Source organism: Erythrobacter sp. W36 (assembly GCF_057364935.1).
This window is the reverse complement of the sequence record NZ_CP200281.1, coordinates 125,001-240,343: the sequence shown is the minus strand read 5'-3', so window position 1 is coordinate 240,343 and position 115,343 is coordinate 125,001. Positions and strand designations below refer to the sequence as shown.

Annotated in this window: 93 protein-coding genes, 2 tRNA genes, 2 rRNA genes, 1 other RNA gene and 9 pseudogenes (1 of these 107 only partly in view); 53 read left to right on the top strand and 54 right to left on the bottom strand. The window is 59.2% G+C overall.

Annotated elements, in window-relative coordinates:
* A protein-coding gene (nhaA, locus tag AC0V6U_RS01105; RefSeq protein ID WP_472644397.1) for a Na+/H+ antiporter NhaA crosses the window boundary here: on the top strand, positions 1-1,189 show its 3' portion. The gene continues 35 nt to the left of window position 1, outside the view; only the last 1,189 of its 1,224 coding nucleotides appear in the window; its start codon lies off the left edge, out of view; it ends in the stop codon at positions 1,187-1,189.
* Between the two features lie 33 nt (positions 1,190-1,222).
* On the opposite strand, the gene AC0V6U_RS01100 is transcribed toward nhaA, so the two are convergent.
* Positions 1,223-1,660, bottom strand: coding sequence for a VOC family protein (locus tag AC0V6U_RS01100; protein WP_472644396.1), 438 nt, complete (start codon positions 1,658-1,660; stop codon positions 1,223-1,225).
* A 194-nt stretch (positions 1,661-1,854) separates the two neighbouring features.
* On the opposite strand from AC0V6U_RS01100, the gene AC0V6U_RS01095 reads away from it, so the two are divergent.
* Positions 1,855-2,505, top strand: a complete 651-nt coding sequence (locus tag AC0V6U_RS01095) for an SIMPL domain-containing protein (RefSeq protein ID WP_472645677.1) — start codon at positions 1,855-1,857, stop codon at positions 2,503-2,505.
* Between the two features lie 152 nt (positions 2,506-2,657).
* On the opposite strand, the gene AC0V6U_RS01090 is transcribed toward AC0V6U_RS01095, so the two are convergent.
* Entirely contained in the window at positions 2,658-3,518 is an 861-nt protein-coding gene (locus tag AC0V6U_RS01090; protein ID WP_472644395.1) for a TorF family putative porin, read from the bottom strand.
* 272 nt (positions 3,519-3,790) lie between these two features.
* Here AC0V6U_RS01090 and AC0V6U_RS01085 point away from each other — a divergent pair, with 272 nt between their 5' ends.
* From AC0V6U_RS01085 to AC0V6U_RS01070, 4 genes are all read left to right on the top strand, one after another.
* Positions 3,791-4,594 (top strand): metallophosphoesterase family protein, encoded by an 804-nt coding sequence (locus AC0V6U_RS01085; protein ID WP_486169341.1) that lies wholly within the window; start codon positions 3,791-3,793, stop codon positions 4,592-4,594.
* A complete protein-coding gene (locus tag AC0V6U_RS01080) occupies positions 4,591-5,901 on the top strand; it encodes a UDP-glucose dehydrogenase family protein (RefSeq protein ID WP_472644393.1) in 1,311 nt (436 codons plus the stop codon). The genes AC0V6U_RS01085 and AC0V6U_RS01080 overlap by 4 nt, the downstream gene beginning before the upstream one ends.
* A 210-nt stretch (positions 5,902-6,111) precedes the next feature.
* Positions 6,112-9,513: an autotransporter domain-containing protein gene (locus tag AC0V6U_RS01075; RefSeq protein ID WP_472644392.1), complete on the top strand. Its 3,402-nt coding sequence runs from the start codon at positions 6,112-6,114 to the stop codon at positions 9,511-9,513.
* Between the two features lie 177 nt (positions 9,514-9,690).
* Entirely contained in the window at positions 9,691-11,184 is a 1,494-nt protein-coding gene (locus AC0V6U_RS01070; RefSeq protein ID WP_472644391.1) for an FMN-binding glutamate synthase family protein, read from the top strand.
* 299 nt (positions 11,185-11,483) lie between these two features.
* Here AC0V6U_RS01070 and AC0V6U_RS01065 read toward each other — a convergent pair whose 3' ends face one another.
* The 7 genes from AC0V6U_RS01065 to AC0V6U_RS01035 all read right to left on the bottom strand — a co-directional run bounded on the left by AC0V6U_RS01065 (position 11,484) and on the right by AC0V6U_RS01035 (position 15,822).
* The gene (locus AC0V6U_RS01065; RefSeq protein ID WP_472644390.1) at positions 11,484-12,116 is read right to left on the bottom strand and encodes a hypothetical protein; all 633 of its coding nucleotides are present in this window, start codon (positions 12,114-12,116) and stop codon (positions 11,484-11,486) included.
* 13 nt (positions 12,117-12,129) lie between these two features.
* Positions 12,130-12,363 carry a hypothetical protein gene (locus AC0V6U_RS01060; RefSeq protein WP_472644389.1) on the bottom strand — a complete coding sequence of 78 codons (234 nt, stop codon included), beginning with the start codon at positions 12,361-12,363 and terminating at the stop codon, positions 12,130-12,132.
* Positions 12,364-12,484: 121 nt separating this feature from the next.
* A complete protein-coding gene (locus AC0V6U_RS01055; protein WP_472644388.1) occupies positions 12,485-13,093 on the bottom strand; it encodes a hypothetical protein in 609 nt (202 codons plus the stop codon).
* Positions 13,094-13,145: 52 nt separating this feature from the next.
* Positions 13,146-13,664 carry an imm11 family protein gene (locus tag AC0V6U_RS01050; protein WP_472644387.1) on the bottom strand — a complete coding sequence of 173 codons (519 nt, stop codon included), beginning with the start codon at positions 13,662-13,664 and terminating at the stop codon, positions 13,146-13,148.
* A 124-nt stretch (positions 13,665-13,788) separates the two neighbouring features.
* On the bottom strand, positions 13,789-14,022 hold the full coding sequence (locus AC0V6U_RS01045) for a hypothetical protein (RefSeq protein ID WP_472644386.1): 234 nt from the start codon (positions 14,020-14,022) through the stop codon (positions 13,789-13,791).
* Between the two features lie 681 nt (positions 14,023-14,703).
* An RNA gene (rnpB, locus tag AC0V6U_RS01040) (RNase P RNA component class A) lies at positions 14,704-15,160 on the bottom strand.
* 47 nt (positions 15,161-15,207) lie between these two features.
* Entirely contained in the window at positions 15,208-15,822 is a 615-nt protein-coding gene (locus AC0V6U_RS01035; protein WP_472644385.1) for a TetR/AcrR family transcriptional regulator, read from the bottom strand.
* Positions 15,823-15,937: 115 nt separating this feature from the next.
* Between AC0V6U_RS01035 and AC0V6U_RS01030 the strand changes: the two genes are divergently transcribed.
* Positions 15,938-16,255 (top strand): YciI family protein, encoded by a 318-nt coding sequence (locus tag AC0V6U_RS01030; RefSeq protein WP_472644384.1) that lies wholly within the window; start codon positions 15,938-15,940, stop codon positions 16,253-16,255.
* 84 nt (positions 16,256-16,339) lie between these two features.
* Here AC0V6U_RS01030 and aqpZ read toward each other — a convergent pair whose 3' ends face one another.
* From aqpZ to AC0V6U_RS01010, 4 genes are all read right to left on the bottom strand, one after another.
* Positions 16,340-17,062 (bottom strand): aquaporin Z, encoded by a 723-nt coding sequence (gene aqpZ / locus AC0V6U_RS01025; protein ID WP_472644383.1) that lies wholly within the window; start codon positions 17,060-17,062, stop codon positions 16,340-16,342.
* A gap of 106 nt (positions 17,063-17,168) precedes the next feature.
* Entirely contained in the window at positions 17,169-17,951 is a 783-nt protein-coding gene (locus tag AC0V6U_RS01020; RefSeq protein ID WP_472644382.1) for an N-acetylmuramoyl-L-alanine amidase, read from the bottom strand.
* Positions 17,952-17,955: 4 nt separating this feature from the next.
* Complete coding sequence (locus tag AC0V6U_RS01015; RefSeq protein WP_472644381.1) at positions 17,956-18,609, bottom strand: histidine phosphotransferase family protein; 654 nt, start codon at positions 18,607-18,609, stop codon at positions 17,956-17,958.
* Positions 18,610-18,618: 9 nt separating this feature from the next.
* Positions 18,619-19,347, bottom strand: coding sequence for a Mov34/MPN/PAD-1 family protein (locus AC0V6U_RS01010; protein ID WP_472644380.1), 729 nt, complete (start codon positions 19,345-19,347; stop codon positions 18,619-18,621).
* A gap of 63 nt (positions 19,348-19,410) precedes the next feature.
* Between AC0V6U_RS01010 and AC0V6U_RS01005 the strand changes: the two are divergent.
* Positions 19,411-20,365, top strand: a pseudogene (locus AC0V6U_RS01005) (RluA family pseudouridine synthase).
* A gap of 113 nt (positions 20,366-20,478) precedes the next feature.
* Complete coding sequence (gene rpoH, locus AC0V6U_RS01000; RefSeq protein WP_472644379.1) at positions 20,479-21,381, top strand: RNA polymerase sigma factor RpoH; 903 nt, start codon at positions 20,479-20,481, stop codon at positions 21,379-21,381.
* Between the two features lie 187 nt (positions 21,382-21,568).
* On the opposite strand, the gene AC0V6U_RS00995 is transcribed toward rpoH, so the two are convergent.
* Together AC0V6U_RS00995 and AC0V6U_RS00990 are read right to left on the bottom strand one after the other, a co-directional pair.
* Positions 21,569-22,237, bottom strand: a complete 669-nt coding sequence (locus AC0V6U_RS00995) for a hypothetical protein (RefSeq protein ID WP_472644378.1) — start codon at positions 22,235-22,237, stop codon at positions 21,569-21,571.
* 1 nt (position 22,238) lies between these two features.
* On the bottom strand, positions 22,239-23,573 hold the full coding sequence (locus AC0V6U_RS00990; RefSeq protein ID WP_472644377.1) for a M20 metallopeptidase family protein: 1,335 nt from the start codon (positions 23,571-23,573) through the stop codon (positions 22,239-22,241).
* Positions 23,574-23,684: 111 nt separating this feature from the next.
* Between AC0V6U_RS00990 and mtgA the strand changes: the two genes are divergently transcribed.
* The 4 genes and pseudogenes from mtgA to AC0V6U_RS00970 all read left to right on the top strand — a co-directional run.
* Positions 23,685-24,365: a monofunctional biosynthetic peptidoglycan transglycosylase gene (gene mtgA / locus AC0V6U_RS00985; protein ID WP_472644376.1), complete on the top strand. Its 681-nt coding sequence runs from the start codon at positions 23,685-23,687 to the stop codon at positions 24,363-24,365.
* 4 nt (positions 24,366-24,369) lie between these two features.
* Positions 24,370-25,335: a cation diffusion facilitator family transporter gene (locus AC0V6U_RS00980; protein WP_472644375.1), complete on the top strand. Its 966-nt coding sequence runs from the start codon at positions 24,370-24,372 to the stop codon at positions 25,333-25,335.
* On the top strand, positions 25,335-25,916 hold the full coding sequence (locus tag AC0V6U_RS00975; protein WP_472644374.1) for a sigma-70 family RNA polymerase sigma factor: 582 nt from the start codon (positions 25,335-25,337) through the stop codon (positions 25,914-25,916). The genes AC0V6U_RS00980 and AC0V6U_RS00975 overlap by 1 nt, the downstream gene beginning before the upstream one ends.
* Positions 25,913-26,584, top strand: a pseudogene (locus tag AC0V6U_RS00970) (anti-sigma factor domain-containing protein); the annotation flags it as partial. The gene AC0V6U_RS00975 and the pseudogene AC0V6U_RS00970, both read left to right, overlap by 4 nt.
* A gap of 108 nt (positions 26,585-26,692) precedes the next feature.
* Here AC0V6U_RS00970 and AC0V6U_RS00965 read toward each other — a convergent pair.
* The gene (locus AC0V6U_RS00965) at positions 26,693-27,955 is read right to left on the bottom strand and encodes an acyltransferase family protein (RefSeq protein ID WP_472644373.1); all 1,263 of its coding nucleotides are present in this window, start codon (positions 27,953-27,955) and stop codon (positions 26,693-26,695) included.
* 295 nt (positions 27,956-28,250) lie between these two features.
* On the opposite strand from AC0V6U_RS00965, the gene AC0V6U_RS00960 reads away from it, so the two are divergent.
* Positions 28,251-28,823 (top strand): fasciclin domain-containing protein, encoded by a 573-nt coding sequence (locus AC0V6U_RS00960; protein WP_486169340.1) that lies wholly within the window; start codon positions 28,251-28,253, stop codon positions 28,821-28,823.
* Positions 28,824-29,497: 674 nt separating this feature from the next.
* Here AC0V6U_RS00960 and clpX read toward each other — a convergent pair.
* From clpX to AC0V6U_RS00930, 6 genes and pseudogenes are all read right to left on the bottom strand, one after another.
* Positions 29,498-30,766: an ATP-dependent Clp protease ATP-binding subunit ClpX gene (gene clpX, locus AC0V6U_RS00955; RefSeq protein ID WP_472644371.1), complete on the bottom strand. Its 1,269-nt coding sequence runs from the start codon at positions 30,764-30,766 to the stop codon at positions 29,498-29,500.
* 271 nt (positions 30,767-31,037) lie between these two features.
* On the bottom strand, positions 31,038-31,742 hold the full coding sequence (locus AC0V6U_RS00950) for an ATP-dependent Clp protease proteolytic subunit (protein ID WP_472644370.1): 705 nt from the start codon (positions 31,740-31,742) through the stop codon (positions 31,038-31,040).
* Between the two features lie 231 nt (positions 31,743-31,973).
* On the bottom strand, positions 31,974-33,335 hold the full coding sequence (locus AC0V6U_RS00945) for a methyl-accepting chemotaxis protein (RefSeq protein ID WP_472644369.1): 1,362 nt from the start codon (positions 33,333-33,335) through the stop codon (positions 31,974-31,976).
* Complete coding sequence (locus AC0V6U_RS00940; protein WP_486169339.1) at positions 33,274-33,696, bottom strand: hypothetical protein; 423 nt, start codon at positions 33,694-33,696, stop codon at positions 33,274-33,276. Before AC0V6U_RS00940 ends, AC0V6U_RS00945 begins: the two co-directional genes overlap by 62 nt.
* A 376-nt stretch (positions 33,697-34,072) precedes the next feature.
* Positions 34,073-35,636 (bottom strand): annotated as a pseudogene (gene tig / locus AC0V6U_RS00935) (trigger factor); the annotation flags it as partial.
* A gap of 105 nt (positions 35,637-35,741) precedes the next feature.
* A tRNA-Leu gene (locus tag AC0V6U_RS00930) sits at positions 35,742-35,826 on the bottom strand.
* A 236-nt stretch (positions 35,827-36,062) separates the two neighbouring features.
* Here AC0V6U_RS00930 and AC0V6U_RS00925 point away from each other — a divergent pair.
* The 3 genes from AC0V6U_RS00925 (at position 36,063) to AC0V6U_RS00915 (ending at position 38,383) form a co-directional block, all read left to right on the top strand.
* Positions 36,063-36,359: a DUF3297 family protein gene (locus AC0V6U_RS00925; protein ID WP_472644367.1), complete on the top strand. Its 297-nt coding sequence runs from the start codon at positions 36,063-36,065 to the stop codon at positions 36,357-36,359.
* 75 nt (positions 36,360-36,434) lie between these two features.
* On the top strand, positions 36,435-37,892 hold the full coding sequence (der, locus tag AC0V6U_RS00920; protein WP_472644366.1) for a ribosome biogenesis GTPase Der: 1,458 nt from the start codon (positions 36,435-36,437) through the stop codon (positions 37,890-37,892).
* Entirely contained in the window at positions 37,892-38,383 is a 492-nt protein-coding gene (locus AC0V6U_RS00915; RefSeq protein ID WP_472644365.1) for a DUF2721 domain-containing protein, read from the top strand. The genes der and AC0V6U_RS00915 overlap by 1 nt, the downstream gene beginning before the upstream one ends.
* 109 nt (positions 38,384-38,492) lie before the next feature.
* On the opposite strand, the gene bfr is transcribed toward AC0V6U_RS00915, so the two are convergent.
* From bfr to AC0V6U_RS00895, 4 genes are all read right to left on the bottom strand, one after another.
* Positions 38,493-38,975 carry a bacterioferritin gene (gene bfr, locus AC0V6U_RS00910; protein ID WP_472644364.1) on the bottom strand — a complete coding sequence of 161 codons (483 nt, stop codon included), beginning with the start codon at positions 38,973-38,975 and terminating at the stop codon, positions 38,493-38,495.
* 170 nt (positions 38,976-39,145) lie between these two features.
* The gene (locus AC0V6U_RS00905) at positions 39,146-39,349 is read right to left on the bottom strand and encodes a (2Fe-2S)-binding protein (RefSeq protein WP_472644363.1); all 204 of its coding nucleotides are present in this window, start codon (positions 39,347-39,349) and stop codon (positions 39,146-39,148) included.
* Between the two features lie 262 nt (positions 39,350-39,611).
* On the bottom strand, positions 39,612-40,919 hold the full coding sequence (locus AC0V6U_RS00900; RefSeq protein ID WP_472644362.1) for a DUF418 domain-containing protein: 1,308 nt from the start codon (positions 40,917-40,919) through the stop codon (positions 39,612-39,614).
* 111 nt (positions 40,920-41,030) lie between these two features.
* Positions 41,031-42,113, bottom strand: coding sequence for an SPOR domain-containing protein (locus tag AC0V6U_RS00895; RefSeq protein ID WP_472644361.1), 1,083 nt, complete (start codon positions 42,111-42,113; stop codon positions 41,031-41,033).
* Between the two features lie 241 nt (positions 42,114-42,354).
* Here AC0V6U_RS00895 and AC0V6U_RS00890 point away from each other — a divergent pair, with 241 nt between their 5' ends.
* Genes AC0V6U_RS00890 through AC0V6U_RS00875 form a run of 4 tightly spaced genes read left to right on the top strand, consistent with a single transcriptional unit; the run spans position 42,355 to position 45,073 of the window.
* Positions 42,355-43,077: an AAA family ATPase gene (locus AC0V6U_RS00890; RefSeq protein ID WP_472639565.1), complete on the top strand. Its 723-nt coding sequence runs from the start codon at positions 42,355-42,357 to the stop codon at positions 43,075-43,077.
* 15 nt (positions 43,078-43,092) lie between these two features.
* Positions 43,093-43,668: a hypothetical protein gene (locus AC0V6U_RS00885; protein ID WP_472644360.1), complete on the top strand. Its 576-nt coding sequence runs from the start codon at positions 43,093-43,095 to the stop codon at positions 43,666-43,668.
* A 57-nt stretch (positions 43,669-43,725) separates the two neighbouring features.
* Positions 43,726-44,325 (top strand): tetratricopeptide repeat protein, encoded by a 600-nt coding sequence (locus AC0V6U_RS00880; RefSeq protein ID WP_472644359.1) that lies wholly within the window; start codon positions 43,726-43,728, stop codon positions 44,323-44,325.
* Positions 44,261-45,073: an SPOR domain-containing protein gene (locus AC0V6U_RS00875; protein ID WP_486169338.1), complete on the top strand. Its 813-nt coding sequence runs from the start codon at positions 44,261-44,263 to the stop codon at positions 45,071-45,073. Before AC0V6U_RS00880 ends, AC0V6U_RS00875 begins: the two co-directional genes overlap by 65 nt.
* 134 nt (positions 45,074-45,207) lie before the next feature.
* Here the strand turns inward: AC0V6U_RS00875 and AC0V6U_RS00870 are convergent, their stop codons facing one another.
* Positions 45,208-46,458, bottom strand: coding sequence for a dihydroorotase (locus AC0V6U_RS00870; RefSeq protein WP_472644357.1), 1,251 nt, complete (start codon positions 46,456-46,458; stop codon positions 45,208-45,210).
* Positions 46,455-47,493: pseudogene (locus AC0V6U_RS00865) on the bottom strand (aspartate carbamoyltransferase catalytic subunit). Before AC0V6U_RS00865 ends, AC0V6U_RS00870 begins: the two are co-directional and overlap by 4 nt.
* Before the next feature lie 232 nt (positions 47,494-47,725).
* Here AC0V6U_RS00865 and sppA point away from each other — a divergent pair.
* On the top strand, positions 47,726-49,723 hold the full coding sequence (gene sppA / locus AC0V6U_RS00860) for a signal peptide peptidase SppA (protein WP_472644356.1): 1,998 nt from the start codon (positions 47,726-47,728) through the stop codon (positions 49,721-49,723).
* Here sppA and AC0V6U_RS00855 read toward each other — a convergent pair.
* Both AC0V6U_RS00855 and AC0V6U_RS00850 read right to left on the bottom strand, forming a co-directional pair.
* On the bottom strand, positions 49,643-49,855 hold the full coding sequence (locus AC0V6U_RS00855; RefSeq protein WP_472644355.1) for a TIGR03643 family protein: 213 nt from the start codon (positions 49,853-49,855) through the stop codon (positions 49,643-49,645). The two genes, sppA and AC0V6U_RS00855, sit on opposite strands and share 81 nt — an antisense overlap.
* Positions 49,856-49,917: 62 nt before the next feature.
* Positions 49,918-51,267 carry a sulfotransferase family protein gene (locus AC0V6U_RS00850; RefSeq protein ID WP_472644354.1) on the bottom strand — a complete coding sequence of 450 codons (1,350 nt, stop codon included), beginning with the start codon at positions 51,265-51,267 and terminating at the stop codon, positions 49,918-49,920.
* A 166-nt stretch (positions 51,268-51,433) separates the two neighbouring features.
* On the opposite strand from AC0V6U_RS00850, the gene serS reads away from it, so the two are divergent.
* The 3 genes from serS to AC0V6U_RS00835 are packed head-to-tail and all read left to right on the top strand — an operon-like array spanning position 51,434 to position 54,577.
* Positions 51,434-52,711 (top strand): serine--tRNA ligase, encoded by a 1,278-nt coding sequence (gene serS, locus AC0V6U_RS00845; protein WP_472644353.1) that lies wholly within the window; start codon positions 51,434-51,436, stop codon positions 52,709-52,711.
* Positions 52,711-53,475 (top strand): 5'/3'-nucleotidase SurE, encoded by a 765-nt coding sequence (surE, locus tag AC0V6U_RS00840; RefSeq protein WP_472644352.1) that lies wholly within the window; start codon positions 52,711-52,713, stop codon positions 53,473-53,475. Before serS ends, surE begins: the two co-directional genes overlap by 1 nt.
* A 16-nt stretch (positions 53,476-53,491) precedes the next feature.
* Positions 53,492-54,577, top strand: coding sequence for a potassium channel family protein (locus tag AC0V6U_RS00835; RefSeq protein ID WP_472644351.1), 1,086 nt, complete (start codon positions 53,492-53,494; stop codon positions 54,575-54,577).
* A 22-nt stretch (positions 54,578-54,599) separates the two neighbouring features.
* Here the strand turns inward: AC0V6U_RS00835 and AC0V6U_RS00830 are convergent, their stop codons facing one another.
* Positions 54,600-55,019 (bottom strand): DUF1761 domain-containing protein, encoded by a 420-nt coding sequence (locus AC0V6U_RS00830; RefSeq protein ID WP_472644350.1) that lies wholly within the window; start codon positions 55,017-55,019, stop codon positions 54,600-54,602.
* Positions 55,020-55,159: 140 nt separating this feature from the next.
* On the opposite strand from AC0V6U_RS00830, the pseudogene rimO reads away from it, so the two are divergent.
* Positions 55,160-56,570: pseudogene (gene rimO / locus AC0V6U_RS00825) on the top strand (30S ribosomal protein S12 methylthiotransferase RimO).
* Between the two features lie 4 nt (positions 56,571-56,574).
* Here rimO and AC0V6U_RS00820 read toward each other — a convergent pair.
* The 4 genes from AC0V6U_RS00820 to AC0V6U_RS00805 form a co-directional block, all read right to left on the bottom strand.
* Positions 56,575-57,057 carry a hypothetical protein gene (locus tag AC0V6U_RS00820; RefSeq protein WP_472644349.1) on the bottom strand — a complete coding sequence of 161 codons (483 nt, stop codon included), beginning with the start codon at positions 57,055-57,057 and terminating at the stop codon, positions 56,575-56,577.
* A 71-nt stretch (positions 57,058-57,128) separates the two neighbouring features.
* Entirely contained in the window at positions 57,129-58,793 is a 1,665-nt protein-coding gene (locus tag AC0V6U_RS00815) for a bifunctional helix-turn-helix transcriptional regulator/alpha/beta hydrolase (protein WP_472644348.1), read from the bottom strand.
* A 140-nt stretch (positions 58,794-58,933) separates the two neighbouring features.
* On the bottom strand, positions 58,934-59,236 hold the full coding sequence (locus tag AC0V6U_RS00810; protein WP_472644347.1) for a hypothetical protein: 303 nt from the start codon (positions 59,234-59,236) through the stop codon (positions 58,934-58,936).
* Between the two features lie 40 nt (positions 59,237-59,276).
* Positions 59,277-60,101 (bottom strand): hypothetical protein, encoded by an 825-nt coding sequence (locus AC0V6U_RS00805; protein WP_472644346.1) that lies wholly within the window; start codon positions 60,099-60,101, stop codon positions 59,277-59,279.
* A 197-nt stretch (positions 60,102-60,298) separates the two neighbouring features.
* Between AC0V6U_RS00805 and AC0V6U_RS00800 the strand changes: the two genes are divergently transcribed.
* Entirely contained in the window at positions 60,299-61,096 is a 798-nt protein-coding gene (locus AC0V6U_RS00800; RefSeq protein WP_472644345.1) for a transglutaminase-like domain-containing protein, read from the top strand.
* Positions 61,097-61,218: 122 nt separating this feature from the next.
* On the opposite strand, the gene AC0V6U_RS00795 is transcribed toward AC0V6U_RS00800, so the two are convergent.
* Positions 61,219-62,259, bottom strand: a complete 1,041-nt coding sequence (locus tag AC0V6U_RS00795; RefSeq protein ID WP_472644344.1) for a LacI family DNA-binding transcriptional regulator — start codon at positions 62,257-62,259, stop codon at positions 61,219-61,221.
* Between the two features lie 119 nt (positions 62,260-62,378).
* On the opposite strand from AC0V6U_RS00795, the gene zwf reads away from it, so the two are divergent.
* The 5 genes from zwf to AC0V6U_RS00770 all read left to right on the top strand — a co-directional run bounded on the left by zwf (position 62,379) and on the right by AC0V6U_RS00770 (position 70,417).
* The gene (gene zwf / locus AC0V6U_RS00790) at positions 62,379-63,836 is read left to right on the top strand and encodes a glucose-6-phosphate dehydrogenase (protein ID WP_472644342.1); all 1,458 of its coding nucleotides are present in this window, start codon (positions 62,379-62,381) and stop codon (positions 63,834-63,836) included.
* Positions 63,829-65,637: a phosphogluconate dehydratase gene (edd, locus tag AC0V6U_RS00785; RefSeq protein WP_472644341.1), complete on the top strand. Its 1,809-nt coding sequence runs from the start codon at positions 63,829-63,831 to the stop codon at positions 65,635-65,637. Before zwf ends, edd begins: the two co-directional genes overlap by 8 nt.
* Positions 65,638-65,640: 3 nt before the next feature.
* Positions 65,641-66,633 carry a glucokinase gene (gene glk / locus AC0V6U_RS00780; RefSeq protein ID WP_472644340.1) on the top strand — a complete coding sequence of 331 codons (993 nt, stop codon included), beginning with the start codon at positions 65,641-65,643 and terminating at the stop codon, positions 66,631-66,633.
* On the top strand, positions 66,630-69,419 hold the full coding sequence (locus AC0V6U_RS00775) for a phosphoenolpyruvate carboxylase (protein ID WP_472644339.1): 2,790 nt from the start codon (positions 66,630-66,632) through the stop codon (positions 69,417-69,419). Before glk ends, AC0V6U_RS00775 begins: the two co-directional genes overlap by 4 nt.
* Before the next feature lie 143 nt (positions 69,420-69,562).
* Complete coding sequence (locus AC0V6U_RS00770) at positions 69,563-70,417, top strand: L,D-transpeptidase family protein (protein ID WP_472644338.1); 855 nt, start codon at positions 69,563-69,565, stop codon at positions 70,415-70,417.
* 38 nt (positions 70,418-70,455) lie between these two features.
* Here the strand turns inward: AC0V6U_RS00770 and tilS are convergent, their stop codons facing one another.
* The 5 genes and pseudogenes from tilS to AC0V6U_RS00745 form a co-directional block, all read right to left on the bottom strand.
* Entirely contained in the window at positions 70,456-71,424 is a 969-nt protein-coding gene (gene tilS / locus AC0V6U_RS00765; protein WP_472644337.1) for a tRNA lysidine(34) synthetase TilS, read from the bottom strand.
* A gap of 43 nt (positions 71,425-71,467) precedes the next feature.
* The gene (locus tag AC0V6U_RS00760) at positions 71,468-72,439 is read right to left on the bottom strand and encodes a tetratricopeptide repeat protein (protein ID WP_472644336.1); all 972 of its coding nucleotides are present in this window, start codon (positions 72,437-72,439) and stop codon (positions 71,468-71,470) included.
* Positions 72,440-72,731: 292 nt separating this feature from the next.
* On the bottom strand, positions 72,732-73,562 hold the full coding sequence (locus AC0V6U_RS00755) for a helix-turn-helix domain-containing protein (protein ID WP_472644334.1): 831 nt from the start codon (positions 73,560-73,562) through the stop codon (positions 72,732-72,734).
* 177 nt (positions 73,563-73,739) lie between these two features.
* Positions 73,740-76,011, bottom strand: a pseudogene (gene ptsP / locus AC0V6U_RS00750) (phosphoenolpyruvate--protein phosphotransferase).
* A gap of 120 nt (positions 76,012-76,131) precedes the next feature.
* Positions 76,132-76,299, bottom strand: a complete 168-nt coding sequence (locus tag AC0V6U_RS00745) for a YdcH family protein (protein ID WP_472639584.1) — start codon at positions 76,297-76,299, stop codon at positions 76,132-76,134.
* A gap of 321 nt (positions 76,300-76,620) precedes the next feature.
* On the opposite strand from AC0V6U_RS00745, the gene AC0V6U_RS00740 reads away from it, so the two are divergent.
* Together AC0V6U_RS00740 and AC0V6U_RS00735 are read left to right on the top strand one after the other, a co-directional pair.
* Positions 76,621-76,830 (top strand): YdcH family protein, encoded by a 210-nt coding sequence (locus AC0V6U_RS00740; protein WP_472644333.1) that lies wholly within the window; start codon positions 76,621-76,623, stop codon positions 76,828-76,830.
* 130 nt (positions 76,831-76,960) lie between these two features.
* Positions 76,961-77,422, top strand: coding sequence for a DUF1465 family protein (locus tag AC0V6U_RS00735; RefSeq protein WP_472644332.1), 462 nt, complete (start codon positions 76,961-76,963; stop codon positions 77,420-77,422).
* Positions 77,423-77,460: 38 nt separating this feature from the next.
* Here AC0V6U_RS00735 and glpK read toward each other — a convergent pair.
* Positions 77,461-78,932 (bottom strand): annotated as a pseudogene (gene glpK / locus AC0V6U_RS00730) (glycerol kinase GlpK).
* Positions 78,933-79,097: 165 nt separating this feature from the next.
* Between glpK and AC0V6U_RS00725 the strand changes: the two are divergent.
* Positions 79,098-79,970: an MBL fold metallo-hydrolase gene (locus tag AC0V6U_RS00725; RefSeq protein ID WP_472644331.1), complete on the top strand. Its 873-nt coding sequence runs from the start codon at positions 79,098-79,100 to the stop codon at positions 79,968-79,970.
* A gap of 88 nt (positions 79,971-80,058) precedes the next feature.
* Positions 80,059-81,061: pseudogene (nadA, locus tag AC0V6U_RS00720) on the top strand (quinolinate synthase NadA).
* A 452-nt stretch (positions 81,062-81,513) separates the two neighbouring features.
* Here the strand turns inward: nadA and AC0V6U_RS00715 are convergent.
* The gene (locus AC0V6U_RS00715; protein ID WP_472644330.1) at positions 81,514-81,807 is read right to left on the bottom strand and encodes a GIY-YIG nuclease family protein; all 294 of its coding nucleotides are present in this window, start codon (positions 81,805-81,807) and stop codon (positions 81,514-81,516) included.
* Positions 81,804-82,748 (bottom strand): DMT family transporter, encoded by a 945-nt coding sequence (locus AC0V6U_RS00710; protein WP_472644329.1) that lies wholly within the window; start codon positions 82,746-82,748, stop codon positions 81,804-81,806. The genes AC0V6U_RS00715 and AC0V6U_RS00710 overlap by 4 nt, the downstream gene beginning before the upstream one ends.
* 67 nt (positions 82,749-82,815) lie before the next feature.
* Between AC0V6U_RS00710 and AC0V6U_RS00705 the strand changes: the two genes are divergently transcribed.
* Entirely contained in the window at positions 82,816-83,934 is a 1,119-nt protein-coding gene (locus tag AC0V6U_RS00705; protein WP_472644328.1) for an alkene reductase, read from the top strand.
* On the opposite strand, the gene AC0V6U_RS00700 is transcribed toward AC0V6U_RS00705, so the two are convergent.
* The gene (locus AC0V6U_RS00700) at positions 83,935-84,288 is read right to left on the bottom strand and encodes a hypothetical protein (RefSeq protein ID WP_472644327.1); all 354 of its coding nucleotides are present in this window, start codon (positions 84,286-84,288) and stop codon (positions 83,935-83,937) included.
* On the bottom strand, positions 84,285-84,995 hold the full coding sequence (lipB, locus tag AC0V6U_RS00695) for a lipoyl(octanoyl) transferase LipB (RefSeq protein WP_472644326.1): 711 nt from the start codon (positions 84,993-84,995) through the stop codon (positions 84,285-84,287). Before lipB ends, AC0V6U_RS00700 begins: the two co-directional genes overlap by 4 nt.
* Positions 84,996-85,059: 64 nt before the next feature.
* Between lipB and AC0V6U_RS00690 the strand changes: the two genes are divergently transcribed.
* Complete coding sequence (locus AC0V6U_RS00690; RefSeq protein WP_472644325.1) at positions 85,060-85,248, top strand: hypothetical protein; 189 nt, start codon at positions 85,060-85,062, stop codon at positions 85,246-85,248.
* Complete coding sequence (locus AC0V6U_RS00685; RefSeq protein ID WP_472645675.1) at positions 85,248-85,904, top strand: DUF7847 domain-containing protein; 657 nt, start codon at positions 85,248-85,250, stop codon at positions 85,902-85,904. Before AC0V6U_RS00690 ends, AC0V6U_RS00685 begins: the two co-directional genes overlap by 1 nt.
* 31 nt (positions 85,905-85,935) lie before the next feature.
* On the opposite strand, the gene AC0V6U_RS00680 is transcribed toward AC0V6U_RS00685, so the two are convergent.
* Complete coding sequence (locus AC0V6U_RS00680; protein WP_472644324.1) at positions 85,936-86,568, bottom strand: class I SAM-dependent methyltransferase; 633 nt, start codon at positions 86,566-86,568, stop codon at positions 85,936-85,938.
* Positions 86,569-86,683: 115 nt separating this feature from the next.
* Between AC0V6U_RS00680 and AC0V6U_RS00675 the strand changes: the two genes are divergently transcribed.
* A complete protein-coding gene (locus AC0V6U_RS00675; protein WP_472644323.1) occupies positions 86,684-88,063 on the top strand; it encodes an MFS transporter in 1,380 nt (459 codons plus the stop codon).
* Here the strand turns inward: AC0V6U_RS00675 and AC0V6U_RS00670 are convergent.
* On the bottom strand, positions 88,060-88,404 hold the full coding sequence (locus AC0V6U_RS00670) for an arsenate reductase family protein (protein ID WP_472644322.1): 345 nt from the start codon (positions 88,402-88,404) through the stop codon (positions 88,060-88,062). The two genes, AC0V6U_RS00675 and AC0V6U_RS00670, sit on opposite strands and share 4 nt — an antisense overlap.
* Before the next feature lie 176 nt (positions 88,405-88,580).
* Between AC0V6U_RS00670 and AC0V6U_RS00665 the strand changes: the two genes are divergently transcribed.
* Both AC0V6U_RS00665 and AC0V6U_RS00660 read left to right on the top strand, forming a co-directional pair.
* Positions 88,581-89,747, top strand: coding sequence for a TonB-dependent receptor (locus AC0V6U_RS00665; protein WP_472644321.1), 1,167 nt, complete (start codon positions 88,581-88,583; stop codon positions 89,745-89,747).
* Complete coding sequence (locus AC0V6U_RS00660) at positions 89,740-90,729, top strand: TonB-dependent receptor (RefSeq protein WP_472644320.1); 990 nt, start codon at positions 89,740-89,742, stop codon at positions 90,727-90,729. The genes AC0V6U_RS00665 and AC0V6U_RS00660 overlap by 8 nt, the downstream gene beginning before the upstream one ends.
* Positions 90,730-90,770: 41 nt before the next feature.
* Here the strand turns inward: AC0V6U_RS00660 and AC0V6U_RS00655 are convergent, their stop codons facing one another.
* Positions 90,771-91,373, bottom strand: a complete 603-nt coding sequence (locus tag AC0V6U_RS00655; RefSeq protein ID WP_472644319.1) for a (2Fe-2S)-binding protein — start codon at positions 91,371-91,373, stop codon at positions 90,771-90,773.
* 34 nt (positions 91,374-91,407) lie between these two features.
* On the bottom strand, positions 91,408-92,172 hold the full coding sequence (locus AC0V6U_RS00650) for a class II aldolase/adducin family protein (protein ID WP_472639596.1): 765 nt from the start codon (positions 92,170-92,172) through the stop codon (positions 91,408-91,410).
* 146 nt (positions 92,173-92,318) lie between these two features.
* On the opposite strand from AC0V6U_RS00650, the gene AC0V6U_RS00645 reads away from it, so the two are divergent.
* From AC0V6U_RS00645 to AC0V6U_RS00595, 11 genes and pseudogenes are all read left to right on the top strand, one after another.
* Entirely contained in the window at positions 92,319-93,200 is an 882-nt protein-coding gene (locus tag AC0V6U_RS00645) for an MATE family efflux transporter (protein ID WP_472644318.1), read from the top strand.
* A complete protein-coding gene (locus AC0V6U_RS00640; RefSeq protein WP_472644317.1) occupies positions 93,184-93,699 on the top strand; it encodes an MATE family efflux transporter in 516 nt (171 codons plus the stop codon). Before AC0V6U_RS00645 ends, AC0V6U_RS00640 begins: the two co-directional genes overlap by 17 nt.
* An 85-nt stretch (positions 93,700-93,784) precedes the next feature.
* On the top strand, positions 93,785-96,217 hold the full coding sequence (locus AC0V6U_RS00635) for a chemotaxis protein CheA (protein WP_472644316.1): 2,433 nt from the start codon (positions 93,785-93,787) through the stop codon (positions 96,215-96,217).
* Entirely contained in the window at positions 96,214-96,654 is a 441-nt protein-coding gene (locus AC0V6U_RS00630; protein WP_472644315.1) for a chemotaxis protein CheW, read from the top strand. The genes AC0V6U_RS00635 and AC0V6U_RS00630 overlap by 4 nt, the downstream gene beginning before the upstream one ends.
* Positions 96,655-96,708: 54 nt before the next feature.
* Positions 96,709-97,065, top strand: a pseudogene (locus AC0V6U_RS00625) (response regulator); the annotation flags it as partial.
* Positions 97,066-97,155: 90 nt separating this feature from the next.
* Positions 97,156-98,214 carry a chemotaxis-specific protein-glutamate methyltransferase CheB gene (gene cheB / locus AC0V6U_RS00620; protein ID WP_472645674.1) on the top strand — a complete coding sequence of 353 codons (1,059 nt, stop codon included), beginning with the start codon at positions 97,156-97,158 and terminating at the stop codon, positions 98,212-98,214.
* A complete protein-coding gene (locus AC0V6U_RS00615; protein WP_472644314.1) occupies positions 98,205-99,059 on the top strand; it encodes a CheR family methyltransferase in 855 nt (284 codons plus the stop codon). Before cheB ends, AC0V6U_RS00615 begins: the two co-directional genes overlap by 10 nt.
* 191 nt (positions 99,060-99,250) lie before the next feature.
* Positions 99,251-100,813: a putative bifunctional diguanylate cyclase/phosphodiesterase gene (locus AC0V6U_RS00610; RefSeq protein ID WP_486169337.1), complete on the top strand. Its 1,563-nt coding sequence runs from the start codon at positions 99,251-99,253 to the stop codon at positions 100,811-100,813.
* Positions 100,814-100,984: 171 nt separating this feature from the next.
* A complete protein-coding gene (locus AC0V6U_RS00605; RefSeq protein ID WP_486169336.1) occupies positions 100,985-102,787 on the top strand; it encodes a methyl-accepting chemotaxis protein in 1,803 nt (600 codons plus the stop codon).
* A 454-nt stretch (positions 102,788-103,241) separates the two neighbouring features.
* Complete coding sequence (locus AC0V6U_RS00600; protein ID WP_472644311.1) at positions 103,242-106,409, top strand: S8 family peptidase; 3,168 nt, start codon at positions 103,242-103,244, stop codon at positions 106,407-106,409.
* Between the two features lie 68 nt (positions 106,410-106,477).
* On the top strand, positions 106,478-109,069 hold the full coding sequence (locus AC0V6U_RS00595) for an EAL domain-containing protein (protein WP_472644310.1): 2,592 nt from the start codon (positions 106,478-106,480) through the stop codon (positions 109,067-109,069).
* Positions 109,070-109,097: 28 nt separating this feature from the next.
* On the opposite strand, the gene AC0V6U_RS00590 is transcribed toward AC0V6U_RS00595, so the two are convergent.
* The 4 genes from AC0V6U_RS00590 to AC0V6U_RS00575 all read right to left on the bottom strand — a co-directional run bounded on the left by AC0V6U_RS00590 (position 109,098) and on the right by AC0V6U_RS00575 (position 115,168).
* Complete coding sequence (locus AC0V6U_RS00590) at positions 109,098-111,764, bottom strand: DEAD/DEAH box helicase family protein (RefSeq protein WP_472644309.1); 2,667 nt, start codon at positions 111,762-111,764, stop codon at positions 109,098-109,100.
* Positions 111,765-111,959: 195 nt separating this feature from the next.
* A tRNA-Met gene (locus AC0V6U_RS00585) sits at positions 111,960-112,036 on the bottom strand.
* A gap of 99 nt (positions 112,037-112,135) precedes the next feature.
* A 5S ribosomal RNA gene (gene rrf / locus AC0V6U_RS00580) occupies positions 112,136-112,250 on the bottom strand.
* Positions 112,251-112,378: 128 nt separating this feature from the next.
* Positions 112,379-115,168: ribosomal RNA gene (locus tag AC0V6U_RS00575) — 23S ribosomal RNA — on the bottom strand.
* Between the last annotated feature and the right edge of the window lie 175 nt (positions 115,169-115,343).

Here is a 115,343-nt window from a genome sequence, read left to right as displayed (position 1 = left end):
CGCGCCAGTGCGCGCCCTGTTCGTTGGCGATGCCTCTGCTGGTATCCTGCTTATCCTCGTCGCAGCCGCTGCAATGCTGGCTGCGAACTCTTCTTTGTCTGGCGAATATCGCGAACTATTTTACGGCGATCTCGCCTGGACCCCGATTGCCAAGCTCGACGATCTGCACCTTTGGATCAATGACGGATTGATGGCGATATTCTTCTTCGTCGTCGGGCTGGAGGTGAAACGTGAGCTGGTTGGAGGACAATTGTCTGACCCTGCCGCGCGCAGATTGCCTATGGCGGCGGCTGCGGCCGGCATGGCGGTCCCTGCCCTGGTATACATCGCGGTTTCTGGCGGCGGCGAATATGCCAGCGGTTGGGCGATCCCAGCGGCGACCGACATCGCCTTTGCAATGGGCGTCCTCGGCCTGCTCGGCAGCCGGGTGCCTGCCTCGCTGCGCTTGTTCCTGCTAACGGTGGCCATCGTCGATGACATTGGCGCGGTGATGGTAATTGCGGTGTTCTACACGCCGACAATCAAGCTCGCCTGGCTGGTCGCTTCAATCGTTGTTTTCGGCCTGATGATTGCGCTCAACCGGATGAAGGTCAGCGTCTTTAGCCCCTACATCCTACTCGCCCTGGTGCTGTGGTATTGCGTACTCAACACCGGCGTCCATGCGACCATCGCTGGCGTATTGGCAGCGCTCACGATTCCGATGCACCGCAAGGACGGCAACTCCATGCTGGAGCGGCTTGAACATGGCATGGCCCCATGGAGCGCTTATCTCGTCGTCCCCGTTTTCGGCTTTGCCAATGCCGGTGTCTCGTTTGAGGGTATGGGAATTGGCGCATTGCTCGACCCACTACCCGTGGCGATCGCGGCGGGCCTTGTGGTCGGCAAGCAATTGGGCATCTTCACAACGATTGTGATCGCAGAGAAGACCGGATTTGCGCAGCGCCCCGAGGGCGCGAGCTGGGCCGAGGTTTGGGGCATATCGATCCTGTGCGGGATCGGCTTCACCATGAGCCTGTTTATCGGCGGCCTCGCCTTCCCTGACCAACCGATGTTCATCGAGGAGGCCAAGATCGGCATCCTCACCGGTTCTGCGATCTCGGCGGTGCTCGGCTTTATCGTCCTGCGCCTAACGACGACGCATCCCGATGCGGAGTGTGACGATCAAGGCAATCAGCCCGCCAACGCGTAAAGCATCGGCGGCTTAGCCGCGCCGATCAGAACCCTACCAACTGCCGGTGTTTTCCATGCTGGCCCACGGCTCTTGCGGCTCCAGATTGCCGTCCTGCAGGAGCTCAATCGAAACGCCGTCTGGTGACTTCACAAAGGCCATATGCCCATCGCGGGGCGGCCGATTGATGGTCACGCCCGCATCCATCAAACGCTGGCACGTGTCGTAGATATTCTCCACCCGGTACGCGAGATGGCCGAAATTGCGGCCATTGTCATAGGTCTCTGGCTCGCTGCCATCCTCAGGCGGCCAATTGTAGGTCAGCTCAACCTCGGCCACGCCCTCCTGCCCCGGTGCGGCCAAAAAGATCAGCGTGAAGCGGCCCGCCTCAACATCAAACCGGCGCACTTCCTCCAACCCGATCAGCTTAAAGAATTCAACCGTGGCATCGGCGTCGGTCACGCGGATCATGGAATGGAGATATTTGGTCATGATGGGCCTTTTTCAGTTCAAACTCAATTCATCGCCGTAGAAGCACAACTCATCGCATCACAAAGGAGGATGCGATGACGGATACAGCGATGGATACGCAGCAAGAAATGGAGCGTGAAGGTGCGCGGCGCAAGGGCGGGATTGGACCAACCACGACGCGCTGGTTCGGCACAGCCGCGATTGCAGCAATCGGCATGACTTTGGGCGGATATCTGCTCGGCGACGGATTGCTGCGCGCGAAAGAGGCCGAACGTTCTGTCACCGTGCGCGGCTTGGCCGAGCGCGACGTCACCGCAGATCTTGCCACTTGGACGATCTCTTACTCAGCCAGCGCGGCCAATCTTGCCGAAGCGCAGGGGAAAGTTCAGCAGGACACCCGCGCCATTGAGGGTTTCTTTGACGGGCTCGGTTTTCCGGCGGACAGTCTGCAACCGACCGGGGCCAATGTCTCCAGCCACACCAATCGCGGTGTCACGACCTACACGGTGCGTCAGCGGCTTGCGCTGAGAACCGACAATATTGAACTAGCGCAAAAGGCCGTCGCCAATCAGTTCGATCTGGTGGGGCGCGGCGTGTTCCTGGAGGAAGGTTCTGGTATGAGCTACACCTTCACCAAACTGAACGACATCAAGCCGGAAATGGTGGCTGAGGCCACCCGCGATGCCCGCGCCTCTGCCGAGCAATTCGCGCAAGATTCCGGATCAGGCGTTGGCGCGATCAAAGATGCGACCCAGGGGTACTTCTCAATCGAAGCGCGCGACGGCGATGGCGGCGGATGGGGCAAGAGCGACAGCCCCTATAAAAAGGTCCGTGTGGTCACCACGGTCAACTTCTCGCTTGATTGAGTAAGCGCTCGGCTTGACTTGCTTAGCCAAGAAATCGGCGGAGCACTCAATCCACTCAAAAGAAAAAGGCACGGGGACAATGCGCATAGCCCCCGCGCCTTTTCTGCTCCACTTGCAAAAGTGGCATTTAGCCCAAAGGGCCGTCAATATGATTAGATGCTGGCGCTCAGCGTGAACACAACTGCATCATCGGTGAAGACGCCGCCTGGATCGATCAGGCCATCGCCTTCTACACCAACGTAGGAGATGCCGAAGCTGAGCGGTCCGTAGACAGCTGCTTCTGCGCCGATTGACCAGTCAAATGCCTTGCTGTCATTCGTGAATGTCAGGAAGCCATCGGTGTAGCCCAGGTGGCCAGTCAGTGTGACCGGCGTATTTGGGATGCCGACGCCGACATCGCCGTAGATGTAGAAGTTGTCAGTGCTGCCGAGCGAATCCTGGTCTGGTGCATAGGCAACGCCGACCGTTGTTTCAGCTGGACCGAAGGTGAAGCCAATCGAGCTGTAGAATTCGATATAGTCGAAATCACCGGCGCCAGCGTCTGGGTAGAGATAGGCGATAGCGCCCACATCTAAGCTGACACCTTCAGCGACATCGCCGCTCCAGCCGCCGTAGACGTCAACTTCGGTCGAGCCAAAGCCAACCGTGTCTTCATCAAGCGAAGAGGCCCAAGTACCGGCGTAAATACCGATATCGGTCGACAGATCGACGCCGCCTTGAATGGCGATTTCGCCGCCGGACAGGTCAACACCGCGGAAGCGATATTCGCTGACCAAAGCGACATTGGCCGTCACTTCAAAGCCAGCTTCGCCATCGGCGTAGCTTGCTTTGGCAGCATCAACCGGCGCGCTTGCGCGGTCAATTTCGCTATCAACAACGGTAGCAATTTCGGATGTTGCCGGGGCTGGAGCTTTCTCGCCAGCTTCGGTTTCATTAGCAAATGCTGGAGCTGCAGAGAGGAGCAAACCAGCGGATAGAGTTGCGGCGGAGAGGCCGCGAATGGACGTGAGCATTACAACTTCCTTATGTTGTGTTGTTGCTTCGTCCCACCTGCGTCATCAGTGGTTACCAACTTATTTACGGTAATCTCATCTGAGTACGCAGTTTTCTTGCCGAGAAATGCCGCATCGCACAAGAGAAATTGCGCAATCGCCTGTGAACAGTGCCAAGTGTGTGGATTTTGCACCACCCGGAAAGTGAGCGCTCGATCAGTTGCTGTTAAGCCAACACTTGCCTAAAGCGCCCCGACGCCCACCTACCGGCTCAACCGCATTCTTATTGCACCATGATCAAAACGCTTCGCAAACTCTTCCAATCGCGGCCCGACGCGCCTTTGCCTGCAGTTCCTGCGGGGACACGCTATTATGCGATTGGCGATATTCATGGTCAGCTTGATCTGTTCAAGGCGTTGATCAAGGCGGTTGAGGCGGATGATGCAGAAGCTGGCGAGGCTGAAAGCCATGTGATCTTGCTTGGCGATCTGGTTGACCGGGGCGATGACAGCGCAGGCGTGATCGCGCGCGCTCGCAAATGGCAGCAGAAGCGCTCTGTCCGCATCCTTGCTGGCAATCACGAGGAAATGTTCCTCGAGGCTTTCGACGACATCGACGTGCTGCGCCACTTTCTCAAGCATGGCGGGCGCGAGACGATCCTGAGCTACGACATCACGCCGAAGAAGTTCAATGCAATGTCGCTTGAGGAGCTGTTCAAGGCGCTGCCAGAAATCGTTCCGGCTGAAGAGCGCGCCTATGTCGAGGCGTTTGAGGAAATGATCATTGCGGGCGATTATCTGTTCGTCCACGCCGGGATTGACCCTGCGCGCCCGATTGATGAGCAAAAGCGCAGCGACATGCTGTGGATCAGAGATCGGTTTTTGCGGCACCAAGGCGGCTTTGGTAAAGTCGTTGTGCACGGCCACACCATCTTTCCTAATGTGATGGACAACGGCCACCGGATCGGGGTCGACACCGGCGCCTTCCGCTCTGGCGTGCTCACGGCTCTGGTACTTGAAGGGGCCGAGAAAAGAATTCTGCAAGCTGTTGATGATAATGGCACGATAAAGACATTCAACGAGGAACAAGTGCGATGAAAATTGCCATGGTTGGGTCGGGCTATGTTGGCCTGGTATCGGGCGCATGCTTTGCGGATTTTGGCCATGAGGTCGTCTGCATCGACAAGGATGACAGCAAGATCGCGCGCCTCAAAGACGGCATCATGCCAATCTATGAGCCTGGGCTTGATAGCCTGGTGGCGAGCAATGTTGCCGCTGGCCGCCTGTCCTTCACAACCGATCTGGCCGCTGGCATTGATGGCGCACAGGCAATCTTCATCGCGGTAGGTACGCCAAGCCGCCGCGGCGATGGCCATGCAGACCTCACCTTCGTCTATGAAGTCGCCCGCGAAGTTGGCGAACATTTGGCTAATGAAGCGGTGATCGTCACTAAGTCCACCGTGCCCGTCGGCACCGGCGATGAAGTCGAGCGGATCATCAAAGACACCGGCACCGCGCACAGTTTCGCGGTCGTCTCCAACCCAGAATTCCTGCGCGAAGGCGCCGCTATTGGCGACTTCAAACGCCCCGACCGGATCGTGATCGGCGCGGAAGATGATCTCGGCCGCGAGATCATGCGCGAGGTTTACCGCCCGCTGTTCCTCAACGAATCGCCCATTTTGTTTGTTGGTCGCCGCACCAGCGAGCTAATCAAATACGCCGCCAACGCGTTCCTCGCGACCAAGATCACTTTCATCAACGAAATGGCCGATCTGTGCGAGAAAGTGGGCGCCAATGTCCAGGACGTTGCGCGCGGCATCGGCATGGACAATCGCATCGGCTCCAAATTCCTCAACGCTGGACCTGGCTATGGCGGATCATGCTTCCCCAAAGACACGCTGGCGCTGCTCAAGACAGCAGAGGATTACGACAGCCCGACCCGGATCGTCGAAGCCGTGGTCAAAACCAACGAGAGCCGCAAACGCGCAATGGGCCGCAAGGTGCTCGACGCGCTTGGCGGAGCAGAGAATGCACGCGGCAAGAAAGTCGCCATGCTTGGCCTGACCTTCAAGCCAAACACAGATGATATGCGCGACTCCCCGGCAATCGCCATTGCTCAGACTTTGGGCGATGCCGGCGTTGAGGTCGCAGCCTTCGATCCAGAAGGCATGGAGATCGCCAGCCCTCTGATGCCGAACGTGATCATGTGCGAGGAGCCTTATGCGGCGATCAAGGACGCGGATGCTGTCGCGATCGTCACGGAATGGGACGCGTTTCGCGCGCTCGACCTCGGCCGGGTGAAAGAACTGGCCAAGGCGCCGGTGATTGTTGACCTGCGCAACATCTACAATCCGGATGACATGCGCAGCGCTGGTTTCGACTACTCCAGCATCGGCCGAAATTAACCATAACTATCAATAGAAAATTGAAAAAATTTTCCCCGGTCAGGAGCTGCTCGAAATGGCGGTTTCCTAGGGCTTAGCGGCTGTGCGTCGCAAAATAATCACGTGCCATCGCCTCTCGGTTCAGCACTTATGCAGAATTCGAGTCGTGTTCGTGGTTAAAATATTGTAACTTCCGAGTCGTTGATAGAAACAACTTATTGGGGGTTTAATATGATTAAACGGCATGTTCTTTCCAGCGTGGGTGTGATCGGCATTGCAAGTGGGCTGTTAGCGGCGCCCGCCTATGCCTCTGAAAATAGTGGAGATAGCGAAGATATCGCGGCGGAAGCGCAAGGCGACTTTGCTGGTTTCACGATCGAACAGAGCAGCGTCTCATTCGACATTCCAGAAGTTGTTGTTCCGGTGGCTTCTACATCAATCGCGCGGACATCGCGCACGACGACTGGCTACATTGGTTCGATCAGCGATCCAGAGCAGCGCCTTATCGTTCGTGATGACGTAGACATTGATTTGGGAGATCCAGACGATATTGCTCCATACGCAGTACAAATCTTTCAACAGCGCAACTCAGATGGCGGCGTGTTCTTCAACTGCACAGGCAGTGTAATCAACGCGCGCACGATTTTGACCGCTGCGCACTGTCTCAACGGCAGTGATGGCCCGATCGCCACCACTTCGTCGGAAACCTATGGCTTGCCGGGCGCAGGAGCTGAAACCACGCTTCTGATCTCGACTGGGCAAAGCAGCGCAGACCGCCTTTTCACCTATCTTGACGATGGGTCAGGCTATGCTGATGGCGGCGTCGCTCAAAGCACTGATGTGGTGATCCACCCGACTGGCAATGCTGACAATACGGGTCTTGGTTTTCCATGGGCTGATATTGCTTTGATCGCAGTGGACGCACCGATCACTGACGTGCCAGCCTTGCCACTTCTGCTTACGCCGCTGACGGAACTGACGCACGTTGTGCAAGTCGGTTACGGCACCAATGGTACAGGTCTCGACGGCGGTTCAAATGCCGGCAACCGTTTCCTGCGCCGCGTGGGTGAGAATATGCTCGGTCTGAATGGCAGCATTGGTGATTTTCTTGGTGGAGTATTTACAGATTTTGCACCAGCGACACAGGTGCTCGGTTCTGTGAGCCAGAACTATTACTGGACAGATTTCGACAATCCGAACCGTACTCCGGAAGAGCAAGCTGGTTGTGAATTCCCAGGAGGGACCATCAGCTGCGACAGTCTAGAAGCTGTCTTCGCCATCGACTTTTTCGATGGCGATGCGCTTCCTGGTGAAGTCGGCACCGCTCCAGGGGATTCCGGCTCTCCACTTGTCGCTGACCAGCTGGCGGACTTCCCGCTTGCTATCGGTGTTCTTTCTGGTGGCTTTGACTTCTTTGGTCTTGGCAGCGCCTACAGTGATGTCAGCTTCTACAACCCGCTGTTCCCGTTCTTCGAGTTCATCACCGAGAACACAGCTTACAAATATGTCTCCGCGAAAGCCGGAAACGGTCGTTGGTCTGATCCAAATCACTGGACGCAGGATCTCGACCCGGGCTTCTTCATCCAAGATGCCGACGGCAACATCGTTAATGGCATTCCGGGCGGCAACGAGCCGGGCATCACGGCATCGGGTCCGAAGGTCGGTACAGTGCTGGGTCAAGACATTTCCGGCAACACCACCGACATCACGCCAGGCTTTGAAGAAATCGACATCTCGGTACCTGAAAGCTCTGCGCTGCTTGGTCCAGGCTCGACCGGATTTGTGCCGAACAACACCGATGGCACGATCGGCGAAGCCTTTGCTAACCCAGCCCAGTACTTCGACGTTTTGCTGACCAACCGTGGCCGGACACGCGTCGATATGAATGTAGAAATCGACAAGCTGACCGTCGACAATGATCGCGCTGTTTTCGTATTGCCTCGGCGATATGAGTTCACCAGCATTATCGGCGTTGAGCAGTTCAACGGCGAATCTCGCATCGACGGTACGCTCAACACTGGCCTCGTCACCTTGATGGGCGGTGAGTTTGTCGGACGCGGCACCATCAACACCAACGCATTCTTTAATGTGAACGGTTTTGTTGGCCCGAACCGCCTCGGCGGAATTGGTACGCTGACGATCAACGGCGACTATGTCCAAACCAGCGGCGGCTTCCTGTTTGCCGACGTTGAATCGCGCCGCGGCACGATTTCAGCTGACTTGCTCGACGTATCCGGTGCTGCTGTTCTCGGCGGTAACCTGATCGTCTTTGGTGAGCGCAATGTACCACGCTTCGGCAGTACTTTCAGCGTGCTGAGCGCAGGTGAGATCGACGGTGAGTTTGATAACACGCTGCTTATCTCTGGTTCACCGCTGCTGACCGCAGAAAGCCGGGTCGAAGGCAACGAAGTGATCGTTGAGATCGGTGCTCTGAGCTTGGCTAGCCTGCTTGGTCAGGACAGCTCACTAGCGTCGCTCGGGACTGCGCTTGATACGTTGCGGTTCGGCGGTCGTTTCGCTGAATTCGCGTCGATCTTCAATGTGATCGATAGCGCAGGCGCCGATACGCTAGGCGCATCGCTTGGCGCTTTGACACCGCTCAATGCGTTCAACCAGCAAACCATCGCAAACGGCTTCTCGCAGCGTTTCACCGGTCAAATCGCACAGCGCACTCTCGCGCTTCGCGGCGCGAACGGTGCAGCGGCAGGGTTCTCTGCAGCGGGCAATGCCGGATTTGCAATGGGCGGTTCGGCTCCGCAGAAAGACGGCCAGCTTGGCTTCTTTGGTAGCGTTAGCGGAACCTTCCTCGATGCTAGCAGCATTGACCGGTCAAGCGGCGCAAACGCCTTTGAAGAGGCTGCCTTTACCCAAGCAGGTGAACTCACCATCGGTGCAGATCTGCGGGTATCGGAGAACTTCAGCCTTGGTGTTGCGATGACCAACATTCGCAACAGCGCAGCTGGAATTGGCGCTTCACGGCCAAACGAAGACGAAAGCCGCTCGGCCGCCGTCTACGCTGCCTATCAAGCAGGCAATGGCTTTGCCGATATGTACTTCGGTTTCGCCGATCAGAACTTTGGCACAGAGCGCGCAGGCACTGCGGGCTTTAGCTCATCGTTCAGCAGCGCGCTTGGCCAGGCCGATGGCCAGCAAAGCTTTGCAGGGCTTCGCCTTGGTTACGCTTTCGACATCGCCAAGGGCTTTGAAGTCGGTCCAGTTGTGAGCATGGATTATGTTCGCAACGAGATCGGCAGCTACTCAGAGTATGGCGCTGGCAACCTTGGGCTGAACATTCAGGGCCGCGATTTCACCTCGCTCGGCACAAAGGTCGGCCTGATGTCATCGCTTGACCTTGATGTTGGCCGCACTGGCAAGATCACAGCCTTTGGCTCGGTCGCCTATGCCCGCGAATTGGCGGACAATGTCGACACGGTCACAGCCAGCTTCCTCGGCGCACCGGATGCCGCATTCCAGATCAGCAATGAGCTCGATCCAGAATGGGTATCGGTCAACGTCGGCGCTGAAATGGCTCTGTCCAGCCGCGTGAAAGCTGGCCTCTCGGTCACTTCTGACCTTGGCCGCGGTGTCCTCACCAACAACCAAGGGCGCTTCTCGCTGAACTGGAAGTTCTAAGCTAGAAACTCCTAACGCTAACAAAGGCCGGGTTCCCGATAAGGGCGCCCGGCCTTTTTGCGTCTGAGCGCTAACACCTAGGCGCCGCCTATCGCGCCTTAGCTTGCTCAATAGCTTGCAGCTTGTACTATCCCACAAATCGGCATCCGTAGGCGGATAGCCCCTTGGGAGAACACAATGATCGACACACTCGGCTGGCTGAGCACAATCTTCATTTTCGTGGTCGGCTTGATCCTGGCAGGCGTCGTCATCCTGTTCTTCATCGACCGTTTTCAGACCGCCGATGCCGTACGCCGCAATTACCCAGTCATTGGTCAGCTGCGTTACGTCTTCTCCGAGCTCGGCGAGTTCTTCCGCCAGTACTTCTTCGCGATGGACCGCGAGGAGATGCCGTTTAACCGGGCTCAGCGCGATTGGGTCTACGACGCAGCGGGCGCCAAATCGACCAATGTCGCCTTCGGATCGACCCGCAATCTCGACCCTGTCGGCACACCTATCTTCGTCAATTGCCCCTGGCCCACGCTGGAGCAAGACGCCGTTGAGGCAGGCTCCCTCGTCATTGGCGAGGGCGCCGCGCGCATTCCCTATGATGCGCCCTCGGTCTTCAACATCTCCGGCATGAGCTACGGCGCGCTGTCCACCCCGGCGGTGCGCGCCCTGTCGAACGGCGCGGCCAAGGCCGGATGCTGGATGAACACCGGCGAAGGCGGCCTCTCCCCCTATCACCTCGAAGGCGGCTGCGACGTCGTCTTCCAGATCGGCACCGCGAAGTACGGCGTGCGCGACAAGCAGGGGAACCTGTCTGATGAGAAGCTGCGCGAGGTCGCAGCGCATGACCAGGTTCGCATGTTTGAGCTCAAGCTCTCCCAAGGCGCGAAGCCCGGCAAAGGCGGCATTCTGCCCGCCGCCAAGGTCAATGAGGAGATCGCCGCCATCCGCGGGATTGAGCCGCACACCGCCTCCATCTCGCCCAATCGCCATCCCGATATCGGCAATATCGACGAGCTGCTCGACATGATCGCCCATATTCGCGAGGTCACTGGCAAGCCGGTTGGCTTCAAGACGGTCGTCGGCGCATACGGCTGGCTCGATCAGCTGTTCGAGGCGATCAATGCCCGCGGGATTGCGAGCGCGCCTGACTTCATCACCGTCGACAGCGGCGACGGGGGGACCGGCGCTGCGCCCCTGCCGCTTATCGATAACGTTGGCCTGACCCTGCGCGAGAGCCTGCCGATGATGGTCGACCTGCGCGACAAGCATGGGCTGAAGGACCGCATTCGCATCATCGCCAGCGGCAAGCTGGTGACCCCCAGCGAGGTCGCCTGGGCGATGTGCGCGGGCGCGGACTTCGTGATTTCGGCGCGCGGCTTCATGTTTGCGCTCGGCTGTATCCAGGCGATGAAGTGCAACAAGAACACCTGCCCGACCGGCATCACCACCCATGATCCCAGCCTTCAGCGCGGGCTGGACCCGACCGACAAGGCGGTGAGGGTGGCCAACTTCGTCGAGCAGATGCGCAAGGAGGTGGGCGTGATTGCGCACAGCGTCGGCGTGCACGAACCGCGCCAGATGCGCCGCTATCACGTACGGATCGTGTGCGCCGATGGCCGCAGCAGGCCTCTGGACGAGCTGTACCCACCGATGAGCGCCCCCAGCCAAGCCGCAGCCTAGCGCTCGGTTCACCGCTACTGAAGCACGCTTGGAACGGCTGGAACACAGTAAAGGGGTGAAAAAGCAATCGATCACAGAGGTAGTGATTGATCGAGTGGGTCGATTAGTGGGAGGTTGGAGAGCGGGGCGCGAGAGCATAGCAAAGCCATAGCGAGAGCGCGCAAGGTAGGAAAACTGGCGGGGCCCAACTATCGCAGCGTCGCTGTGCTAAAGTCGTTTGCACTTTGAAGTTTCAAACAAATTATGCGGCCCCGAGATTCCTGAAAATAGTCGTTCTCACAATGCGTCCTAAGACACAATCACCAAACGACGCGAGCCTTCACCATGCGGAAGGCCCTAACCAATTTCGCCTTTTTGAGCGCATCTCCAAGAGCACCGCTCACAAAAACCGAATGCCAAAGATTCTTCTCTACCCAAACATCAGGTCCAATTAACGCGTCGGCGGAAACAGCGATGTCACCGCCTTGGGGCTCGAGCGGCAATTTCCTCCTTGGACTATTAGGGTTTGGCGAGAACTCTCGCAGCCCCTTGCTGGCCTCGAAATCAGCAGTTTCTTTCTGATTGCCAAAAATCCAAGTGAACCACGTGCCGTCAAATGGGGTCTGTTGGTCGCGCTTGAGAACGCGAACGGGATATAGCCCACCGCCACCTAGATCGAACTGCTGAAGGATGGCAGCAGCGTCCTGATTTACGATGTAATATCCTCTCGCCACAAACAAAGGCGGCGGGCTACTGCTGTCTTTTACCTTAGATGACCCTTTGCGCGGCCACACAGCTGTTGGGCATTGATCATGCGCAACAGATACACCCTGAGGGATTGCGTCGGTCGCAGCGACAGCCCTTTGCCTATCCTGTTCGACGACGTCCGCATCGAAGAGTTTGATAAGCCCCGAATCTTGCATCATCGTGCTAACCCAGACGTGACCGGTCATCTGCAGTTCCTCATCATTTCTTCGGCCATGTCAGTATTGCCGCCAAACACCCCAGCCCCATCACCAGCCCAATTGCACCCAGCAAGCCAAGCGGTTCGATCAAAAGCCAATGGAAAAATTCCTGAACGACAGCAAGGCCGCGGCCTCGTGATCCTGCCGCGCCATCGGCCAGCCCATCCGCAGCAATAAATGCGCAAAACACCGCAGCCAGAACCAGCCAGAAAATGGGAGCACGGTATGTGGTCATAGATACCGCTCACACGTAAAATAAGTATAGGAACCACTTGTGGTAATCCAACGCGCCATCACTTCATCTCCCTCGTGCTCGATTGGCGCATGGCTGTCGACGCGGTCACCACAATGGCCGCTCAAACGACACCTGCACGATAAATCCGGAGCGCATCACCAAGTCCTGCCGCTGTCAGAGCATCGCCGAGGTCTCGCCCCAGAAAAATCGATTTGAAAAGCGGCGGGTCGATCCAGACATCCGGTCCGGCGGTTGCGTCCCCAGTAACGGCGACATCGAAGTCAGCTGGCTTATAGGGCATTTCAGCCCACTCCTCGCTGGTGCCGAACGGCTCCATATTCTTGCTGTCGGCTTTCGAGAACGCCGATTTGCGGTTACCGAAAACCCAGCAAAACCAATCACCACCAACCGGAGTTGACTTGTCGCCCTGAAGAACCTCAACTTGATGCAGCCCACCTTGGCCAAGGTCGTGCTGCGATAACACCTCAGCGACTGCCCCATTGACCACATAATACCCGTTGGCATCAAAGACCGGAGGCAATTTCGTCCCCTTACCCCTGTCCAAATATATCTGCTTGGGCAGGTGCGACGGCTCGACCGGATACCCAGCCTTCAGCGCTTTCAAGCCTGCAATAGCCTTCTCCAAATCCTCTTTGGCAATGTCAGTAGTGGTCATCGCGATCAGGGTGGCATCGTTCCTCAGGTTGCTAACCCAGACATAGGCACTCATTTCCTGTATTCCCTTATTGTGCTGCTCATCGCCGCCAACCGATAAACGCCCATCAAACGACTTTACATTTGACCAGATCGAAGCCGGTCAAACCTTCGGCCCTGATCGCCGAAACGAGTCGGTCGCTCAAAAAGAAAACACTCACGCACCTCGGCTCGACCCAGATATCGGGGCCGACGAGCGCATCGGATGAAACGGCAATATCGTCCGGCTTGCCGTAAGCGCCCATGAGCCAGCGGTCGAAATCTTCAATTTGCTCGACACCGATCGATTGCTCTGGAGTAAAGGCGCGCTTCACATTGCCGAAGTTCAAGAAATGCCAGTCGCCATCAATTGGCGTTACCTTGTCTTTCTTGAAAATTGGGACGGGATAGAGCGAGCCGCCTCCCAAGTCGAAGCGGCGCAATACGTCTGCCAGACGCCCAGAAACAACCGGCACCGCGTTGGCAACGATAAAGTCAAGAAAGTTGTAATCGGACTCCTTGGCTCGCTTTTGGCCATAGATTTCGGGCGGAAAAACCTCCCTGCCAAGCACTTCACCCGCATCGTTGCGCCTGGTCAGGTCGATCATACGCTCGCTAGCCAGGTTCTCTTCTCTCCAATCATTGGTAAGCGGAGCCTGATTTCGCAGGTTACTCAAGGAGTAACACATCCATACTCCGTCACTCATTTCCTGTATTCCCTCATTGTGCTGCTCATCGCCGCCACCCAACAAATAAAACTGCCCCGCCCAGAGCGAGGCCAACGCCTGCAAAAGTGCTCGCCGATCCGACCGTTCCAAATTGCTCCACCATAGGATTCAGGATTGCCGCCGACGTTTCTGCCCTACGTCCGCTCGCATTCTCGATCGGGCCAAGCAGCGACATCGCCGCCAGCACAAGGCCAACCCCAACCGGCGCAAGCACCATTCCCAATTTGGACGCACTCATACAGCGCCTCCTCGCCGAAGCACTGATACCAAAGCCCAACAATTTACGAGATGCGGCTGCGACCCCACTTGGTTTCCCCTACTGCGGGCATTTTGCCCGCCGAATGTCGAACCAAATAGCGCCCGAAACTTACGAAACTGTCACTGCCGTCAATGCTTGTGGTGGCGTTTTGCCTGGCGGCTCACTGTTCTCTCAACGAAAGCTTGGATCTCAAGCGGGCATGCGCCGTACCAGGAGGCCCTAGACCCCAGCTTTCGCTGGGGTGACGGATGGCCACAAAAACTCGTCATGCTGAATTCAGTTCAGCATCCATCGCCGAGTCAGAGCTAAGTATGTCGCGCGGGGGATGGACCCTGAACCAAGTTCAGGGTGACGTGGGTCTTTTTGTTCCGCACATCATCCGATGTGCGATGTCCTCGCTCATACGGCTTGCAGCCGCATCGCTGCGGGCGGGGACAAGCCCCTTGCGAGGCCTGCGGCCTCGATCCATTCCAAGCCAATTGGCGGGCCCCAGACGTCTTGGCGCGATGTAACTGACTTGGTCGCGGAGCACGGTCGCGCCAGCGACCGCAAGCCCGACTGGGCGCCCGCAGCGACGCGACCTTCAGGTCGCATGAGCGAGGATAGCCAAGCAGGCCGGATGGCCTGCGCCCGGCGCTTGAGGGCTAAAACAAAACAAAAACATCAGGGGGCCTCATAAGCCGGGTTCTGTCTCCGCGCGCGGTTTCCCCGAAAGGACCAGCCGCGCGGCGGCAACCATTCATCTGGGCTACGGATTGCTCCGCAGCTCAAGCAGCCAACCCGGGTCTCTCAGAGCGAAGCGCTCCTGCCGCAAAACGGCGCGAGACCCCTATTTGGCCTTGCTCCGAGTGGGGTTTGCCATGCGGACCGTGTTACCAAGGCCCCGGTGCGCTTTTACCGCACCCTTTCACCCTTGCCTGTGATACCGGATCAAGTCCGGCATCCATCGGCGGTATACTCTCTGTGGCACTTTCCCTGAACTTCCCCCGGATCAAATCCGAGGTCGCTCGGCGGGCGTTACCCGCCACCCTTGCTTCGTGGAGCCCGGACTTTCCTCGCACCTTCAAACCCGCTCATCCTGAGCGTGTCGAAGGAACGCGGCTGCCTTGGCCCCCTGACGTGTGGCGCTATAGAGAAGCCGGGCAGCGAGAGGAAGAGCGCAAATTATGCCGCATTGGCATTGGCTTGATCATGGTTCAGCCACAGGGCGTTCGCATCGTGCAAGGCCGCACTTCGGATCTCCTCGGCGATTGGGTCACCGGGCAGCGCCCGCGCGATAACCATGCCGCCCACACAAAGCGCCGCCAGCGACAGCGCCCGTTGCCGCGATGCCGTGCCTTCTTCGGGCAGGTTGGCATCGAACAAGGAAACCATGCCTTCGAGCAGTTCTTTATAGCCCTGTTGCACCTTTGGCCCCGCACGCGCGACATCGGTTGCATAGGCGATCAGCGGGCATTGATCCTCGGTCTGCTCAAGGTGATCACGAGAGAGGTAGGACCCGACCATCCGCTGGGCCATCTCCACCTGCCCGGCGGTTGGAACCACGCCCGCCTCTTCGCGCCAGATCGCGCCGCGCCCGTGAAGGAAGCTGGCCGTGGCAGCGGCGAACACCTCTTCCTTGCTGTCAAAGTGCGCGTAGAAACCGCCGCGGGTCAGCCCAGCCTCGGCCATCAATTGATCGATCGTGACATTGTCGAAACCATGCCGATTGAACATCCGCCGCGCCGCCTCGACAATGCGTGCGCGCACCTTGTGCTTGTGCTCTTTGGAATAGGGCATTCTGGGTCCTTTGGCTGTCTGCTTTTGCGCCTCCTACCACGCTTCAAACTATGTTCTTGAACATATTTAGATCACTGCGAGGTTCGCGGCTCCTCAAGGAAACAGGAGTTTAAAAATGCCAAAATTCGCTTTGATCTATCGCGACGCCAACCCGCCGAGCAGCCCGGAGGAAGGGCAAAAGCACATGCAGGCCTGGATGGCGTGGTCATCCGGCCTTGGCGAGGCAATGGTGGAACCTGGAATGCCGTTTTCGCAGACGGTGGCAGTCTCAAGCACGGGTGTGAGCGAGGATATCGGGGCCCATACGCTCAATGGGGTTAGCATCGTTGAAGCGGCTGATTGCCATGCCGCCCGCGCCATGGCGGAGGCTTGCCCGCACCTCAACCTGGGCGGGGACATCGTGATCGGTGAAGGCATGGATATGCCGATGTAATGAAAAAGCCGGGGTGCAGATTGCTCCGCGCCCCGGCCTTTCTTAAGCTAAACCCCTACAGAGTAGGAGCCATCAAAGCGGCGCTTATTCGCCCTCGCCGCCGACGTTCTCAAGGCTATCATCTGGCGAGATCAGGAATTTCCAGATCAATGCGCCAATCGCCGCGCCGACCAGCGGTGCGACCCAGAATAGCCACAGCTGACCCACAGCGCCGGTCTCAGCATAGAAAGCAACGCCGGTGGAACGCGCTGGGTTCACCGAGGTGTTGCTGACCGGGATAGAGATCAGGTGGATGAGCGTGAGGCCAAGGCCAATCGCAATCGGGGCGAAGCCAGCCGGAGCCCTTGGCGAGGTCGATCCCAGAATGATGATCAGGAACATCGCCGTCAAAAGGACCTCTGCGATCAGCACGGCGTTCATGGAATAGCCGCCCGGTGACAGTTCACCATAGCCGTTGGAGGCAAAGCCGCCCGCGCCGCTCCAATCAGCCGCGCCGCTGGCGATGACGAACAGCATGCCCGATGCGACGAATGCGCCCAGCACTTGCGCTGCCCAATAGGGGACCAGTTCGCCCCAGGAAAAACGCCCGCCAACGGCCAGGCCGAGCGAGACAGCAGGGTTGAAATGGCCGCCCGAAATGCCGCCAACAGCGTATGCCATGGTCAAAACGGTCAGACCAAAGGCCAGCGAAACGCCGACGAAGCCGATCCCCAATTCAGGATAAGCCGCGGCGAGCACTGCTGAACCGCAGCCTCCGAACACCAGCCAGAACGTGCCGAAAAATTCGGCGAATAGTTTTCTTGTCATTATTGATCCCTCCCTCTCATTCTCGGCGACCGGAACCGTATGGCCGTGCCGTCAGGGGAGCAGTCTTAACGCAGTTTTCACCATAGCGCTGGGCTAAGTTGTAAAATTACGTTGCGGCGCGCGTGCGCGGATAGCAATTGGCGTTACCGCGAGACCCCCGATCCCGGTCGAGCAGCAATTGAAACAGGATCGCGCCGATTTGTCCATCAATGACGCCGTCGATCAGCTCTGGCCGCCAGCGACGCTGAAACGCCTCCACCGCCTTGATACCGTCGGTGATATCATAGCCATAGCGTTCCAGAGCGAGGTAAAACGCGCCGTCATTGTCGAACGGATCGCCAAGCTCGAGCTTGTCTGGCTTTGGTAGGGTCAGGCCGTATCGCGCGATTCGATCCCACGGGAACAGCTCGCCCGGATCGATCTTGCGCGCGGGCGCGACATCGGAATGGCCGATCACATTGGCGCGCGGGATGTCATATTGCTTCACGATCCGCGCCATCAGCGGCACCAGCGCCTCAATCTGGGCCTCAGAAAACTTGCGGTAGCCAAGGCCGTGGCCCGGATGGTCAAGCTCGATACCGATGCTGGCCGAGTTCACATCGGTCTCGCCGCGCCAATAGCTTTTGCCCGCGTGCCAGGCGCGCTTTTCCTCTGGCACCAGCCGCGTGACCACGCCGTCTTCGCTGATCAGATAATGCGCGCTGACACCTGCTTCTTCGTCGCACAGGCGCTCGATCGCGGCCTCGGCGCTTTCCATTTCGGTATAATGGACGACCAGCATGCTGATCGCCGTTTTGCGGTCGTTGAAATTGGGGGAGAGCCGTGTCGCATGGACCAGCTCATCGCCAGTGCTCGAAGTCGGTTTTGGCCCCTGCCCCGGCCCGCCCATGCGCTTAGCCGATCATCCCGGCTGGCTGCGGCATAACCGCGCCCATTACCAGAGCATTTTCATCCAGCTTATATTGCAAGCCGCCGCCGTTTTCTTCCGCCAGCATCGCGATCATATGCGCCGCCGCTGTGCGGCTGGAGAGTTCCGCCGGTTTCAAATCGCCTTGCAGAGCGCTGCCGATGTTCTCGTCAAACGCAATCCGATTGCCATTCGCGCGGACCACGATCTCGACATTGCCCTCGTGCAATTCTGCGCCAATATCCATCGTCCCGCCGCGGATGAGCGCATCGAGCGCAATATGCGCCAGGTTCAGCATCACTTTGACCGCAGGCTTAGGCAGGGTTTTCTCGGTGATGGCCCAATTGAGCTTCACCTCTTTCGCATCCGAGGCGAGCGCTGCGATCACATCATGCGCTTCTTCCACCGGTACAGCCTCGCCAAATCCGCCCGCCGCGCCGAAGGCAAGACGGAAGAATTTGAGCTTATCCGTGCTGATCTTGGCGCTCTGCTCCAACAGCTCGACCACCTTCTCACGCATTTCGGGGTCTTGCTCTTCAGCGAGCAATTCCAGCCCATTGGCGAGCGCGCCTACTGGGGAGAGCATATCGTGGCATAGCCGCGAGCACAGCAGGCTCGCGAGGTCAGTTGGCGAAGTCATATGAGTGTCTTAGCCCTCCAAAGGCTGTCTGCAAAGCAATTCGAAGCCGCCTTCCACCGCGCGGTAAAGGCCGAGAGCCCGCCCGCCCTCACTCAGGCCCGCTATGGCCCAGATCATTCCATCACCCGCTGACATGGCGATGTCAGTTTCAGATGGCTGCGCTGGCCCGGTCGGGTGTGAGTGAAAATAGCCCAGAACCTCTGGGCCATCTCCCGTGCGCGCGGCGCGGTGCGCGTCAATAAGCGCCTGCGGGTCAATTTCGAAATGGGTTTCCGGCGAAGGGTGGACATTGCGGGCTGGAATGAACCCGGTGATCTCTTCCGCACCGTTTTGGACGCGATTTCCGGTCAGGATCCCGCATGCTTCCTGCGGATGCGCATCGCGGGCTGCGCGCCTTACCTCGGCCACAACGCCGGGCGTTATCAAAACCTCCGACTGCCCTGAGCCTGTCGAAGGGCTGCCTTTGCTTTTTGCCAGCCGAGAAATTTCATCCCAGTCACCGCGAATCAGGGCAAGTTTCTTTTTACGTGACCAGCCTTTGATCTGTTTTTCGGAAGCCTTGGCTTCGTCGCGCGTGGTAAACTCTTGCGACCAAACAAGCTCAAGCGGCTGGTAACTTCTGGTGAAACCCGCAAAGCGTCCGGCCTTATGGTCGGCAATGCGGCGCTCCAGATCGTCGGTGTGACCGGCGTAGAATTTCCCGGAATTGCAATGCAGCAGGTAAGTCCAGAACGGCATGAGTATCGGCTAGCCAAAGTGCAGCCCTTCGACAAGCTCAGGGCAGACGGCTAAGGGACGCGAATGTCAGGCCCACAAGTCATCACCGGTACAATTGCGAGCGCGGCGCGGCTCGACAAAGCGCTGGCTGAGGCCACAGAGCTTTCGCGTGCCCGGGTCCAGGCGTTGATTGCAGAGGGCCGAGTGACGCTGGGCTCTGCGCCTAGCCACCTCACCCAGCGCCAAGGTGAAGGCCGGGGCGGAGTTCACGATCCACGTCCCCGCCGCGAGCGAAGCGGAGGCTCAGCCGCAGGACATTCCGATTGAGGCGGTGTTTGAGGACGAGCATCTGATCGTGGTCAACAAGCCTGCCGGAATGGTCGTCCACCCGGCGGCGGGCAATGCGGATGGGACGCTGGTCAATGCCCTGCTGCACCATTGCAAGGGCGAGCTGTCTGGCATTGGCGGGGTCGCGCGCCCCGGCATCGTCCACCGGATCGACAAGGACACCTCTGGCCTGCTGGTCGTCGCCAAATCCGACGCCGCGCATGAGGGCCTGGCCAAGCAGTTTGCGGACCATTCGCTGCATCGCCGCTATATCGCGGTTTGCGCGGGCCATCCGGCGGCAAAAGAGGGCAAAATTGACGAGCGAATCGGGCGCTCAGACGCCAATCGCAAGAAAATGGCTGTGCTGGACAAGAATTCCTCGCGCGGGAAACACGCGGTTACCCATTATACAGTGCTCGACCGGCTCGAATCGAGCGCGGTGATCGAATGCCGGCTGGAAACCGGCCGGACCCACCAGGTCCGCGTTCACTGTGCATCAATTGGCCATCCTTTATTAGGAGACCCAACATACGGAAAGACGCCCAAGACGCTGAAATCCCTGCTCACTTCGCTAAAGTTTGCACGCCAAGCGCTGCATGCGGCGGAATTGGGCTTTCTCCACCCCATTTCGGGCGAAAAACTAAGGTTTCGTGCGGATTTACCGGAGGATATGCGGGAACTAATCGACGAACTGGGGCGTTTTAATCGATGAAAGTTGAAGCAAAACATATCCAATCAACGTATATGTAACCGAGTGACCCGGAAAAACGGATGCTCATCAGAGGTCCTGCAAGGCGGGTTGACGCAAGAAAGGTTAGGAAAACAGTGAGTAAGACGAAAAGTGCAGTCCCGGCCCTGAGCGGCGAGCAAAGCCTCAATCGCTACCTGTCCGAAATCAAGAAATACCCGGTGCTAACCGCTGAGCAAGAATATATGCTCGCAAAGCGCTATCAAGAACATGAAGACCCTGAGGCAGCAGCTCAGCTGGTGTCGAGCCACCTGCGGCTCGTGGCGAAGATCGCCATGGGTTACCGCGGTTATGGCCTGCCAGTCAGCGACCTCATTTCAGAGGGCAATGTTGGCCTGATGCAGGGCGTTAAGAAATTCGAAGCCGATCGCGGCTTCCGCCTCGCCACCTACGCGATGTGGTGGATCAAGGCCTCTATGCAGGAATTTATCCTGCGCAGTTGGTCGCTTGTGAAAATGGGCACCACCGCGGCTCAGAAAAAACTGTTCTTCAACCTTCGCCGGATGAAGAAGCAGCTTGAGGCGTATGAAGACACCGACCTGTCGCCAGAGGACGTGACCAAGATCGCAACCGATCTGGGCGTGCCAGAGCAAGAAGTCGTCAACATGAACCGCCGCATGATGATGGGCGGCGATGGCTCCCTCAACGTGCCGATGCGCAATGGCGAAGACGGCTCTGGCGAATGGCAGGATTGGCTGACCGATGATCGTCCTTTGCAGGATGAGATGGTCGCCGATGCTGAGGAAGCCAATGTGCGCCACGAAATGCTGGTTGAGGCGATGGACAGCCTGAACGAGCGTGAGCAGCACATTCTGACCGAACGCCGCCTGACCGAAAAACCGCAGACGCTCGAAGAGCTGAGCCAGGTTTACGAAGTGTCGCGCGAGCGCATCCGCCAGATCGAAGTGCGCGCCTTTGAGAAGCTGCAAAAAGCAATGCAGCGGATCGCGGGTGAGCGTTTGCTGCCTGGGGTGGCATAAGACTTAGGTCTGACAAAAGAACACGAAAGGCGGTCCATTGCGGGCCGCCTTTTTTGTGTCCGCCACACCCGTCATCCCAGCGAACGCTGGGATCTCAGGCGTTGGAGTTCTGTGATTGCAAAAGCGGCGCTTCACCGCCCTGGATCCCGGATCAAGTCCGGGATGACGTTGTAGGGTTTGGGAGGGGTTAGTTCGATCCCTCTTCGTCGGTTGCTAGCTCTAGCGTCCCCAACGAGGGTTCGCGCAGCATCCGTCTGGCAAATGACAGAAGCTCGCGACGGGTATTTATCGAGCAATAGCGGGTCGTCCAGATGTCCAATCCCTTTGCTTCGCGGACTTGGCTTCGCGGGCAGCGGTGCTGCAAAACAGTGAAGCGCGTGACCAACTCATCTTTCGCTTGGCGAGCGAGCAGCGTGTAATCGCTACCCGGCACGAAACCCACTTGGAGTGCCCAAAGCTCCCACGCTTCGCCTTGATGCCTTGCTGTCCCCATCCGGACAAACAGACCGCGCGAGAATGCTCCTTGGTCCAATTCGCCCCGGCTATCAGCCTTGTGAAAGTTGGCGGCACAATGGAAAACGCCGTAATTGCTAAACCTGTACCAGTAGGATTCACCAAATTCATCGTCTGGATTAGGCGTAAACCGCCAGTCGCCAAAGCTCACTTGGCTTTCGCATCCCGCGATAATTTCAGGGTCGCTGTAGCCGCGCGGCCAGATATCGTCCCAGTCGAACGTGTAGAGCGGCAAGTCTGAGTGAATTCGCTCAGACTGCCATTCATACTCTTCTTCTGCAATCGCAATCGTGGCCGAACACAAAAGTCCGATAGAAAGGAAAAGTGAGCGCGCGAGGCTCATCTCAACTCGCAGGAGCCAAATCCAGCACCGCTGAAATCATCGCCTGCGTGCCCAATGTCACGCTTTCCCTCGGTGCGACCTTGAACAGCGGGGAGTGGTGCGATGGCACTGCGGGGCCGCCATTGTCTTCCGCATCAAACGCCGCCTGAGGGGTGCCGCCGACCGAGAAGTAATATCCCGGCACGTCGAGTTCCTCGGTCACGAAATAGGCAAAGTCTTCTGCGCCCATGCCCTTTTGCTCCCACGGCTCAAACGTGTCTTCGCCAAGGTCGCGTTTCATCACTGCGTTCAGGCGGCGCGCGAGCTCTGTGTCGTTATTAGTCACCGGAGTGCCCTCGCTCACCTTCACCTCAACCGGCAGATCATCGGGCAGGCCATGCGTCTTGCCCATGCCAACGGCGATGCGCTCGATCGTCTCGAGCAATTGCGCGCGCGTTTCCTCATCATTGGCGCGCACGGTCAATTGCAGCTCGGCGCGGTCAGAGATGATGTTGTGCTTGGAGCCTGCATGGAACGAGCCGACAGTGATCACGGCGGGTTTGAGCGGCTGAACCTCGCGGCTGACGATCGATTGCAGCGCGGTGACGATCTGCGATGCGATATAGACCGGGTCCTTGCCCCGGTGCGGGCTCGCGCCATGCGCACCGACGCCCGGCACCAAGATATCGACCGAATCCGCGCTGGAATATTGGATGCCTTCCGATGCCGACAGCTTGCCGGTTGCGAGGCCCGAATTCACGTGGAATGCCAGCGCATAGTCAGGCTTGCCAAACCGCTCGTACAATCCATCGGCCAGCATCGCCTTCGCCCCGCCAACGCGTTCTTCCGCTGGTTGGACGACGAACATTATCGTGCCGCTCCACTGGTCCTTCATCGCCATCAGGCGGCGCGCAGTGCCAACCATAGAGGTGATGTGCACATCATGACCGCACGCATGCATGACCGGATATTCCTGACCGTCCTGGCCGATTTGCGTCGCGGTGGAGGCGTATTCGAGGCCGGATTTCTCCACCACTGGCAGGCCGTCCATGTCCGCCCGCAGCAGGATCAGCGGACCATCGCCATTGCGCATCATTCCGACAACGCCGGTGCCGCCGACATTCTCCGTCACCTCAATGCCGACCGCGCGCAATTCCTCCGCCATGCGGGCCGCGGTTTTGCCTTCGAGGAAGGACAACTCTGGGTTCTTGTGGAAGTGCACGAACAGCGGCTCAAGATAGCTATCGTAATCCGCCTCAACCGCCTGCGCCAAATCGTGATTGTCTGCGGCGACGGGAACCGAAAACGCCGCGGCGGCGAGCGTGGCGACTGAAGCGGCGAGGCGAAGCAAATGCATTGAATTATCTCCCGGAAACCTGTTGGCTTCAGGTTCAAGCATGGCCCCGCCCAGATCGCAAGGCGCGCGTGATTGCGCCGCCAACAAAGAGCAATTAGATGCGGTGCTGCTATGCGCCGCAGCCTCTCCTTTCTCCTCCGCTTTACGGCCAAGTTCCTTGTGTGGTTTTTCGGGATATCGCTGGCGCTGATCGTCTTGTTTAAATTTGTGCCTGTGCCGATCACTGCGACCATGCTGATGGATGAAAACTCTGTCACCAAGGATTGGGAAAGCCTCGACAATATCGATCCCAATTTGGTCGCTGCGGTGATCGCGGCGGAGGACAGCAAGTTTTGCACGCACACCGGCTTTGATACAGAAGCGATTGAAAAGGCATTGGAATACAACGCCAAGGGCGGGCGGATACGCGGCGGCTCCACCATATCTCAGCAGACCGCCAAGAACGTGTTCCTGTGGCAAGGCGGCGGATATTTCCGCAAAGGGCTGGAGGCGTACTTTGCCTTTGCGATTGAGAAAATCTGGGGCAAGCGGCGGATTATGGAGGTCTATCTCAACGTCGCAGAAACCGGGATTGGCACCTATGGCGCAGAGGCCGGAGCGCAGCGATATTTTGGCAAGTCCGCCGCGCGGCTTGAACCAATAGAGGCCGCGCGCATGGCCGCCGCCCTGCCCCTGCCAAAAAAACGCGCCGTCGTCGCGCCTAGCGGCTGGCTGGCCCGCCACGGCAATACGATCCGCGCCCGCATCAATGTCGTAAAGCGTGACGGGCTGTATGATTGCGTTTACGAATAGCGCGATGGGGAAGGGACACTCGCATAATCACGCGGACGGCGACGGTCATGACCATGGCCATGATCATGCGCATAGCCATGCGCCGGGCCATTACGGCCACGGGCACAGCCATGCTCCGGCGGATTTCGGCATGGCGTTCGCCATCGGCATCGCGCTCAATTCGATCTTTGTCGTTATCGAGGCGACCTACGGCTTCCTATCCGGGTCCATGGCGCTGGTCGCAGATGCGGGCCACAACCTGTCCGATGTGCTGGCGCTGATCCTCGCCTGGGTCGCCCATATCGCCTCGAAAAAGCCAGCCAGCGCGCGCTACACATACGGTTTCAAGAGCTCGACCATCCTTGCCGCGCTGGCCAATGCGCTGCTGCTGGCGATGGCGATTGGGGCAATCCTGTTTGAGACCGCGCACCGCCTGTTTGAGCTGGCCCAGCCGCAAGGCATGGTGATGGTCGTGGTTGCCGGGATCGGCATTGTGATCAACACCGTCACCGCCCTGCTGTTCATGCGCGGGAGCAAATCGGACCTCAATATCCACGGCGCATTCCTGCATATGGCGGCGGATGCGCTGGTCTCGCTCGGCGTGGTAATCGCAGGAATTGCAATTATTTACAGCGGATCAGTGTGGATTGACCCACTTGTCACGCTTGTCATTGCTGGCGTAATCGGATGGGGAACATGGGGGCTGGCGAAGGACAGCCTCAAATTGGGCTTGCTCGCCGTGCCCGCTGGGATTGACGAAGCCGACGTGCGGCGTCATTTGGCAGAGCTTGATGGAGTGGACGAAGTGCACAACCTGCATATCTGGCCAATGTCGACGACGGAGACCGCGCTGACGGCGCATCTGGTCGCGCCTGGCGGCTGCGATGAAGGCTTCCTGCGCGCGGTGACTGACCAGCTGGAGCAGAAATTCGGCATCAGCCACACCACGATCCAGATCCACCGCCAGCGCGATGACGCGGGCTGCTGTTGATGGCGGACGGTCCCACACCGGCTAGCGCGGAGGCGCGCGAGGCCTTAAAAGCGGCGATGGCGCGGCTGGCCGATGGTGACCGCAGCGCGCTTGAAGATATTTATCGCGCCACCCGGGTGAAACTGTTTGGGATTTGCTTGCGTATCTTAGGCGACAGGAAAGAAGCCGAGGACGCGTTGCAGGACGTCTATGTAAATCTATGGCAAAGGGCGGATCGCTATGATCCCACCCGCGCGAGCCCGATATCGTGGCTGGCGACCTTCGCGCGCAACCGCGCGATTGATCGCTTGCGCACGGGTAAGGTGCGCGGCGGCGCTGTGCCTGTGGAGGAGGCCGCTCCCCTGCCCGATCAGGCACCGCTGGCCGACAGCCTGCTGGTCGATGCGGAGCAAACCGCACAAATTCACACCTGCCTGGAAGGGCTGGACGAAAACGCGCGCGGCCACATTCGCGCAGCGTTCTTCGATGGAAAGACCTATGCCGAGCTGGCCGAGACGGCCGATGTTCCGCTGGGCACAATGAAGAGCTGGATCCGCCGCGGGCTGCAACGCCTGCGCGCTTGCCTGGAGGCGAGCGAATGAGCGACGAGAACGACATGGACCGCGACGACATCAAGCGCGACGATCCGATGCTGGCAGCAGAGTTTTCGCTCGGCCTGCTGGAGGGCGAGGAATTGCTTGCCGCGCGCGGTAAACTGGCCAGCGATCCCGATTTTGCCTGGCGCAAACAATGGTGGGACAATTGGTTTGCCCCGTGGACCGACGAAATTTCCGGCGCAGAGCCTAGCGCAGATGTATGGGACGAAATTGAAGCCCGCGTGCTTGCCGCATCAGGCCAAGAAGCATCGGGCCTGGACGGCGCCAATGTGGTTGAATTGCAGAGCAAGGTTCGCCGCTGGCAATGGGTCAGCGCGCTGACCACTGCGGCGGCTGTCGCGGCGCTGGCATTGGTCGTCCTGCCCGCTGGTACAGAGACCATTCCAACCCCTGGCGCGACAGAGGCTCCGCAAATCGCAGCGGCCGATCCACTGGTTGCGCAGGTGCCGATAGGCGACACGGGCCTTCGCCTCGATGTCACATACATGCCCGAGAGCGAGCGCATGCTGGTGGGCGCGATTGGCCTCACCGCAGACGGCGTTCACGATCATGAGCTGTGGCTGGTGCCCGCCGATGGCGGCGCGCTGCAATCACTCGGCGTGGTGACACCGGGCGAAGTTCGCAGCGTTACCCTGCCCGCAGAGATCACTCAGAACATGGGCAGCGGCGTGGAGCTGGTGCTGACGCGCGAGCCGATTGGCGGCAAGCCGCGCGGATCAGGATGCTGGCCCCGTGGTTGCCCAGGGCGCTTTCACTCAAGTCTAGAGCGCAGGCTTTCCGCCCGCTTTGCTCACATCGCTGCTCGGGCGCTTAAGGCCGGGCAAGCCAAAGCTTTGCCAGAAACCGGGCACCTTGCGGATCGCGGCGACATCGGTCTTGCCATTGAACAGCAGCCGCAGCAGCGCAAAGCGGCGGATCATAGTCTCATGGAATAGGATGACCGTTGCCGCAGCCGCGACGGTCAAGAGCGCCCATTCTAGCGCAATCGGCCAGTCCACCTGAGTGAACCCGCGACCGTAAATATACACCAAGCAGTGGTGGAACAGATACATCGACAGCGCACTGTCCGCGAGCCAGCGGGTGCGCAGGCTGTCACTCGAAAAATAGCGGTAGAAGAACTGGATCAGGAACAGGACCAGGGTCCAGATCGCCAATTGACTTAGGAACAGCATGACCATGCCGAACGCAAAGCCTTGCTCTGGGTCTGAATAGGGCTGGAGGCCAAAGGCAAGCGCGGCGGCAAGCGGCATCCAGACGCGCCATGTGCGCAGCCGCTCAAGCAGGCTGGGCGAAAGCGCAGCGGCCACGCCGAGCACGAAGAAGGGAAACTCACTGATCAGCTTGTACCAGCTTTGAAAGCCGGGAAAGAGCAGATCATAGGCGCCCGGCACTTGGCTCGCGACGGCGAAATTCGCGGTGTTGGCCGCGCCGAGCGCGATCACGAACAGTGCAAAGGCCCAGCCGCTCTTCAACCAGCCAGCGGCGCGGTCCACCAGGCGCAGCGCGGCTGATCGGGTCGCAGCGTCTTTGGGGATCGCCGCCTGGACGATGGCCGATAGGATAAACATCGGGACCAGACTGACGAGGAACCATAGGTGCAGCGACCATTCCCCGCTCGCCCAAATCTGCGCGAAACCGCCGCTGTCGATCCAGCGCATCAGGCCGCTCTCACCGGTCTTGTCGTTCCAACGCAGGTAATGCTCCAACATGTTGAACGACAGCGCGATGGCGATCAGCGGAATGACCGTGCGCATAAAGCGGTTGCGGAGGAAGCCGCCCGGTGTGCGGCGCGCCAGCATCAGGACGGTGAAGAACCCGCCGACGAAGAAGAACGTCGGGGTGATCACCAAATGCAGGCCAAAGATTACCCAATCGAAGAAGTCATGCCGCTGCGCATTGCTGGTGATCCACGGGCGCGCGGGCGCGTACACCGTCGCCGCATGCAGCGCGACCGACAGGAACATCAGCACCGAACGCATGCCGTCGATATCGTGATAATGCTGAGCTGGCTTCGAATGAGGCATCGAGTGGTTGGGGTCCATCGGTTGATATTGAAAGCTGTGCTGGTGTGTCACACACCGCCTGCCACCCGCTTGCAATCGCGCACAAAGGCGCGTCCCAAATCGAGATGACGGCTCTCACAAGAGTTAATTTCGCAGCTCTTAAGAACCTCATAAAACCCCCGGAATTCAGGGCGTTTCAGTGCATTTTTCGCATGGCTTGCGGAAAAATTTTCATGTTTCTCGCATCCGCCCCATGCGCGCTTGCGTAGCTCCCACCATGCAAGAACGGGAGGTCTTGCGGACAAGGAGAACCCTAATGCCTAAGACCCCGATGAGTTCAAAAGTTAAAGCCGCCGCATTTGCAGCGATCGCCGCGACCACTGGCCTGGCGCTAACCACGGCTGCACCGCTCGCCGCTCACCATCACAGCGCCAAGAAAGAAGCCGCCAACATTGTGCAGACCGCACAAAGCACCGGCGTTCACAACACACTGGTCGCCGCTGTCAGCGCCGCTGGCCTGGTTGATACGCTTTCAGCCGACGGCGCCTCCACCGTTTTTGCCCCAACCGACACCGGCTTTGCAAAGCTGCCCGAGGGCACTGTTGCAACGCTCGTGAAGCCGGAGAACAAAGAGACGCTCACCGGCATCCTCACCTATCACGTGGTGGGCGGCAACATCACCAGCGCAAAGCTGCTGAACTACATTGAAAAGGGCAATGGTACAGCCCGGATCAAGACCCTCGCTGGCGGCATTCTGGAAGCGCGCCTCGACGGTGAGACTATTGTGGTCACAGACGGTGCCGGCCGCACGGCCGCAGTGACCACGGCCGACGTGATGACCTCAAACGGCGTCATCCACGTGACCGACGGCGTGTTCCTCCCCGCATAGAACACCCGCATCCCCCTTCGCGCTGCTGCGGACTTCCCTTCCCTCCCACTCGCAGCAGTGCAGACCAAGAACCCCGTTTGGCTGAGTGATCAGCTAAGCGGGGTTTTTCGTATTCCTATTCGGAAAGATCGAGATCGAAGTGCAGCACATGCTCTGCTGCGCGGACAAAGGCCCCGTCCCCCTTCCTGGTCGGGCCGGTTTTTATTTGGCCAGGCCCCCTCTTCCGTTCGTGCTGAGCTTGTCGAAGCACGTGCGATTGAGACACGCCCTTCGACAGGCTCAGGGCGAACGGAATTCTTTATTCGCAGTTGCAGCCGCAGCCTCGCGCCTCGCTGCTTCGATATCGTTCGGAGACCAAGACTTTAGCTCGCGGTATGCGGCTTGTGAGGCGGCTCTATCCCCATTGCCTTGGCGCAAAATTCGATAACGACCCTTCGGGTCACGGAGTAACGCAAAATAGAAAGGCGCTGCTGCATTTCCATTCGGGGCTACTAAAGCGAGGCTTGCCCCATCATCGCAGGCATACAAGAGCCAGACAACTTCACCGATTTTGCGCTCGGATGGTCCAAAATCACACTTCAGATTTGTGGACGTTTCAGACCAGCTTCGAGCGAAATCTGCCGATGCTGGGACAGTAAGTGTGACTGCGATTGCGGCAAATGCTGCCGCAAGCCTCAAGCCGCCTCTTCCTTCTCGTCGTCTTTGCCGCCGAGGACCTGAACCGGAGCCTTCTTGCCCTCGACCACTTCGGCATCGACTACAATTTCGGTCACGCCTTCAAGGTCTGGCAGGTCGGACATCGTGTCGAGCAGAATGCCTTCGACGATTGAGCGCAGGCCGCGCGCGCCGGTCTTACGCTTGATCGCGCGTTCCGCGATCGCTTTGAGCGCGTCTTCGGTGAAGGTCAGGTCGACATCTTCAAGCTCGAACAATTTGCCATATTGCTTGGAAATGGCGTTCTTCGGCTCGGTCAGGATGGTGACCAGCGCATCGACATCGAGATCGTGCAGGGTCGCAATCACGGGCAGACGGCCAACGAATTCAGGGATCAGGCCGAATTTCAGCAGATCTTCTGGCTCGCTCAGCTCGAGCAATTCGCCAACATTGCGCTTGTCCGGGTCAGCAACATGATTGCCAAAGCCGATTGAGCGCTTTTGCAGGCGATCAGCGATAATCTTATCAAGCCCCGCAAACGCGCCGCCACAGATGAACAGAATGTTCGTGGTGTCGACTTGCAGGAATTCCTGCTGCGGGTGCTTACGGCCGCCCTGCGGCGGGACAGAGGCGGTGGTGCCCTCCATCAGTTTCAGCAGCGCCTGCTGAACGCCCTCACCCGATACGTCGCGGGTGATCGACGGGTTTTCAGCTTTGCGGGTGATCTTGTCGATCTCGTCGATATAGACGATGCCATGCTGCGCCTTTTCGACATTGTAGTCGGACGATTGCAGCAGCTTCAGGATGATGTTCTCAACATCTTCGCCGACATAGCCAGCCTCAGTCAGGGTCGTCGCATCCGCCATGGTGAACGGCACGTCGAAGGTGCGCGCCAGCGTCTGCGCGAGCAATGTCTTACCCGTGCCGGTTGGACCAACCAGCAGGATGTTGGATTTCGCCAGCTCAACACCGTCCGATTTGCCGGAGTGCTTCAGGCGTTTGTAGTGGTTGTGAACCGCGACCGCGAGATTGCGCTTGGCGCTGTCTTGGCCGATCACATAATCGTTAAGCGTCGCGAAGATTTCGGAAGGCGTTGGAACTTCGCCCTCTTTTTTGCCAGCAATGCCAGCCTTCGTCTCTTCACGAATGATGTCGTTGCACAGCTCAACGCATTCATCACAGATGAACACGGTTGGCCCGGCAATGAGCTTGCGCACTTCATGCTGCGACTTCCCACAGAAGCTGCAATACAGGGTGCTCTTGCTGTCAGTTCCGCTCAACTTGGTCATTTCCTATTGTCCTGGGCCTTCACTCGCACTGGTCTAAACTACACCGCTTGTAATCCAATTACCAAACCGAGTGCCCGGTGGGGATTCGCTCAACAATATATAGGGCCGGTTGTGAATCAACATTAACGCGGCTCTTTTTGGGCGATTGCCCCGTTTTGGCGTCTTTAAAGTCGCACTTTGGACGCCTGTGTCCCGGCTTGGGAAGCCGAACCGGCGATTCTTAATCGCGATTCGGCCATTGGCGCCCAAATTGCAGTTCAGACCGTGCGCCTTATTCTGGCGCGCCGCCCGAACCCTTCTCATCATCGCTCGAGTCGCCCTCTGGACGGGTTTCGAACACTTTATCGACCAGGCCGAACTTCTTCGCTTCTTCCGCTTCGAGGAAGGTGTCGCGATCCATCGCCTTTTCGATCTCAGACAGTTTCTTGCCGGTGTACTTCACATAGAGATCATTCATGCTCTTCTTGATCCGCAGGATCTCACGCGCCTGAATTTCAATGTCAGAAGCCATGCCGCGCGCACCGCCAGATGGCTGGTGGATCATGATCCGCGAGTTTGGCAGAGCAACACGCATGCCCGGCTCACCCGCGGCGAGCAGGAAACTGCCCATAGAGGCCGCCTGCCCCATGCACACGGTCGAAACGCGCGGTTTGATGTATTGCATTGTATCGTGGATCGCCATGCCAGCGGTCACAACGCCGCCGGGCGAATTGATGTACATCGAAATCGGCTTCGATGGGTTTTCGCTTTCAAGGAACAGCAGCTGAGCGGTGATCAGCGAGGCCATGCCATCTTCCACCTGACCGGTGACGAACACGATGCGTTCGCGCAGCAGGCGGGAGAAAATGTCAAAACTGCGTTCGCCGCGGCTGGTTTGCTCAACCACCATCGGCACCAATGCGCCGGTTAGCGGGTCCCGGGTGAATTGCCCCTGGGTGCCGTGCGTCTCGCCAGAATTGCCGAACAGGTTGATCATGTGCTGGTGGTCCTTCTTTATCTCGGTTCTGCTATGTCGGGGGCACACGGAAAATGTTCAAGGGCCTTAACCTTCACCTGTGCATTCAATCACAGTTTCTTTTTGCGTGATCGCCTGCGTGAATGCACGCGCAAATGCCGCCAAACTGGAATGGAAATCCAGCCGCAGCGGCATTTGTGTAATGCGTAGGTGTGAGGGGGCAGCTCGCCGAGCTGCCGCCGATGCGCGGGCTTAAGCGGCGCGCACCTGCTTGAGGAATTCAGCAACCTGCTCGCGCAGTTTCTCAGACTGAAGCGACATTTCCTGCGAGCTGGCGAGCATTTGCGTCGCTGTGCTGCCCGCGGTCATGGAAACCTCACTCACATCTTCGATGGTTGCGCTGATGTCTTGCGTGTTGCGAGCGGCCAGATCGATGCTTTGCGCCAGATCCTGGCCAGCAACGGCTTGCTGATCGACCGCGCTGGCGATCGCAGTTGCGGTCGATTCCAGAGCAACCACTTCGGTTGAGATGAGTGCCAGTGCATTGGCGCTTTCACCGGTCGCATCCTGCATTTCGCGGATCAGGCTCTCGACCTCTTCGGTCGCGCGGCCTGTTTGCGAGGCGAGCTCTTTCACTTCGGATGCCACGACAGAGAAGCCGCGTCCCGCTTCGCCGCCGCGTGCCGCCTCAATCGAGGCGTTCAGCGCGAGCAAATTGGTGCGCTGGGCAATTCCGGCGATCACTTCGACGATCTGGCTGATACGATCAGCTGAACCGGTCAGACCAGTGATGGTCGCATCGGCCTTCGCCGCCGCTTCAGAAGCCTTGCGAGCGCGCTCAGAAGAAGAGGCGGCCTGACGGCTCACTTCGTTGATCGACATCGCAAATTCATCTGAGGCCGAGGCAGCGCCAGTGATGCCGTCCGATGCCTGTTTCAGGCTGGAATTGGCTGCGTTAACGGTCGTGGAAGAGGATTCCACATTGCGGGCCAGATTGGTGGCCGAATCTTCCATTTGACCGGAAGCGGCAGCCACACCGGCGGCGACATCGCCAACGGTCTTTTCAAACTTGTTGGCAAGCGATTTGAGCAATTGGCGCTGTTCCTCTTGCGAACGTTCGCGTTCTTCCTTGAGCTCGCGTTCACGCTCGAGTTCGCGCTCAAGCTCACGTTTGGCTTGGGCGTCTGCCTCGGTTTGAACGCTGCGCAGAACGGTAAGAGCCGCAGACAATGTGCCGATCTCGTCATCGCGCTCAGAGGCGGGGATTTCTAGGTCGAGTTCGCCAGCGACAATGCGCTCGCTAACATCGCTGATTTCAACAATCGGAGCGACGACGTTTCTGGCCACCAGGCGTTTGCCCAGGAACACCAAGCCAAGCGCGATCAGCAGACCAGCGACCAAAGACGCGATCAGCACCTTAATTTCGAACAGGCCTTCGCCAGAGGCGGTTTCCACCCGTGTCGCGGCATCCTCGCGCAGTTGAACGATCAGAGCCACAGCGGTGTCGATTGCATCATAGCGCGGGCCGAGGAAGCTCTCTTGCACGACAACATCACGCGGCGCATCGCGCACTTCGCCAAGCAGGGTCACAATGCCGTTCAGGCCCAGAATCAAGCTGGGTCACCTGAGCTGCATAAGATGCATCGACTGAAGCGGTGGCAAGACCAAGACGCTCATTCATGGCCACGGCATCGCGGGCATGCTGGATTGAGCTTTCGATCAGCTCAGGCTCGTATCCGCGCGCCCGGTAAGCGCCCATCTCGTCCTTCGCCAGCGTAACGCTGCGGTTCATGCTCGCGGTTAGAAACGCGATCTCGGTAAGGTCAGCCAGCTTGTTCGAGCGCTGCTCCATCCGCAGCGCGCCAATGGTGGCCACTGCGCCCAAGACCAAAACCAGCAGGGCAAACATGTTGAACACACGGCCAACCTGCGCGTTGATCGATCCGCCTTCGAAGCGCTTTTTAAGCCACGACATGCTGGACGTGTTACTCATGATGCATACTCACCCATTGTTCCCTGAAGCCACGCGAGGCGGAATGCCTACGTAATTTGCCCTAAGATTGGATTAGGGGTTAGCGGCACATGGTTAAGGATGGGTTAGGAAGCGTCTGAGAAAGCTGGCCTAGGCTGATCGCTACGCGCAAACGCAATCGAGCCGCGATCCATTGTCTGGATCACGGCTCGAATTGTTCGGGCGATTTGCTTCGCCTGCCCCGCTAGAATGGCGGGGCAAGAGAGGCGTCTTGCGAATTACTTCTTCTTCGCAGGTGCCTTTTTGGCGGCAGGCTTTTTCGCGGCGGGCTTCTTAGCCGGAGCCTTTTTGCAGGCGCTTTTTTAGCGGCTGGCTTGGCATCCGCCTTGGCTGCTGGCTTCTTGGCAGCAGCTTTCTTGGCTGGCTCAGCCTTTTTCGCCGGGGCTTTCTTAGCCGCTGGCTTTTTCGCTGGTGCCTTTTTGGCCGCTGGCTCTTTCTTGTCCGCAGCCTTCGCAGGCGCTTTTTTCGCAGCTGGCTTTTTGGCCGGGGCCTTTTTCGCAGCCGCTTTCTTGGCCGGAGCCTTCTTCTTCGCGGCTGGCTTGCTGTCAGCAGCTTCGTCCGCTTCAATTGCGGCTTGCAGCTCTTCCTGCGTCACTTCGCGCTCAGTGACTTCAGCCTTGTCGAACAGGAAGTCGACGACCTTGTCTTCATAAAGCGGTGCGCGCAGCTGAGCAGCAGCCATTGGCTCTTGCTGAATGTACTGCATGAAACGCTCGCGATCTTCTTCGCGGTATTGCTGAGCAGCCTGCTGCACCAGCATTTGCATTTCTTGCGCGGTCACTTCGACGCCATTGGCTTGGCCAATTTCGCTCAGCAGCAGGCCCAAACGCACGCGGCGCTCGGCGATGGAACGATATTCGTCCTTCTCCGCTTCGATTTCTTTCAAAGCCTCTTCAGGCTTCTCTTCCTTTGCCGCTTCTTGCTGAAGCTGAGCCCAGATTTGCTCAAATTCGGCATCGACCATGTTCTCTGGAACGGCAAAGTCATGACCCGCCGCCAGTTGATCGAGCAATGCGCGCTTCATTTGCGTGCGCGTGAGACCAGCGGTCTGCTGTTCCAGCTGACCCTTCATGATCTCTTTCAGCTTATCGAGGTCATCAAGGCCGAGGCCTTTGGCAAAATCATCGTCGATCTTGGTGTCGGTTTCGACCTTCACTTGTTTAACAGTGATATCGAACTGAACCGCTTTGCTAAGCCAGATGCGCAGCCTGATAATCTTCAGGGAAGGTCACGTCGATGGTCTTCTCATCGCCGGTCTTCGCACCCGTCAACTGCTCTTCAAAGCCAGGGATGAACTGGCCCGAGCCGAGCACCAATGGCGCGTCTTCGGCTTTGCCGCCTTCAAACTCAACACCGTCGAGCTTGCCAACGAAGTCGATGATCAGCTGATCGCCGTCCGCTGCCTTCTTCGATTTGGCGGCGTCTTTATAGCTCTTGTTCTGACCTGCGAGACCTTGCAGCGCTTCTTCGATCTGTTCGTCCTTCACAGGAACAACCAGCTTCTCGAGTGTCAAGCCGTCAGTGCTTGGCGCTTCAACTTCCGGGAGAATTTCCAGCTCGACCGAAATCTCGGCGTCTTTACCTTCTTCATAGCCCTCGGCCAGCTCAACCTTAGGCTGCATCGCAGGACGCAGGCCCTCATCGGTGAGCAATTTTTCCAGCGAATCGCGAATCGTGTCGTTCACAACCTGCGCATGCAGCTGTTCGCCGTGCATTTTCTTGACAAGATTGGCTGGCACTTTGCCGGGACGGAAGCCGGGCATTTGCACCTGAGGGGCGACCTTTTTGATCTCTGCATCGATCTTTTGCGCCAATTCCTTGGCGGTGACAGTGATCTGATAGGCGCGCTTCAGGCCTTCATTGGTGGTTTGCTTGGTCTGCATTGGAAAAACTGAAACCTTCTCAACAATCTCGTAAGTTCAGACACTTAAGCGCCGTAATGACGCGCATCTGATATGCGAATTCTCAACACCGGCGCGGAAAAACATTGGTGCGGGCGAAGGGACTCGAACCCCCACATCTTTCGATACTGGTACCTAAAACCAGCGCGTCTACCAATTCCGCCACGCCCGCTTGATTGAACGAAGCCGCGCGGGAAACCAACCGGCCCCCGCGCGCATTGCGCTCGCCTCTAGTCTGGTGCGCGAAAAAGGGCAAGCGGAACGATCTTGTTCCGCCGCGCACCTGCGACTATGGACGCCTCAGAACTTTCAAACGCTTGTCCCCGCCGCCTTTGGCCAACCCATGTGCACATCGCCGTGAGTGGCCAGAATATAAGCGTGGGCAAACCCTTGATTTGGATAAAGAGCATGACTGAAGAAACAAAGCCAACGGCCGGTGCCGACACGCCGCCAGATCACCTGTCTGTGAACCCTCGCAGCAAGCATTTCGATGCAGACGTTCTGCAGCGCGGGATCGGCATTCGTTTTAAGGACCGCGTGCGCAACGACATTGAGGAATACTCAATTTCCGAAGGTTGGGTGCGCGTACAGGCGGGCAAGACGGTGGACCGCAAAGGCCAGCCGCTGACCATCAAATTGAACGGCCCGGTTGAGGCGTGGTTCGAAGACCTGGGCGAAAACCCGCCCATTGCCAAAGCGGAATAAACCCCGCCGCTTGCCTACACCGCTGCTGCGGCGCAGGCCTGAACAGGACAGCGCGCGAGCGGTAAGGACAGCATCATGACACCGACAGATAAACCGCAAGTCATCATTATTGGTAAGCCCAATGTCGGCAAATCGACATTGTTCAACCGGCTGGTGGGCAAGAAGCTCGCGCTGGTCGATGATCAGCCGGGCGTGACCCGCGATCGCCGCATGGGCGATGCCGAGCTTGCAGGTCTGGAATTCACCGTGGTCGACACCGCCGGTTGGGAAGATGAAGACCCCGATAGCCTGTCTGGCCGCATGCGCCAACAGACCGAGGTCAGCATCGAAGGCGCGGATGCGATCCTGTTTGTGATCGATGCGCGCGCGGGCGTGACCCCGCTTGACCAAGAGGTCGCCCGGTTCCTGCGTGAACAGCGCGAGATCAAGGGCGAGAAAGTGCCCGTCGTGCTCGTGGCGAACAAAGCCGAAGGCAAGCAGGGCGAAGACGGCATTCTGGAAAGCTACTCGCTTGGCATGGGCGAGCCGATCGGGGTTTCCGCAGAGCACGGCGAAGGCGTCGCCGATATGTTTGGCGCGCTATGGCCGCTGATCGGAGACAAGGCCGAGGCTCTAAAGGCCGCCGCGCAGTTCGCGCTCGATGAGGGAGAAGAGGCCCCGCTCGGTCCGCTGAAGCTGGCAATCGTTGGGCGTCCGAATGCTGGCAAATCGACATTGATCAACCGAATGCTCGGCGAGGACCGCCTGCTGACCGGGCCAGAGGCCGGGATCACCCGCGATTCGATTGCGGTCGATTGGGACTGGACGGATCCCGACAGCGGCGAGACGCGAGAGATCCGCCTGATCGACACAGCGGGCATGCGCAAAAAGCGCAATGTGACAGAGAAGCTGGAGAAGCTCTCCGTCGCCGATGCGCGCCGCGCGGTCGATTTCGCCGAGGTTGTCGTATTGCTGCTCGACGCGACGCAGGGCCTTGAGCATCAGGACCTCAAGATCGCCAGCATGTGCCTAGAAGAAGGCCGCGCGCTGATGATCGCCATCAACAAATGGGACATTGCCGAGGACCCCAGCGGATTGTTCAACGGCATTCGCCGCGCGCTCGATGATGGCCTGGCGCAGGTTCGCGGACTGCCCCTGTTTGCGGTGTCTGCAAAGACAGGCAAAGGGCTCGACACCATGCTGTCCGGCGCGTTTGAAATCCGCGAAAGTTGGTCAAAGCGCGTGCCCACCGCCGCGCTCAACCGCTGGTTCGACGATGCGCTGGCGAACAACCCGCCGCCCGCACCAAAGGGCCGCCGGATCAAGCTGCGTTACATCACCCAGGTCGGCACCCGCCCGCCGCGCTTTGTTGTGTTCGGCAGCCGCCTGGAAGTGCTCCCGACCAGCTACGAACGCTATCTGGTAAACGGCATCCGCTCCAAACTCGGATTTGACGCCGTGCCGGTGCGCGTATCGCTGAAAAGCCCGAAGAACCCCTACAATGCCAATCGCGGCGGAGGCGGCAATTACTCAAGCGGGAGCGGGGATCGCTAGTGCTCCTCGACCTGCTTGCCTCTTCCGATATCGCCTCTGACCTGATCGAGCGGACCTCCAGCACCATGCGCGTGCAGGAAATCGTCCGGCTCAGCCTGGCGCCAGCATTTCTGCTCGCGGGGATTGGCGCGGTGATGAATGTGATGATGGCGCGGCTGATCTGGGTCGCGGGCCGAATTGAACGATTGGAAGAGCGCCTCTCCAAGGATCGCCCAACGCGCGAACAGCGTGAGCTCGCCCGGCTGCGCCGCCGCCGCCGTCTGGTTCAGCGCGCAGTGATGTTCAGCACCGCTGCCGCCCTATCGATCTGCGTGGTCATAATCATGCTGTTCATCAGCGCCTTTATCCGCCCTCAGATCGGGACACTGATCGCGGGCGCGTGGATTGCGACCATGGGATTCTTGACCACGGGCCTGGTCCATTTCGCGAAAGAAACACTGGTAGCCGCCGCTGGACAATCCGACAAAGCCAACCCTGATGATGGGAGCTAGTTGCGAGAGTCGACATACTGCCGCACTCTCGGCCAGACACAAAAAAGGGCGGAGCCGCCTAAGCCGCCCCGCCCTTCTCTATTGATAGGCCGATCAGACCGCTGAGAGCTTACTCTTCGCCAGCGGCCTTGCTTTGCAGCTGGACGTAGTTTTCGAGGCCCATGTTCTTGATCATGTCGAATTGCGTTTCGAGGAAGTCGACGTGCTCTTCCTCGTTGTCGAGGATATGCGCAAACAGATCGCGGCTGACATAGTCGCGCACGCTTTCGCTGTATTCGACCGCATCGCGCAGCAGCGGGATCGCGTCTTCTTCCAGCGCCATATCGGCTTTCAGGATTTCCTCGACCGTCTCGCCGACGCGCAGATTGTGGATCGCCTGGAAATTGGGCAGGCCGTTGAGGAACAGAACGCGCTCGGCCAGCTTGTCGGCGTGCTCCATCTCTTCGATCGATTCCTTGCGCTCATATTCGGCCAGCTTGGTGACGCCCCAATCGTCGAGCACGCGGTAGTGCAACCAATATTGGTTGATCGCAGTCAGCTCGTTGGTGAGCGCCTTGTTGAGAAATTCGATGACTTTTGGATCGCCCTTCATGGGTGATGCTCCTTGAATAGATAGCGCGCTGTGGGGCGCGGATTGGCGGTGACACTGGTTATGATGTGCGCACTATATGCGCGCAAAACCGCCACCATTCAAGGCATGGACGTATAAAAATGTAAGATTTTCAGCTACTTGCGATACCCTCGCAATAGCGTTTGGCCAGTTTAGATTGCGAGTTCTTTGCAAGAAGCAAGACGCTCTGCAACACCGCGCACTTCATCGAGGATTTTGTCAGCATCTTGAAGGCATTGGCCGCAATTGGGACGCTTGCCGAGCTTTGCGTAGACCGCTTCTGCATCACCAGATGTGCCAAGGCCCGCCTCACGCAGGTCAGTTTCACGGATCGCATTGCAAATACAGATATACATGACGGCTTTTCGCTACTCCTGCGAATCAATTGCAAGAACACTTTATGCGAATTAATCTCAATAGCAAGAGGATTCTACTCGGTCCGCATCGCATCCGCGATGCGATCTCCTCGCGGCTTGCGGACAAGTCCGCGCCGCTGCGGGCGGGCAGGCGCCCTTGCGGTCGCTGATGCGACCGAGCTTCACTGCATTGTATATGCCGGGTACACAGTCCAGATGGAAGGGCGGAGAGCGCGGGTGGCTAGGGAACTAAAGCAAACCCTCACCGCCTCATTGGGAACAGTTTGCCGTAGGTCAGGCAGCGCCAGAGCCATTCGAGCGGGCCGTAGCGGAACCGATCGAGCCACGGCTTCGACCATGCGAGCATGATAATGCAAGCACCCAGAACCACTAAATAAAGCTGCGGCCGGTTGAGCTCTCCAAACAGACCCAAAGCCCAGCCGTGGAAGACCAGCAGCATCAGCACCGAGGTGCCGAGGTAATTGGTGAAAGCGGCGCGTCCGGCGGCGGACACGCGCTGTCCCAGCCAGCCGGTCGCTTTTGGCGCAGCCAGCACGAGTAAGGCGGCCATGCCCAGAACCATCATCAGCCTAGGCAGCGGACTTGCCCCGATAAAGGAAGCAAGCGTTCCGTAATAGGTAAAGCCATTGGACTTAGCCCATAGCGCGATGGCCAAATGCAGCACGCCCCCGCTGATCAGGCCGATCCAACCCCATTTGCGCAGAGTAGAAGGTGCCCAGCCGCCACTGAAAAAGCCCATCCGGTAGAGAGCGATGCCAACCAGCATCAGAGGAAATGTCTCAAGCGCGAAGAACAGCGCGTTGGCCAAAGGTTCGTACCAATGCTCCTCGACGCGGTGCTGGACAAATGCGCCATAATCGCCCGATTGCTTGAACTCGGTCTCAACCGCATCTTCAGCGATCGCCTCTTGCTTTCCGCTGACCAAATCATCGCGCATCTCGCTGAACGCGGCTTGCTCCCCGATTGGCGTGTCGGCCACAAAGGCCAGCGGCACCATCATCAATGCATAGAGGATCGCGCCGACGAGATAGCCGAGCAGCCCAACCTTGAGCTGCGTCTCAGCTTTCCATTTGAGGCATAGCAATACGATCCAGCCGATCAGGGCGTAATAGGCCAGGATATCCCCGGCCCAGATGAAGAAGAAATGGATGAGCCCGAACAGGAGCAGCCAGAACAATCGCCGTGCCTGCAGCCAGCGGGTCTCCCCGCGCGCCCATGCCCGCTCCATAAATAGGTAAAGCCCAGCGCCGAATAGGATGGTGAATAGCCCGCGCATCTTGCCATCGATCACAATAAACTGCGTGATCCATTGCCATCCGCCCGGATCATTGGCCGGGACAAGGAATGCCTCGGGGAACAAATAAGCGCTAAAGGGTTGGCCAAAGGCGATGATATTCGCCGCCAAAATGCCCATGACGGCAAGCCCGCGAATGAAATCTAGGCTTCCAATACGGTCAGCGGTCGTGGCCGGTCCGCCCTCTGGCACACCCTCAGCCGCATTGTCGGCTGGCGCAAGTTCAGCCGCTTGCCCGCTTTGCGTATCACTCATGTCGATCCCACCCTTTGTCCGGGCGGTATGATAGCAGCCCTCCCCTCAAGGGAAAGCCGGGCTGTGGGTATTGCGTGGGCCGCTTTCGGCTGTTCGCCGAAAAACGAGGACCTATTTCTTGGTGACGAGACAGCCTTGCCCTTGGGCCTTCAAGGCGTTGCACGCCTTTTGCGCCGAAGCGCGCGAGGCAAAACCGCCCGCTTGCAGACGCGTGACCCGGCCCGCTGGGACCAGAATCTTGCGCGCGCCCGACAAAGCGCTGGAGCCGGAGAGCTTTTTCCAGAGACGATCTGCATTGCCAGCGACGCCAAATGCGCCAAGCTGAACCCGCCAAGGGCCATTACCGGTCGCCGCTCGGCGCGGCGCAGGCGGCGTTACGCGAGTCGGAGCAGCCGCTGCCGGAGCAGTGGTGCTCGCCGTCGCAGGTCCGTTAAGGCTAAAATTAGTGTTTACCCGAGGTTCGCTGGGCGCAGGAACCGGAGTGGTTTGCGCAATCCTCGGTGTAGGCTGAGCGCTCGATGGCAGGCGGTTCAGCTCTGCATCGGCCAATTGCGCCGCGCGCAGTTTGACCGCCTCGGCCTCCAGATCGCGCGCGACCGATTGCGCCATTTGACGCTGCTCGATCGGGACATAGCGGTCCATTTGTGCGACGGCATCCTTCGCTTGCGGCAGGCCAGCAGAGACCGACAGGGTCAGCAAAGCATAGGCGCGCACCCAATCTTTCGGCGCGTAATCGCCGTTAAAATGCGCCAGGCCCAAAATGTACTGAGCGCGCGGATCGCCGCGCTCCGCCGCCGCTGTCACCAGCGGCATGGCTTCTGATTGCTCGCCCTGCTGGAAGAGCAACAGTCCGTAATTATCCGCCGCCTTTACGTGTCCTTTGCGCGCTGCCTCGGCATAAAGAGTGCGCGCGCGCTCGACATCAAGCTCGACCCCGCGACCAAGGCGGTATGCCTGGGCAAGGTTGAACATCGCATCGGCATCGCCGCGTCCGGCGGGTCCGCGCCATTGCTCCACCGCCGTGGTGAAATCGCCAGAGCTCCATGCATCCACGCCCGCCTTCACATCCGCCAATGCTGGCGCTGCTGCCAAAGCGATTGCTGCAACTGCGCCGCTCGCGGCCAGCCGGATACCGGCAAGCACGCGGGCAGGTGCAGATTTAGAATCGGCATCAAGGGCAAGGAAATGGGCCATGATCATTCTCTTATAAAAAGCGTCAAAACAGAGTGCCTACCGCCCGATTGCCTGCGCATACGGGCGTGCACATGCGCCTTATAGTGAACGATCCGTTAGGAATTCGTTGCCATACCCTATCGCCAAGCAAGATGTTGGTTTCGTGATCCTCGTTAACTGTAAATTAGGGGTATCCTGCGATCTCAGTGTCATCCAAGCCGCAATCAGGCGGCGCCAACGGCCTAACAGGGGGACCAAGGCTTTGCGTGTACTAGCTTTAGCATCGCAGAAGGGCGGATCCGGGAAAACTACCCTTTCCGGACATCTCGCCGTCCAAGCACAGCGTGCGGGCGCTGGCCCAGTCGTATTGATCGACATCGATCCGCAAGGATCGCTGGCCGATTGGTGGAATGAGCGTGAGGCGGAATATCCTGCCTTTGCTCAGACGACTGTTGCTCGGCTCGCCAATGATCTTCAGGTTCTGCGTCAGCAGGGCTTTAAACTGGCCGTGATTGACACGCCGCCGGCGATCACCATGGCCATTCAGTCAGTTATCGGCGTTGCCGAACTGATCGTAGTGCCAACTCGTCCAAGCCCGCATGATTTGCGCGCTGTTGGTGCGACGGTTGATCTGTGCGAGCGCGCTGGCAAGCCGCTGGTGTTCGTTGTGAACGCCGCGACGCCTAAGGCCAAGATCACTTCAGAAGCCGCTGTGGCATTGTCACAGCACGGCACTGTTGCCCCGATCACGCTGCATCATCGCACCGATTATGCCGCATCAATGATCGATGGCCGCACGGTTATGGAAGTTGATCCGGAAAGCCGCAGTGCTGCTGAAATGACAGCGCTCTGGAAGTATATTTCGGACCGGCTTGAGAAGAATTTCCGCCGCACCGTATTCGCCGCACCTGGCACCCAGCAGCAAGCTGTCGGCGGTGGCCGTCCAGCTGGCGGTGGTGGCTTCGGTCGCCGCGTCGCTCAATAAAGGAGCACCTGCGCGATGACTGAAGCAAGCTTTGCCTCGCTGAATTCCGCGCTGCTCGCTCGTAAGGGCGGGGCCAAACCGGCTATGCGCCCTCAGCTCACCAACCTTCCAGACGCAGGCAAGCCTGCAAATCTGGAAGATCTGGGCTGGAACGATATGGGTGCAGAGGACGAATCAGAGAACCAATCGCAAACTGCGAATGTGGTTCACTTGTCCCCGGCAGAGCCTAACGACGCAGACGCTGAAGAGCATGATTGGGACGAAAACGCGGACACACCCGATGTGCTGCGCCAGCAAGAAGAGCTGGCCGCACGCATTGCCGGGGAAACCGCCGAAGCGCCCGCAATGGTGCCTGCCAAAAAGAGCAGCAAACCAGCCAAAAAGCGCAAATCAGCAAAAGCATCCGCCAGTTCATCTGGCCGCCGCGCTGCTTTCACTTTGCGGCTCGACACCGAACGCCATCTGAAACTGCGCCTCGCATCAACCATGCAAGGCAAGAGCGCCCAAGCTCTGGTGACAGAAGCGCTCGACGCCATGCTCGACCAGATCGATGACCTCGATACGCTCGCGCAGAAGATGAAACGCGACTGATTTGTTAACTTTTTGCATCCTACGAAGACAGCAGAGTTACTCACAAGGACTATGACCATGGACCGCAGCGAAACCTATAAGATGACTGGCCCGAAAATGAGCCTCATTGTTTCGACCGCACTTGCCAGCGTAGCGCTTGCAGGTTGCACCACCTCGGCTGCCCCGCCTGCCCTATCCTCTTTCAGCAAGGCGCAAACCGCGCTGGAAAAAGGTCAGGTCGATAAGGCGGTTACGCATGCAGAGGCAGCGGTTCTGGCTGATCCTCGCAATGCGGAATTCCGCGCAATGCTCGGCGCTGCTTATCTGGAATCGGGCCGTTTTCAATCGGCTGCGACCAGCTTTGACGATGCCTTGGAACTCGGCGACACCGATCCGCGCACTGTTCTCAGCTACGCGCTGGCTAAAACAGCGCTTGGCGACAAAGGCAGCGCGCTGGCAAAGCTCGACGCTTGGTCTTCCGATATTGATCCAGCTGATCTGGGCCTCGCCTATGCTTTGGCTGGTAAGCCGCAGCGGGGCGTGCACGTTCTGACCAACGCTCTGCGCGGCGGCCAGAACAGCGCGAAGGTTCGTCAGAACCTCGCCTACACCTATGCGCTGGCTCGACAATTGGCGCGCTGCCCGCGTCATGGCGGCAGAAGATGTGCCAGCTGGTGAAGTAAACCAGCGGCTTACTGAATGGGCCGCGCAAAGCGCTCCTGAGCAATACCAAACCCGCGTCGCAGGTCTGCTGCGCGTGAACCCAGCGCAAGATGGCGGTCAGCCGCAATATCTCGCACTCAGCAACTTCCCAAGCCAAGGCGTTATGGTCGCTGAAGCCGCTGCTCAGGCACCTGCACCAGCTGCTGAGCCAACCGAAAGCGAAGCTCTCGCCTTTGGTGTGTCAAACGACAGCACTGTCGAAACTTTTGATCCGGCACCTGCTGCGGCCCCTACTCGGGTTGCTGAGGCATCTAAGCCAGCACCGGCACCTGCCCGCGCTCGCTTCGTTTCAAACCCAGTCGTCCAAGCATTGCCTGCAAGCTATGCTGGTAAGAGCAAACGCCCGACACCTGTGGCAGCGGCATCCAGCCAGCGCCGCATGGCAGCCGTCGCAACTGGGTCCAACGACACCCACATGGTTCAATTCGGCAGCTTCTCAACGCGCGCCGAAGCCGACCGCGCCTGGGAAATCTACCAATCGCGCTATCCGCAGCTGGCAAACCACGATGTGGTGATCACGCAAGCGGAAGTGAAAGGCAAAACCTTCTTCCGCGTCGCCGCCGCCGGCTTCGGCCTCAGCAGCGCGCGCAACATGTGCTCTACCGTTCGCTCATCGGGCAAAGGCTGCTTCGCCTATGCCAAGATCAACCCGCCAGCCGGCGCGATTGATCGCGGAGTGCGGATCGCAGCGCGCACACGCTAAGAATATTCCCAAACCTCTAGAAGTTTCAAAGACTTCGAAAATAACCCCCGGTGTCGCGAAACGCCGGGGGTATTTTTGTATGGGGTATGAGTTGCGGGTGCGGGCTGGCTAGGTCGGCCTACGAAAAGCCCCGCTCAAACGACTTGCACGCCGCCTTTGAACAGCGCCTTCACCCGGCCCTGAGCGCCTTGGCGATCAAACGGAGTGTTGTCAGCGGTCGCGGACATTTTTCGGCGGTCAATGATCCACGGTGCCTCGGGATCAATCAGCGCAATATCAGCCTCCAACCCCGCCTCTAGCTGACCAGCTGGCACGCCCAGCAGCCGCGCCGGATTGCCGGCGAGTAGCGCAAAGGCGCGCGCCATATCGATCACCTCGTCGCGCACCAAGGTCAGCGCCATAGCCAGCAGCGTCTCGGCCCCGGCCATGCCTGCCTCCGCGTCAGCAAAGGGCAGGCGTTTATCCTCTGGCCCGCGCGGATCATGGCCTGATGCGATCACATCGACCGTGCCATCGCCAATCGCCGCAAGTGCCGCTTGCCGGTCCGCCTCGCTGCGCAGGGGCGGTGAGAATTTCGCGAAAGTCGGGAATTGCACGGTCGCAAGGTCAGACAGCATGAAATGCGCAGGAGTAATTCCGCAAGTCACATTCACGCCGCGCGCCTTGGCCGCCCGCACCAGATCAAAGCCCGCCTGCGTCGTGACTTGCCGGATATGCAGCCGTGCGCCCGCCATCTCGGCCAGCGCAATATCGCGCGCAATCGCAAGCGCTTCTGCCTCTGCCGGAGCGCTGGGCAAGCCCATGCGAGTGGCCATTTCGCCAGCGGTTGCAGCCGCTTCACCGCAAAGCGCATCGTCCTCGCCATGCGTTACAACGACCAAATCCAGCATCGCGGCATATTGCAGCACGCGCAGCATTACACCGGAATCCGCGATCCAGCGCCGCCCGGTGGCGATCCCTCTTGCGCCCGCATCCTTCATCAGCGCGATTTCGGCGAGCTCTTGCCCGTCCAGCGCGCGGGTCGCCGCCGCCAGCGGGTGAACCCATAGGTCTGGCTTGCCGCTCTTGGCGATCATGCTGACCCGGCTGGGGTAATCGAGCGGCGGGGATTGATCGGGCATCAGAGCCGCGCGGGTGATCCCGCCGAAGTGAAACGCCGCCTTGTCGATCCGAAACACGCCCAGATCCACCAGGCCGGGCGCGATGATCTGTCCGCGCGCATCAATAACTTCGTCGCCGTCTTGCGCAGCGATGTTTGCGCCAACTTCCGTGATCAGGCCGCCATCCATCCGGATGCCGCCGCTGACTAGTTCACTTGGACCATTGGGGCCGCCAGGCATCGCCAATTGACCGCCAGTGATTGTGAGAGGCTGTAACTGCTTCATGATGCACTCCCCTCAGCCGTCGCCCATCCTTCAACACCGCGCGCGCTGCGCGTTAGAATGTCGAGCGCGGCCATCCGGATCGCGACCCCCATTTCCACCTGCTGAGTGATGATGGAGCGGTCGAGCATATCGGCCACCTCGCTGTCGATCTCGACCCCGCGGTTCATTGGCCCGGGATGCATCACCAACGCGTCGGGCGCCGCATTGGCGAGCCGCGCCTGCGTGAGGCCATAGAGATGGTGATATTCACGCTCAGACGGGATGAATTGCCCCTGCATGCGCTCGGTTTGCAAACGCAGCATCATCACCACATCTGCGCCCTTCAGCGCCTCGTCGAAATTGTGAAACGGCTGCGCGCCGATCGCCTCCACGCCCGCTGGCATCAAGGCCGCGCGGCGCGCATAGCCGCACGCTTGCGCCCAGCGCTTGTAGGCACAGCAGGTTGGAGCGTGCGACCCGGCTGTGCAGGATGTCGCCGCAAATGGTGATGGTGAGCCCGGTGAAATCCTCTGCTGCCTCGCCGCGTTTGCGCAGCGCATGGCGCAAAGCCATCGCATCAAGCAGCGCCTGCGTCGGGTGCTCGTGACTGCCGTCGCCCGCGTTGAGCACCGGGCAATCGACCTTGTCCGCGATCAGCTGCGTCGCGCCGCTCGCCCCGTGGCGGATCACAATCGCATCGGGGCGCATTGCATTAAGCGTGATCGCGGTGTCGATCAGCGTCTCACCCTTTTTCACAGAGCTTTGCGCGGCGTGCATGTTCACCACATCCGCGCCCAGCCTTTTGCCCGCAATCTCAAAGCTAAGCAGCGTGCGGGTCGAGTTTTCAAAGAACGCATTGATGATCGTCTGCCCGGCCAACAGATCGGTGTGCTTAGAGGGTTGCCGATTGAGCTCCACCCATTGCTCCGCAGATTCGAGCAGATAGAGGATCTCGTGGCGCTCCAGCTGACCAATGCCAACCAGATCGCGGTGCGGGAAGGCCAAACGGCCCGCTGGATAGCGGCCAGAGCCTGTGTTTTCGCCGGACAATGTCATTAAAGCGATGCCTTTAGTCGAGCGCTGTCGCACGCTCAACCCATTGATGCGCAAGTTTTGCGTTGTTTGCGATGGAAGTTTGCGCGCCGCATGCCTAGTTTAGCGTCAGAGTTACGTTTTAACGGTGCTGCACCACCCGCGCTCTTCCACCCTTCCACCCGGATCATACCGGGGGAGAATCCGGGTGGAAGGGTGGAGGGCGCGGGTGGCCAGGCTATTTGAAAGAAAATTCATGAGTTTTGTGGGCAAGGTTTGGAAACTGCTGGTCGGTGTCAAAGACGGGCTGGTGCTGATTTTCATGCTGCTGTTTTTCATGGCGCTGTTCGCGGTGCTCTCTGCCCGCCCCAGCCCGGGCCAAGTGCGCGAGGGAGCGCTGCTGATCGAGCTTGATGGCTTCGTCGTCGAAGAACGCTCTGAGATTGACCCACTGCAAACCTTCCTCAGCGGGCAGGCGCCCGTCGCCGAGCACCAATCCCGCGATCTGGTCACGGCGCTAAATGCAGCGGCCACGGACGAGCGGATCAAGGCGGTCGTGCTCGACCTTTCCTCGTTCGTCGGCGGCGGTCAGGTCCATATGCAAGCCATTGGTGAGGCGATGGACCGCGTTCGCAAGGCGGAAAAGCCAGTGCTCACCTACGCGCTCGGCTACGGCGATGATCACATGCATCTGGCCGCGCATGCCAGCGAGGTCTGGATCAATCCGCTGGGCGGCGCTGTGATCGCAGGCCCGGGTGGCAGCAACCTTTATTACGGCGACCTGCTCGAACGGCTTAACATCAACGCCCGCATCTACCGCGTCGGCACGTTCAAATCGGCGGTTGAGCCCTACTCTCGCAATTCCATGTCCGACGCCGCGCGCGAGAACCTCGCCGGATTGTACGGCGCGATGTGGGAAGAATGGCAAGCCAACGTCAAGAAAGCCCGCCCTTCGCTCGACCTTGAACGGGTCACCAGCGATCCAGTCGAATGGGTCACCTCTTCACAAGGCGATCTGGCCAAGGCCGCGCTTGACGCTGGCCTGGTCGACAAGCTGGGCGATCGCATTGCCTTTGGTGAACGCGTGGCTGAACTCGCCGGTGAAGACGCATGGAGCAAGAAACCTGGTGCCTATGCAACGGCCGAATTCGCGCCCTTCCTGGCAGACGTTACCCCGTCCGCTTCTGGCAAGACCATCGGTGTTGTCACCGTCGCTGGCGAAATCGTTGATGGCGATGCCGGACCTGGCACCGCTGGTGGAGACCGGATCGCCCGCATCCTCGACGAAGCGCTGGATGATGACCTCGCCGGTCTCGTCGTACGCGTCGATTCCCCCGGCGGCTCTGTTCTGGCATCCGAAGAGATCCGCCTTGCGATTGAGCGCCACCGCGCAAAAGACATTCCGGTTGCGATCTCATTCGCCAATGTCGCGGCGAGCGGCGGCTATTGGGTCGCCACCGCAGGCGACCGTATTTTCGCTCAGCCAGAAACGGTCACCGGCTCAATCGGCGTCTTTGCCGTATTGCCAACCTTTGAGGACGCGGCGGCAGAATACGGCGTGAACGCCGATGGCTATCGCACCACGCCTTTGTCGGGCCAGCCTGACCTCGTCGGCGGCCTCACCCCAGAAGTTGATGCGATCCTGCAGGCCTCGATCGAAGACACATATGCCGATTTCCTTGGCCGCGTTGCCAAAGCGCGCGGGATGGAAACGGCCCGCGTTGATGAGATCGCGCAAGGCCGCGTCTGGGACGGCGGCACCGCGCGTCAGCTTAAGCTGGTTGACCAGTTCGGCGGCCTTGAAGAGGCGCTCGCCTGGGTCGCAGCCGAGGCTGAACTTGAGGAAGACGGCTACAGTCCGCGCTTCCTCGGCGCCGGCACCGCGCAATACGATTCGCTGATCCGTCAGATGCTCACCAGCTCCAGCCCGGACACCTCCGGCGCGCGCGGCGGCGATCTGTTCGCGATGGCCGCGCGGGAACGCGGCGCTTTGCTCGGCCGGCTCGCCAGCGATGTCGAGCGCCTGTCCGGCACCGCCGGCTGTTCAGGCCTATTGCCTCGAATGCCCTGCCACGCCCAGCGCCGCATCAAGCACCAAGGGCCAAGGTGTTCTGACAATGCTGAAGGCTCTGTTCACGGACTAGAGAGCGCTCTCAGGTGCGCGCACGCGCGCCTATTTATACGTCTCCCGGCGATCGCCAAAGCGGCGCACGCGCTTGCGCCAGGTGCGATAGCTGGAGGGTTTGAGCGATGAGCGCATCAGCTCTTTCACCTGCGCGTCAGACAAGCCGTATTCGGTCTCTATGGTGGCAAAGCTGATGTGATCGCTAAGCGCCATTTCGATGATCGCGCTAACGTCTGCTTCGCTTAAATCCGGTTTTGTCATGGGGTCTTAGGTGGGAACGCAGATGGCCCGCGTCAAATCGCGAGTGGTTTGCGAGGCAACGCTCAACCAAATCGGCGGCGTCGTTCCCTCTGGATCGGCGCCGTTGCTGCGTTTGCGCCCATGCGAGGCCCCGCGCTTTCGCCCCAGCCGCTGGTCGGCACATCAAAGGCGCGTACATAGTCGGCAAAGCGCTCCGCCACCTCATCCGAACTCACGTGAAAATCGCTCAGCCGGTAGACATGTGGATGGCGCTTCAGCGATTTTGAGCGCTCCAGATAATCCGCCATCTTGGCCTCTGCCGGAGCCATATCGAGATCGAGGAAGCGATAGACGCGTTCCATTTCGCCGCGCCAATCCTGGTCCATATCCTCATATTGCACATCGATCATGCGCTCTGGATCAAGTCCCTCACGCGCCGCGCGCATCCGCTCAATCTGCTGCTCTGTCTTGGCCAGCCAATCTCGCCCAATGCGGGCTGGATCGACAGAATCGGAATAGATGATCGTCTGGTTCCAGGCGAGCGAGGCGGCGCTGCCGACCAGGCTCCTGGGATCGCGGTGGGTGAAGATCAGGCGCGCGTCGGGAAACACGTTCAGCAAAGCGGGCAGATCCAGCATGTGCTGCGGTGTCTTCAATATCCACGGGCGCAGCGGAGAGGCCCGCTGTGACCAGCCGATCAAGCGCAGCAGATTGGCGAGATGGCGGTAAGCCGGCGTCGCATCTTCAGCGGCACACCACGAGGAATAGCTTGGCACCTGCCACTGCGCATCGTGCTTCATTCCCCACATGCTGGAGACGAGCAGGCCGAGCTCTTCCTCTGGCTCATACGGGCCAGTGGGATGGATCGAGAGCGTGCGCGGATTGGCCGCCCGCGCGACTTTCATCACGCGGCTCGCGAGCACCGGGCGAAAATCCTTCGCCTTGCCAGCCAGCACGTCTTCAAAATCCGGGCGCGGCACCGGGCTGATCGTTTCAAAACTGCGCATATGGGTGAAGCGCCGATCGCTCGCCAGCAGACGGTGCAACCGCGTGGTGCCCGACCGCATGGGACCGACGATCACCACCGGGCGCGGGATTGGCCGCTCCAGAATTTCCGGGAAGCGGTCAAACCATTGCTGCGCCCAGAGCCGGTCGGTCAGCACTTTGTTGAATTGCTGCACCGCACTATGCTGGCCCGCCAGATTGAGCCGCGCCTCGCCGAGCACGGCATCCAACAGCACTTCAAAGGGCCGCTCAAACCATGGATCGCCAAAATCGCTGAGGCCGGTCTTGCGCGCCGCCGCTTCCATCAGTGCATCTTTGCTGAAACGCGCCGGGGCCAGAATACCCGTTCGCTCGCCTGCGCTCAGCAGGCGGTTTAGCCCAGCGATAAATGCGGTTCTTTGCGGAGGCGCGACCCGTCCGTGCTGCATGAGGTAACCCTCTATTTTTGCCCCTGTTCGCCGCGATTGCCCCGCAGCGCTGATCTGACGTCAGGCCCTTGGTCTAGCCGGTTTGAACCCCCGCGCAACCTAGGGCAGAGCACTTGTCCGCATATGCACTGGAATTTGGCCAGCCAAGCGGGCATAGGCTGGCCCCATGCACGATATTCGAATTATCCGAGACGACCCCGACGCCTTTGACGCCATTTTGGCGCGCCGTGGGCATGAACCTGTTGCGCGCAGCATTGTGGCGCTGGATGAAGAACGCCGCGCGGTCGCGACCAAACTGCAAGAGGGGCAAAGCCGCCGCAACGAAGCCTCCAAAGCCATCGGCCAAGCGATGGGCCAAGGTGACACCGCAAAGGCCGAAGCGCTGAAGGCTGAGGTGAGCGAGCTCAAAAAGACGCTGCCCGCCTTGGAAGAGCAAGACCGCGAGCTGGGCGAAAAGTTGAAAATGGCAATGCTCGTCCTGCCCAATGTGCTGGCCGACAGTGTGCCGGACGGGGAAAGCGAAGACGACAATGTCTATTTGCGCGAATGGGGCGAGAAGCCGGTGTTTGATTTCGAGCCGCAGGAACACGCCGACATAGCCCCTGCGCTGGGTATGGACTTTGAGACCGGAGCGAAAATCTCTGGTGCGCGCTTCACCTTTCTGCGCGGCGATATTGCCCGCCTGCACCGCGCGCTGGGCCAATTCATGCTCGACACCAACACCGGTGAGCATGGCTACACCGAATGCAATCCGCCGCTGCTGATCCGCGAAGAGTCCGGCTATGGCACCGGACAATTGCCGAAATTTGCCGAAGACCTGTTCCGCACGACAGAGGGGCATTTGCTGATCTCCACCTCGGAGATGACGCTGGGCAATTCGTTCCGCGAGCAGATTTTTGAAGCGAGCGATTTTCCAATGCGGATCACCGCCCTCACCCCGTGCTTCCGCGCGGAAGCGGGCGCGGCTGGGCGCGATACGCGCGGTTTCATCCGGCAGCACCAGTTTGAAAAGGTTGAGCTGATCAGCGCCGCCCTGCCCGAACACGCCGCCGAAGAGCACGAGCGGATCACCTCGATTGCCGAGGGCCTGCTGCAAAAGCTTGGCCTGCACTACCGGGTGATGGAGCTGTGCGCGGGCGACATGGGCAATATGATGAAGACCTATGACCTTGAGGTCTGGCTGCCGGGACAGGGTGCGTATCGCGAGATCAGCTCTTGCTCGGATGGCGGCACCTATCAGCCGCGCCGGATGAACGCGCGCTACCGCCCCGAAGGCGAGAAGAAGACCGAATATTTCCACCTGCTCAACGGCTCCGGCCTCGCGGTGGGCCGCACGCTGGTGGCGATCATGGAGAACTATCAGCAAGCCGATGGCAGCGTTCTTATTCCAGAGGTCTTGCATCCCTATATGGGCGGCGTGACCAAGTTGGAGCCCGCTGCTTAATGCGCATTTTGCTGACCAATGATGACGGTATTCATGCGCCCGGACTTGAGGTGCTGGAGGAGCTCGCGCGTCAGTTTTCAGACGACATCTGGGTCTGCGCCCCGTCAGAGGAACAATCTGGCGCTGGCCACTCGCTGACGCTTAACCAGCCGGTGCGCCTGCAGCAGTTTGGCGAGCGGCGATATGCCGTCACCGGCACGCCGACCGACAGCGTGATGATGGCCCTGCGCGAGGTGATGGACGGCCCGCCCGATCTGATCCTGTCCGGCGTCAATCGCGGGGCAAACCTGGGCGATGACATCACTTATTCGGGCACCGTCTCCGCCGCGATCGAAGGCGCGCTTGCGGGCATTCGCTCCATCGCCTTGTCTCAGGTTTACTCGCGCGAGAGCATGGAAAGCGCCGATGCCTTTGCCGCCGCGCGGCAATGGGGCGCAAAGGTGATCAAGCCCTTGCTTGATGTGCAATTTGCTGAGCGCACGCTGATCAATGTGAATTTCCCGCCGCTCGAAGCTGATGCGATTAAAGGCATTCGCGTGGTCCGCCAGGGCTTTCACGATTACTCGCGGGGCAGCATTGTCGAGGGGCGCGACCCGCGCGGCAGCCGCTATTTCTGGTTCGGCCTACACGCCATAGAGCACACGCTCGACCACGGCACGGACCTCGAGGCGATTGACGATGGCTACATTGCCGTTACCCCTTTGCAGCTTGATTTGACGCATTATTCGTCGCTCGACATTCTAGCGGGGAAATTCGCCGAATAGGGGCGCAGGACGGGGCATGGCCAAACAACTCGACACATTGTTTCCCAAGGATACGCAAAAGCGGCGCAAGTCTGGCTTTCGCCCGCTAAGACGCGCGGTCAAAATCCCGGTGTGGGGCGATTTGGGCATCCGACTGGGTCTGGCGCTGCTGCTCATTTCCATCGTGGTCATGATCCACTGGTTCGATCGCGGCGGATTGGTCGACAGCGTCGATGGCGAAGTCAGCTTTCTCGACATCGTCTATTTCACCATGATTTCGATCACCACCACCGGCTTTGGCGATATCGCCCCGGTGACGGACCGCGCGCGGCTGGTCGAGGCGGTGATCGTGACCCCAATCCGCTTTGCCGTGTTTTTCATCTTTGTGGGCACCGCCTACAATTTCATCATCAAGCGCAGCTGGGAGAAGTGGCGCATGAACCGCATTCAAGAGAAGCTCTCGAACCATGTCATCGTCCTCGGCTTTGGCGTTTCCGGCTCTGAAAGCGTCACCGAACTGATCGAGCGCGGGATGGAGCCTAGCAATATCGTGGTCGTCGACCCGAGCGAAGACCGGCTGGTTGAGGCGGAAAAGCTGGGCGTCAACGTGATGAACGCGGATGCGACCCGCGACCAGACTTTGAACGCGGTTCAGGTGAGCACAGCGCAATCCGTGCTGGTGTCCGCTGGCCGGGATGACACATCAATCCTGATAGTGCTGACCGTGCGGCACCTTGCACCGAAGGTTCCGATCAGTGTCGTCGTGCGCGCCGATGATAACGAACTGCTGGCGCGGCAAGCGGGCGCGGACAATGTCATCAACCCCGTGCGCTTCACCGGCCTGCTGCTCGCTGGCTCTGCACGCGGCGCGCATATCTCCGATTATCTCGCCGACCTCGCCTCTGTCACTGGCCGGGTCCAGCTGGTCGAGCGGGTCGTGACCGAGGAAGAATGCGGCTGCTCAATCGAGGAATTGGGCACCGGCGGGCGCGGCCTGCGCGTCTATCGCGGCGGCCGGGCAATCGGCTTTTGGGAAGACGAATGCCAAAACTTGCAGCCGGGCGATATCGTGGTTGAGATCGTCCCCAGCATGAATGGCGAGACCAAAGGCGACGGGCACTAAGCCGAACTGAATTGGCGCGCGTTCACGGCAAGTATGCGTGCACGAAACCCATCGCGGTGTAGAACAGCAGCCAGTAGCCCGCATCGATGAAGAACAGCGCTTTGCCCTTTTGCGAGAACAGGTAGGCGGTGCCTAATGCTGGCACGATAAAGCCGAAGGCAATGCCCAAAGCCGTCACCACTTTGACTGCGACCGAGAGCTCCACATCATTCACTTCGTATGAGTGGAAGGTATGAGCGAGCGTCCAGCTGGCGAGCAGCGAGAACGCGAACGCCCCGCCATAGATCAGGCCCATATTGCCTTCTTTGATCTGCTCTTCGGTTAGGCCGACAGCGCCCATCCATTTCTTGCCCATGACCGGCCCATACCAGATGCCGCCCACCACAAATCCTGCGAGCGCGGCGAGAAACACCGCGAGCCAATTCACATCCAACAGGTTCATTGTTCCCCTCCTTCTTTGCGGAAGGCAGCGCCTTCCACCCTTCCATCCGGATTTTAGCGGAAACTGCTCCGGGTGGAAGGGTGGAGGGCGCGGGCGGCACTGGCACAACACAGAGAACGCGTGTAGGGGCGCGGCCAGATATGAATACAGACGCCCCCACCTCCACTGCATCGCCAAAGCCTGTGGCTGACCAGAAACGCGTCGGCATGGTCTCGCTCGGCTGTCCCAAGGCATTGGTCGATTCCGAACGCATCCTCACGCGGCTACGCGCCGATGGCTATGCCATGTCGCCCGACTATGCTCGGCGCGGACGTGGTGCTGGTCAACACCTGCGGCTTCCTCGACAGCGCGAAGGAAGAGAGCCTGGCCGCGATTGGCGAGGCGATCAGCGAGAACGGCCGCGTTATCGTGACGGGCTGTATGGGCGAAGAGGCAGACGCAATCCGCGCCGCTCACCCGCAAGTTCTGGCGGTCACTGGCGCGCATCAATATGAGCAAGTGGTGGAGGCCGTGCACGAGCACGCCCCGCCCAGCCAAGGGCTGTTTATCGACCTGATCCCTCAGCCTTCGGATCAAGACATTAAGCTGACCCCGCGCCACTACAGCTATCTCAAAATCTCTGAAGGCTGCAATCATTCCTGCGCGTTCTGCATCATCCCGGATTTGCGCGGAAAGCTTGCGAGCCGCCGGATTGACGCGGTGCTGCGCGAGGCGGAAAAACTGGTCGCAGCCGGCACGAACGAGCTGTTGGTGATCAGCCAGGATACGAGCGCTTATGGGGTCGACACCCGTCACGAAACCAAGCCCTGGAAGGGCCGCGAGCCGCGCGCTCACATGACAGACCTCGCCCGCGAGCTTGGCCAATTGCGCACGCAATCGGGCCAAACGCCGTGGGTGCGCCTGCACTATGTCTATCCCTATCCGCATGTCGACAAGGTCATCCCGCTGATGGCCGAGGGGCTGCTGACGCCCTATCTCGACATCCCGTTTCAGCACGCTTCGCCCTCGGTTCTAAAGCGCATGAAGCGCCCGGCGAACGAGGCCAAAGTGCTTGAGCGGCTGCGGGGTTGGCGCGATATCTGCCCAGACATCGCTGTCCGCTCATCCTTTGTGGTCGGCTTCCCCGGCGAGACCGAAGACGATTTCAAATATCTCATCGATTGGCTGGAAGAGGCTCAGCTCGACCGCGTGGGCGCTTTCCGGTTTGAGCCGGTTGAAGGCGCTCAGGCCAACGCCCTGCCCGATCCGGTGCCAGAGGCGATCAAGGAAGAACGCTATGCCCGGCTGATGGAAGTCACCGAGCGGATCAGCGTTGCCAAGCTAGCCGCCAAAGTCGGCCGCGCTTTGCCGGTGATCATCGACGAAGTTGGCGAGCCTGATGAAGACGGCGATATCGGCGCAAGCGGACGGTCTCAGGCTGATGCGCCTGAAATCGATGGCCAAGTGCATTTGCGCAACGTCCCGGCGGACGTTGCTCAAGGCGATATCGTCACCGCGGTGATTGAAGAGGCCGATGCGCACGACCTATTCGGCGTAATCGCGCAAAGCTAAGCCGCTAATTCTGGCTTGAGCCCCAGATGTAGAGGCCGCCAATGATCAGCGCGATCACGAACAGCTGCTTCCAATAAGATCCGACGATCCCCGCAGGGATCAAAGGCACGAGATAGAGCGGCCATCCCTCCAGCTCTGAGTTATCTGAAAGATAGCCAAGCGAGAGCAGGTAAGTGACGCCAAAGAATATGTAATTGCCTGCGCTCCATTGTTTGGCCGAGCTGTGAGCGGCGGCCTGTTGCCGCGCCTTGGCAGGCTTCGCCCCGCGTTTTGCTGGCGCAGAGCCGCGTACGGGCGATGGGTCAGGCACAGTTCCTGCGCCGTGGCAATTCCAGCAAGTGATCGTATCGCGAGCGCCCGTTCCGCTGCCGCCGCAGGCCATGCAAGCCTGGTTCATATGGCTGCCCTGGCCCGATCCGCCGCAGCTGGCGCAGTCGCGGTAGCCATTGTCGATCTGACCACCAGAACAATACGGACAAACAGCCAAAGCGCCCTCCCCTGTTCGCGAGAATCGCGAGAGGCCAAGCTAGCGCACTTATTCTGAAACGAAAGGGGCTGTTAGCCTATCTTGCGCCGCAAATGCGCAAACACTCGGACTGGGTCATCATGCATCACCAGCTGGCCAGAGCGGCGGAATTCTGTATCCACTGCAAAGCCATATTGGTCGGCAAATTTCTCATAATTCTCGCGGCTGACAAAACCGCCATTTGCGCCGATCGCCAAGGTCACAGGCGGCGCGATGTCGCGGCACAGCTCGCTCCAGTCAAACGCTTCGATGATCACGCCCTCGGTCGGGCCGTCCAGCGTCTTCACAAAGGTGTAAGTGCCCGATTGGCGGATCATCTCGCGGATTTCAGGCCGCTTGTAATAGGCCCGGTCATCCGGGCTGGAGCGGTAAAAATCGTCGATAAACTTATCAAATTCGCCGCGCAGCGAGCCCGCCAAGGTCGCGCGGATATAGATGCGCGCGAAGGCCGGTGCCATCCGCGTCATCTGCACCGCCCGGCGATATCCGATATCGACCATGCCGATGTCCGACCAGGTGGGGAACGGCACCAAGGGTCCAGCCAGTACAAGCCCGCTCACCTTAACTCGCGTCGCCTGAACAAATCCCAGGGCGAAGGGCGTGCCCGCCGTGGCGCCGAGCACGGCGCATTCAGTGATGCCTTGCGCCTCAAGGAAGGGATCAAGCTGGCGCGCAAATTCTCGCACCAATTCGATCCGCTTTGATCGGCCAGTTGTTTCACCGGAAAGCGGACGCCACGGGGCGATGATCCGCAGCCCTGCCTCGCGCGCGGCTGCATCCTGCTCAGCGGTGAACAATGCGCCCTCAAAGAAGGGATGGAAATAAAGCACCGGATCGCCGCTGGGATCGCCGTGTTCCTCCCACGCTATGCGGTCTCCATCCTCTTCGTGAAAGATCCGGCTGCAAAAATGCCGTTTTGGCCCCTCGCTTTCGTCGATCAGGCGCAGGGAATGGGCAAAGCCGGTGTAAAGCATCAGCAGCTCTTGCTGAGAATTGATCGCCAGCTTGCGCAGCAGCGCCTTTAGCTGATTGCGAGCTGTGCCGACCGAGCGTTCGCGCTGTTCAGCGAAGCTCCGCACGTTCCCGCCCGATACCAAATGCCGGGTCAGAGCGAGCTCGGTTTCAGTCAGGCCGAGCGCTTCGCGAAAACGATTGCCGCTCGCCTCTTGCCAGCGAAACTGGATCAGCTTGAAATGAACATGCTCAGCCTGCGCCTCTGCGCCAGCTTCGACATTGAACCAGCGGCCCTGATCATCATCGGGCCCGGTAAACAGCCGGAGAAAACCGGTCGAACTGCCCGATTTCGTCTCTCGGATGCGGCGCAAATCCTCGCTGCGCTCCGCCGGATCCCACAGCCAATCCGGTGCTGGATGGCCGCGTTCCAGTTCTGGCCCGCAAAAGACCTCTGGGTCGAAGGAAACCAGCCTTTGGGAGCGATCTAGAACCAGCTCCGCCCCGCTGGGCGACACATCAGGGAGCACGAAATTAGCAAAATCGCTGCCCGTCAACGTCGAGACCTCATCAATCAGCTCGCCCGCTTCGACGAAATGCTGATCGGCGCTGCCCACATCCTCCTGTCCCGCCTCAAAATGATGCTCCCCTTGCTCCAACAAAGAAAGCACGCGTTCAGGCTTGCCCATGGTGGCATAGGCATCGCGGATAATGCGATCGACATAGGTTTCGCGTTCGTCAGCCATCAAGCCTCGCCTCATAGCTGCAAAATGGTTTTCGCCAAGTTGAAGCGTGCCCGCGCATCAGCATCCATATGGCCGGGGAATGTGGGCCGCGCCTCGCAAAAGACGCGGCCCTTTCCCCAAGGGTCGCAGTTTGGGGAAAATCACTTCACGCAATATTTGCCTGAGGTCTTCGTTCCGCTTGGACAGCTACCATCGCGGATTTCTGCATAATCTCCCTTACCGCCGACACAGTAGTTTCCCGAGGCTTTGAAGCCGGTTGGGCATGAACCGATTTTGGGAAGCGCAACTTTGCTCGATGATTTGCAGCTTGATCCCGAAGCCTTGAAGCCGGTGGGGCAAGAGCCGCTCTTAGAAACTTCGCTGGAGGAGCTTTGCGCGATCGCCGCTGGCGCAGTGCCGATGGCGAGAACGCTGGCGGCGAAAATGGTGAAAGTCTTTTTCATGAGTAGAAAATTCCTGTGCTGATTTGGATGATTGAAACGCTTAGCCCGCTGGACCGCGGCGATAGGCAAAGGCCACCGCGCTCTTGCCAGAGTTCTTGTCGAACCATTGGCAATAGAAGTCCGTGCCTGATTTATCGGTGTGCAAAGACGCAAAATTGAACGTGATCATCTGGCGCCCGCGCTTGGCGAGATATTTGTCATAGGCGCCAGAGCGGCTGGAATTGCTGCCACTCGCCGTCGGCGTAAAGCCGAGCGAATTGCCGCTGTGCAGCATCACGTCCTTACCCTTGTAATTGTTGATTTTTGGCCCGTGGACATTGTCGAGCTGCTCAGAGCCATCATAGGAAACGCACTGAATTTTGTAGTCGTATTTCTTATATTTGGCTGCGTCCACCTCGACATAGAGCACATCGCCAACTGCGAGACCGGGGAAGAAACAGCCGTTTTGCGGGCTGACATTGGTGCGCTCGGTCAGGCCAGTGCGCTCCTCCGTGCTGATCCCTTGGCTAAAAGTGTAAGTGCCCTCGCGCCCGACAAAGGCATTGCCCAGGCCCAGGTTCGCACATTGCAGCTGGCCAGTGTATTTTGCCGGAGCCGCGCCTGCGCCGCCGACATGGCCAGGAGGCCGCGCCCTGCGCGGTGAGTTGGACGTGCTGCCGCGATTGGCAAAGCCGCCGCCTGATCCGCCGCGCCGCACATTGTCGACCGTCTCGACGACGTCCTCGGCCTGATCGACCTTCTTTTTGACCTTCTTCACCTTCTTGGTGATCTTATCGAACGGACCAGCCTCTGCTGGAGCGGGCGCGGCGGCAAGGCCGATAACGAGCGCGGCCATAGCGGCGGCGGTGATGGAAAATTTCTTCATGGATACGAACCCCTGTCATCTATTCCGGTAGGAACATTTGCCCTCCCCGGACAAAACGGCCACTGGTTGTGGCTGCTGGGCGCGGGCTAGAAGCAGAGGCGGGCTGGCTGAATATCCCAGATGGGACAATTGGACCTGAAAGAGCGCAAAAAACGCGTGTTTGAGGAACAAATGTGCCTCCCAAACTTGAGTGACCTATGCCCCTCGACATCCAAGCGACCTTCACTTTCCAATTTGACGAGCCGGGCGATGCCTTGCTGCAGTTTGAGGTCGCTGATGCTCCGGGTCAGCGGATTCTCTCGCAAAATGTGGAACTGACAGACAAAGCGGCGAGCACGCGGGTGCCCGCGCATGACGGAATCGGCACCCGCATTTGGGTGAGCAGCAATGGCCGGTTCGAGACCACTTACCGCGCCAAGGTGGAGACCCAGCGCGCCGCGTTTGAGCTTTCTGCCCTGCCTCAGCTGGCCGCGAGATCCATCACCGGCGAGGCGGCGCAATATCTGTTCGATTCGCGCTATTGCTCGGTCGGTCCGTTTCAGAACTTCGTCGAGGCAGAGTTTTCCGGCACATCGGGAGGCGCTCGGATTGCTGCGATTGCAAGCTGGCTGGCGGACAATATGCAATATGAGCCGGGTTCAAGCGGCGAGCAAACCACCGCCGCTGACAGCTTCGTCGCGCGCCAAGGGGTGTGCCGCGACTATGCGCATGTGCTGATCGCGCTGGCGCGAGCGTCACTGATCCCGGCGCGCTACATCGCCTGCTATGGCCCTGACGTCAGCCCGCAGGATTTTCATGCCGTGGCCGAGGTGTTTCTCGCCGATCCTGATGAGCCAGCACGCGGCGCATGGCATCTGGTCGATGCGACCGGCATGGCGAAACCATCGGAGATCGCGATCATCGGCGTTGGGCGCGATGCGGCCGATGTGAGTTTCCTCACGACGTTCGGCCCGGCGCGGTTTCTATCGTCGAAAGTGGACGTGAAGCGGGTTTAGGGCTCCTCTTTCTGACCACGCCACCCGCACCCTCCACCCTTCCACCCGGATGGTATCCCGGTAGGCTCCGGGTGGAAGGGTGGAGGGTGCGGGTGGCTATGGCCTAATCAAACGCCGCTCAATCAAGAACTCCCGCGCTTCAGCAACCTCACCGGCACTCGCCGTATCCCGGAATGCGGCCCGCCAGAGGTCACGGCCTCAACCAGCAAGCGCCCTGCCTGATCCAAGTCCGGCTCAATCGTGGTGAGCGTAGGACTGGACAATTCGCCCGCCTGCAAACCGTCAAATCCGATCAGCTTGATCTCTTCGGGCATCTTCCGGCCCGCCGTATTGAGCGCTTCCAGCACGCCAAAGGCCAGCGCATCGCACACCGCGAACACGCCATCCGTCGCAAAGCCATCGGCGAGCATCCGCTCCGCCGCCGCGCGGCCCTGGTCATGGCGGTCGTCTTCATCGCCTATCTCAACCAGTTGCGCCCCAAGGCCGAGCTCTTTGGCGCGGGCGAGAAACGTGTCCGCGCGCTCAGCAAACTGCCGCTGCGTGCCGCCGCGCGAGCCAATACAGGCAAGCTTCGTGCAGCCCTGCTCGGCCAAATGCTCCGCCGCCATGCGCGCGCCCGCATCATTGTCAGACGAAACCCAGTCAAGATCGCCTAGCGGCGAGCCCCAATAGGCGACCAGCTCGCTCGTCTCGCCAATCCCGCGGAAATAGTCCCATGCCGGGCGGTTCAGAGTGGTGCCGATCACGATCAAGCCCTCGGCCTGGCCGCGCTCCACATAGTGACCAAACAGCTTGTCCTCATCGCCTTGCAGCGAAACGAGCACTTCCAGCCCGCGTTCCGCCGCTGCGGCGCAAACCCCGCCCAGCAGCGCATAGGAAAACGGGTTCACATCGCGGGCATTGCCGCCCGGTTTGGTGATCACCACCGCTGCCAGAGTGCCGGTGTGCCCGCGCCTCAGCCGCGCGGCGCGTTCGTCGACGAAATAGCCAAGCTCGCTTGCCACCTCCAGCACGCGGCTGCGCGTGGCCTCGCTGATCACGGCAGAGCCCGATAGCGCGCGCGACACCGTCGACTGGCTCACGCCCGCCCGCTCTGCAACGTCAAAACTGGTAACCCGCGATTGTCTGCGCGCAGGATCCATCTTTCCCTCCTGGTCAGCCATGCTGGGCAATCTAGATAGCCCAATTGAATAGCTATGCGAACCTATGGCCCAGCAATGCGCTTCGCGCTAGAACCCAATCGTCGCAATCCATAGCTGCGGCGCGCGGGAGAAATATACGCATGCCTGAACCCAAGCTCTCTGCTGATCGCTTGCTCTTGTTTGGAGCGACCGGTGATTTGTCGCGCAGAATGCTGCTGCCGAGCCTTTGTGCATTGGATGCAGACGGGCTGCTATCGCCTGATCTGAAGATCATCGGCACCGCGCGCAGCGAAATGGACGATGCGGAATTTCGCAATATGGCGCGCGAAGCGCTCGAAAACTATTTGCCAGACGAACGGCGCGGCGGGATGGCCGCCTTCCTCAATCGCTTGTCATACCAAGCGCTCGATGCGAGCACGCTCGATGGCTTCGATGCGCTGGCGGACAAAGTGAACGAGGCCGGTCCGAGCGATTCCGGCATGGCAATTTTCCTGTCCACTGCGCCAAGCCTGTTTGGGCCGACGATTGCTGGCCTGAAACACGCCGGGCTAACGGGCGACAATGTCCGCATGTGTCTGGAAAAACCTTTGGGCACGGACCTCGCGAGCAGCTGCGTCATCAATGATGCGGTCGCCGATGCCTTCCCGGAGGACCGGATTTTCCGGATCGACCATTACTTGGGCAAGGAGACGGTGCAGAACCTGCTCGCCTTGCGGTTCGCCAATATCCTGTTCGAGCCAATCTGGAATTCGAACTATATCGACCATGTGCAGATCACGGTGGCTGAGACCGTCGGACTGGAGGGCCGCGTTGCCTTTTATGACGATGCCGGCGCGCTGCGCGACATGGTGCAGAACCACATGCTGCAATTGCTGGCGCTAGTGGCGATGGAGCCGCCGACCAGCTTTGACGCAACCGCGGTCCGCGATGAGAAGGTGAAAGCGCTGCGCGCACTGCGCGAAGTGCAGGCCAGCGAAACGGTGACCGGCCAATATCGCGCGGGCGCCATCGGTGGTGAGGCCGTCCCGGGCTATGATGAGGAGCTCGGTAAGGCGTCAGACACTGAGACTTTCACCGCGATCAAGGCGCATGTCGACAATTGGCGCTGGAAGGGCGTGCCCTTTTACCTGCGCACCGGCAAACGCCTGCCCGAACGCGTGACCGAGATTGTCGTCAAATTCCGCTGCGTCCCGCACTCGATCTTTGAAGGCATGGGGGCGAGCATGCTGCCCAACCGGCTGGTGATTGGTATTCAGCCGGAGGAGAATATCTCGCTGTCTCTGATGGCGAAGGTGCCGGGGCTCGGCCAAGACGGCATTTCCTTGCGCGAAGTGCCGCTCGACATTGCCATGCCCGATGCCTTTGTCGGCCAGCACCGCCGGATCGCTTACGAGCGCCTGCTGCTCGATCTCATTCAAGGCGAGCAGACCCTGTTTGTGCGCCGCGACGAAGTGGAGGCGCAGTGGCAGTGGGTGGATCAAGTCCGCAGCGCGTGGGAAGCCGCTGGGGTCAAACCGCAGACCTACACCTCGGGCAGTTGGGGACCGAGCAGCGCCATTGCCTTAACCGAACGCGATGGGGTGAGCTGGCATGAGTAATCTCAACGATGTGATCCACCGGGTGACCGAGCGGGTTATCGAAAACTCGCGCGCCAGCCGCACCGCCTATCTGGAGCTGATGAAGCGCGAGGGCGACCGGCGCCCTGAGCACAAGGACGTGGCATGTTCCAATCTTGCCCACGCCTTTGCCGGAGCGCTGGAAGACCAGGACGCGATGAAGAGCGGGCGCGGCCCGAATGTCGGCATTGTTTCCGCCTATAACGACATGCTCTCAGCGCATCAGCCCTATGGCCGCTATCCTGACCGGCTGAAGATCTACGCCCGCGAGGTTGGCGCCACCGCGCAGGTTGCTGGCGGCACGCCCGCCATGTGTGACGGCGTGACGCAGGGCGAAGATGGGATGGAGCTGTCGCTGTTCAGCCGCGATGTGATCGCCATGTCGACCGGCGTTGCTTTGTCGCACCAGATGTATGACGGCATCGCTTGCCTCGGAATTTGCGACAAGATCGTGCCCGGTCTGATGATCGGCGCTTTGCGTTTTGGCCATCTGCCCGCGATCTTTGTGCCCTCTGGCCCGATGCCATCAGGCATTTCGAACAAGCAGAAGCAGGAAACCCGCCAGCTCTATGCCGAGGGCAAGGTAGACCGGGACGCTCTGCTTGAAAGCGAGCTTGGCAGCTATCACTCGCCGGGCACTTGCACATTCTATGGCACGGCCAATTCCAATCAGATGATGATGGAGATGATGGGGCTGCATGTTCCTGGATCAGCCTTTGTCACTCCGGGCACGAAATTGCGCCAGGAGCTGGACCGCGCAGCGATGCACCGTTTGGCAGAGCTGTCCGGCACCACGACACGCACATTGGCGCAGGTGGTCGATGAAAAGGCGATCATCAACGCCGCGATTGGCCTGCTCGCCACTGGTGGTTCGACCAATCATGCAATCCACATCCCGGCGATGGCGCGGGCCGCTGGCGTCATTTTCGACTGGGATGATCTGGCCGAGCTCTCCAGCGTCGTGCCCTTGGTCGCGCGGGTCTATCCCAATGGCTCCGGCGATGTGAACCAGTTCCACGCCGCTGGCGGCATGGCTTATGTCGCGCGCACTCTGCTGGAGGCAGGTCTATGCCACGGCGATATCCTGACCATGTGGGACAGCGGCTTTGCCGCCTACACCGCCGAGCCAGTGCTGGACGCTGAGCAAAAGCTGAGCTGGGCCGATGTGCCCGAAAGCCGCGATCTCGGCATGCTTCGCCCGGTAAGCGATCCGGTGCAGCCCGATGGCGGCATGAAGCTGCTGACCGGCAATCTGGGCCGTGCGTGCTTCAAATCCTCTGCGGTTGAGCGCGAGCGCTGGACCGTCACCGCGCCCGCGCGCATTTTCGAAACGCAGGCCGACGTGGTCGCGGCGTTCAAAGCTGGCGAGCTAGACCGCGACGTTGTGGTTGTGGTCCGGTTCCAAGGGCCGCGCGCCAATGGCATGCCAGAACTTCACGCGCTCACCCCTTCGCTCACCGTGCTGCAAAATCGCGGGCATAAGGTCGCATTGGTCACCGATGGCCGGATGTCTGGGGCGAGCGGCAAAGTGCCCGCCGCGATCCATATCACGCCAGAGGCCAAAGGCGGCGGGCCGCTTGCCCATTTGCAAGATGGCGATGTGATCACCGTTTGCGCGGAGACCGGCGAGCTGTCGACCACAGCCGATCTATCGGCGCGCACACCCGCCGCTGATCCCGCGCAGGAACACGGCGTGGGCCGCGAGTTGTTCCGCATGCTGCAAAATCAGGCGGACGGGGCGGAGCAAGGCGCCTCCGCCATGCTCGCTGCGGCGGGGCTGTAACGCATGAGCAGCACGGATATCGTCGCGGTTGATATTGGCGGCACACATGCCCGCTTTGCCATCGCCAGCGTTTCGGCAGACGGCACAATTGCGCTGGGCGAGCCGACCACGCTCCACACAGAGGACCACGTCAGCTTCCAAACCGCTTGGGAGGATTACCGGGCGCGCTCTGGCGGCACTCTGCCACAAAATGTCGCACTGGCGATTGCTGGGCCAATCACTGGCGAGGTGATCCGCTTCACCAACAATCCCTGGATTATCCGTCCGGCCCTGGTGAATGAAAAACTGGGCACCACGCGCCATACGATCGTCAATGATTTTGAAGCGGTCGCCTATGCGGTGGCGCGCCTGCCAGAGGAGCACTTTGTGCACCTTACCGGCCCGGAGCTGCCGCTTAGCCCCACGGGCACGCTCAGCGTGATCGGACCTGGCACAGGTCTGGGCGTTGCGCATTTATGGCGCGGGGCAAACGGGGAATTCCGCGTACAGGCGACCGAGGGCGGTCATCTCGATTTCGCTCCAGTGGACGCCATTGAAGACGCAATCCTCGCGCGGCTGCGCAAGCGCCACAATCGCGTCTCGGTGGAACGGATCGTCTCCGGCCCCGGCATTGTCGACATATACCAAACGCTCGCTGCGCTGGAAAACCGCACGGTTGCCGAATGCGATGATATCGAAATCTGGACCAAGGGCACATCAGGCGCTGACCAAGGCGGGGACAGCCTTGCCGCCGCCGCCGTTGACCGCTTTTGCATGGCGCTGGGCAGTGTGGCCGGTGATATTGCGCTGGCCCAAGGCGGCTTTGGCGGTGTCGTGATCGCGGGTGGGCTGGGCTACCGAATTCGCGAAACGCTCGCTTCCTCTGGCTTTGCTGGCCGGTTCCGTCACAAGGGGCGCTATCAAGAATTGATGGCCAGCATCCCGGTCAAAATCGTTAGCCATCCGCAACCTGGCCTGCTCGGCGCAGCAACCGCATTTGCAAGAGAACATCTGTGAACACCAAGCCATTGAAATCCATCACCGATCTGCACACTCGGCTGAGTGATCTGCATCAGCAGACACGCGAAACCCCGCTGTTCAATCCGGTGTTCCAACTGGGACTGGACCTGTCGCGCGCGCTCGAAGGCGGGAATGCCAATCTCGATGAGTTGGAGGCGATGGTCGCTGAGCTGGAATGCGCCAGCCTGCAATCGCGCGCATCGCGCCTGCGCCGTCTGGTCTCGCCCGTCTCCAAAGAGGCGAACCGCGACGCGCTGAGCGCCAGTCTTTCGGGCGCGAGCGATTTTGCGGAGCTGCGAGCGCGCTGGGAAAACCCCAGCCTGCATGCCGTTTTCACCGCGCACCCGACCTTCTTGCTGACACCGGAACAATCCGATGCGGTGGCCACAGCCGCCGGCAGCGATGGCGATATCGGCAAAGAGGTGTGCGTGACCGGCACAGATCGCCCTGCGATCACCCTGCAATATGAGCACGGCCGCGCGATGCGGGCCATCGGCCATGCGCAGGATGCGCGCGATGCCATCGTCAGCGATGTGCTCAGCCATGCGCAGGCGACGTGGCCCGACCAATGGCAAGAGCTGGCCCCTGTGCCGTTCCGCTTCGCCACCTGGGTCGGATACGACATGGACGGGCGGACCGATATCAAATGGTACACCTCCATCGGGTTCCGCTTGGCCGAGAAGGCCGAACGCCTGGGCCGCTATGCCGATAGCCTTGCCGCGATTGATAGCGAACACAGTCTGATCAAAACCCTGCGCGACGCTCAGAACCATGCGGCGCTCAGCGCGCGCGAGTTCACCAGCGATCTCAGCTCGCCCGAGGCGCTTTCGCTCGCAGCCAACCGGCTGACCGCTGACAATCCGGCCAAGCTGCTGTCGCTCAATCCCCTGATTGCGCAGCTCGAAGACGAAGCCAGCTCCGCAGAAGCCACCCATGCGGTTGCGCTGAAAACGCTGGCGGCGGCCATGCGCGCAGACGGCCTCGGCATGGCGCACGTGCATTTCCGCGTGAACGCCAAACAGCTTCACAACGGCATCCGCCGCCGGATTGATCCGGACAACACGCTTGATCTCGCCAGCAAGGGCGCAATGGCGACCCTGCGCAAACTGCTGGGCGAGGTGAAGCCGCTGCGCACCAATTTCGCATCGCTTGCGATCGAAAGCTCCACAGCAATCCGCCAATTCCTCGCGATGGCGCAAATTCTCGGCTCTGTGGATGCCGACACCCCGATCCGCATGCTCATCGCGGAATGCGAGCAGCCATCGACCATTCTCGCCGCGCTCTATTTCTCAAAACTGTTCGGGATCGAAGACAAGGTCGACGTCTCGCCTTTGTTTGAGACCGAAAGCGCGCTGGAGCACGGCGGACGTTTCCTGGAGGCGCTATGCGCTGAGCCGGAATATCAGGCCTATGCCCGCACGCGCGGCCGGGTCTGCATTCAGACCGGATTCTCCGATGCAGGCCGGTTTGTCGGGCAAATTCCTGCCAGCTTGGCGATTGAGCGGCTGCAAGGGCGCATGGCGCAGGCCATGGCGAAAAACGGCCTCAGTGATGTCTCTGCGCTCATCTTCAACACCCACGGCGAAAGCATGGGACGCGGCGCGCATCCGAGCGGCTTTGACGACCGGCTCGCATGGCCGCTCAGCCCATGGGCGCGCAGCCGCTTTGCTGCGAAAGACATCGTGTTGGAGCCTGAGGTCAGCTTCCAAGGCGGCGACGGCTATATGTTCTTTGCCACGCCAGAGCTGGCCCGCGCGACCCTGACCCGGATTGCGACCGCACCGCTCAATGATCCGGCGGCGGCAGAGGACCCGTTCTACAGCCGCACCGATATCAGTCTGGACTTCTACCGCGCCATCCGCGCGAACCAGCGCCAGCATCTGCGCAGCCAGACCTATTCGCGCGCGGTCACCGCGTTTGGCTTGGGCCTGCTCAATTCCACCGGCAGCCGCGTTTCTCGCCGCCAGTCCGACCTGTCGGCGGACCGTGACATGTCGCTGCGCCAAATCCGCGCAATCCCGCATAATTCGATCCTGCAGCAGCTTGGCTATCCGGTGAACATCATCTCCGGCATCGGCAGCGCGGCGGATGGCAATTATGAAGAGCTCGCCGCTTTGATCAAAGAGAGCCCGCGCGGACGCCAATTGATCCGCCTGGCACGCGCCTCCAATGCGCTCGCGAGCATCAAGACAGTTGCCGCCCATGGGGAGCTGTTTAACTCCGCCTATTGGGCCAGCAGGCCCTATCGCGGCACGGAAAGTCATCTGTCCGCCGCGTGCGAGACATTGGCCGAATATCTCACCAAGGATGACCGCACCGGAGTGTTCCGCCGCCTCGCCTCGCGCCTGCGGGTCGATGCGCTCAAATTCCACCGCTTGCTCGATCTGATCCCGGACGAAGCGCCGCTGGAAGACCGCGAGAACACCCGCCGCACAATTGGCGCAGCGCAGGCTCTTCGCCTTGCACTGATGCAGCATATTTTCCTGCGCGCTGTCTCGATCCCGGCCTTTAGCCGCGCGAACGATATCAGCCGCGACGATGTGCTGGAGATGGTGTTTAGCCTCAGGATCGAAGATGCGCTGGCTCAGCTGCGCCGCGCCTTCCCAACCTCTTTCCCTCAGCCAGAGGATTTCGCCGTCGATGCGGCGAGCGATTATCCTGATGGCGATAACGAAGGCTATGCGCAGATTGGCCGCGACTACATCGATCCGATCGAGCGCGCGTACAATCTGATGCTGAGGCTGACGACGGCGATTGCCAATGAATTTGGCGCGCACGGGTGATGGGTGGCTGGACCGTGCGGCAAAGCATAATTCAGCTAACACCCGCCTTGCCGTTAACACTTTCGCATGGGGAGCGTCTCGCGAAGGGACGCGCCACTGTTAGCCTCTAGCGACTCACGAGAATTTACGGCATATAGCGGCGCATGTTGAAACTCATTAAATCTGCCCGCATGGCTGCTGCGATTTCCCTCGCTTCGCTTGCTGGCACATCCAGCCTAGCCGACGATCAGACCCCTGCCGCTGAGGCAGCGGAGGCCGCAGAGCAAGTGGCTGATGCGGCCGCTCAAGAGGCGATCCGTCCGATTGATCCGACAACCGGCGGCGAATCGCTGGTGGTCGATCCAAGCCTGCCAACCCCATACGATCCAGCGGCTGCTGAGATTGCCGCTGGCTTGCCGCCAATTGGCGAGGTCGCTCCAGAAGTTCCGGAAATCGCGCCGCGCGCCGCCGGCCGGGAAGCAGGCGTTACCGCCGCCCGCATGATCTCACGCGAAGTGATCCAAGACGTGCCTCCTCCTCCGCCAGAGCCGGAAAATCCGTTTGTAGTCAATTCGATCCTGCCGATCGAAGGCACGATCCGCTACGGCGAGTGGTTCTGGGACGAGAGCAATGCGCCCAAGAGCGGTAAGCTGGTGATCACGGTTGACCTTGACGCCCGCGTGATCAGCGCATTTCGCGATGGCCACGAAATCGGCACAGCCGTTGCTCTACTCGGCACAAAATCTCACCCAACCCCGCTCGGCACATTCCCAATCCTGACAAAGGAGAAGGACAATGTGTCTGAGAAGTATAACAACGCGCCAATGCCCTACACGCTGCGCCTGACCTGGGATGGCATCGCCATTCATGGCTCGCCAGTGCTCAATGGCTATGCCAGCCACGGCTGTGTCGGTGTGCCAGAAGAATTCGCAGCCAAATTGTTCGCCATCGCAAAGCGCGGCGACAAGGTTGTGATTACACGCGGCCAGATGATCAGCGTGGGGGACGCAATCATCTGATCCGCTGATGCGGTGTGCGCAAGCGCGCCGAGTGCTGCTTAATGCATCGCTCTGGGCGGTTCGGGGGCGAACCGCCACACCCGCATCATCATTCCCAGTTTGGCGATTTTTTCCGTCCCCGGCGTAATCAGCACGCCGGATAGCGACGCATTGTCGCCTTCCCACAGGCGGTCGAATGCGCGGCCAGCCTCACTGCGGCTCGCCTGCCCGCCAAGCGCGGCGATGATGCGAATGATCGTTTCGATCGAGATCGCGCGCGGGACATTGGCGTAATATTTGTATTCGGGCGCGCCGCCGCTGCCCTCTTCGCGGTAAACCTGCGTTTCCCAGTCCTCACCGGCGTACCATTCAATCGCTCGCCACGCGTCGGAGAGGTGCTGAGCGCTGTTTGCGAGCGCGCTGGCGTCGAGCCAATCGGCCTCCGCAATACGTGCGCGCATCCGCGCCCGATCATATCGGTCATCGCGGTTGGAGGGGTCATCAACGGCGGTGATCCCGGCATCCGCGACGACTTGCTCCAGCTCGGCCTTGCGCCAGCTTAGCAGCGGACGCAGCAGCGCCATCTCAGTTCCGGGCAGTTTGGTCGCAGCACGCACTCCGGCAAGGCCGGATAGACCGCTGCCCCTGCCAAGACGCATCAGAAGGGTCTCCGCCTGATCATCGGCGTGATGCGCAGTTGCGACCGCTCCAAGCTGATGACCAGCCGCCCACTCAGCGAGCGCAGCGTAGCGCGCATCACGCGCCTTGGCCTGCACATTCCCGCTCGCAAGCTCGACGCTGAGGGCAGTGAAAGGCACGCCCAGCTCGGCGCAAACGCGCTCCACCAATGCCACTTCGCTGGCCGCTTCGGCTCTAAGTCCGTGATTGATGCTTGCGACCGCAATTTCGCCGCCATTTTCGGCCGCCGCCGCATGCGCGATCAGCAGCATTGCGAGGCTATCTGCCCCGCCCGACACGGCCAATCCAAGCGGCCCTTGGCGCTCATCCAGCGGCCACAGCGCGAGCAAATCCTCGCGCCATCGCGTGATTAGGTCAGATGAGACCGGCCTATCAATTGCAGGTCACTCGCTGGCGGTTGCGCTCATATTGATTGGACAGGCGACCACTTGCGAGCGCCGGATAGGTCTCGCCAAATTCCGCCAATGCGATGCAAGCCCGGTTGGTGTCATTTAGCGCGATCATCGCCTCTGAGAGATACAGCAGACTATCGGGCGCGCGCGGAGCCTGACGGTCAGCCTGATAATTGCGCAGGAACCACTTGGCTGCCTCTTCTGGCATATTGTCATCGAGATAGGCCCGGCCGAGCAGATTGCGGCCATAGGTCACGCGCCAATGCGAGCCATATTGCTCAACAAAGCTGTTCAATTGCTGCCGAGCCTCAGGGAAATAGCCCGCGTTCCACAGGCGGAAGCCATAGGAATATTCGTCATCGGCAGGGTCTTCTGTGATCGGCTTCGTGATCGCCTGCACCGCCGCAAGGCGCTCTGCGCTTGGGCCGCTGGTCGCGGCAGATGTGCTGTCACCGGCGGATTGGCTGCCCGTGTCAGATGCGCCGTTGCTCATTGCGCTGAGATTGCTGTCGGAGGCACCAAAATCAGTGCCCGTGTCGATGCTGGGCGCGGGAATGCTGGCCGATTCAAGCGCGGTTACCCGGGCCTCAACCTGGCTGATCGAATTGCCGTTCTGCTCCGCGAGTGCGGTGAGCTGCTGCAATTGTTGCTCCATCGCATCGAGCCGCGCGAGAATATCGGTAACCGCTGTGGTCGAATTGCTGTTCGCCGGACGAGCTGTGGTCTCGCCGGGCGCAATTTGCGGCTCGAAAAAGCGGCCATCGCCGCCGGGAAACACATTGCGCTGCAGCGCGCGAATTTCCGCCTCAATCTTGCGCAAGCGCGCCTCAGAATTGTCCTGAGCGATAGCGGGTACAGGCGTTGTTGCGACGACCGCCGCAGCCAATCCAGCGGCGAGCAGTCGCCCTCCGGCCTTGGCGGAAAAAACACGGTTTGAAATGAGTGCGCTCATCTTTGATCTGGCTCCCTCTGTGCAATTGCGGCGCTTTACCAAGCGATTAAGACCCCGCGCCATGGCCAAAAGCCTCCGATCCTGAGGCAGTTGCAGCACGGCGCATGCGTCTTTTGGTGCAAAGCGCATGAATATAGCCCGAATCTGTGCCGAGGTCATGACGTCAAGTCGAGGGCCATAGGGGCTAAAATCCGTGGGTAAGATGCCTAGGCGCGGCAAATGGCGGCATGCGCGGCGCATTTCCCGCCAACTGCCCCCCACGGAATTTCAGCCCTACGAGGCTAAATCCGCCTTACGTGTCTGGGGTTGCGTCTTGGTCCGCCTGCTGCGCACGGGCGAGCAAAGCATCGGCCGAGATCGCGACATCGCGCATGATGAAATCATCCTCAGCCAATTTGGGCACAGGCTTGCCATCAATGGTGATCGCAAAGGCATCAGGCCGCCCGGTCCAGATTTGGGGCCCTTGAGCGTCGGATGGGATTTCAAACCGCTCACCGCTGGCCATCTGCTTTTGCAGCAGTTGGTTGTCATTGGCGTCGTAGAATTTGACCCAGACGCCTTCCTCCAAAGCGGTGAAGACAACCTGCCCATCGCTGCTCGCTGCGCCCGGTGTATTCGCGCCCGTCGCTCCGGCACCAGCGTTTTCGCCGCCATCGGCCAAAACAGGCTCATCACCCACCAGCGGCACAGGGCCAGCGCCTGATCCATAGTAAGATGAGTAGAATGTCGCCATTCCCGCAATTAGCAGGACCGCGGCGAAGGCGCCTGCCCATGCGAGGCCAGAAGACGGCAGTTTTGCCGCATCACCCGGTTCCATACCAAGCGGGACCATTTCGCGCCCGGCCTCTGCCGTGCTCAGTTCCGCGCGGACTTGGTCGGCAATTTCCGCCTCATCCAGCCCCATCATCCGCGCATAGGTGCGCGAGAAGCCGATCGCATAGGTGCGCGCGGGCAGAGCAGAAAAGTCTCCCGATTCAATCACTTCCAAGTGGCGTTCTGGAATCCGCGTTTCAGCGGTGACTTGCTCTAGCGAGAGGCCGCGCTCTTTGCGCGCACGGCGCAATTGTGCGCCCACGCTCTCGAGGGGCAGTTCCTCAACCGCTGTTTCTTGTTCGTTGTCCATGACCCGAACCATACGACCTTTTGTTTGCGGGCCTTTGAACAGACCCTTATTTTTCCCCGAAGGTGCTTCGCTGCAAACAATCGGTTGCAGCCTGCGCTGTCAAGCATTCTTGCGGTTCGTCGCAGCCCCATTCCGACAGAATGGCGCTGGCACGCGTTCAGTTAACGCATGAATGCGTCAATCGGTTTCAATATCGCGATCAGCCGCCCAGCGGCTCAACTCGTCGCGCAGATTGACGCTGGGGTCTGCCAGCCAATCATTCATGCTCTGCGTGATCTCTTTCAGATCAACCTTGCGCACCAATTCCTTGATCGGACCAACCGCCGCAGGCGTGATCGATAGCCGCCGGAAACCAATGCCGAGCAGCGCCAAGGCCTCTAGCCGCACGGCCGCCCATTTCGCCGCACACGCCCAGCGCCACGTCCATACCGACCGTCGATTGCGTGACACGCCGAAGGAACCGCATGATCGATGGGCTAAGCCAGTCATAGCGTTCGGCGAGCAAGGGGTTTGCGCGGTCGGCGGCGAACAGGAACTGGGTGAGGTCATTGGTGCCGACGGAGAGGAAGCTCAGTTTCGGGCAGAGAATGTCCAGCACCTCGGCCAGAGCGGGCACCTCCAGCATAGCGCCATAATAAATCGCATCCGGGATCAGCTTCTTCTTGGAGCGCATGAATGCGAGCTGTTCCTCAAACACGGTCTTGGCCGCATCAAATTCCCACGGCTCCGATACCATTGGGAACATCACATAGAGCGGGCGGCCCGCAGAGGCCTCAAGCAGTGAGCGCGCCTGAACCTTCAGCAGGCCCCCGCGTTCCAGCGCCAGACGCAAGGCGCGCCAACCCATCGCCGGGTTTTCATCATCATTCGCCTGGTTCGAGGCGAGATAGGGCACCGCCTTATCTCCGCCGATATCGACCGTGCGGAAAATCACCGGCTTGTCGCCAGCCGCCTCCAGCACGTCGCGGTAAAGTTTCGTCTGCCGTTCGCGCTGAGGCAAAGTGGCAGAGACAAGAAACTGAAACTCTGTGCGGAACAGGCCAACACCGTCCGCGCCGGTCATAGCGAGCGAACTCATGTCATCGCGCAGACCAGCGTTCATCATCACCTCGATGCGGGTGCCGCAGCGGGTGAAGGGCTCCACATCGCGCAGCTCCGCATAAGCAGCCTGTTTCTCGCGGGATTTGGAGAAACGCGCGTCAAACGCCTCGGCCATTTGCGCACTCGGCCTTACCGTCGCGCTCGCCTTGTCCGCGTCGAGCAGTATCTCATCGCCCTCGCGAATAATTCCGCGCAGGCCCGCCGCCCGGCCTAGCACTGGCACGCCCATGGCCCGCGCAACGATCACGACGTGGGCGGTTAGCGAGCCTTCCTCCAGGATCACGCCCTTCAAACGGCGGCGATCATATTCGAGCAGTTCGGCAGGACCCAGATTGCGCGCAATCAGAATAGTATCGCGCCGCAGGCCCTGGCTCGCCGCTGTACCAAGCTGGCCAGAGACAATGCGCAGCAGGCGGTTGGAGAGATCCTCCAGATCATGCATGCGGTCCGCCAGCAGCGCGTCATCAATCTCGCGCATGCGCATCCGGGTGCGCTGCTGAACCCGCTCAATCGCGGCCTCTGCGGTCAGCCCGCTGTCGATCGCTTCATTGATGCGCCGCGACCAGCCCTCATCATAAGCGAACATTTTATAGGTCTCGAGCACTTCCTCGTGCTCTCCGCCGACGCCGAATTCCGCCTGGCTGGAGAGGTGATCAATCTGCTCTCGCATCTTGTCGAACGCGCGGTAGACCCGCGCCCGCTCGGCCTCGATGTCGTCGGCCATAACCTGTTCGATCTGGACGCGCGGCTGGTGATAGACCGCCAGTCCGGAGGCGAGACCCTTCACCAGAGCCAGACCGTTCAAGGTTTGCGTGCCGGTCAGGCCCTCGGCGAGGCCGCGCGCTTCCTCCTCATCGACCAATTCGGCATTGGCGATCAGTTCGGACAGCACCATTGCGGTCGTCTGCAAGGCTTCGATCTCGACATCTTCATAGCGGCGCGGCTCGACATGCTGGACGCAGAGCACGCCCACGGCCCGCTCGCGGTAGACAATCGGCACACCGGCAAAGGAGTGGAATTTTTCCTCGCCTGTTTCCGGGCGGTAAAGAAAGTCAGGATGCGCCTTTGCTTCGGCCAGGTTGAGCGTCTCAACCTTGTCAGCGATCGTCCCGGTCAGCCCTTCACCAATGGCCATGCGCGTGACGTGCACCGCTTCTTTGTTCAGACCCTTGGTCGCGAACAATTCCAGCATGCTTTCACGCAGCAAATAGATCGAGCACACCTCGCTGGTGAGACTATCGCCGATAATATCAACCACAGAATCGAGCTTGCCCTGCGCGTGCATACGCGAGGCCATCACCTCATGCAGGCGGGTGAGAATTTGACGAGCAGAGGCGGCGGCGGACATCACCGCTCCTAACTAGGCAATGGCGCCTGCAAAAGCAAAGCCGCCACCAAGTGAATTTGTATTCACAATGGCGGCTTTGATTGCGGGCGCGGATTTACGTGCTGTGCGACCAGATCGAAGTTAGATGCGCTGGATCTCTTCCTTCAAACGCAATTTGCGCTTTTTTAGCGCTTGAATAGTGGCAGCATCAGGCACGGGCCGGTTCATCTCGTCGCGCAATTGGGCCTCTAGCCCAGCGTGCTTTGTTTCAAGCGCGTTGACGTGGGATAATCCTGCAAACGATGCCATAAATGATCTCCATCATGATGAGGTTCAAAAACCCCTGTTGGAGCGACTCGTCTGCGTGCGGACGAACCGCCGAGGGACATAGAACCATAAGATCGCTGGATTGCAAAGCGGTACATTAAGGCCATTGCGTGGCACGTGGCTGGCATCAGGCAGATGCCCTCGGGAAAGTGCCATTTCCGCTGAACTGCCATCGCATTCGTACTTAGGCGGAACGCTTAGAGCAGAAGTTTATTTGATAGGCTTATTGGTATCTTTGCGCGGATCGGCATAATGCGCACAAAGAGCAATGCATAAGAACCCATAAGAGAGTGATGCACCCGCATGAATCAGGCTGAACTTGAAAAGCGGCTGACCTTATTGGTGTCGGAGCACCGCGATCTGGACGTCGCGATTGATGCCCTGACAGAGGCGGGGCAGAAAAGCGGCTCAGTTGATCAATTGCAGATCGCGCGGCTGAAGAAGCGCAAATTGCGGCTGAAGGATCAGATCGCTCTGATCGAAGATCGCCTGCTGCCCGATATTATTGCGTAAGGCGCACAGCAATTCGCGGAAATCTGCGCCGCTTTGTGTCTCAGCGCGGGACGGTTTGTACTTTAACCCAGATATTCTGGTTACCAAGCTGGCGGCACTTTCGCATCGAGCCTAGCAATCTGGGCCAGATATGACCCGCACAACCAATCTCTCTCGCCCGATTATTGAGGCCCTTTATTCCGAAGCCCTAGTGCTGGCGGATGATGTCCGCGCGGTCTTCGCGCTTGGCACTAAAGAGCCGGGCATGGGCGAGAATGACGAAGTGCGTCTGGCCCTTTCTATTGAAGGGCTGAAGACGACCACACGCATGATGCATGTGCTCGCTTGGCTGCTCAACCAGCGCGCCTATTTCTCCGGCGAGCTGACCGAGAACCAGGTTCGCCGCCACGGTGAACTGCCCGGTGACCGCGACAGTGATGCATCGCAATTGGCCAAGCTGGAGCCGGAAACCCGCGAGCTGATCGAGGAAACTGTGAAGCTGCACGGACGGATCGCCCGGCTTGATGAAGCATGGCGCAAAGACTTTGAAGTGGCCTCGCCCGCACGCGCGTTTCAAGACAAGATTGGCCGTGCCTTTGGGCGTTTCGGGTAGAGGTTTTCTCGGCGCTGGCTGCCTATGGCATCACAAAACTAAGCCGCCGCCAGCGCTTTCTTCCAACGGGCCAAGCGGTCTTCACGCACATCGTCGGACATTGCTAGGCGTAAAGCTGCTCAACGTCCCGCGCATAGCCTGCGCTGCCGCTGAGAGGTCGCTGTGCATCCCTGCCCCAGCCGCCGCTAGCATCGCTGCGCCCAGCGCGGTTGTCTCGACGAATTCGGGCCGCTCAACAGTAATATTCAGCACATCGGCCAGGTCCTGAGCCATCCAGTCATTGGCGCTCATCCCGCCATCGATCCGCAAGGTGCCCCAGCCGGTGCCATCCTTGGCAAAGGCCGATGCGAGGTCATGCGTTTGATGCGCCATCGCCTCCAAAGCCGCCCTCGCCAATTCCGCCTTGCCGCTCGCAAAGCTCAGCCCAGAGATCAGCCCGCGCGCCTCCGCCCGCCAATGCGGCGCGCCAAGCCCAGCGAGCGCCGGGACAATCGTGACCCCGCCGGTGTCTGAAATGCTGCGCGCCAACTCTTCTGTTTGGCTGGCAACATCGACAATGCCGAGCGAGATCCCTCAGCCATTGGACGAGAGAACCAGCCACAAAGACCGAGCCTTCAATCGCATAAGTCCGCTGTCCGCCAATCTGCGTCAGAACAGTGCCGAGCAGGCGGTTTTGCGAGCGCGGGATCTGCGGGCCTTGATTGGTCAGCACAAATGCGCCGGTGCCGTAAGTCGCCTTGGTCTCGCCCGGTGAGAGGCAGGCCTGGCCAATCGTCGCCGCTTGTTGATCGCCGACCATGCCAGTGATCGGAATTGCGCGGCCAAAGATGCCGGGCGAGGTCTCAGCCAAGGCGCCAGACATATCGACCACCTCTGGCAGAGCGGAATGCGGCACGCCCAGCAATTCGCACAGCCCCGAATCAAATTGCGCGCCATCCAGTTCGAGCAGCAGCGTGCGGCTCGCATTGCTGGCATCTGAGATATGGAGGCCCGCCGCCAGCTTAAACGTCAGCCAGCTCTCGATCGTGCCAAAAGCCAAAGTGCCCTTATCGGCCGCGGCGCGCACCTCGGCCGATTTGTCCATCAGCCAGCGCATTTTCGTGCCGGAGAAATAGGGATCGAGCAGCAAGCCGGTGCGCCTTTGCACATCCGCCTCATGTCCCTGCGCGCGCAGACCCACACAGAAAGAATCCGTCCGGCGGTCCTGCCATACAATCGCGCGCGCCAGCGGTTCGCCGGTACCTTTGTCCCACGCAACCACGGTCTCACGCTGATTGGTGATGCCGATACAGGCGATGCGCTCTGCCCCGCCAGCTTTCTCGATCACGGTGCGCGCGCAGGCCAATGTCTTGTCCCAAATCTCCGCCGCATCATGCTCAACCCAGCCTGCCTGCGGGTAATGCTGCGTCAATTCTTCCTGAGCGCTGCCATGAAATGCGCCCGCCGCATCGAACAGCATCGCGCGGGTCGAGGTGGTGCCTTCATCTAGGACAAGGATGTAATCGGACATGGAATTCCCTACTGAATTGGCCGGAGCCACCCGCTCCCTCCACCCTTCCACCCGGATGGTATCCCGGTAGGCTCCGGGTGGAAGGGTGGAGGGAGCGGGTGGCTCTGGCACGAAACAAACAACTGCCGCGTGACATGTGCCATTCTCCCATCCATATGCAAGTGCATGACCGGACTCCCTGAAAAACCCTGGCCCACGGGCACCGCAGAACAGCTCGATCCGCTGATCCGCCGGGTGCTTGCGCCCAATCCATCGCCTTATACCTACACTGGCACGCAGAGTTATGTGGTCGGCGCAGGCGATGACGTGGCGGTGATCGATCCCGGGCCGAACGAGCCTGCGCATATCGACGCCATTCTGGCGACCGTGGGTGATGCGAAAATTGCCGCGATCATGTGCACCCATACGCACCGCGATCACTCGCCTGCCGCTGCGCCTTTGGCTGAGCGCACGGGAGCGCCGATTGTTGGCTGCGCGCCGCTGGTGCTGAAATCGGATCGCCCGCGCGCCGACGAATCCTTCGATACCACCTATGCGCCTGACCGGGTTCTGGAAGACGGCGAGCAGATGACCGGCACGGGCTGGACGCTCACCGCCGTGCACACGCCGGGCCATACCTCCAACCATCTCTGCTTTGCGCTGGAAGAAAGCAAAGCGCTGTTCACCGGCGATCATGTGATGGGCTGGTCAACCAGCGTCGTCATCCCGCCCGATGGTGACATGGGCGAATATATGAAAAGTCTGGAGCGGCTGATGGGGCGCGATGACGCGGTTTATCACGCAGCTCACGGCGCCGCTATCACCAAGCCTCAGCAGCTGGTGCGCGGGATGATCGGCCACCGCCGCCAGCGCGAAAACCAAATCTTGCGCCTGATGGGCGAGGCCGCCCGGCCAATCCCAGAGTTCATTCCGGCGATGTACAAAGGGCTGGATGAGCGGTTGATCCCAGCGGCGGAAATGAGCGTCGAGGCGCATCTCATTGATCTGGAAAAACGCGGGCTTGCCGCCCAGGACGCGGGCGTATGGCGCACGATCTGAGCTGGGCCTAAGCCACCAATTCTGCTCGATTTCGCCGCATTTCGCGCCTATATGACTCAAGCAACAGAATTTCATGGGATCTGATTTTATGACCGCCCCAACCAAAGTGCCCTCTGGCAAAGACTTGCTGGCTGAAATTGATCGCCTGCGCAAAGAACGCAATGCGGTGATCCTGGCGCATTATTATCAGACGCCCGATATTCAGGACATCGCCGACTATGTCGGGGACTCGCTCCAGCTCAGCCAGATGGCGGCGGAGACGGACGCAGATGTCATCGCTTTTTGCGGCGTGAAGTTTATGGCCGACACTGCGAAAATCCTCTCACCAGAGAAGATCGTCGTGCTGCCTGATATGGATGCCGGATGCAGTCTGGAAGACAGCTGTCCGCCTGAGAAGTTCAAAGCTTTCCGCGAGGCGCATCCCGATCACATCGCGCTGACCTACATCAATTGCTCGACCGAGGTGAAAGCGCTCTCGGACATCATCGTCACCAGCTCCAGCGCGGAAACGATCCTGCAGCAGATCCCGGAAGAGCAGAAGATCATCTTTGGCCCGGACCGCCACCTTGGCGGCTATCTGGCGCGCAAGTTCAATCGCGAAATGCTGCTGTGGCCGGGCGTGTGCATCGTGCACGAGGCATTCAGCGAGACAGAGCTGCTCAAGCTAAAAGAACAGCACCCCGATGCGCCAATCGCCGCGCACCCGGAATGCCCGCCAACGATTGTCGATCATGCGGACTACGTCGGCTCAACCAGCGGCATTTTGAAATTTGCAAAAGAGTTTGAAGGCGACACGCTGATCGTTGCGACTGAGCCGCACATCATCCACCAGATGGAAAAGGCTCTGCCGGAAAAGAACTTCATCGGCGCGCCGGGTGCGGACGGAAACTGCTCCTGCAATATTTGCCCCTACATGGCGCTCAACACGATGGAGAAGCTCTATGTCGCACTGCGCGATCTGGAGCCGCAAATCGTGATTGAGGAAGACCTGCGCTTGAAAGCGAAGGAAAGCCTCGACCGGATGCTTGGCATGGCCGAGCGGCACGGTGGGCCTAGGCGATCTGGGCAAGGTCGCGTTCACGGCGGATTGAGTTCGTGCGTCGGGCGGCAAGGCTCTCACTTAAGATAGGCCTAGTCCTTTCGCTCGCCGCCTTCTTCCTTGGCTTGGGCGCAGTGTTGAACGTCAGGGCTGCGATCTCCCAAGGAGCGCTAGAACAGCCAATATATTCGTGCATTGATGAACCCCACAGCTCACGCCCCGCAGATCTTGTTGACCGCGCATTCGTGCGAGCAATTCAGAACACGTTCCCGGATCAGATTGTCAGCAACGAATGGCGACTGCGGAGCGGTACCGCGTACCTTGGGATCGTGCTGGGGTTCGGTGAACGGCGGCGGCGAGATATGATCCTGCCGCTTTTGGAAAAACTCCCGGTCTGCGAGTGAGTGCGTTAGATGCCCTGGATGCCAGCGTACGCTGGCATGACGTGATTTTGAAATTGGTCCCCTAAATCGTCACCCCAGCGAAAGCTGGGGTCTAGAGCGGTCACCCGAGCAGCTTCAGGTAGAGATCATCCCAAGACGGGTTCTGCTCCTCGATTGCCTCAATCTTCCATGACCGTTTCCAAGCCTTCATCGCTTTCTCGCGCGCAATAGCCTCTTCTATCGACGGATATTCCTCAACGTAGACCAACCGCGTACAGCGATATTTCGATGTGAACTCGCCACCTTTGCCTGCCCGGTGTTGATTGATACGAGTGGGCAAATCGGCAGTGACACCAGTGTACAGCACGCCGTAGCGCTTGTTGGTCATGATGTAGACGTGTCCGCCGCGCTTCATTTGCTTTGTTCGCTCGCTTGCGCCTGAGACCCCAGCTCTCGCTGGGGTGACGAAGTTTGTGCTGCCCGCGCCACCACCAAAGCGCTCCCCACAAGCACCATTCCAAGCAGATCGAGCGGCGTCAGCACTTCACTGAACACGCTGTATCCGATCAGCGCCGCGACCGCGGGCTGGGTCAGCAGCGCCAGCCCGATGATCAGCGGCGGGAAGTGGCCTAGCGAATAGACCAGCAGGCCCTGCCCGATCAGCTGGCTGCTCACAAACAGGATTAGGATCGGTGTCCAATCGGTCGGCCACACTGGCTCACCCAGCGCCAGTGCGAGCGCGAGCAGTACTGGGCAGGCAAACACGCTGACCCACACCAGCAGGCTCCACGATCCAAACCGCGCCCGTTCACCCTGCAAGGTGATCAGGTAAATCGCGTAAAGCAGCCCTGCGGCGAGGCAAAACAGATCGCCGAGAAAGGTTGAGGTCGAAATCTCCAGACTGCGCCCCAGCAGGATCGCCGCACCGGTGAGAGCGCACACAATCGCGAGCCATTCAAATCCGCGCGGCAACATGCGCGCCATGACAAAGCCGGAAAACAGCAGGATGATCGACCCGGCATTGCCAAACAGGGTCGCATTGCCCAGCCGGGTGAGCCCAATCCCAATATGCCAGCTCGCCAGATCCAGCGCGAATGCGGTCGCGCCCAAAGCCACCAGCACCATAGTCTTGCGCGGCATCCCGCCCAGCCGCTGGCCGCTCATCCGGGCAAACAGGACCAGAAATGGCAGAGCTAGAAACAGGCGCCAGAACCCCGCGCTCACCGGCCCGGTGTCCGCCAGACGTACAAGCCAGGGCCCGGTCGCAAGGGCGATATTGCCGCCCAGCAAAGCCGCCAGCAGCAGCGCGGCTCTCGCATCGAACAGCTGTTTTTGAGGCGCCCCAGCGTTTTCCATGCTTGCGCCCTAGCCCGCAATTCCCCAAGTGCTCAAATACAAAAGATTGCAAATGAGGACCAACCCTATGCACGATGCTCTCTTCCAGCCGCTCACAATGGGCGCGCTTGAGGCCAAGAACCGTATCTTTATGGCGCCGCTCACACGCGGACGCGCGGCTGAACCGATGTTTGTGCCGAACGCCTTGATGGGCACATATTATCGCCAGCGCAGCGGTGCCGGCATGATCCTGACCGAGGCAACCGGAATCAGTGTAGAGGGCCTGGGCTGGCCATCAGCGCCCGGTATCTGGACGGACGAGCAGACCGAAGCATGGAAGCCAATCGTTGAGGGCGTGCACGAAGAAGGCGGCATGATCGTGATGCAGCTGTGGCATATGGGCCGGATCGTCCACCCTTATTTCCTCGATGGAAATCCGCCGCTTTCCGCCAGCGCAACAACCGCGCCTGGCGAAGCGCACACGCCGATTGGCAAGCAGCCTTATGCAGAAGCTCGCGCGGCCACGCTCGACGATATCAAGCGCACGATTGATGATTATCACCGCGCCGCTGAGAACGCGAAGAAGGCCGGATTTGATGGCGTGCAATTGCACGGTGCCAATGGCTATTTCATCGACCAATTCCTGCGCGACAAGACGAACTTGCGCACTGATGAATATGGCGGCTCGCCGGAAAATCGCACCCGCTTGATGCGCGAAGTACTGGAGGCGCTGATCGATGTGTGGGGCGCAGACCGGGTTGGCATTCGCCTGTCACCCAATGGCGATTCTCAAGGCACCGATGACAGCAATCCTGAGGCAACCTTTGGCGCGGCGGCGAAGGTCTGCAATGATCTGGACCTCGCCTTCGTTGAGCTGCGCCAACCGGGGCCCGATGGCACCTTTGGCCAGACGGATGTGCCTCAGCAGGATCCATTGTTCCGCGAGCACTACAAAGGTCCGCTGATCCTAAACTCCGATTATAGCGCCGAGGAAGCCGATGCCGACGTGACTAGCGGTCGCTGCGATGCCGTCAGCTTTGGCCGCCCGTACATCTCCAACCCTGATCTGGAAAAACGGATTGCAGTTGGCGCGCATTTCAACCCGAACACCAATGTGCCCAAGAGCTGGTACTTCCCAATTGCGGAAGGCTACACCGACTATCCAACCTTAGAAGAAGAACAGGGACGCGCGGAAAACGCGGCCTGATTACTCGCCTGCGTCCTCTTCAGGCGCGGGTTCAGTAGGCGTTTCCGGGGCCGGAGCATCTGCGGGTGCTTCGGCCTCTGCCGTTTCAGCCTCGTCGTCCCCAGAATCTTCGCTCGCGTCACTCGTATCGCCGCCCGATGAACTAGGCGCCCCGCTGGCACGCGGGGCGAGCGGCGATTGCGAACGCACTTCCTCCAGCGGCAGCATATCGTCGCTGATCGATCCGCCCAGCACGTCGCCGGTGGCCTCTGCCACCTCTTCGCCGCTGCTCGCCTCTGGCGCGGCATCATCGCCGCACGCCGCCAGTGCCAAGGCAAGCGGCGCAAGCATGCCCGCGCGGATGGGAGTTATCATGATGCGCATCTTCGTGCTTCGGCCTTATCGAGTGTTTCCAAAAACTCGCCAGCATGGGCGATCAGCGCCTCGTCCCATTTGGCGGGAGAAATGTCGAGGCCCAAGCGTGATAGGCTGGTGACGCCGTATTCATCGATCCCGCATGGGACGATCCCGGTGAAATGGCTGAGGTCCGGATCAAGGTTGACGGAAAAGCCGTGCATCGTGACCCAGCGCCGCACGCGCACGCCAATCGCGCCGATCTTTGCCTCGCGCCCATCGACATCCTTGGTCCAGATGCCGACCCGGCCATCGACCGCCCAACTCTCCACCCCGAACCCGCGCAAGGCGGCAATCACCCAGCCCTCCAGCGCATGGACAAAGCAGCGCACGTCTTTGCCGCGCTGGTTCAGATCAAGCATGACATAGCCGACCCGCTGCCCGGGACCGTGATAAGTGTAGCGGCCGCCGCGCCCGGCCTTGACGACCTCAAATCGCGGATCGAGCAGCTCGTCATCTGCCGCGCTGGTCCCTGCGGTGTAGACCGGGGGATGTTCGAGCAGCCAGACCTGCTCGCGCGCATTTCCCTCCGCAATCGCCTGGTTGCGCGCCTCCATCTCAGCCAAGGCCTCTGTGTAAGGCACTTGGCGATCCTCACGCCGCCAATCGATCGCGGTGATCGATGATGCGGGCAAGGTATCTGGTGATGTCTTGGCGGCGGCGGTCATATGGTGATTGCTTGGGGGCATCGAGTGCGCTTATCAAGAGCGAAATTATGTAGGGGAAGTACACGTGAAGCTGGATATGGGCCAAGCCTGGACGCATGCAACCTCGATGCTGGGCGCCAATCGCGAATTGGTGATCATCATCGCTGGCCTGTTTCTGTTTCTGCCGCAATTCGCGCTTGCCGTGTTTGTACCAGAGGCGGTGAACCCAGCGCCGCCGCTGCGGCGGGTGATCCTGGCGATGTTCAAGCGGTGATGGATGCGACCATGGGCGCGATGACGGCGCAGTACAGCAAATATGGCTGGCTGTTCCTGGGCATCACCCTGTTCCAAACGCTCGGCACGCTTGCGCTGCTCACCCTGCTGACCGACACATCCAGGCCCACGGTGGGAGAGGCGATTAAGCTCGGCGCGCGCGGATTACTGCCTTATATTGGTGCAGCAATTATCATGGCGCTCGGCGCTGCGGTCGTCATCGGTGTGCCTATCGGATTGCTGAGCACGCTTGGCGGTCCAGCGGTGGCTATCGCTGTTCTAATCGCATTCCCATTGATCATTTATATCGCGATCAAATTCTCGCTTTACACTGCCGTCATCGCGATTGAGCGTGAGTACAATCCGATCAACGCACTGAAGCGCTCTTGGCAGCTGACTAAGGGCAACAGCTTTCGCTTGCTGCTCTTCCTGTTCCTGCTGTTCCTCGCTTTTGGCGTTGTGTCACTGGTTCTGACCTTGGTCACGGGCACGATCTTTGCCGCTCTGGGCGGAACGATTGAGCAGATCGGAAATGGGTTTATCGCGGCGCTGATGAGCGCTGTTCTGGGCGCAGTATTCCTGGCTGTGTTTGCGGCAATCCACGCGCAATTGTCTGGCGAACAAGCCGGCAAGAATGTCCAGGACGTCTTCGAGTAAGGCCTGAGCAGCGGGCTTCGCGCCTGAGTTCTTAGTCCTTAGGCTCTTTCCAAGCCCAATAGAGCTTGCACGGCAGGATATTGAGCCACTCAAAGCCCGCATCAATGCGTTCAAAGAACTTCGCTGATTCGTCGCGCACGGCTGAGCTAAATTGATAGGCCAGGAATGCACCGCCCGGCTTGATGACTTTGTACGTTGCCTCAGCGATTTTTGTCGCGACGCCAGCGGGCAGAGTTGAAAACGGCAGGCCTGACAGGACATAATCCGCATCCGACAGGCCAAGCTCAGCCAAGTGTTGCTCCACATGCTCCGCCGAACCAAGCACCGCGTGAAAGCGCGGATCGCGGATCGTCTTGGTCAGATAATCAATATAGAGCGGATTGGTGTCGATCACGACCAGCGCGGCGTCTCCGCGCAGCCGGTCCAGCACCGGGCGGCAGAACGTGCCGATGCCCGGGCCGTATTCCACGAACACTTCGCATTTGCCCCAATCCACCGGCTCCAGCATTTTGCGCACGGTAAAACGCGAAGATGGGATGATCGAGCCGACCATCCGGGGATGCTCCACGAACCCGCGGAAAAACACCGCGCATTGCGCTCCGTGACGCTGCCAGCGTGCGCGCCAACCGCCGCGGCTGCCAATTGCCAAATCTTCAGATTGCATCGAGTGGACCTATCGTCGCTTATGATCGGGGAGCAAACACATTACGCTGATCCGCCTTGCAGAGGCGCTAACCAATTGCAAGCCGAGGCGCGCTGGCCTAGCGCAGCAGCGACCGATGGCCGATGCAGAACCCGATCTTGAACCCCAGCGCCCCAGCGCGCTGAACAATGCCAGCAGCGGCGCGGGGCAAAGTTCCATCTCGCGCGGCCGCATGACATTGCTGTTCACTGTGATGCTGGTGACGGCGGCGGGCAACACAGCGATGCAATCGGTGATGCCCTCGATTGGCACCGCGCTTCAGGTCAATGACGTCTGGATCAGCCTCGCCTACAGCTGGTCGGCGCTGCTGTGGGTGGTGTGCGCGCCGATCTGGGCGCGCCGATCGGACAAGCGTGGGCGCAAATCCATGATGGCGCTCGGCCTTACCGGTTTTGTCGTGTCGATGGTCCTTTGCGGAGCGGCTCTATGGGCGGGCCTCGCAGGGTTTATGACAGCCTTTTGGACTTTGATTGCCTTTGCTGCGGCGCGCAGCCTGTTTGGCGGTTTCGGCAGCGCCGCACCACCAGCCGTGCAGGCCTATGTCGCATCGCGCACGCCGCGAGCCGAGCGCACCAATGCGCTCTCACTGATCGCCTCCAGCTTTGGTTTAGGGACAGTGATTGGGCCGGTGCTGGCCCCGCTGATGGTCGTGACATTCCTGGGTATCGGGCTGGTCGGCCCATTCCTTGGTTTCGCCTTGCTAGGCCTCGCCGCACTGGTGCTGCTGCGGCTCTACCTGCCCAATGACGTGCCGCAATTTGCCGCACGCGGGCAGGCCGCCTCCTATTCCAGCGGATCTGAAGGCCTGGAAGTTGATGAGGGCGATGATAAAGCAAATGCTCAGCCCGCCACTCCCGCACGCTTGAAGTGGACAGATGCGCGGGTGCGCCCATGGGTGTTTGCCGGGCTAATCGGCGGCCATGCCCATGCCATGATCATGGGCATCACCGGGTTCTTGGTGCTCGATCGGTTGAACCTGCGCGGCGATCCTGAACAAGGCGCAACCTATGTCAGCCTGGTGCTCGCCTTTGGCGCGGTGGCGACATTGCTCGCGCAATGGGGACTTATCCCGCGCTTTAAAATGGGACCGCGCGTCGCGACTCTATCGGGCGTGCTCGTGGCCGCGTTTGGTACCGCCATTCTGGGGGCAACGAGCGAGCTGTTCGGCCTGTCGCTTGGCTATGCCATCGCCTCATTGGGTTTTGGATTGTTCCGTCCGGGCACAACAGCGGGCACGTCTTTGGCCGTGACGCGGGCCGAACAGGGGCAGGCATCGGGCATTGTCGCCAGTGTCGCAGGCGCGAGCTTTATCTACGCTCCCGCGCTTGGCGTATGGCTCTATGGCCTCAACGATTGGCTCGGCTTTGGACTGGTGATCGTTCTGTGCCTGATCGTCGCAATCCTAGGCTGGCGCGGCCTGCAATCCGACGCCAAGCTCACCGGCAAAGAAGCTTAGAGAATCTCGCGGACCACGTCCTGCGGACGGCACAGCCGCACGCCCTTCTCGGTCTCAACCAGAGGGCGCTCCAGCAAGGACGAATCCGCCGCCATCGCATCAAGCACTGTGTCCGCATCGGCATCCGGCAGGCCGCGTTCCGCCGCATCTGTCCCGCGCAGCCGCAGTCCCTGCTGAGGCGAAATGCCCGCGTCCTTGTACAGCTGAGCCAGCTTTTCACGGGTCGGCGCATCTTTCAGATAGAGCACAACATTGAGGTCAATGCCGTCCTGTTCTTCCAGAATAGCCAGGGTTTTGCGCGAGGTGCCGCATTTCGGATTGTGCCAGATGGTCGCTTTCATAGGTGCCGTTCCGCTTGAGCTTGAGTGAGTGTTTCAGGCGCCAGATAACCGATTGCGCGCACAAAAACCACACTTGCAATAAATAGTATTGCGAATCACTTTCAATTAACTTGCAAATGCGAACGGCTTGCAATAACAATCTCCGCATCACTCCTTGGACGGAAAGATTTGCACCTATGAACACTCGCCTCTCCCGCGCTGCTCTGCTGCTCAGCAGCGCATGTTTCGCCTTCCCAGCGATGGCCGAAACGGCTGATGATGCAGGTGGGGCAGACGCTTCTGAAGGTTCGCAAATCATCGTCACCGGGCAAGTGCTCTACAGCGACCGGGTCAATTCGGTGAAGACGCCAACACCGGTCATCGATGTCCCGCAATCCCTATCAATCGTAACCTCTGAGCAGATCACTCAGCAGGGTTTTGACAGCATTGATGACATCGTCCTCTACACACCGGGCGTCACCAGCTCACAAGGTGAAGGGCACCGCGATGCCGTGGTCTTTCGCGGAGTGCGCTCAACAGCGGACTTCTATGTCGATGGCGTGCGCGACGACGTGCAATATTATCGCGGGCTCTACAATCTGGAGCAAGTTGAGATCCTGCGCGGCCCCAATGCCCTGCTGTTTGGGCGCGGCGGCACTGGCGGCATCATCAACCGGGTGACCAAGAAGGGCGTGATTGGCGAACAATTTGTCGCCTATCAGGGCTCTATCGATACGTTCGGCGCATTCTCCGGTCAGGTGGATGTAAACCTAGCGACTAGTGAAAACACTGCGCTACGGATCAATGCTGCTTACGAAGATCTCAACAACCACCGAGATTTCTTCGATGGGGAGCGGATTGGCTTTAACCCGACATTCCGCGCGCAAATCAGCCCATCGACTGTGATTGATCTGTCCTACGAATATATCAATCACGAGCGCTTCATTGATCGCGGCATCCCTTCTGATGAGAACGGCAATCCAGTCCGGGCGCTACAGGCTGTCACCTTTGGCGATCCGGACAACAATTTCACCACGCTTGAAGCACACGTGCTGCGCGCGTCAGTTCAGCATGACTTTTCCGAGAACCTAAAGGGCAATTTCACCGCCTCTTACGGCGATTATGACAAGGTCTATTCGAACTTCTTCCCGGTTGGTTTTGACAGCGCGGCCAATGTCGTGACCCTCGATGGCTATATCGACACCACCCAGCGCGAGAACTTCATTCTCTCCGGCAACCTGATCGGTGAATTTGATACGGGCAGCGTCGGCCACACGGTCATCGTCGGCGGCGAATATATCGACACCAAGAACGACAACGACCGCTTCAATTCGTTCTTTGACACAGCGGACGCAGATGGCTAAGCGCACGGACCAAGAGAACTTCCTTGCCGTCCGCCCAATTGCCCTGCGCGGCAATGTCGGCACCATCGCAGATGGCCGCACGACAACCAACAGCTTCGCCACCAGCCTCAACGACGACACCGAAGCCGACGTGGAGGTGTTTTCGCTCTACATTCAGGACGAGATTGAACTCACCAGCTGGCTCAATGTCGTGCTGGGTGCGCGCTTTGACAGCTTTGAAATCACCGTCGACAATATTGAGACCTTCATCGATACCGGCGTGCGCGATATCCGCAGCCGCAAGGATGAAGAAATCTCGCCCCGCCTTGGCGTCATCATAAAGCCGCAGGACAATATCTCGATTTACGGCAGCTTTAGCGAGAGCTTCCAGCCGCGCTCTGGCGAGCAATTTGCCGACATCAATCCGCCAGACGATGCGCTTGACCCCAACACGTTCCAAAATCTGGAGCTGGGCCTGAAATGGGATTTCGATACAAACTTCAGCCTGACCGCCGCGATCTTTGAGGTTGAGCAAACCTCCCCTCAGGTGGCCGACAATGATCCGGGCACCCTCGATGTGATAGAAACGCGCGTCCAAGGGTTCGAGGCCCAGCTGAGGGGACAGGTGACCGATTGGTGGTTCGTGTCCGCCGGCTACAGCTATCTCGATGGCGAGCAGGCCAATGGCGCATTGCGCCCGCGCGAATTGCCTGAAAACGCCTTTTCAGTCTGGAACAATTTTCAGCCGACTGATCGCTTTGGATTGGGGCTCGGCCTCACCTACCAAGACGACAGCTTTGCCGACAATGGCAACACAGTCACCTTGCCGAGCTACGCCCGCGTCGACCTTGCCGCCTATTACGATGTGTCTGACCGGATGCGCGTGCAGGTGAATATCGAGAACCTGTTTGACGAGGACTATTTCCCCAACGCGCACACCGCCGACAACATCACTGTAGGCGCGCCGCTAAACGCGCGCTTCACGATCAGCGGACGGTTCTAGGAGTACTGCGAGCGGCCTTGCCGATTAAGCCCGGCAGGCCGCTATTCCTCTGGCGGCGAAGTTTCTTCCGGATTTGGCGCGGGCGCAGCAGCCGCGCCTAGGCCGCCGTTGCCAACTCTCAGAGCGGGCACGTTTTCCGCCGCATCGGCTGAGCTGATCCCAGGCGCGGGCGCTGCGCTAATGCTCTCTTGCCTGCGGACCACCCGCCCTGCGCGCTCAACTGCGCGGATTAGGCGCGGATAGACACCGCAGCGGCAAATGTTGGGAATGGCTGCTTCGATTTCCTGCTTGCTCGGCGCCGGGTTGCGCTGAATGAGCGCCGCCGCAGCAATAACAATGCCCGGCGTGCAATAGCCGCATTGAATCGCTTGCTCCGCCACCATCGCCTGCTGAACGGGGTGGGAGCGGTCGCGCGACAGCCCCTCAATCGTAGTAATAAAGCGGCCTTCCGCCTCAGCAATCGTGATCAAGCACGAACGCAGCGCCGCCCCATCGACCAGCACCATACACGCCCCAACGCATGAGCCGCCGCCGCAGCTTTTCGTACCCGTGAGGTTCGCCGCCTCGCGCAGCGCGTAAAGCAGCGGAGTATCTGGATCCATGTCGAATTCGACTGGACGATCATTGACTGTCATGCGCGGCATCAGCGCATCCTAACCAGACGGACCTGCTCGAAAATCAATCGCGCCAGGACGTATCGATCCGGTCAATCTTGCGTTTCCACGCCTCGAAATCGAACACGCCAGCACCGCCTTGGCTTTGCATCACAGAGATATCGCGCTGGTGCACATCGACAACCTCTTGCGGGACAATATTGGGATTGCCCATGCCGAGCGTCGCGACCTGAATTTCGCAGGCACGCTGCAGCGCCCACATCTTCACGAACATGCCCTGGATGGTCTTGTCCATCACAACCGGGCCGTGATTGCGCAGCATCAAGATCGTATGATCGCCGAGGTTTTCGACCAGGCGCTCTCCCTCTTCTTCGCGAACCGTCACGCCTTCAAAATCGTGGTAGCCAATCTGACCTTGGAAATTGCAGGCGTAGAAATTGGTCGGCATCAGGCCGTCCTTGTGGCTGCACACGGCCATAGTCGCAGTGGTGTGCACGTGGCAGATCGCGTCGGCGCGAGCGCCCAAATGCTTATGAAAATAGGCGTGCTGGGTGAACCCAGCCTTGTTGACCATATATTGCGATTGGCCGACATTGTTGCCTTCAACATCGATCTTCACGAGGTTCGATGCAGTCACTTCATCATACAGCAGGCCGAAGGGATTGATGAGGAAGGTGTCTTCCTCGCCCGGCACTTTAATCGAAATGTGGTTGTAGATGGATTCGCCCCAGCCCAGATGGTCGAATATCCGGTAACACGCAGCGAGATCGAGGCGTGCCTGCCACTCTTCTTTGCTGCATTCGATACTCGGTTTCAGCTGGGTCGCCATTGGGCTCGCTCCTCAATACAATTTGTCGTTCGGTGCACTTATCGCATGATTGCCGCGCACGGTACAAGCATTTCACCGATCAGCGCCGCACTTTAGCGGCATTTCGCTTTGCCAAGCGGCGGCGGCCCAGCTAGTCGCGGTGAAAGATGAGCAATTCCGACCAGCCGCAATCGGCCGAGCCCAAAAAGGTATCGGCCAAACTCGCCAGCGGCTCCATTCCCGGCCATTTGATATCGCAGACCATGCCAATGGTGATTGGCGTGGCGGCGATCATGTCGATTGGCCTGGTGGATTCATACTTCATCGGTCAGCTGGGCAGCGCAGAGCTCGCCGCAATTGCTTTCGTCTTCCCCATATCTGTCGCGCTCAGCAGCCTTGGCGTCGGCGTAATGGTCGGGATCAACTCAGTGGTCGCAAGGGCGCTGGGAGAAGGCAATCATGACAAAGCATTGAGGCGGGCCAATTTTGGTGTGCTGTTCGCGATCGGCACTGGCCTTGCAATTGGGCTGACCCTGTTCGCGATCCTCGATCCGCTGTTCAAGCTGATGAATGCTCAGGCTGAACTGCTACCAATCATCAAGATCTATATGCAGCCCTTCGCCCTCGGCTTCCCGCTGATCGTGATCATTATGGGGCTGAACGGCGTGCTGCGCGGCCAAGGTGAGGCGCGCAAGACCAGCTACGTCTCGGTCACCTATGCGGCGGCCAATTGGGTGCTCGACCCCATCTTGATCACTGGCGCATTCGGGTTCGAGGGCTATGGGATCATCGGCGCAGCCTATGCGACGATCATTGGCTGGGCGATTGGCCTGATGATGGCGCTTTATCTGCTGTCGCGCACGCAATTGCCGTTTAGTCCTTCGCAGCTGCGCGGCGGCGCGAAAATTGAACCGATGCTGGCGATGTTGCGCGTGGGCGTGCCCGCGGCATGTTCCAATGCGATCAACCCGATTGGGCTCTCGATCCTCACTGCTCTGATTGCTGCTGAGGGCCAAGCCGCTGTTGCGGGCTTTGGCGCGGCGGGCTAAGCTGCAGAGCTTTGCAGTGGTGCCGCTGCTCGCGCTGTCGGGATCCATCGGTTCGATTGTCGGGCAGAATTGGGGCGCGCAGCAATTCGATAGGGCGCGCGAGGCGGCTCTTTATGCGGGCGGTTTCTGCATAATCTGGGGTCTGACGCTGGCCATCGCCATGGTTTCAGCCGGGGAATGGTTCGCCGATTTCTTCACCGAAGACCCGGCGGTGATCGCTGAGTTCGCGCTTTATCTTCAGATTGCCGCCTGGGGCTATGCCGGGTTTGGATTGCTGATCGTTGCCAATGGCATTTTGAACGCGGTCGACAAGGCAAGTTTTGCTCTGTTCCAGTCGGTTGCGCGCGTGTTCCTGATCATGCTGCCGGTGGCATTCGTGCTCCAGGCTGGCTGGGGCAGTGCCGCCATCTACACCGCCGAACTGGCCGCAAACCTGTTTGGCGCGGTCAGCGCTTGCCTGATCATCACCTTCATTTTGCGCCGCGCACGCACCGGCTGACACGCACAAAACATCGCTTTGGTGACCGTTCGTTAACCATCGTGGGCCATAGAGACCTCTGGAAACAATTAGGGGCAATGGCGTCATGGATGACCTGCTGGCGGATTTCGTCGCAGAAACCCGGGAAATGTTGGAGGCTAGCGAAGGCGAGATCATCGCCTGGGAAGCCGATCCAACAGATCGCGCGCGTTTGGATACGATTTTTCGGTTCGTGCACACGGTGAAGGGCAATTGCGGCTTCTTCGATTTTCCGCGCTTGGCAAGCTTAAGCCACGCCGCCGAAGACGCCCTGTCCGATTGCCGCGCTGGACGGCGCGAAGCCGACAGCGCTCTGGTGAGCGCGGTTCTGGCTGTGATCGACCGGATCGTGGAAATGGTCGACATTATCGAGGCTGGCGATGAAATCCCTGAAGGCAGCGATGACGCCCTGATCGCCGCATTGGGCGAGAACAGCGATCTTGCCGCAGGCGAGATTGACGGTCTGTCAGACCTTGTTGGCGCCGTGGAAGAAGTTGCCGCCGCCATCGAAAATGCAGAAGACGGCGCAGTCGAAGATGCTGCAGAGGGCCAAGAGGCGCCTCGTGCTGTGTCGCAAAATGCGGGCGTTCAACGCTCCATCCGCTTGCCAGTTGACCTGCTCGACCGCGTGATGAGCGGCGTTTCCGACATGGTTCTGGCCCGCAATGATCTGGCCCACCGCCTGCGTCAGGCTGGCAACCAGCCAACCATTGATGGCCCGTTTGAGCGCCTAACCACCATTCTTTCCGATGTTCGCGATGCCATCACCCGGATGCGCATGCAGCGGATTGAAACGCTTTACACCGCCCTGCCCCGCTTGGTCCGCGATCTGTCGGCTGACCTTGGCAAGCAGGTGCTAATCGATCTGGAAGGCGGCGACGTTGAACTCGACCGCGAGATGATCGAGACCGTCCGCGATCCGCTGACGCATATTATCCGCAACGCAATCGATCACGGGATCGAAGAGCCGAGCAGCCGTCTGTCAAAAGGCAAGCGCGAGATTGGCATCCTGTCGATCTCTGCACGCCAGTCCGGCAATACCATTTCAATCGTGGTCAGCGATGACGGCGATGGCCTCAATGAAGAGCGCATTGCCGCCGAGGCGGTTTCTGTTGGTCTAATCACTGCAGCTGAGCGCGCTTCGATGAGCCGCGACAAAATCCTGCAGCTAGTGTTCGAGCCCGGTTTCTCCACCGCCGAAACGGTCAGCAATGTCTCAGGCCGCGGCGTTGGCCTTGATGTCGTTCGCGACAATCTGGAGCGCGTGGGAGGCTCAATCAGCGTCTCTAGCACGCCTGGCGTCGGCTCGATGTTCACCCTTAAGGTGCCATTGACGCTCAGCATTATCGCTGGCCTCACGGTTGAAGTCGGTGACCAGCGTTTTGCGATCCCGCAAAGCTATATCGAAGAAATCATCGACTCGACCTCGAAGTCGCTCGATTTCACGCGCGTTGGTGAGACCGCTCTGATCACCTTCCGTGGCAACCGTATCCCGTGCCTATCACTGGCAGAAGTGCTCGGATTGCCGAGCACCGACATCGCCGAGGGTGAGCACACCATGGTGCTGCTGCGCCTCGCAAGCGGTGATCTGTTCGCCCTGGCGATCGATCGCATTCACCACCACGGTGACCTTGTCGTCAAACCACTGGCCCCGGCGGTTATGAATTGCGGCGTCTATGCCGGTTCAACCCTGCTGGATGACGGACAACCGATCCTGCTGCTCGATGTAACAAACGTGGCGGCTGAACACGGTCTGGTCTCTGATGCTCGCACCCGCGTGCTTCAGGCAGCTAACCAGCAAGATCAAGACACCGACGAGGCGCTCAGCCGCGCCATGCTGTTCACCGATTACGACGGCCGCAAGCGTGCGGTTCGCCTGGAATTGGTCCAGCGGATTGAAACCGCCAAGGCGGAAGACATCGACATTTCGCCAGATGGCAAACGCGCCGTTATCGACGGGGTCATCCTGCCGCTGGTCGGTCTGCCTGAAGGTCAAAAACCAACCGGCAAGATCCGCTTCTTGCGACTGTCGGATGAAACCTGCGAGCTGCTGTATGCAGTGCGCGAGGTCGACGACGCCATTGAGCTGCAAAACGCGCTCAAGCCGGTCGACGATGATCCGCTGGTCGAGGCCCTCACTCTGGTCGATGGTCAGACGATTGCGCTCATCGATGGGCATGAAATCTTTGCCCGCTATGGCGAGCCGCCAGAGCTCACCAGCAAGCCAACCTGTCATCTGCCGGACAGTGACTGGGCGCGCACAATCCTTGGCCCGCTCGTCAGCGCCGCTGGCTATGAAGTCGTCAGCGGATCAGACGAGGCAGGCGATATTGCGATTGTCCTCGATGATAGCGAGCCAGACACAAGCTTGACCGAGGGCGAGTTCATTCGCCTTCGCAGTCAGCCAGATGCAGCCAATAATGATGGCTCAATCTACCGCTATGACCGCGATGGATTGGTCGACGCGCTGCGCCGCGCACGCGCAGGAGGTACACGATGAACGATTTGATGGTCATGGTCGAAATTGCTAGCCGCCGCTGCGCGCTGAACGCGCATGATGTATCCTCTGTGATAGAGCTTGGTGTGGTCACTCCGGTGCCGCGCACCGCCGATTTTATCGCTGGGATCACCGCCATGCGCAGCCAATCGCTGACCGTGATTGATTGCCGCCGTGCTCTCGGCTTGGATCCAGACAAATTTCCAACCGACCACCGCGGCGCGGTCGTTACCATCGCCAACCATTCCTACGCGCTGATGGTCGACCGGATCGACGATATTAACACCGCCACATCGGAAGTTGAGAATGTCAGCGGCGGGTTCGGACCAGAATGGTCGCGGATCACCACTGGGATGGTCGAAACTTCAACCGGCCCAGCATTGCTGATTGATCTTGCTCTGCTCATCGCAGGTCCAGAATCTCTCGAAGCTGCGGCTTAAGACAAAACTTACGGGTGAAGCGTAAGCAACATCGAAGGAACAACAGGGGTCCTTATGAAAACGTGCCTGATAGTTGACGATTCACGAGTAATCCGAAAGGTTTCAAGACATATTCTTGAGACCCTTGGATTCGTCGTGGACGAGGCAGAAAACGGCCAGATGGGGCTTGATCGCTGTGATGAGCAAATGCCAGATGTGGTGCTGCTCGATTGGAACATGCCAGTTATGACTGGTATTGAATTCATCACACAGCTGCGCAAGCGCCCGGACGGTGACAAACCAAAGGTGGTATTCTGCACCACCGAAAATGATGTCGCGCACATCCGCGAGGCAATCCAAGCTGGCGCTGACGAATATGTCATGAAGCCGTTTGATCACGAAACTCTTCAGATCAAACTGCAGCTGGTTGGATTCTGCGTGAGCGCACATTCGCCCATATCCAAACGCCCTTTGCGCAGGACACCGCCAGGCAATGGCTCTGGCAACGCCCCTGTCGAAGTGATGATTGTTGACGATTCACTGACGGTTCGCACCGTTTTCAAGCGGATGGTCGAAAGTGACCAGGCGATGTCGATCGTCGGCACTGCGAGCAGCGCTGAACGCGCGATCGCTCAGCTAAAAACGACCCATGCTGATGTGATTTTGCTCGACCTGGAAATGCCAGGAATGGGCGGGCTTGATGCCCTGCCAGAAATTCTCAAGACCGCCAAAGACACGCAAGTCTTGGTCGTGTCTTCGCTGACCCAAGACGGCGCAGAGCACACCATGGCCGCCCTTTCGATGGGCGCAGCCGACACGATGCTCAAACCGCGCCCAGGCGGCTTTAACGATGAATATCGCGAGCAATTGCTCAGCAAGATCAAAGCGCTGGGCAGCCATGAAGGTGAAAGCACCGACGCCGCGTCTGCCAAAGCTGCTGCTAAGGAGCCCGCCAAACGCAAAGTTGCGCCTGCGAAAAAGCGCCCGGAGCTGCTCGCTATTGGAGCTTCAACCGGCGGCATTCACGCGCTTAATCTGTTGCTCCGCGATTTGCCGACGACTTTTGACCTGCCGATCCTGATCACTCAGCATCTGCCAGCATCCTTCATCCCGGTGTTCGCACGCCAAATTGAGGTCGCATGCGGCCGCAAGACGATTGTCGCTGAAGAAGGCACCGTCATCACACCAGGCGAAATTGCTGTCGCACCGGGTCATGGCCACATGACACTGCGCCGCCGCGGCGACCGCTTGATCACTAAGACATCCAGCGCCCCGGCGCGAAGCGGTTGTATGCCGTCTGTCGACCCGATGCTGGAGAGTATTGCGGAAGTCTGCGAAGGTCAGGCTTTGGCCATCATATTGTCCGGCATGGGCCGTGACGGTGCGCAAGGCGCCGAAACCCTTCACAAGAATGGCGGCGTTGTCTTTGCACAAGACGCGGACACCAGCGCTGTTTGGGGAATGCCGGGTGCCGTTACCAAAGCTGGCCTGACTAGCCTGGTCGGAACGCCGGAAGAACTGCGCGAGGCGATGATCGCTCTTGCTGGCCCAGCGCGCGTGGATGCTACGGCATGGAAGTGAGCGAAGCCTCCCACCAGATTATCGCGGACCTTTTGGCCTCGCATACCGGGCAGCACCTGACCGAAAGCCGCAGATGGCGGGTCGGAACGGCTTTGTCTGGCGTGTTCCGCGAACATGGGATCAGCAATATCGATCAATTGGTTTGCCTGCTGGCGGACCGGGGCCAGGAAAGCCTGGCCCAAAGCGTGGTCGAGGCGCTGCTCAACAACGAAACCTATTTCTACCGGGACAAGCCGACTTTCGATCAGCTGCCCGAGAGCGTTCTGCCAGAACTGGCGGAAAAACGCGCAGGCACCAAACGCCTGTCTATCTGGAGCGCTGGCTGTTCAACCGGGCAAGAAGTGCACTCAATCGCTATGATGTTTGCTGAGCAAGCGGCGCGCTGGCACGATTGGACGATCGAAATTCTGGGAACAGACATTTCGCACAGCGCCATCGCAACCGCTCGCAGCGGCAGCTACACGCAGTTCGAAGTCCAGCGCGGCCTCAGCGTCGCGCAAATGCTGCGCCATTTTGACGAGACCAGCACCGGCTGGCAGCTTCACGATGATGTGCTCGCCTACACCCGCTTCCAGCAGCACAATGTGCTGAAAGAACCGCCAAGTCGCCAGAGCTTTGACTTGGTTTTGTGCCGCAATGTGCTGCTGTATTTTGATCCGGTTACGCGTCAAGCCGCCTTTGAACGCCTGCGCAGCGCGCTCTCGCCAGACGGTTTCTTGATGCTTGGCGCGGGTGAAACCGTGGTCGGCCAAACCGATGCCTTTGCGCCTATTTCAGGCCGCGCGAGCATTTACAGCCCGGTCCACGCAGCACCGCAAGCCGTGCGCATGACCGCAGCGGGCTAAAGCCTCTCTGCATTGATTACCAAGCCGGGTGCACAATTTCGCATTTTGGCCAAAAATTCGTGAATTAAGATGGGTAAAAGCACGACTTTTCAATAGCTTCGATAAAATGCAATTTACCCTTCTTTAGTTAATTCCCCTTAGCAACGACATTCGCAAAATAGCGCCGTAGAGCGCAAGACGGGGAATTTTTGGTGCTAAACAAATTGACAACTTTGCGGCTCACGCCGTCTACGATGGTGATTGCGCCATTCGTAATTTTGTCACTTATCTTTGGCGCTATCTCACTCATCGTCATCGCCAGCGATAATATCGCGTTCCGTTCTCCCTCCAGCCTTCTGGTCGCTGGGATCCTCGTATACGCTGCGACCATCTTCTTGCTCAGCCGCCTTGGCCTCATGCAGGCCCGCGAGCTGGAGGCGATGACCACAACCGACACGCTGAGCCAGCTGCCAAACCGGCGCGCCCTGCACCAAGATATCGACGATGCGCTACGCACACCGACAGAGGTCGCGGTCGCCATCATCGACTTGGACAGCTTCAAGCAGGTCAACGACCATTTCGGTCATGCCGTCGGCGATCAACTGATCCAGAAGTGCTCTGACATTTTGCGCTCTGCTAGCGAGCCAGAGGCGCGCTGCTATCGTCTAAGCGGCGACGAATTCGCAATCCTCATGGTCGGCGAAGTCGCTGGCACCATTCTGGAGGGCATGTCGCGCACCGTTCTGGAGCAATTGGCGAAACCATTGGCAATCGGCGAGCGCCGCATTCCGGTTGGAGCCAGCATTGGCCTGGCCCGCTGCACTGGCGATGATCCGGTTGAATCCTCAGAGCTTATGCGCCGCAGCGATGTCGCGATGTTCATGTCCAAACGCGGCGGTAAAATGCGCTGCACTTGGTTCAATGAGAACTTTGACCGCCGCCGCGAAGCTGTGCGTGAGCTCGACGAAGGGCTGCGCAAAGCGCTCGCCGAAGGCGAGTTTGCGTTGGCCTACCAACCCTTAGTCGATGCCGACAATGGCAAGATCGTAGCGGTGGAATCGCTCCTACGCTGGAACCGTCCAGACGGGGAAAATATCGGCCCGAACGTGTTCATCCCGGTCGCCGAGGAATCCGGCCTGATCAATGCGATTGGCCTTTGGGTGCTGCGCCAGGCTGTCACTGACGCCTTGCCGTGGGGCGAGATCAAGCTGTCTGTGAACATTTCAGCAGCGCAATTGCGCAACCCTGAATTCCCGATCCAATTGGGGCAAATTCTTGAGGAAAGCGGCTTCCCGCCGCAGCGCCTCGAGCTTGAAATCACCGAGACCTGCCTTGTGCTTGACCCAATCGTCGCTGAGCGGACGCTCGATGTGATCCGCGGCTTTGGCGTCAACGTCGCGCTTGATGATTTCGGTACAGGCTATGCGTCGATCGGTTTCTTGCGCCAGTTCCGATTTGAGAAGCTGAAGCTCGACCGTAGCCTGGTAGTCCAAGCAGGCGATGATGAAGGCAGCCGCGCAATGATGCTCTCCAGCATCGCTGTCGCCCGCGCTCTGAAGATGGAAGTGACCGCCGAAGGTGTCGAGACAACAGCGCAAGCTGATTTGGTCCGCACGGCTGACTGCGATCAGATCCAAGGCTGGCTCTATTTTAAGGCCATGCCAGCTGGCGAAATTGCTGGGTTGCTTACTGCTCCTGCCGAAGGTGTTGAAGAGGCAGCCGAATTCGATGATGAGGCTGCAGCGCAAATACCACTGCGCAAAATTGCACAGTGATAGTTTAGCTTTACTGTGAAATACTCAAATCGATCTGAGTTTATTCACTCCAAGACGAATTCATAAAAGCCAGTTGCAAATAATTTCACCTATGAGTCCTTCAATGAAGGATTTATAAAGGATTTTCGTTCAGGAAATTTCCAACGACGACCTGAGGTGGGAATTTCCGAAATGAACATGATGACGCAACAGGATGAGTTTGAGCAGCTCGCTGTCCCTGAATTTGCGCGCAAGATGGAAAAAGAGATCGCAGAAGAAATTGCGAACCTCGACCAGACCGCCAATCAAACCAACAAAAGCTTCCTCGACCGCATCGAGTGGTTTCGCAATTTGCGGATCGCTGGCAAGATCAAGGCGATCTTCGGCACATTCTTCGCCGTTTGTTTCGCGATGGCCCTCGTCCTAGGCCTCGGCCTTGGCGAGCTGTGGAATCGCACTCAGGTCAACAATGAGATCAAGGACGGCGTCCTCGCATCAGTCGACCTACGCGGCACCACCGGAGAGCTGCGCTACAATTCCGTTCGCTATATCTTCGGCGGTGAAGCCATCGCCCTAGAGCGGCAGCGCGACAGCTATGAAGCGGCTCAAGCGCAGCTTGCGCAAATCAATGGCATCGTCGCCACGCACGTCCCGCAAATGGGCGAGCGGGTGGCCGAAATCCAAACAGATTTGGTCGAATACAATGAGACATTCGCTGCGCTGAGCGAGAGCTTGGCGCGCGAAGGCCGCAGCGAGGCATCCGTTGCGCTGTCTTATGAACTGTCGAACAAGGGCGATACTTTGTTTGCAGATTCCAGAACTTTCGCGATCGATCTCTCCGCCCATGGCGAGCGGATGCGCGAGATCGGCGTCGATTACTTCTTTGCCATGGTTGGTATCGTTGTTGCGCTCGGCTTTGTAGCCACGCTGATCCTGCTGCTTGGCCTGCGCTATATGTCATATGGCATTGGCGACAGCATTTCAGACATCACAGACGGCATGAACCGCCTGGCCAAGGGTGACCCCAATTTCGAGATCCGGGGCCATGCCCGCGGTGATGAAATCGGCGACATGGCGAAATCTTTGGAGCTGTTCAAACGCGCCAACCGCCAGATGGAAATTTGGGCTCGCGAACGGGCAAAGCGCGCCGAAGAGCAAATCCAAGAGCAAAAAGAACGCGAGCATGAGCGCGCCGAGAACGAGAAGCGCAAGGCGGAAATGCTCAATGAGCTCGCCAAGCAGTTCGAGCATACCGTGGGCGATGTTGTTCAAGGCGTGGCTGCTGCGTCCAGCCAGTTGCAGGTTACCGCGACCAAGATGGCTTCGTCGGCCGAGCAATCGAGCCAGCGCACCAGCGAAGTCGTGCAAAGCATGAAGGAAGCCAATTCTGGCGCCACTGCAGCAGCAGCAGCGAGCGACGAGTTTGCCATGTCGATTGGCGAGATCAGCCGCCAGGCGACCTCTTCAAGCGAACTTGCACGTCTGGCCACTGATGCGACCAAAGAGGCCGATACGACGATTTCTGAGCTCTCAACCTCTGCTGAACAAGTTGGACAAGTGGTCGAGTTGATCCAGTCGATTGCTCAACGCACCAACCTGCTGGCGCTGAACGCCTCGATCGAGGCGGCACGCGGCGGCGAGGCAGGCCGCGGCTTCGCCGTGGTCGCCAGCGAAGTTAAAGAATTGGCCATGCAAACCAGCCGCGCGACTGAAGAGGTCGCAGCGCAGATCAATGCGATGCAGGATACAACAGGCGCCAGCGTCAATGCTCTGCGCGCGATTGCTGGTCAGGTTCGCGATCTCGAAAGCACTGCGATCTCAATCGCCAGCGCGGTCGATCAACAGTCCGTGGCTGAGCCAAGACCTGGCCCGCAGCATCGATATGGCCGCACGCGGAACCGATCAGGTATCGGGCCACATCTCAGACGTGCGCGAATTGTCGCTCTCAACCGGAACCGCTGCCAGCCAAGTGCTGACCAGCGCCACCGACCTTGAGGAACAGGCCGGCAGTCTGAAAGAGCATGTACAGGCGTTTCTAACCCGCGTTCGCGCCGGTTAATCTCTGTGTGACGGCAATATTGCGTCGTCCCGCCCGCCTGAAGGCGCCTCGACGGGCTTGCCACTAGCCGATTTCACTGACTTTTCGCCGCTTTGCGAGCCGCCATTGCGATTCGCCGAGGCAAGCATTCGGCGCGTTTGGCGTTAAACTTAAAGCAGACTAATTTTGCCTGGCGGCGAGCGCCATGAGCCGCGTTTACTCAAAATTTACCGCTGCGACCGCGCGCCTCAGCCGCTTTGGCGATTCTCGTCCACAAGCGCGCGCGCCTCGAGGGCGTTCAGACTTCTTAATATTTTAACCATTCACATCAATCCAAGTCCAACTCACCCCCTGTAATCCATGCAGCACGAAGGCGTCTCTGCACGCCGAATGATTGATTGGATGAACAGAATGGCTACCAAGTTTGCATCAGGAGTTGCTGGAATTGCGATAGCGGCATCGCTCGCAGCCCCTGCCTATGCGCAAGATCAAACGGTCGACGAACTTCCTGTTTTGGATGAGAAAGACCTCGTTCTTGCTAGTGAACTGGCGCCTAACACGCAGCGCCTGTTGCCATTGAATGTCGAGACGGCGGCGCAGGACATCCTTAGCTCTCCAGCATTCGCCGCTTGGTCATCGGATCAAGCCACCGGCACTGTTGTCACCGCGACCCCAATCAACGCGGCCATCAACACTGTTCGTCCGGTAGCCGCTCCAATCGTTAACACCGATCTCAGCGCAAACACGGGCCGCGTGACGCTGCGCGGCATCGATCCATTCTACGGCGACATCAATCCTTTCTATGGCGACATCGGTGCATTCTACGGTGACATCGGCGCGTTCTATGGCGACATTAACCCGTTTTACGGCGACATTGACGCCTTCTATGGCGACATCAGCCCATTCTACGGCGACATTGGCGCGTTCTGGGGCGACATTGACGCCTTTTATGGCGATATCGGCGCATTTGATGCGACCAATCTGAAACTGCTGGGTGAATTCTGGGCAGACAACAGCGCGCACATGGCCGCTGCTGATGAAGTTTGGGGCAGCCTCAACTACACTGAGAGCAACGGCCAATTCACGCCTGTCTACGATGGCACTCCTAGTCGCATCCTCAATGCCCTTGGCACGCTGATCGATCAGGCTGAGGGGCAATTTGGCGCGGCCTATGAAGCGGAAACCGGCCGTTCGTTCCGCGACGATTTCGTCACCGAAGTTCTCGCACGTCACGGCGTTGATCTTAACGACAAGGTTTCACTCGCTGGCAAATCAGCCAATGACCGCGCAGCATTCTTCCTCGACTGGCACGACAGCCTGATGGGCTATTCCGGGATCGATCATGTCGATCACTGGATGAATACGGTCAACTGGACCCCGTCAATTACGCAGATTCAAGGGTCAGGCAGGCAGGCCATTATCGGTGTGGTTGACGGCAGCTTTGCCGCTGATGCTGACCTTGCTGATAACATTGCCTGGTCAGGTGGTAACACCACGCCGCTCGGCGGGCACGGCGCAGGCGTCGCCAGCCTGATCGCTGGCGCGCATGATGGCGAAGGCATTTTGGGCATCGCTCCGCAAGCCAAGCTCGCGACATACAACCCGTTTGATGCTGATAACACCGCGACTTGGGACGCGGTCCAGCAGGGCATTGAACAACTGCTTTATGCTTATGTTGGCGGCAACGAAACTGGTTATGTTAGTGCTGTGAACCTCTCGCTAGGCGAGAGCGGTTGGGCGGTCTCCCAGGGCCTCGCTGATGTACTCAACAGCACCCATCTTAGCCGCTACAATCACGAAACCACTTATGTGGTCGCCGCTGGTAATGATGGCATTTCGCAGACGGCTGACATTGAGTGGGACTACACCAGCGACACCACCTTCATTCTGGTTGGTTCGCTTGGTCTGAATGGCGAAATCTCCAGCTTCTCCAACCGTCCGGGCAGCGCCTGCTTGCTCAACAATGGCGTGTGTGCAGCTGGCAATGAGCTCTACAATCGCACGATTGTCGCACCGGGCGAGTTGATCCTTGTCTCGGATGGCGCTGGCGGCGTGGTCCGGCGTTCGGGCACATCCTTTGCGGCGCCGCTGGTATCGGGCGCGATTTCACTGCTGCACGATCGCTGGACTTGGCTTGCACGCAATCCTGAAGAGACGGCAGAGATCATCTTCCGGTCAGCGCAGGATCTGGGCGCACCTGGCGTGGACGAAGTCTATGGCCACGGCCTGCTGGACGTTGCAGCATCGCAGTCGCCACTCGATTTTAATGCTCTGACATTCAAAACTCACCGGAAAATTGGCGGGTTTACGGTCCCAGTCATCACTCAGGTAAGCGAACTGCTGGGTGCCGGCATCCCGCAGCACTGGGAAACCGATGGAGTGTTCATCACGGCGATTGAGCGGATCGGTAACACATACCGAGATTTCGCGATTCCCGTATCGTCCTTCACATATGGCGGGACCACCGATGTGCTTGGCCATGGTGAGCAACGTTTCCAGGACTTCATCCGAGGCCGCTTTGAAAAGTGGCTGCTCAGCAAGGGCGCTGACAAGGACGGTGACGGCAAAATTGGCGTGACCCAGATCACTTCTGCTGTTGCGCCAACAAGGGGCGAGTGGAACCTGCAATACGACATGATCGCACCGCGCCTGACTGATGAGGGCGCTCTTGATCCTGTCCACACCGCAGCCAGCCTGACAGACCCAAGCGGAAAGTTCTCACTTACCGTGGGCCACGGCCAAGGCGCGCTTTCGCTAACCGGCCAACGTTTTGGCCTGATCAGTGACCACGATCAGAATGTTGGCGGTGTGAACCCGATTTTGGGCCTCGCATCGGGCGAAGTCTTTGGTTCTGCGAGCTTCAAGCCTACGCCTTCGACCACGATCACTGCTGGTTTCAGCGAAGAACGCGAAGATTGGCAAGATATCTCCGGCGTGTCGGAACTGCAGCGTGAAATTCAGCGCAATCTTGGTGCCCGCGAAGCGCGCGCTATGATCCTTGGCGTTGAGCAGAAGGTGACAGACAACGTCTCGCTCAACGTTCAATGGACCAACCTGCGTGAGGATGATGCACTCTTGGGTGTGCAAACATCCTCTGACGAATTCCTCGGCAATGGTTCGAGCACCAATGCGGTGACCGTTTCTGCCAGCGTCAATCTTGGCCAAGGCTTCTCATTCGATCTGTCTGCAACCGGTGCCGGCACCGACACAGCGGGCGGCCAATTGTTCGCTAACACCAATCGTATCACCAGCACCGCTGGCCAGATCACGATGAACAAGCGCGGCCTAATGGGCAGCAATGATGTGCTGCGCGTCTCCATCGGCCAGCCGCTGAATGTGGAATCTGGTGAGCTGGAATTCAGCTCCGAACAGGTCATCGATCGTGAAACCGGCGAATTGGGTTTTGTGACCCAAACGATCGGCATTGAAACAAAACGCCGCATGACAGGGGAAATTGTTTACGCAACGCCGCTAAGCAAGTCTTCGGAAATGGGATTGTTCGGTCGCTACATCAGCGATGGGGACGGCGATGACCGCCGCAGCTATGTGCTCGGCGCGAGTGTTGGCCTGCGGTTCTAGTCCGATACGGCAATTAATCCGACCTTGAAGGAAACTATCAAGGCGGAATGGGGAAATAGGGGACTGACATGGGCAGATTGATCAAAGGATGGGCCGCGCTGATCGCGGCTGCATTAGCTCTCGCCATGCCGGTGACCGCTGCGGCAACTGCCGCCGCCCCTGCTGCTGACGCATTCGAAGAGACGATTGCTGAGGCCAAATCCCTGATGATGGGCGACTCCGCTCAGGCATTGAAGCTCGCGCGCGAAGCCAAAGAGCTCGTTGCTGGCGACACCAAGGCCGAAACCAAGTCACGCCTGACCGCGCAATGGCTCGAGGGCGAGGCCCTGATGCGCCTCAATCGCGGCGATGAAGCGCAAGCGATCATCGCGTCGGCCCTCAATGAAGTCGCCAAAAGCTTCCCCGGCGACAAACTGCACGCTGACCTGCTGCGTTCGCAAGCCTCCTATAAAGCACGCCAAGCCGAATATGGCGAGGCGCTCTCGTTCTTCCTCGAAGCGGATGAGCGCTACAAAGCGCTGGGCGAAAACCGCAGCCGCGCAATTGTGCTCCAGAACATCGGCTCGCTCTATTCAGACGCGCGAGATTATGAGCGGATGCTCGGATATTACCGCCAGGCGGGCGAAGCCTTTCCGGAAGACAATGCCCTCGCCCTCTCGGCGCACAACAACACCGGCAACGCGCTGAAGCAGCTCGAGCGGCTGGAAGAAGCCGAAGAGGAATTTCGTCAAGCTCTGTCGGTGGCTGGCAAAATGTCGAGCCCGCTGCTGGAAGCGCGGATCCTCACCAATATTGCCTCGACCCAATACCGGAACGGTCAGTACGCAGCGGCAGAAGACACCGCAGCACGCGGCCTTCGCATCGCCTATGACCAAGCGCCAGAATGGCTGCCATTCCTCTACGGCGTGCGCGCGCAAATTGAGCTCAGCCGAGGCGATCTAGGCCGCGCAGGTGACTATATTGGCCGCGCGTTTAATGGTCAGGACCTGGCTTCGACCTCTCCGCTGTTCCGCGATTTCCATGATGCCGCTCACAAGATTTACTCTGCGCGCGGCGAGTACAAGCTCGCTGCCGATCACTTGGCGGCCTTCCACCGGATTGAAGGCCAGGCGCAGGATCTTTCTGCCGTTGCCAACAACGCTCTCTTGGGCGCTCGTTTCGATGCGGAAAACAGGGAGCTGCGCATTTCAAAGCTATCGGCTGAGAAAGAAGCGAACGAAGCCCGTCTGACCAGTGCGCAGAACCAAGTGTTCCTGCTCTCCGCCGTCATTGGCCTCGTCATCGCCGCCTTCGTTGTCGCGCTGCTGATCCTCCGTACGGTGAACCGCAGCCGCGCCGCGATTAGCGCAGCGAACGAGAAACTCACCTATGTGACGCAGCACGACAGCCTGACCGGCCTGTTCTCGCGCGATCACTTCCGCAGCCAGCTTGAGGGCGTCTCGCAAACCTGCGCAGAAACCGGTGAGCAAGGCGTTCTGATGCTGATCGACCTCGACCGGTTCAAGCAAGTGAATGATGTTTACGGCCATGCGGTCGGCGACAAATTGCTCGCCAAGGTAGCGGAGCGTTTCCGGAACGCGGCTGGCCCAGATGCGGTCATTGGCCGCCTCGGCGGCGACGAGTTTGGCCTGTTCCTGCGGCCATCGACGAGCATCGAAGAAGCAGCTGAAGTTGCCGACAAGATCATCGAGCAAGTCGGTGAACTTTACCAAGTTGGCGATTTTGAACTCGCCGTTGGCGCATCGATCGGTATCACGGCAATCACCGGCGGCGTGTCCGACAGTGTGCTGATGACCAATGCTGACCTCGCCCTCTACGAAGCCAAGCACCGCGGCCGCGGCACCCACGTGTCCTACACCAAGAGCATGCGTGATCGCCTCGAGGATCGCTCAGACCTTGAAAACGATCTTTCCGCTGCTCTCGAAAACGGCCAGCTCTCGATCTCTTATCAGCCAATCATCAGCGGCGCTGACCGCGAAGTGATGGGCCATGAAGCTCTGATGCGCTGGAACCACCCGGAACGCGGCATTGTCCCGCCGAGCGTGTTTATCCCGATCGCCGAGGAAGCTCTGCTGATCGAACAGCTCGGCGCGTGGATGCTGCGCTCAGCCTGCGCGGAAGCGGTGAATTGGCCCGAGCACGTCAAACTCACCGTCAATGTCTCGTCATTGCAGCTCACCACCGGTGCTTTCCTAGCAACTGTGGTAGATGCTCTGGCTTCGAGCGGCCTCGCGCCAAAGCGCCTGCTGCTGGAGCTTACCGAGACTATCCTGCTCGAAATGGACGATGAGCTGGAATCTCAACTGAAGAGCCTGCGAGAGCTGGGCGTATCCTTCGCGCTTGATGATTTCGGCCGCGGCTACTCCTCGCTCAACTATATTGAGAAAATGAACTTCTCGATGATCAAGATTGACCGCGACTTTGTTCAGGCCGCTGCCGCTGGTTCGCGCAAGAGCCAAGCTGTCGTGACCGCGATTGTCTCGCTGGCTCGTTCGCTAGAGATCGATGTGACCGCCGAAGGCATCGAACAAGAAGACCAGGCCGAAGCGATGCTGGCACTGGGTTGCTCTTGCTTCCAAGGCTTCCACTTCGGACGCCCTGAGCCCGTCACGCACGAGAGCTCTCAGGACGACGAAGCTGAAGCTCTGAAAGTGGCCTAACCGGCAAACGCTTAGCGGCTACGCGCCGCTAAACCCAAGCAGAACGCCGGTCGACGGATCGCTGAAAGCCAGCGGCGAATGAGCGCATCCGCGCGCGCAGCAAGGTCTGACGACCTTCGGTCGTGCGGGTGAAGACAAGCTCACCGCGCCCCACCTTCTGGCGCCAGACTTTCGCGAAGGCTTCGGCGTTTTCCTTGCGCCCGGCCAATGCCGCCGGAACAGCGTGAAAATCCGCACGCAGCCGCCATCCAAGCCGCGATTTTCGCACCAAGAGATAACGCGGGTTCTGCACAGGGCCCAACACTTCCGCGATGCCCTCCATCACTTGCCGCTCGGTAGACCGGCTGACTTCAGACACGATCACATCCTTGCGGCCATCAACACTGGTTCGGACGGTGATTTGCGCCCTTTCAAGCTCGCTTGCAGTCACAAACCCCGCCTGACCAAGGCTGGTCAAAACTGCGCTCGCCACTTCGCTTAAGCTGCCCTCCAGCGAGCCATTGCGCCATGCGAGCCGCGCCGCGCGACCTAGCCGAGGCAGACTGGCCAGCGTCGCAATGCCCAGCGCGCCCATGGCCATGATCCCAAGCCCCTCCATTGATGCGACCCCGCGTAGCTGATCCGCCGCCGCAATGCCTGCGCTCCCGGTGGCGGTCCACACCAGCGAATGCAGCGTGTCAGACCAGCTCAGCGCCCTTGGCGCATAATTCGGCGCGGCGGTTTCGCGCACTTGCGAGCGCGCCTCCCCCTCGCCCAGGGATTCGCGCCATTTCTTAGCGATTCCGGCTCGGCCTGAGGCATAGCTCAGACTGGCCGCATTTTGCTGCGCGATCGTCAAACTTGGATTGAGCCCGAGGCGCCCCAGCCCGCTTTCGATAAGATGCGATGCGCCGTTCGGAATGCACTCAAACGCTCTGAACCGCCGCGCCACCACCCCAATGTCGGAGGTGCGGGATGGCCCTCCATCATTCAATGCTCCCCAATTGAGCGAGGTCTCAAGCGCTTCAGCCAGCCCGCCCGTATCCGGCTCTAGCGTGGCCAAATGCCAGATATTCGACACTTTCTCGGGCGCTTTCGGATTGATGCGAATGGCGCGCCCGCGCATCTGGTTCGAGAGCGTGAAAGACGCGGTGTTGCTGGCTAGAACCAGACTGTTCAGCGCGGGCGCATCCCATCCCTGCCCAAGCAAAGACTGCGTCCCCACCAAAATCCGTATATCGCCGCGCATAAACAGCGCGGTGATTACGCGCACAAGGTCGGCATTGCTGCCGCCCGTCACCTGCAATTCGACATGACCAGGACAGGCTGAGATCGGTTTTGTCCGCAGTTCAGAGGCATCAAGGCCAAGCTCGCCAGCAACCACCTCCAATGCGTGCGCTGCCCCTTGAGGAATGATGACCAGACTGCCCGTGAGAACCGCGAGCTCGCCCGCGTTCACACCGGCTCGCCTCAGGCTTTCAAAAATGGGCACAACGCCCAGCTTGGCCGGTTTGAACTCGTCCTCATCACGCTTCGGCAACTCGCCCGCGCGGATATGATCGGACAGCACAACCATCCGCAGATCATCGCCAAGCGATGCCGCTTCTGCCTCTGCAATGGCGGTGATGCTCTCTAGTTTCACCAGACTGGATGCAAGCAGGCGGAAGACCGAGCGCGTGTGCCTCAGCCGTGCGCGCCCGCCCTCAATCAGGCCGTGTCTCTGAAGGCGGTTTTCCAGTGACTTGCGGCGTTCAGGGGAAAGCGGAAACTCGTCCTTGTTTTGCGCCAGCAAGCCATCGAGCAATCGCTCCAGCCAGAACAGAGAAGGCATTGGTAAGTCACGCGCAGAGGCACCCAGAACTTTAAGCGGCGCTTTTGGAAGCTTTCGCCCGGCAGAGCCAAGCATTATCAGCACCGCCGAAAGCATTTCAGGAGCATCCAATATGGCCTCAATATGGCCCTTGGGATCCGTCATCCACGGATGCTGCTCCGACCAATCCAGGAAATCGGCGTCTTCGCGCAGATCGCGCTGCAAATCGCCAATGGCTTGCCTGCGGCGGTCGAGCAAAGCCAGTGCGTCTTCCGTTGGTTCAGACAGGATCAGATGGTCTTGATGCGGGCAAAGATCGCCATTGCGGACCAGCTCTGGAATGCCGATTTCCAAATCAATCGGCCCGCACAAATCCTCATACCGACGCCACTCGGCAAAGCTCGCATCATAAGGCGGCGTCGCGGTGAGCGCGACGATGGTGACGTCTTTGAGCTCTCGCCGCAGCCGGTCCAAGCAATCCCACCAGGCTCGGCGCAAATGATGCGCTTCATCCAAAACCAGCGTAAACGACCCGAGCGCATTGAGGTTCTCAATCAGCGAAGTCAGATCATCACTGCGCCGAAAGCTGTCGAGCGATTGATAGGTCGACAGGGTGAACTTGGCGGGCGCCGAAAGATCGCGCGAAATCTCGTCATCGCCCGGAATTGCGGCCATGAACAGCGGAGATAATCGCTCGCGCCATTGATCGCGGATCGAAAGGCTTGGCGCAAAGACAAGCGCTGGCTTTCCCAACCTGCGGACGATCTCCAACCCAAGAATGGTTTTGCCTGCACCGGGCGCAGCAACGACGTGCAGCCTGTCATCGGCAAGATGGTCATGCATCTGCTCAAGAACACGCGCCTGATAGTCACGCCAGTTACCTGAAAACTGCATCCGATCGAGCATAGGGTGCCGCTATAGGACTATGTGCCCTTTGGCAAAACTGGATCTGATGTTCGGCTGTCTTTGTCTTGGAGCAAGTCTTGGATTACCCACAAATGTGCCGCTTTTGAGGCAATCGGCACAACCCAACACCCCAAACGCAAAAAAGCCCCACTGCCAGCAGTGAGGCTGAAATATCATGGCTTTTCAATGATGCGATGGTTGCGGGGGTTGGATTTGAACCAACGACCTTCAGGTTATGAGCCTGACGAGCTACCGGACTGCTCCACCCCGCGGCACCGTTTGACGTCATTAAAGACGTCAAAAGGGCTGTCCTTGACGGATCAGCCCTTTGACTAGTGAATGGGTTTGTCCCGCAGTCCGCAAGCTACAATGCCTGGCAGCGACCTACTCTTCCATGCCTTAAGACATAGTACCATCGGCGCTATCTGGTTTCACGGCCGAGTTCGAGATGGGATCGGGTGGGTCACAGACGCTATGACCACCAAGCAATGAAGCTTGCGGAAAACGGGTTTAAATCGGTGCACTTGGTTTAGTGTTCTTGGGCGTATCTGGCTTGAGAAATTCTCTACCAATCAATGAAAGCCACGCAGGGCTGACGTTGATGGTGCAGATTCTACAAGCGCGAACAGAACTATTAGGACTGGTTAGCTACACGCATTACTGCGCTTCCACACCCAGCCTATCAACGTAGTGGTCTACTACGGTTCGATGATACCTAATCTCAAGGGAGGCTTCCCGCTTAGATGCTTTCAGCGGTTATCCCGTCCATACATAGCTACCCAGCGGCACTCCTGGCGGAATGACTGGTACACCAGAGGTATGTTCACCCCGGTCCTCTCGTACTAGGGGCAACTCCTTTCAAGTATCGACGCCCACGGCAGATAGGGACCAAACTGTCTCGCGACGTTCTGAACCCAGCTCACGTACCACTTTAATTGGCGAACAGCCAAACCCTTGGGACCTGCTCCAGCCCCAGGATGTGATGAGCCGACATCGAGGTGCCAAACACTGCCGTCGATATGAGCTCTTGGGCAGTATCAGCCTGTTATCCCCGGCGTACCTTTTATCCGTTGAGCGATGGCCCTTCCACGAGGGACCACCGGATCACTATGACCGACTTTCGTCTCTGCTCGACCTGTCGGTCTCGCAGTCAGGCATGCTTATGCCATTGCACTCTCGCAGCCGGTTTCCAACCGGCCTGAGCATACCATCGCGCGCCTCCGTTACTCTTTAGGAGGCGACCGCCCCAGTCAAACTACCCGCCATAGAGGGTCCCTGGTCCGGATAACGGACCTAGGTTAGACATCAGAAAACAACAGGGTGGTATTTCACAGGTTGGCTCCACTCGGACTGGCGCCCAAGTTTCAAAGCCTCCCACCTATTCTACACAGTTCTTTCCTAATGCCACTCTAAAGCTGCAGTAAAGGTGCACGGGGTCTTTCCGTCTAACCGCGGGTACTCCGCATCTTCACGGAGAATTCAATTTCGCTGAGCATATCCTGGAGACAGTGGGGAAGTCGTTACGCCATTCGTGCAGGTCGGAACTTACCCGACAAGGAATTTCGCTACCTTAGGACCGTTATAGTTACGGCCGCCGTTTACTTGGGCTTCAATTCGGAGCTTGCACTCCTCCTCTTAACCTTCAAGCACCGGGCAGGCGTCAGACCCTATACGTCGTCTTGAAGCCGACTTAGCAGAGTCCTGTGTTTTTGATAAACAGTCGCTACCCCCTGGCCTGTGCCCCCTAATAAGAGTTGCCTCGAATCAGGGCCTCCTTCTTCCGAAGGTACGGAGGCAATTTGCCGAGTTCCTTCAGGATACTTCTCTCAAGCGCCTTGGTATACTCTACCTGACCACCTGTGTCGGTTTCGGGTACGGTCTATATGAAGAGGCTATTTCCTGGAACCGCTTGGCTGCCCCCTCAATCCAATAAGAGGAAACAACTTCCACGATCCGTCACACATCTTCAGGCCCACGAATATTAACGTGGTTCCCATCGACTACCCCCTTCGGGCTCGTCTTAGGGGCTAGCTTACCCTGCTCCGATTAGCGTTGAGCAGGAACCCTTGGTCTTTCGGCGAGAGGGCATCTCACCCTCTTTATCGCTACTCATGTCAGCATTCGCACTTCCGATATCTCCACCGTCGGTTACCCTTCGGCTTCATCAACTTACGGAACGCTCCGCTACCGCTGCAGTAAACTGCAACCCTAAGCTTCGGTAAATACCTTTAGTCCCGTTACATCTTCGCCGCAGGAACCCTTATTTAGACCAGTGAGCTGTTACGCTTTCTTTAAAGGATGGCTGCTTCTAAGCCAACCTCCTGGTTGTTTTGGGATTCCCACATGCTTTCGCACTTAGGTATTATTTGGGGACCTTAGCTGTAGGTTAGGGCTGTTTCCCTTTTGACGACGGACCTTAGCACCCGCCGTCTGTCTGCCAGACAAGACTCGATGGTATTCGGAGTTTGGTTAGGTTTGGTACCGCTCGCGCAGCCCTAGCCCATCCAGTGCTCTACCCCCATCGGCATACATCTGACGCTCTACCTCAATAGATTTCGCGGAGAACCAGCTATTTCCCGGCTTGATTGGCCTTTCACCCCTAAACACAACTCATCCGAGCATTTTTCAACATGCAACGGTTCGGCCCTCCAGTGCGTGTTACCGCACCTTCAGCCTGGTCATGCCTAGATCGCCGGGGTTCGGGTCTAATCCAACATACTCAGTCGCCCTATTCAGACTCGCTTTCGCTTCGCCTACACCTAACGGCTTAAGCTTGCATGCTAGATTAAGTCACTGACCCATTATGCAAGAGGTACGCTGTCACCCCCTAAAGGGGCTCCAACTGCTTGTAAGCATCCGGTTTCAGGTACTGTTTCACTCCCCTAATCGGGGTGCTTTTCACCTTTCCCTCACGGTACTGTGTTCGCTATCGGTCATGTACGAGTATTTAGGCTTGGAGGGTGGTCCCCCCATGTTCAGACAGAATTTCACGTGTTCCGCCCTACTCAAGTCCTTTTCAATCATTTTTGCATACGGGACTGTCACCCACTACGGTCTCACTTTCCAGAGAGTTCTGCTAATTTATGAAAAGGCACTGGCCTGGTCCGCGTTCGCTCGCCACTACTAACGGAATCTCGGTTGATGTCTTTTCCTCCAGGTACTGAGATGTTTCAGTTCCCTGGGTTCGCTTCACCAAAGCTATATATTCACTAAGGTGATACCTTATCCACCTCTCTCAGTGACCCCAAAGGATCAATGAAAGAAATGGTGAAGGTGGGTTTCCCCATTCGGAAATCGCCGGATCAAAGATTGCTCACATCTCCCCGACGCTTATCGCAGCGTGCCACGTCCTTCTTCGCCTGTACATGCCAAGGCATCCACCAAATGCTCTTACCTCACGCTTGAGAATCCACACCATCAACGACAAGCCTGCATAAAAGCTGCCGTCTTCATGATAGTGCAGAGAATTATCTCAGCCAGATAATCAATTTGATTGATTTGTGATGGCACCATCCGTCTAGCCAGAGCCTAAGCTCATGCTAGCAAGACGATACCGCCACGGCATCGATTTAAAAACCC

What these genes read in the sequence shown, in the direction of transcription:
- AC0V6U_RS01100 (WP_472644396.1), bottom strand. Translation starts at nt 1,660, where the DNA reads ATGACCAAATATCTCCATTCCATGATCCGCGTGACCGACGCCGATGCC.
- AC0V6U_RS01095 (WP_472645677.1), top strand. Translation starts at nt 1,855, where the DNA reads ATGACTTTGGGCGGATATCTGCTCGGCGACGGATTGCTGCGCGCGAAA.
- AC0V6U_RS01090 (WP_472644395.1), bottom strand. Translation starts at nt 3,518, where the DNA reads ATGCTCACGTCCATTCGCGGCCTCTCCGCCGCAACTCTATCCGCTGGT.
- AC0V6U_RS01085 (WP_486169341.1), top strand. Translation starts at nt 3,791, where the DNA reads ATGATCAAAACGCTTCGCAAACTCTTCCAATCGCGGCCCGACGCGCCT.
- AC0V6U_RS01080 (WP_472644393.1), top strand. Translation starts at nt 4,591, where the DNA reads ATGAAAATTGCCATGGTTGGGTCGGGCTATGTTGGCCTGGTATCGGGC.
- AC0V6U_RS01075 (WP_472644392.1), top strand. Translation starts at nt 6,112, where the DNA reads ATGATTAAACGGCATGTTCTTTCCAGCGTGGGTGTGATCGGCATTGCA.
- AC0V6U_RS01070 (WP_472644391.1), top strand. Translation starts at nt 9,691, where the DNA reads ATGATCGACACACTCGGCTGGCTGAGCACAATCTTCATTTTCGTGGTC.
- AC0V6U_RS01065 (WP_472644390.1), bottom strand. Translation starts at nt 12,116, where the DNA reads ATGACCGGTCACGTCTGGGTTAGCACGATGATGCAAGATTCGGGGCTT.
- AC0V6U_RS01060 (WP_472644389.1), bottom strand. Translation starts at nt 12,363, where the DNA reads ATGACCACATACCGTGCTCCCATTTTCTGGCTGGTTCTGGCTGCGGTG.
- AC0V6U_RS01055 (WP_472644388.1), bottom strand. Translation starts at nt 13,093, where the DNA reads ATGAGTGCCTATGTCTGGGTTAGCAACCTGAGGAACGATGCCACCCTG.
- AC0V6U_RS01050 (WP_472644387.1), bottom strand. Translation starts at nt 13,664, where the DNA reads ATGATCGACCTGACCAGGCGCAACGATGCGGGTGAAGTGCTTGGCAGG.
- AC0V6U_RS01045 (WP_472644386.1), bottom strand. Translation starts at nt 14,022, where the DNA reads ATGAGTGCGTCCAAATTGGGAATGGTGCTTGCGCCGGTTGGGGTTGGC.
- AC0V6U_RS01035 (WP_472644385.1), bottom strand. Translation starts at nt 15,822, where the DNA reads ATGCCCTATTCCAAAGAGCACAAGCACAAGGTGCGCGCACGCATTGTC.
- AC0V6U_RS01030 (WP_472644384.1), top strand. Translation starts at nt 15,938, where the DNA reads ATGCCAAAATTCGCTTTGATCTATCGCGACGCCAACCCGCCGAGCAGC.
- aqpZ (WP_472644383.1), bottom strand. Translation starts at nt 17,062, where the DNA reads ATGACAAGAAAACTATTCGCCGAATTTTTCGGCACGTTCTGGCTGGTG.
- AC0V6U_RS01020 (WP_472644382.1), bottom strand. Translation starts at nt 17,951, where the DNA reads ATGGGCGGGCCGGGGCAGGGGCCAAAACCGACTTCGAGCACTGGCGAT.
- AC0V6U_RS01015 (WP_472644381.1), bottom strand. Translation starts at nt 18,609, where the DNA reads ATGACTTCGCCAACTGACCTCGCGAGCCTGCTGTGCTCGCGGCTATGC.
- AC0V6U_RS01010 (WP_472644380.1), bottom strand. Translation starts at nt 19,347, where the DNA reads ATGCCGTTCTGGACTTACCTGCTGCATTGCAATTCCGGGAAATTCTAC.
- AC0V6U_RS00995 (WP_472644378.1), bottom strand. Translation starts at nt 22,237, where the DNA reads ATGAGCCTCGCGCGCTCACTTTTCCTTTCTATCGGACTTTTGTGTTCG.
- AC0V6U_RS00990 (WP_472644377.1), bottom strand. Translation starts at nt 23,573, where the DNA reads ATGCATTTGCTTCGCCTCGCCGCTTCAGTCGCCACGCTCGCCGCCGCG.
- mtgA (WP_472644376.1), top strand. Translation starts at nt 23,685, where the DNA reads ATGCGCCGCAGCCTCTCCTTTCTCCTCCGCTTTACGGCCAAGTTCCTT.
- AC0V6U_RS00980 (WP_472644375.1), top strand. Translation starts at nt 24,370, where the DNA reads ATGGGGAAGGGACACTCGCATAATCACGCGGACGGCGACGGTCATGAC.
- AC0V6U_RS00975 (WP_472644374.1), top strand. Translation starts at nt 25,335, where the DNA reads ATGGCGGACGGTCCCACACCGGCTAGCGCGGAGGCGCGCGAGGCCTTA.
- AC0V6U_RS00965 (WP_472644373.1), bottom strand. Translation starts at nt 27,955, where the DNA reads ATGCCTCATTCGAAGCCAGCTCAGCATTATCACGATATCGACGGCATG.
- AC0V6U_RS00960 (WP_486169340.1), top strand. Translation starts at nt 28,251, where the DNA reads ATGCCTAAGACCCCGATGAGTTCAAAAGTTAAAGCCGCCGCATTTGCA.
- clpX (WP_472644371.1), bottom strand. Translation starts at nt 30,766, where the DNA reads ATGACCAAGTTGAGCGGAACTGACAGCAAGAGCACCCTGTATTGCAGC.
- AC0V6U_RS00950 (WP_472644370.1), bottom strand. Translation starts at nt 31,742, where the DNA reads ATGATCAACCTGTTCGGCAATTCTGGCGAGACGCACGGCACCCAGGGG.
- AC0V6U_RS00940 (WP_486169339.1), bottom strand. Translation starts at nt 33,696, where the DNA reads ATGTCGTGGCTTAAAAAGCGCTTCGAAGGCGGATCGATCAACGCGCAG.
- AC0V6U_RS00925 (WP_472644367.1), top strand. Translation starts at nt 36,063, where the DNA reads ATGACTGAAGAAACAAAGCCAACGGCCGGTGCCGACACGCCGCCAGAT.
- der (WP_472644366.1), top strand. Translation starts at nt 36,435, where the DNA reads ATGACACCGACAGATAAACCGCAAGTCATCATTATTGGTAAGCCCAAT.
- bfr (WP_472644364.1), bottom strand. Translation starts at nt 38,975, where the DNA reads ATGAAGGGCGATCCAAAAGTCATCGAATTTCTCAACAAGGCGCTCACC.
- AC0V6U_RS00905 (WP_472644363.1), bottom strand. Translation starts at nt 39,349, where the DNA reads ATGTATATCTGTATTTGCAATGCGATCCGTGAAACTGACCTGCGTGAG.
- AC0V6U_RS00900 (WP_472644362.1), bottom strand. Translation starts at nt 40,919, where the DNA reads ATGAGTGATACGCAAAGCGGGCAAGCGGCTGAACTTGCGCCAGCCGAC.
- AC0V6U_RS00895 (WP_472644361.1), bottom strand. Translation starts at nt 42,113, where the DNA reads ATGGCCCATTTCCTTGCCCTTGATGCCGATTCTAAATCTGCACCTGCC.
- AC0V6U_RS00885 (WP_472644360.1), top strand. Translation starts at nt 43,093, where the DNA reads ATGACTGAAGCAAGCTTTGCCTCGCTGAATTCCGCGCTGCTCGCTCGT.
- AC0V6U_RS00880 (WP_472644359.1), top strand. Translation starts at nt 43,726, where the DNA reads ATGGACCGCAGCGAAACCTATAAGATGACTGGCCCGAAAATGAGCCTC.
- AC0V6U_RS00875 (WP_486169338.1), top strand. Translation starts at nt 44,261, where the DNA reads ATGCGCTGGCTCGACAATTGGCGCGCTGCCCGCGTCATGGCGGCAGAA.
- AC0V6U_RS00870 (WP_472644357.1), bottom strand. Translation starts at nt 46,458, where the DNA reads ATGAAGCAGTTACAGCCTCTCACAATCACTGGCGGTCAATTGGCGATG.
- sppA (WP_472644356.1), top strand. Translation starts at nt 47,726, where the DNA reads ATGAGTTTTGTGGGCAAGGTTTGGAAACTGCTGGTCGGTGTCAAAGAC.
- AC0V6U_RS00855 (WP_472644355.1), bottom strand. Translation starts at nt 49,855, where the DNA reads ATGACAAAACCGGATTTAAGCGAAGCAGACGTTAGCGCGATCATCGAA.
- AC0V6U_RS00850 (WP_472644354.1), bottom strand. Translation starts at nt 51,267, where the DNA reads ATGCAGCACGGACGGGTCGCGCCTCCGCAAAGAACCGCATTTATCGCT.
- serS (WP_472644353.1), top strand. Translation starts at nt 51,434, where the DNA reads ATGCACGATATTCGAATTATCCGAGACGACCCCGACGCCTTTGACGCC.
- surE (WP_472644352.1), top strand. Translation starts at nt 52,711, where the DNA reads ATGCGCATTTTGCTGACCAATGATGACGGTATTCATGCGCCCGGACTT.
- AC0V6U_RS00835 (WP_472644351.1), top strand. Translation starts at nt 53,492, where the DNA reads ATGGCCAAACAACTCGACACATTGTTTCCCAAGGATACGCAAAAGCGG.
- AC0V6U_RS00830 (WP_472644350.1), bottom strand. Translation starts at nt 55,019, where the DNA reads ATGAACCTGTTGGATGTGAATTGGCTCGCGGTGTTTCTCGCCGCGCTC.
- AC0V6U_RS00815 (WP_472644348.1), bottom strand. Translation starts at nt 58,793, where the DNA reads ATGGCTGACGAACGCGAAACCTATGTCGATCGCATTATCCGCGATGCC.
- AC0V6U_RS00810 (WP_472644347.1), bottom strand. Translation starts at nt 59,236, where the DNA reads ATGAAAAAGACTTTCACCATTTTCGCCGCCAGCGTTCTCGCCATCGGC.
- AC0V6U_RS00805 (WP_472644346.1), bottom strand. Translation starts at nt 60,101, where the DNA reads ATGAAGAAATTTTCCATCACCGCCGCCGCTATGGCCGCGCTCGTTATC.
- AC0V6U_RS00800 (WP_472644345.1), top strand. Translation starts at nt 60,299, where the DNA reads ATGCCCCTCGACATCCAAGCGACCTTCACTTTCCAATTTGACGAGCCG.
- AC0V6U_RS00795 (WP_472644344.1), bottom strand. Translation starts at nt 62,259, where the DNA reads ATGGCTGACCAGGAGGGAAAGATGGATCCTGCGCGCAGACAATCGCGG.
- zwf (WP_472644342.1), top strand. Translation starts at nt 62,379, where the DNA reads ATGCCTGAACCCAAGCTCTCTGCTGATCGCTTGCTCTTGTTTGGAGCG.
- edd (WP_472644341.1), top strand. Translation starts at nt 63,829, where the DNA reads ATGAGTAATCTCAACGATGTGATCCACCGGGTGACCGAGCGGGTTATC.
- glk (WP_472644340.1), top strand. Translation starts at nt 65,641, where the DNA reads ATGAGCAGCACGGATATCGTCGCGGTTGATATTGGCGGCACACATGCC.
- AC0V6U_RS00770 (WP_472644338.1), top strand. Translation starts at nt 69,563, where the DNA reads ATGTTGAAACTCATTAAATCTGCCCGCATGGCTGCTGCGATTTCCCTC.
- AC0V6U_RS00760 (WP_472644336.1), bottom strand. Translation starts at nt 72,439, where the DNA reads ATGAGCGCACTCATTTCAAACCGTGTTTTTTCCGCCAAGGCCGGAGGG.
- AC0V6U_RS00755 (WP_472644334.1), bottom strand. Translation starts at nt 73,562, where the DNA reads ATGGACAACGAACAAGAAACAGCGGTTGAGGAACTGCCCCTCGAGAGC.
- AC0V6U_RS00745 (WP_472639584.1), bottom strand. Translation starts at nt 76,299, where the DNA reads ATGGCATCGTTTGCAGGATTATCCCACGTCAACGCGCTTGAAACAAAG.
- AC0V6U_RS00740 (WP_472644333.1), top strand. Translation starts at nt 76,621, where the DNA reads ATGAATCAGGCTGAACTTGAAAAGCGGCTGACCTTATTGGTGTCGGAG.
- AC0V6U_RS00735 (WP_472644332.1), top strand. Translation starts at nt 76,961, where the DNA reads ATGACCCGCACAACCAATCTCTCTCGCCCGATTATTGAGGCCCTTTAT.
- AC0V6U_RS00725 (WP_472644331.1), top strand. Translation starts at nt 79,098, where the DNA reads ATGACCGGACTCCCTGAAAAACCCTGGCCCACGGGCACCGCAGAACAG.
- AC0V6U_RS00715 (WP_472644330.1), bottom strand. Translation starts at nt 81,807, where the DNA reads ATGAAGCGCGGCGGACACGTCTACATCATGACCAACAAGCGCTACGGC.
- AC0V6U_RS00710 (WP_472644329.1), bottom strand. Translation starts at nt 82,748, where the DNA reads ATGGAAAACGCTGGGGCGCCTCAAAAACAGCTGTTCGATGCGAGAGCC.
- AC0V6U_RS00705 (WP_472644328.1), top strand. Translation starts at nt 82,816, where the DNA reads ATGCACGATGCTCTCTTCCAGCCGCTCACAATGGGCGCGCTTGAGGCC.
- AC0V6U_RS00700 (WP_472644327.1), bottom strand. Translation starts at nt 84,288, where the DNA reads ATGATAACTCCCATCCGCGCGGGCATGCTTGCGCCGCTTGCCTTGGCA.
- lipB (WP_472644326.1), bottom strand. Translation starts at nt 84,995, where the DNA reads ATGACCGCCGCCGCCAAGACATCACCAGATACCTTGCCCGCATCATCG.
- AC0V6U_RS00685 (WP_472645675.1), top strand. Translation starts at nt 85,248, where the DNA reads ATGGATGCGACCATGGGCGCGATGACGGCGCAGTACAGCAAATATGGC.
- AC0V6U_RS00680 (WP_472644324.1), bottom strand. Translation starts at nt 86,568, where the DNA reads ATGCAATCTGAAGATTTGGCAATTGGCAGCCGCGGCGGTTGGCGCGCA.
- AC0V6U_RS00675 (WP_472644323.1), top strand. Translation starts at nt 86,684, where the DNA reads ATGGCCGATGCAGAACCCGATCTTGAACCCCAGCGCCCCAGCGCGCTG.
- AC0V6U_RS00670 (WP_472644322.1), bottom strand. Translation starts at nt 88,404, where the DNA reads ATGAAAGCGACCATCTGGCACAATCCGAAATGCGGCACCTCGCGCAAA.
- AC0V6U_RS00665 (WP_472644321.1), top strand. Translation starts at nt 88,581, where the DNA reads ATGAACACTCGCCTCTCCCGCGCTGCTCTGCTGCTCAGCAGCGCATGT.
- AC0V6U_RS00660 (WP_472644320.1), top strand. Translation starts at nt 89,740, where the DNA reads ATGGCTAAGCGCACGGACCAAGAGAACTTCCTTGCCGTCCGCCCAATT.
- AC0V6U_RS00655 (WP_472644319.1), bottom strand. Translation starts at nt 91,373, where the DNA reads ATGCCGCGCATGACAGTCAATGATCGTCCAGTCGAATTCGACATGGAT.
- AC0V6U_RS00650 (WP_472639596.1), bottom strand. Translation starts at nt 92,172, where the DNA reads ATGGCGACCCAGCTGAAACCGAGTATCGAATGCAGCAAAGAAGAGTGG.
- AC0V6U_RS00645 (WP_472644318.1), top strand. Translation starts at nt 92,319, where the DNA reads ATGAGCAATTCCGACCAGCCGCAATCGGCCGAGCCCAAAAAGGTATCG.
- AC0V6U_RS00635 (WP_472644316.1), top strand. Translation starts at nt 93,785, where the DNA reads ATGGATGACCTGCTGGCGGATTTCGTCGCAGAAACCCGGGAAATGTTG.
- AC0V6U_RS00630 (WP_472644315.1), top strand. Translation starts at nt 96,214, where the DNA reads ATGAACGATTTGATGGTCATGGTCGAAATTGCTAGCCGCCGCTGCGCG.
- cheB (WP_472645674.1), top strand. Translation starts at nt 97,156, where the DNA reads ATGATTGTTGACGATTCACTGACGGTTCGCACCGTTTTCAAGCGGATG.
- AC0V6U_RS00615 (WP_472644314.1), top strand. Translation starts at nt 98,205, where the DNA reads ATGGAAGTGAGCGAAGCCTCCCACCAGATTATCGCGGACCTTTTGGCC.
- AC0V6U_RS00605 (WP_486169336.1), top strand. Translation starts at nt 100,985, where the DNA reads ATGAACATGATGACGCAACAGGATGAGTTTGAGCAGCTCGCTGTCCCT.
- AC0V6U_RS00600 (WP_472644311.1), top strand. Translation starts at nt 103,242, where the DNA reads ATGGCTACCAAGTTTGCATCAGGAGTTGCTGGAATTGCGATAGCGGCA.
- AC0V6U_RS00595 (WP_472644310.1), top strand. Translation starts at nt 106,478, where the DNA reads ATGGGCAGATTGATCAAAGGATGGGCCGCGCTGATCGCGGCTGCATTA.
- AC0V6U_RS00590 (WP_472644309.1), bottom strand. Translation starts at nt 111,764, where the DNA reads ATGCTCGATCGGATGCAGTTTTCAGGTAACTGGCGTGACTATCAGGCG.